Genomic DNA, 115,343 nt, shown 5'->3' on the forward strand with positions numbered 1-115,343 from the left:
CACTTCTTGCAAATCCTCCGCTCCTTCTCCTTGGCTTCCTTCTCCATGCGCTGGGCCACAACGTACGTGGAATACGACCTCTGATGAACAAGCACCGGGAGGTGCTGGTTCGTCATCTTCCGCTGGCACCGTCCCCCGAGTCTTGGTCGGAGCGCCAGACTCGCCACGTCGCTTCTCTCCGTCAGTCGAGTCACGCAATACGTGAAGCTGTAGGCACCGCGGTTCGGTCCCTGCCGGCAGGGAAGGCGCACGTTGGATCTGCCAGGTGCACGCGGGCGGACTGCGGTGTCATCGACTTGAGAGGCTTTGGCAATGTTCGGCGCTGCCCCAAGCGTCGATTCATAGACACGTAAGCAACGCTCTACCGTGAAACTCCCCCCACTTTTCGATAGCTGAAAACAATGAGGATTCTTTTACGTCTGAGCAACTGAAGGCGCCCCTGACTGCGCGAGCTATGGCGTCACTCGACGCCTTGGAACCACATTTGCGATGCAGGATTGTGGCGAGAGCCGAGAGAAGGTCATGGCCCGAGCAATAACGCTCTATTTCTGACATGGCGACCCTCTCTTGCCGATAAAGGCGCACAACCTCTTCTTTGCATTCTAATTCTTTTCCGGATCTCCGCAAAGAAACATCGAGTAGCCGGTCAAAATCGATACCAGTTCCGCTGTCGTTGAGGGCGACGGAGATTGGAAAATCACGCAGATTTAGCTGAAGTCGATGCTTCTCTGACGTGAACCTCAGGGCGCCTACTGGAAAGGCTATATGAGTTACTAGTTCATGCAGAGTCGAATGTGGGCAGTTAGCGATATGAGATCTAAGCTGCGATCTATTTGCGAAGCTACCTGCCACCCTGAGAACGTTCTGCTCCTGGAAGAAGACGGTGGCGTCAATGTCGTAGTAATCCGTGTAGAAAACGCCCTCCTCTTCGTCCTTTGGATACAGCAGATCGACCCAATCGAGATCGATTACCGCGGCGAGCCGATTGAATCCCTCTTCACGTGCCATGCGAATGGCGCCGAGAACTACCGTTTTCCCGCCGCCCGGCAGAGTGTCGCATAGCGTCATGTCGATATGCGGATCAATCACGCTGCAGTCCGTGTCGCCCTCTACCAGCAAATACAGCAGATCGTTGGTATCTGCGAGCATCATGACGTGCGACAAGACGTCGTCGGCCGTTAAAAGATCAAGCATTTTTGCCCCCCCCAGTCAGGATTTTCAGTTATCGACCCCGAGCGACACGGCGCGATTTCGCCACTTGTGGATAACTTGCGGCGAGTGGGTTGCAACAATAAATCTCAGTGAGGCCGTGTTTGCAATGTTTGCGATGTCATTGAGGAATTCTTGTTGCCAAGCGACATGGAGTGAAATCTCGGGCTCATCAATTAGTACCAGGCTATTCTCCGCGACGTTGAACAAAAGATCGTAGGCTAGCACGAGCTCGTGCTGCTCCCCCGAGGAAAGGCTTTCGGCTGGGATCTCTTGTCCCAAATCCGTGACGAAGCTGAAGCCGCCTCTGTTCAAGCGAAGTTGTTTGAATTGGAAGCGCGAATTGACGATATCTCGAAAAAGCTGTACGCGCCTAAGCAGATCTTCGAATGTAGCAAGTTTTCTTTCGGAGTCATCTAGGTAAGTCCACAAGACAAGTCGCTGGGATGAGTCCAACTTCTTGTCTGGTAGCGGAAGATCCGACGAACCCTGGAGGAGTGAAACTTCCGCAAGCCGATCCCTGAGTTCACTCTGCTCGTTGTAGCGAGCTCGAATAGCTTCTTCAGTGGCAGCGGCAGGTGGGTAGCCCGCGGAAAGGAGGCGTCGAGGGAACGTCCTGTCAAGCTCTTGGGAGGTTCGAGAGTTCTGGGCGAGGGCCTCGTGCATTCTGCGCGAAAAGTCCTCAGAGAATTCACGAACTGTAATTCGATCTGTGGGTTCGCCACGCGACTGATCCCGGGATGGATTTACGCGGGTGAGAAGCCGCTGCGTCTCAATCAGATGAACGTCTGCGCTCTGTAGAAATTCTCTGATTTTTTCAGGCACCTGTGGGAACGGGGCCAACTCGGAGGGAATCAGGTATGCATATTTCTCAATCACCTCAGCCCGATTCAAATTTTGCCCTGTTTCAGGATCAAGCCACTTGCCGCCACCCCTATAGTGGGCGGGTGTATACCTATCAATGAGACGCATCCATCGACTCATGGGAACGTCTCGTAGATCGTTTTGATCTTTAGTGTTAACCCAATCGATACTGTCGCCACCGGTTTCTTCGAACAGTAAGCGAAGTGTGTAGTCGTACTCGCTTTGCTCTTCATTTGCCGGGGCTGCGAGATTTTCGACAGTGAGGCGCGTTCCGCCGTCAAAGGTGAAGAGTACTTGATTGAAAGGAGTGCGTGAAACTCGCCCAAGCTTGAGCTGGAAAGTGTTACTGATTAGTTCTAGAAACCTAGTCTTCCCGATGCCATTCGGGCCATAAATGATTACGAACTCTTGTTCTGGGGGGAACTTGATGGTGTGATTGAACCGCCCAAGAAGTCCTTGGACTGAGACCTCGATCAACTTTGGCGCAGTGGGCACTGGTCCCCCTCGATGGGCGTATGAGATCCAAAATATTGTCGCCAGGAAGGCTGTGCGTGTCTACCTACTCGCGAAGTGCCGCTTGTGCGCGCGGGAACCAGAACCGTCCGTGATCGATCCGCTGAAGCGGTTTCGCTACGAGGTCGGCGGAGCGGGTTTGGCCGGTGGCCTGCCCGGTCTGGGGTCGGGCATGATCAGGGGGCCGTACGCTGGTTGGCAACTCGGGCAGGCTTTGGGCCTGACCGCAATGTGCACGAGTGGCCCCCTGGTCTTGCTCGACGCGGGACCCGGACCGGGGAGGTGACTAAAGCCGTGGAGCCGACCGCCCCAGCCACGACGTACGTCTTCTCTGGCATCAGGCGGCTGACTGCTGTGCGCGGCACGGGCGCTGGCCGGGCTGGAGCGGGGCGGAGACAGGAGCGCAGGCCCGGCCGGGGGCCGGGCCGCGCGCGGTGAGCGGAGCGAGCCGCCTTGAAGACGTAGAGAAAGTTGTTACTCGGCCTTCGTGTTGAGGTCGGTGTGGGTGAGGAGTTCGGCGCAGGGTGGTAGGGCGCTGGTGGTCCGGTGGGCGAGGGTGAGGAAGGTGACCGGGCGGGCTGTCCAGGTGATCCGCGTGGCGCCTTGGGTGATGGTGAGGGTGTGGGGCTCGCCGAAGTTGAGGTCACGTTGGGCGTCGGTGTGTTCGGCTTCGAGCCAGTGCCATGCCTCGGTACGCGCACTGCTGTGGAGGGCCAGCGCGATGGCTCGCAAGGCCACGCGGATCCAGCGGGTGGCCTGACCGGGTGTCGTGGCGTCGAAGGTGGCCACGGTGCGGGGTTCGCCGCTTGCCGGATCACGGGTAAGACATTCGCACCAGATGCCGGGGGTCGTGAGCGCTCCGGGGCGGGTCATCGGGTGGCCTCCGCGTAGAGGACGTAGCGGGCTTCGTCGTCGTAGGCAGTGAGGGTGTACGGGTGCCCGTGTACGAGGAGGTGGAGGGCGTGTTCGTGTTCGGCTTCGTCGGTGAGCCAGTGACGTAAGGGCTGTGCGTACGGGGGGTCGAGTTGGGTTGCGATGTGGTGGGTTCGGGTGCGGAGCCATCGCAGGGCCAGGCGGGGGTTTCGGGTGAGGTCTGCGGCCAGTAGAAATCGGCGTTGCCCGGTGTGCGCGGTGGCGTGGCAGTGGATGGGGCAGGTCAGCATGAGCGGGCCAGGGCATGGGGTCGGTGGGCTGCCTCGGTGGGCAGGTGAGCGGTGACGGTGTGGCCCTGGGGTGTGGGCGTCACGGTGAGCTGCGCTGCGAGGGTGGCGACGATGCTGAGGCCGCGGCCGTGGATGGAATGGTCGTCGGCCTGGTGGATACGTGGGCTGGTGTTGCTCCTCCCCGTGTCGGTGACGGCGATCGTGACGCCCTCGGTGGCGACCGTGATCGTGATGCGCAAGGTCCGGCTGGTGGTGTGGGTGATGGCGTTGGCGCCCAGCTCGGTGACGATGAGGGCGGCGTCGTCGGCGCAGGGGGTGTCGTGGAGGAGGTCACGGGTCCAGCGGCGGGCGCGGCTGACCTCTTCGGGGAGTCCTGGCAGGAGGAGTTCCCAGACGCGGCATGTGCTCGTATACTCGTGCATACAAGTTCTCCTGTGCTGGTGGCCGCTGTGGACCGTGGGTGTGTGCTAGACGAGTTTGACCCCGTCGTGAGCGCGGATGGCGGGCGGCGACGTGGCGTCCAGTGCGTCAAGGACGCGGATCGCGTACGCCTCGTCGGCCAGCTCGGAGACCTCTTCGCGCGTGGCCCAGCGCAGGGCCTTGGTCTCGTCGCCGGTGGTGGGCTGACCGTCGATGGCCTCGCAACGGAAGACCAGGGAGACGATCAGGCCCTTCATGTTCTTGTAGACGCCGGTCAGGGCCGCCGGAGTGGCGATCTTGATGCCGGTCTCTTCGAGGACCTCGCGCTGGAGGGCGTCGGGTAGGGTTTCGCCGGCCTCGACGACGCCGCCGGGCGGTTCCCAGTGGCCGTTGTCGCGTCGCTTGATGAGCAGGGCGCGACCGTGGTCGTCCACGATCACCCCGGCGACGCTCACGGAGTGGGGGCGCTCGGCAGTGCTCACGTTCGGCGGCTCTCGTTCCGTCGGCTGGCTAGGCTCTCTCACCGTAGCAACAGCACTCAGCCTCTCGTCTAGATATCCAAAGGAGTACACATGGCCGCTCTTCCTTCCGGCCTGCTCGGCTCGCTGGACCCGACCAGTGATCGCGCCGTGTTCCGACAGATCGCTGATCAACTGCGGGAGGCCATCGACAGGGGCCGCTTCGCGGAAGGGGCCAAGCTGCCCTCGGAAGCCGAGCTCGTGGACCACTTCGGGGTATCCCGGATGACCGTCCGCAACGCGCTGTCGATGCTCCAGAGCGAGGGGCTGGTCTCCTCGGAGCACGGCAAGGGTGTCTTCGTCCGACCGCGTCCGCCGGTCCGTCGGCTGGCCTCCGACCGGTTCGCCCGGCGGCATCGGGAACAGGGCAAGTCGGCTTTCACCGTGGAGGCCGAAGCGGCGGGGAGCCGGCCCGAGGTGGACAACCTGGAGGTCAAGGAGGAACGGCCGTCGGCTGACGTCTCCGCCCGGCTTGGTGCGCCCCGGCGGGTGCTCACCCGGCGTCGGCGGTACCTGCTCGACGGGCGGCCCGTGGAGTTCGCCACGTCGTACCTGCCGCTGGACCTGGCCCGCGATACGCCGATCGCCCAGCCGAACCCCGGCCCCGGCGGCATCTATGCCCGGCTGGAGGAGCTGGGGCACAAGCTCGACCGCTTCGAGGAGGAGATCCGCGCCCGGATGCCCTCCCCACAGGAGATCAAGACGCTGCGTCTGGCCGCCGGTGTGCCGGTCATCCACCTCGTGCGGACGGCCTACGACACCAAGGGGCGAGCCGTGGAGGTGTGCGACACGGTGATGGCCGCAGACGCCTACGTCCTGTCCTACCAACTGCCTGCCACGTAGGGAGCGGGTGTCGCTAGGGAGTTGACGATGCCTCGGGAGGTTCGCCGCCGCCGAACTCGTACACACCGAGAGGCATACTCGTATAGACGAGTGGGCAAGCCTTGTGCCACAGTGGTTCGCGTTCCCGGCTGAACCTCTCGGCCTGGCGCATCTTGTCTAGACGACTAGGCGTTAATGGCTGAGGCTGACACGAAGGAGACACATCCCGTGCGTTCCATCCGAGTTGAGACCTCCACCGCGACGATCCTTCTGACCGAAGCTCCCCAGCCGAAGGTGCGGGACCGCCAGACGGGAGAGATCGCGAAGGACGCCGTGAGCGGTGAGGCGCTGATGAAGGTCGGCGTGGTCTACATCGACGAAGGGGAGTCCTCGCTCATCCATGTCACCGTTCCCGAGAGCGGTGTCGTGGAGGGGCTGGTCCTCGGCTCGCCGGTCGCGCTGCCTGGCCTGGTCGCCCGGCCGTGGGAGTCGGTGTTCAACGGCCAGCAGCGGCACGGCATCGCCTACCGGGCCGCCGCCGTCACCGCTGGCGCCGTCCCCGCTGCGGCCGGTGCGGGGGTCTGAGGTGTCCGAGCTGCTGCACCTCCTGGAGCTGGGTGGCCCCCTCGTCGCGCTCGGCGGCGGGGCCGCCTGGGCCCGAGTCCGTCACCCGGCTCTCTACTGGAACACCGTCGGCCTGCCGCTGTCGGTCGGGCGGCTGCTGGCCTCGTACGGGTCGGTGATGGAGTCCTGTGGGCTGACGGTGGCCCCGACCCGGCTGCGGGCTCTCGCCGTGCACGCCACGACTCGGCGTGAGGTGCGGCCGGTTCCGCCTCGGCGGGGCCTCATGCGGCCGACGTCCACCGGGCTGCGGCTCCGGCTGCGGCTGGCACCGGGACAGGAGCCCGCCGACTTCGCCGCCTCGGCCGAACGGCTGCGTCACGCCTGGGGCGTACACGCCGTCCACGTGACGCCGGTCAAGCCGGGTGTGGTGGAACTGCGGCTCGTCGGCTTCGACGTCCTCACCCGGGTGCGGATGCCGAAGTCGGCACCGGCCGAGCTGCTGAAGGTGCCGGTCGCACTGCGGGAAGATGCCACGCCGTTCGTTCGCGACTACCTGACCGTGCCGCATCAGCTCACCCTCGGGGCGACGCTGTCGGGTAAGTCCATGTACCTGCGGAACCTGGTGGCCGGGCTCGCCCGTCAGCCGGTCGCCCTCGCTGGGATCGACTGCAAGCGCGGGGTGGAGCTGGCGCCGTTCTCAGCACGTCTGTCCGCCCTGGCCACCGAGCCGGATGAAGCCGCTGACCTGCTGTCGGCCCTCGTCAATGAGATGGAAGACCGCTACGACGTGGTCAAGGCACGGCAGGGCATCGCGCCCGACACCCCGGACGAAGAGATCACTTCCGACGTCTGGGGCCTACCCGAAGCCGACCGTCCGGTGCCCGTCGTGCTGTTCATCGACGAGGTGGCCGAACTGTTCCTCACCGCGACGAAGAAGGACGAGGAACGCCGGGACGCGATGGTCACCCAGCTCATCCGCCTTGCCCAGCTCGGCCGCGCGGCGGGCATCCACCTGGAAGTCTGCGGCCAGCGGTTCGGCGCCGAGCTGGGCAAGGGCGCGACCATGCTCCGGGCCCAGCTCACCGGCCGCGTCTGCCACCGCGTCAACGACGAAGCCTCCGCCAAGATGGCCCTCGGCGATATCGCCCCCGACGCCGTCGGCGCGGCCTGCGCCATCGCCCCGGAAAGGCCCGGCCTCGCCGTGGCCGGTGACACCTCCGGCGGCTGGTCCCGCATCCGCACCCCGTACCTCTCCCTGGGTGACGCCGCCGCCGTCTGCCAGGAGACCGCCGAACTGGTCCCCGACGTCCCGGCCCTCGCTCCGTACCGGCCCGCTACCGCTGTGCCCGGCTGTGGCCCGCCCATGCCGCTGACCAAGCCCCGGCCCGTCACCGGCTGATCTCCCGTTCCGCCCCGGCCGGCGCGGCCTCCTCGCACCACGTCCCTACCCCGCCATGCCCGAAACCGAAAGGAGGTCCCGCGATGCGCCGCTCGCTGGCCCGGCTCGACGCCGTACTGATCCAAGCGGTGATCGCCGGTGCCCTGTCCTTCGCCCACCTCCACGACCTGGCCGAAGCCGCCGGACAGCACGGCTGGATGGCCTGGGCCTACCCCGTCTCCGTCGACCTGCTCCTGGTCGCCGCCTGGCGACGCCTGCGAACCCGATGGAGGTCTACGCCGAGGCGAGCGAGGAGGAGGTGCGCGACGCGATCGGCAAGCTGTCGACCGCTATGGGCGGCAGCGGCTGACGCGGTTGCTGTACTTTCCTGCTTGCAGGCACGAAAAAGCCCCCTCTGGGGTGATCCCGAGGGGGCTTTGACCTGCTGCGCGCTCGGCAGGATTCGAACCTGCAACCTTCTGATCCGTAGTCAGATGCTCTATCCGTTAAGCTACGAGCGCTTGTCCGGTCCCGGTGGTTTCGTCCGGGGCGGCGTTGCGGGAACAACATTACATGACCTGCGGCCACGGGCGAAATCCATTGGTCGCACCCGGCCTGACCTGCGGAAACGTCGGAGGAACGCGAAAGCCCCCGCCGGGTGGCGAGGGCCTTGGTGATCGTGAACGATCGAGCGGAGGCTCCGGGATTTGAACCCGGGATGGGGGGTAACCCCAAACCGCATTAGCAGTGCGGCGCCATAGACCAGACTAGGCGAAGCCTCCTCACACCCCGCGGCGAAGCGGTGTGTGCGCAGAGATGATGGCACAGCCGGTGGGGCCGCTGCCAATCGTCGCCCAGAGTACCCGGCGGGCGGGGCGGCGGGCAAAGCCCTTGCGGCGCGGCGAGTGCGCCGCGGGGCGGGACCGCGGTAGTCCCTTCGGGTTGTCCGCGGCCGGGTTGCGCGACTCCGGGCGGGGTGGAGCGTTAGGGGTGTGGGGTCGACCGGACCCCTCGCGTTAGGGAGCGTTCCATGTTGCGTCGTACCGCCACCACCGTGGGTCTCACCGCCGCGCTCGTCGCCCTGGGCGGGCCCGCACTGGCCTGCCCGCCGCCGGCGAAGGCGGACCGGCTCGTGATCACGTACCAGGAGGGGGGGATGTCGGCCGCCGAGCGGTTTGTGCTGGAGTGCCACCCGGTCGGCGGCGACCACCCGCAGGCCCGGGAGGCGTGCGCCGCGGTGGAGCGGGCCACGCAGGGCCGGGCGCCGAGCGTGTGGGAGCCGGTGGACGAGAACCAGATGTGCACCCAGATCTACGGCGGTCCGCAGACGGCGCGGATCACCGGCGAGTGGGGCGGGCGCGAGGTGGACGCCCGGTTCAGCCGCGAGAACGGGTGCGAGATCCACCGGTGGGACCGGCTGACGCCGGCGCTGCCCGCGGTGGCCTGACGCGCACGGGCGCGGACGCCGGGGCCCGGGTGCGGATGTCGGGACGCCGGGCGCGGACGCCGGGGCCTGACCCTGGGCACGGACGCCCGGCCCTGCCCCCCGGCGCGGGCACACGGTGCTCGGCTCCGTCCGCTCGGCAGCCGGGCTCCTGGGCCGTGCGCGGGCGCTCGGGTCGTACGGGGTCGGTCGGGTCGGCGCCGTGCTTCGCGCCTGCACGCGCTGCGCGGGCGTACGGGCCTGACCGCGTGCTCGGATGCCCGGGCCCCGGCCCGGTGCGGGCGCGGGTGCGGGGGGGGGCCGCGCCGGGCACGGCAAGGCCGGTGTGCGTGCCGTGCCCTCCGGGCCCGGCACGGAGCGCGGGGCGCGGTGGTTTGGGGCGGCCTGGGCGGGCTGCGGTGGCTTCACGCAGGCTGTCCCGAAGACGCCGCGGCGGAATCCGCAGCCGCCACGTCCGCTCCCGCGCGCGCTGCGCGTCCCCGTAGACTCCCTGTGGTGACACGCCCGGTAACACGACCAGCCGACCCGGGCCCCCACGTGCTCAGCAGGGAGGAAAGCCGACGTGAGCAGCAGGCCGTCCCGAGGCGCTGCTCGCCTCGCCGCCATACTCGACGCACTGCCGGACGCGCTGCTGCTCGTCAACGCCAACGGCACCGTCGTGAACGCCAACAGCATCGCCCTGGAGGTCTTCGAGACCCCGGGTACCGCGCTCGTCGGGCGCGGGCTGCTCGACCTGCTGCCCGCGTTCGACTCCAAGCGCATCCCCGGGTCGATGCGCCGGCCCGACGAACAGGTGGAGGGGCGGCAGCCGCCCACGCGCATGATCGCGCGCCGTACCGACGGCGGTGAGTTCCCCGTCGAGGTGACGAGCGCGAACCTGGCGGACGGGCGGACGCCGTACGAGTCGTCGTTCGAGGCGGCCTACGCCGACCACGGCAACGCCTACACCGGCGACGAGCTGCTGATGCTCGTCGTGCGCGACCTGACCGGCACGCTGGACACCGAGGCGGAGCTGGCGCGCCAGCAGCGGCAGACGGAGATGATCCTGCGCGCGGCGGCCGAGGGCGTCATCGGGACGGACACCGAGGGCCGGGTCGTGCTGGTCAACCCGGCGGCGGCGACGCTGCTGGGCTACCGCGCGAGCGATCTGGGCGGGCAGGCGCTGCACCCGCTGGTGCACCACTCGCGCGCGGACGGCTCGCCGCTGCCGTACGAGGAGACGCCGCTGGCCGACACGCTGCGTTCCGGGCGCAAGCACCGGGTGCGCAGCCAGGTGCTGTGGGCCAAGGACGGGCGCGCGGTGCCGGTGGACATCACGACCGCTCCGGTGCGCGACGGCGACCAGCTCGTCGGCGCCGTCCTCACCTTCACCGACCGGCGTCCGCTGGACTCGCTTCAGGCCCGGCACGACCAGTTGCTGGCCGTCTGCACCGACGCCCTGCGCGGTCCGCTGGACGAGCTGCGCCGCGAGCTGGGCGGGCTGGCCGCCGATCCGGCGGGGCAGCTCTGGCCGGAGGCGAACCAGGTCCTGCACTACCTGTCGGCCGGGTACACCCGGATGACGACGCTCATGGACAACGTTCTGGGCTACCAGCGGCTGGAGACGGGCCGCGACAAGCTGGAGCCGCGCCAGGTGGCTCTGGACGCGGTGGTCTCGGCCGGCGTCGAGGGGGCGATCGAGCTGATCGGGCCGGGCCGGGCCCAGTTCGCCGTGCACGCGCCGCCGGTGCACGCGGTGGTGGACCCGGGCCGCCTGTCGCTGGCGCTCGCGCACCTGATCGCGGACGTCGCCGGGGTGGACGCCACCGGCAACGCCGTCGCGCCGGGCGGGTCCGGGGACTCCACGATCGTCGTCGCGGCGGCCAAGCGCGGCGGGGACGAGCCGGTCGCCCGCATCGAGGTGCGCGGTCCGCACGCGGGCGGCGACCCGGTGCACGAGCCGATCGTGCGCGGCATCGTGCGGCTGCACGGCGGCGTGCTCCAGACGCACGAGGTGCCCGGCGCGGCGGCCGGCAGCGCGTTCGTGCTGGAGGTGCCGCTGGGCGACGTCGACGAGAGCCTGGTGCCGAAGCCCGCGCCCCGAGCGAAGCCCGACGCGTCCGGGGAGCAGCCGCCCGCCGCGGACGCCGGGGAGGCGCCGGAGGCCGGGGCCGGGCACGCGCGGCCTGACCTCGTCCCGGCGACGCCCACCGGACGGCGCGCCCGCCGCCCGCTGCAACCGCCCGTGCGCGAGCGTGCCGAGGGCGACGCCGGCACCGGGGGCGACGCCGAGGCCGCGCCACCGGGCGCCTCGGCCGCGGGGCTGATCCCCGAGCAGGTCGCCCCCGGCACGGGTCGGCGCGGACGCCGGGCGAAACCCGCGCCGGAGCCGAGCGGCACGCCGGACGCCCCGCCGCGGCGCACCCCGTTCGCGCTGCCGCCCGCCGAGGCCGACCGGAGCCCCGCGCCGCAGACCCCCGCGGAGCCCCACCCCGGCTACCCCGCGCCCGGCGCGCAGCCGCCGCCGGTGGACCGGCCCACCGGGCGACGCCGCAAGCCCTCACCCCCGGACGGCGCGGCCCCGCAGGCCCCGCGACCCGGCGCCCCGGCGCCCGCGCCCGCCCCCGCGCCGGAACCGCCGGGCGGGCAGCACCCCGGTCGGCGGGGGCCGGGTGGGCAGGCACCGGTGCCGGAGCCGCACGCTCCGGAGCCGCCGCGGGCGCCGACCCCGGGCGCCCCGCCGCCCGGGGCTCCGGAGCCGCCGGAGCCGGGGCCGTCCCAGCACGCCCCGTCGGCACCGCAGGCCCCCGGCCAGCATGCCCCCGCGCCGCAGGTCCCCGGCCGGCAGCTCCCCGCGCCGCGGCCGGGCGCGCGGCCCGAGCCCGGGCAGCCGCGGCCGGACTCGGCCGCGGAGGAACCGGGTGCGCCGCGGGAGCCCGGGGGGAGCGCGGTCGCGCACAGCCCGATCCTGGGCGGTCCGGCGCCGCGCCCACCCGTCCAGCCGACGCCGCCGTCGCTGCCCCGGCCCGGGGCCGAGCCGTCCGCCGAGGGCTCCCACGGGCACGGCATCAGCGTGCGCACGCTCGGGCAGGGCGTGCCGTACGCCCGCCCGGGCGGCGAACCGCCCGCGTCCGCGCCCGGCGACCCGGGCACGCCCCCCGAGGGCACGCCGCGCCCCGGCACCCCGGCCGGAGGCACCCCGCACCCCGGCGCCCCCGCTGGAGGCACCCCGGCCGCCGGAACGCCGGCCACGCCGCCCGGAGGGACGGGGCGGCGCCGCAAGCTCGGCACGCCGCCCGCGGAGGGCGAGCGGCCCGCCACGCCGCCGCGCGCCGCCGCGCCCGAGCGGCAGTCCGCCGAGCCGCTCGTCGGGCCCCAGCCGCCGCACGGGGGCCGTCAGTTCGCCATCGGGGCGCCGAAGGCCGGTGCGGACGAGGGGCCGGAGCCGCTGGACGGCCCGAACGGCGCGGTGGAGGTGCACGACCGGCACGCCGACGCGCCGCCGCGCCCGATCGACGTGGACGACGAGTTGCCGCCCGAGCCCCTGGACAACCCGCGCCGCCTGCTGGTGTGGCCGGAACCGGACGTCTCGACGCAGCAGGCGCTCACCGAGCGCGGGTACCGGCCGGTGCTCGTGCACTCGCGCGAGGAGGTCGACGCGCAGATGGCGGCCTACCCGGCCGCGCTGTTCGTCGACCCGCTGACCGGACCGATCACCCGCACGGCGCTCCAGTCGCTGCGCCAGGCGGCCGTGGCCGCCGAGGTGCCGGTGCTGGTCACGGCCGGGCTCGGGCAGGCGAGCCGGGAGGCCGCCTACGGCGCCGATCCGGCCGTGCTGCTCAAGGCGCTCGCTCCGCGCGACAGCGAGCAGCACCCGCCGCGCGTCCTGCTGGTGGAGGAGCACGCGGTGATCGCGGAGGCGTTCACCGCGTCGCTGGAGCGGCGCGGCATGCAGGTCTTCCACGCGCCGACGGACAGCGAGGCCGCCACGCTCGCGTCCCAGGTCCGGCCGAACCTGGTGGTCATGGACCTGCGGCAGATCCGCCGCCGCCGCGCGGGGGTCATCGACTGGCTGCGGGTCAACGGCCTGCTGAACCGGACGCCGTTCGTCGTCTACACCTCGGCGGCGATGGACGCGGCCGAGCAGGCGCTCCTGACCTCCGGCGAGACGGTGCTGTTCCTGGCCGAACGCTCCACGAGCGCCGAGGTGCAGCAGCGGATCGTCGACCTGCTGTCGAAGATCGGCGCGGCCTGACCGACGCGGGCCGAGCCCACGCGCGCCGGGGCCCACGCGCGCCGAGCCGACGCGCGCCGGGGCCCATCGGTGCGGGTGGGCGCCGCGCCGCCCCGGCCCGCCCGGGGACCGCAGGCCGCGGGGCGGGCCGGGGCCGCCGGAGGCTGCGGTCGGCCGGAGACGCGGCCCGAGGCGGCCGTCGTCGCAGGGCCGCCCGGGCCGAGGCCGCCGGGCGGCCCACGCGGGCGCGCCGGGGCCGGGGCGGGGCGGGGCGGGGCGGGGCGGGGCGGGCTACAGGACGGTGATGTCCAGTTCGCCGTCCGCGTGCCGCTTGCGCAGGACCTTCTTGTCGAACTTGCCGACCGAGGTCTTCGGCACCTCCTGGATGACCGTCCACCGCTCGGGCACCTGCCACCCCGCGACGTGGTCGCCGAGGAAGGCGCGCAGGCCGGCGAAGTCCGCCGTCGCGCCGTCGCGCAGGACGACGGTGGCCAGCGGACGCTCGCCCCACCTGTCGTCGGGCACGGCGACGACGCACGCCTCGACGACGTCGGGGTGGGCCATGAGGTGGCCCTCCAGCTCCACCGAGGAGATCCACTCGCCGCCGGACTTGATGACGTCCTTGGCCCGGTCGGTGAGCGTCAGGTATCCGTCGGGGGAGATGGTGCCGACGTCGCCGGTGCGCAGCCAGCCGTCGGGGCTGAACTTGTCCTCGGGGCGCAGCGGCTCCGCGGCGCCCGCGCCGCCGTAGTAGGCGCCGGCGATCCACGGCCCGCGCACCTCCAGTTCGCCCGCGCTCTGGCCGTCCCACGGGGCGAACGTGCCGTCGGGCGCGGCGAGCCGGGCCTCGACGGACGCGGGCAGGCGCCCCTGGGTGAGCCGGTACGCCCAGGTCTCGTCCTCCTCCCGTCCGGCGGGCGGGATCGCGACCGTGCCCAGGGGCGAGGTCTCCGTCATGCCCCAGGCGTGGACGAGCGTCACGCCGTGCCGCTCCTCGAAGGCGCGCATCAGGCTCGGCGGGCACGCGGAGCCGCCGATCACGCAGCGGCGCATCGAGGAGATGTCGCGCGGCGTCGTCTCCAGTTCCGCGAGGAGGCCCTGCCAGATCGTCGGCACCGCGCCGCCGACCGTCGGGCGGACCCGCTCGATCATCTCGGCGATCGGCCCCGGCTGGAGGAAGCGGTCCGTCATGAGCATCGACGCGCCCGCCATGAAGGCGGCGTGCGGCAGACCCCAGGCGAGTACGTGGAACATGGGCACCACCGGCATCACCGTGTCCGCGCCGCTCAGGGCGAACGCCTCCGCGCTGTTGGCCTGCATCGCGTGCAGGTAGACCGAGCGGTGGCTGAACAGCACGCCCTTGGGGTCGCCGGTCGTCCCGGAGGTGTAGCACAGGGCCGCCGCCTGGCGCTCGTCCACCTCCGGCCAGTCGTAGGTGGTCGGACGGCCGCCGATGAGCTCCTCGTAGTCGTGTACCCGGACCCCGGCCTGTTCGGCGGCCTCCACGAGCGGCGCCCGGTCGCCGGCACCGGCGACGACGACGTGCTCGACCGTCTTCAGGTGCGGGAGCAGCGGGGCGAGCAGGGGCACGAGCGTGCCGTTGACGATGATCACTCGGTTGGCGGCGTGGTTGACGATCCAGGCGAGCTGCGCCGGGGGCAGCCGCAGGTTCAGCGTGTGCAGCACCGCGCCCATGGACGGGATCGCGAGGTACGCCTCCACGTGGACGTCGTTGTTCCACGCCAGCGTCCCCACCCGTTCGTCGCCGGTGACGCCGAGTTCGTCCCGCAGGCCGTGCGCGAGCTGGGCCGACCGCGCCCCGATCTCCGCGAAGCTGCGCCGCTGCGGCTCCGGCTCCCCCGTCCAGGTGACGACCTGCGCGGTGGCGTGCACGGTGGAGCCGTGGGTGAGGATGCGGCTGATGTTCAGCGGCACGTCCTGCATCGTGCTCAGCACGGGGCCTCCCGGGTGAGATGGCGGGGCGGGTTTCCCGCGATTCTCACGGCGTACCACGCGGTATGTCACTAGGCGGGAGCTGTGTCGTTGACTTTTCGTCTCACACGGACGAGGCCCGGCCCCGCCCACCGGACCGAACGCCGACATCCGGAGGGCCGACACCGCGCGCACGGACGCGGACGCCCCGGGCGCGCGGGCCGTCCGGACAGCCCGGAGCGCGCGCGTACGGGCGGCCGGAGCGCGAGCCCGCGCGCGGGGGGAGCAGGTGCGCGGGCGGCCCGGGCCCGCGGGGGCGCAGGCGGTCGACGCACACCGGGCACGCACGGCCGGGCACGCACGGCCGGGCACGCACGGCCGGGCGCGCGTCGGCCCGGACGCCCGAGGGGCGGTGAGCACGGGCGCTCGAAGAACACGGGGAAGCAGGCGGCCGAGGCGCGCAGGTACGCAGGGTGCCGGGCGTGCCGCGGCCGAGGCGCGCGGGGCGGTGGACGACCGCAGCGCACCCGACCGCCGTCCCGGCGACCGGGGCGGCACGTCGACCACCTCGCCCGGCCCCAGCCGGTGCCCGACCACCCCGACCGGCCTCGCCCGACGACAGCCGACGCGCCGCCCCCGGTCCGCGGGTGCCCCGCCCCGGCCGACGTCAGGCGGCGTCGGCGTCAGGCGGCGTCGGCGTCAGGCGGTGTCGGCGTCAGGCGGTGTCGGCGTCGGGCGGTGTCGGCGTCAGGCGGCGTCGCGGGTGTCGCTCGCCAGTTCCGGGTCCTCGCGGAGCTTGGCCAGGGCCCGGGAGACGGCGCTCTTCACCGTGCCGATCGACACCCCCATCACCGCGGCCGTCTGCGCCTCGCTCAGATCCTCGTAGTACCGCAGCACCACCATCGCCCGTTGCCGCGGCGGCAGCTTCCGCACCGCCCGCCACATGGCGTCGCGCACCGCCTGCTGCTCGGCCGGGTCCGGGCCCGGGAGCGGCTCCGGCTCGGGCAGCTCCTCGCAGGCGTACTCGTCCACCCGCCGCTTGCGCCACTGCGAGGTGCGCGTGTTGACCAGGGCGCGGCGGACGTAGCCGTCCAGCGCGCGGTGGTCCTCGATGCGGTCCCAGGCCTGGTACGTCTTGGTCAGCGCGGTCTGCAGCAGGTCCTCGGCGTCGCACGGGTTGGCCGTGAGCGAGCGCGCCGTGCGCAGCAGCACGGGGCCGCGCTGCCGCACGTAGGAGGTGAACGACGGCGGCGTCCCCGGGGCGGCCGTGGCGCGGCGCTGCTTGGGGACGAGGGGCGTGACGGTGGCGACGGGGACGGCGGGGCCGCGGTCGGAAGTCCCAGGCGTGGTCATGGCTCCACGCTAGAAGCGCCCGGAGCCCACTCGTATCGCCCGCAAGTGCACAACCCCCTCCCCCGGAAGTCGTAGGACGCCCCCGGCCCGCACCTCCCAGGGGTGGAGGGGAGCCGCCGACGCCTCAGGGCCGCCCCTGAGGCCGTCCCGGACCGAGGCGCGAGCGGGGCCGTGCGGCCGCACCGAGTGCGGCCGCACGGCCCGAACCTCGCGACTCCTCGACGCCGCCCTTCCCCAAGGTGGCGCCCGGTGGCTCAGCCGTTCAGATCGTAGAAGTTGATGTTGACGGTGTCCTGGTCGATCGCCGTGGGGGCCGACCCGTTGACGCTCGCGCTGTTGGTCTGACTCGTGGCACCCCACCCGGTAGCGGCCTGCTGGTTGGTCGTCGAGGTGCCCAGGTTGTCCCCCAGCACACCGCTTCCGACGCTGCTGGCGACGCCCGCGTTGGCACCGAGGTCGGCGAAGGCCCCGTTGTCAGCCTGCGCCACACCACCGAGCGCGGTCACCGCGAGCGGCAGGGCGGCGACGGCAGCGACGAGACGGGCGGTACGGACACGTGCCATGTGATTCCTCCAGAAACGGAACTCGTGTTTCCGCGCCGAGCAGTTGGCCGGCCTCCAGCGCGGTGCGACGTCGCCCACCGAAACTGCCCGACAGGCCACCCACGAACCACCCGACCCCCCTGTTTCCCCCGCAAGAATGACGACATACAGATAAACCCCCCATGCCGCCGTGCGCCGTGCACCCGGTCGCACGGCGCCCCCCTGCGCCGCCGCCGCACCGGTTGGCCGGAAGGGTGGGTTTCTCGTCGTTGCGGCCCCCAGGCCCCCGCCGAAGAATCGAATCGCCCGCCTCCCACCGCGCCCACGAGGGCGGCGCGGGAGCCCGCGAGTCACGCGAGAAGCAGTCGGGAGCGGCCGGCACCGGCCGGGAAGCCGAACAGCGGCACGAGGAGAGCTGAGTGAAACGCAGAGACGTCATCCGCACTTCCGCGGGCATCGGCATCACCGGCGCTGCCTTGGGCGGCCTCGGCACGGCCTCCGCCACCGCCCGCGAGCAGCCCCCGAACGCGCCCCGGGGGCCCCTGCGCGTCCACGTCGTCCTGTTCGACGGCGCGGAGGAGCTGGACTTCGCCGCGCCCTACGACGTCCTCTCCGCCGCCGGGTTCTTCACCGACCGCGCGGTGGACGTCCGCTACGTCGGAGTGACCGGCCCCGGAATGGTCGAGGCCGCCTACGGCACCCGGATCCGGGTGCCGCACGGCTGGGCGCCGCACCGCGCGGACGTGCTCCTCGTCCCCGGCGGCGGCTACACCCGGCGGGACGGCCCCGGGGTGTGGGCCGAGATCGAGCGCGGCACGCTCCCACGCGCCCTCGCGGCGGCGGCCCGCCCCGGCCTCACCCTGGCCTCCGTCTGCACCGGCGCGATCCTGCTCTCCGCCGCCGGACTGACGCGGGGACGCCCCTGCACCACGCACCACAAGGCGCGTCCGTACCTGGAGGAGCAGGGCGGCGTGCTGAAGAACGCCCGCGTCGTCGACGACGGCGACCTGGTCACCGCCGGCGGCGTCACCTCCGGCCTGGACCTCGCCCTGTGGCTGGCCCGCCGCGAACTCGGCCCCGACGCGGCCCTCGGCCTTGAGGCGATGCTCGAGTACGAGGTCCGCGGCACGGTGTGGACGCCCCCACACCGTGCCGACCACAGCTGACCGTCCCCCCACGCCCCCACGCCGATGGTCCGCGCGACTTCGCCGCACGCGGCCGAGTGACCCCACGGGCCGCCCGCGTGGGGGGACGCGGGGCCCCGGAAGACCCGAGTCACACGCCCACCCCGGGTGGGGCGCCCTCAGCCCGCTCCAGCGCCCCGCCCGCCAGACCGCGCCCGCAGCGGAGAAGCTACGACGAGGAACCTATGGCGAGGTCCGTGCGGGCCCTCTGGTGCAGGCCGTTCAGCGCGTCGACGACCCCGGGGCCCAGCTCCGTGCGATGGGCGGCGGGCACGTCGGCTGGGTCCCGCGCACACCTCAGCAGAGCCCAGAGCCGCTCGTTGACCGTCGCCGCCGTCTGCACCGCCGCCTCGTCCGCCAGCAGGACGAGGTTTTCGAACAGCACGGAGCGCCGGGACTCCGCCGCCTCCATCTCCGTCAGCGCCCCGGTCGGGTCTTCTCCCCGGTCCCGGGCATCGAGCGCCTGCCGGGCAGCCCGGGCCGCCTCCTTGACGGAGGTGACGTACTCCACGTACGTGTCGAGTTTGCGCTCGTCCCACCGGGTGGCCAACGCCTGCCGGAAGCGGGCTCGTTCGACCAGGGTGGTCGCGGCGAAGGAGGTGACCGCGCCCAACAGAACCCCGACCAGGGTGATGATCTGACTCGCCATGCTGCTCACGTTAGCGACACCCCCGCGTCCCCTGGTGCGGAGTGCTGAGAAGGGTGAGCGGACGCGGAGAAGGGTGAGCGGAGCCCGCGACCACAGCCCAGCGACCAGCGGCCGCCGAGCGCCGACCGCGGACGGCGTACCGCTCAAGACCAGGAGCCGCCGGACGGCAGACCCCGGTGGAAGAACGCCATCGGCTGCCCGGGGCCGTTGAGTCGTCGACGATCCGCGAGTCGAAGCCGAGGCTGCGGTGGAAGGCGAGCAAGCCGGTGTTCGGGGCCTCTGAGGCATCTCGCGGACGGTCCGGAGGAACGGCGCGACGGTGAGCGAGGGGACGGTGGGCGGTCGGAGCTCGCGGCGCGGAAAGGACGTGCAGCACCAGCCCGACGAGTGGACCACGTCGTCGCGCGCCCGCAGCGGGAAGCCCTGGAAGCCACCTCTCGGGACGGACACCGGAGGGGGCGCTCCTCCGATGAGGGGCACCCCTCCGGGACCGCTGGCTCTACGAGTTGGGCGGAGGCGGTGGGATTTGAACCCACGGTGACATCGCTGCCACGACGGTTTTCAAGACCGGTCCCTTCGGCCGCTCGGGCACGCCTCCCTGCGCGGCACCGGGTGCTGCGCAGGGACAGCGTAACGGGTGGCGTCAGTCGTCGCCCACGCGCTGGTCGAGGGTGAGTTGCGTCTGCCGGGACTGGCCGTCGCGCTCGTAGGTGAGGGTGACGCGGTCGCCCGGGGCGTGGGTCCAGATCTCGCTGATCAGGGTGGGGCCGCTGTCGATGACGGTGCCGTCGAACTTGGTGATGACGTCGCCCGGGCGCAGGCCCGCATCGTCGGCCGGGCCGCCCGGGGTGATGGCCTCGCTGCCTCCGGCGCCCCCGTCGGCGATGACGGCCCCGTCGGTGCCCTGGCTCATCTCGACGGTGGCCCCGATGATCGGGTACACCGGCTCGCCCGTCTCGATCAGGGTCTTGGCCACGCGTTCGGCCTGGTCGACGGGAATGGCGAAGCCGAGGCCGACGCTGCCCGCCTGCTCCATCGGGCCGCTACCGGGCGACTGGATGGCGGAGTTGACGCCGATGACCTCGCCGTCGGCGTTGAGCAGCGGCCCGCCGGAGTTGCCCGGGTTGATGGAGGCGTCCGTCTGGAGGGCGCTCATGTAGGACGCCGCGGAGCCCTGGGCGTCGCTGGAGGCGACGGGGCGGTTGAGCGCGCTGACGATGCCCGTGGTGACGGTGCCGGAGAGGCCGAAGGGGGCGCCGATGGCGATGGTGGAGTCGCCGACGGCCACCTCGTCGGAGTCGCCGAGCGGGAGCGGGGTGAGGTCGGCGCCCTCGGGGTCGGTGAGCTTGATGACGGCGACGTCGTAGCCCTCGGCGCGGCCGACCACCTCGGCGTCGTACTGCTTGCCGTCGGAGAACACCGTGGTGATCTCGGCGCCGCGGGCCGCGCTGGCGACGACGTGGTTGTTGGTGAGGATGTGGCCCTGCTTGTCGAAGACGAACCCGGTGCCGGTGCCGCCGCCGGGGCCGGTGCCGCTGCCGCCGTTGACCTCGATCGTGACGACGCTGGGCAGCGCGTCGGCGGCGATGCCGGCGACGGAGTCGGGGGCGCGCTGCACGGTCTGCTCGCCGGAGGTGCCGCCGTGGACCGTCTCGGAGGCCGCGGAGTCTGACCGCTCGGCGGCGAAGAAGCCCACGCCGCCGCCGACGCCGCCCGCGAGGAGGGCTCCCGCCGCCAGCGCGGCGATGAGCCCGCCGCGGCGCTTCTTCGGAGCGGGCGGGGGCGGCGGGGCGCCCCAGGGCTGCGCCGGGCCGCCGCCGGGGGCCTGGCCGCCGTAGCCACCGGCGCCGTAGCCCCCCGTGCCGTGGCCGCCGGTCTCGTGGGCGCCCGTGCCGTAGCCGCCACCGCCCTGGCCGCCGGCCGGGCCGCCGGGGCCGCCGACGCCGTAGTCGGCGCCGTGGCCGGGGCCGTCCGGGTCGTGGGCGGGGTGGGCGGGAGCGGCGGTGGGGTGCGGGGGCGGCTGCCGGGGCGTGGGGGGTGGTTCGGCGGGCGGGGGGCCGGCCGGGTGGGCGGTGGGGGCCGGGGCGGCCGGGGGCGGCGGGGCCGTCGCGTGGTCGCCCGGGGCGCGCTCAGACGTGCCGGGCGACGCCACCGGGGGCACGCGGTCGCCGGGCGCCGTCGGGTCGGCGTCGCGGCGCTCCTCAGGCGACCGGTCGACGCCCTCGTGCTCGGTGCTCACAGCAGTCTCCTCAGGGATGCAGAGTCGTCACGCGGTGCAGGGGGGAGGAGGGGAGGGGCGGTTCGCCCTTCCTCCCGTGTGCCATCAGCTTGTCCCATGGAACGTCAGGGCGGCGTAAGCCATGCGGCTGCCCTCCCCCGTCGCCCTTACACCCGGCACATACGCCCCGGTTGCCGGGGCCGTCGCGACGAGCGGGTGTGACGCGGGACGCGGCGCGCGTCCGCCGCCCGTGCCGTCGCGCGGCGGCGCCGCTCACCCGGCGTGCACCGGCGCACGCGCCGCGTACCGATGTGGCGACCGTGCGTCAACAGGGGCGGGTGGGGCGGTTTCCAGCCTGGGTGTGAAGGGCATCCATCACGTGCGTGGGGCAGAGGAGGTTCCGGGGGTGGCGTTGGTGGTGGCACAGGAAGTGCCGACTTCTTCGACGATGGCCGTCCCCCATGGGCCCATCGGTGTCGGCCTGGCACGGCGGCGGATGCGCGGCGAGCTGCGCGCGTCCGGGGCGCCGGACGCGGTGGTCGACGACGCCGTCCTCATCCTCTCCGAACTGCTGTCGAACGCCTACCGCCACGCGCGTCCGCTGCCGCCGGACGACTCCGTCCGGGCGGGCTGGCACCGGGGCGCCGACGGCGAGGTCACCATCGCGGTGACGGACGGCGGCGGGCCCACCCGGCCCCTGCCGTCGACGCCTTCGGTGACGGCGCGTGGCGGCCGCGGCCTGTCCATCATCACCTCGCTCGCCGCCGCCTGGGGCGTGCGCGAGGACGTCGACGAGGACGCCGTCACGGTGTGGGCGGTACTCGTCGCCGAGGGAGGCGGCGAGGTCGGCGGGCGGGCGGGGGGCGTCGGCCCCCGGTCCGCCGAGGAGCGCTACCGGGTCGGCGGGCTGGAGGAGTTGGAGGGCCTGGGCAGCCTGGGCGGGTTCGGCGTCTGAGGCCGTGCCCGTGTGCACGCCGCGCGCGCTGTGCCCCGGTCGGCGACCCTGGCGGACGCGGCCGGGCGCTCGTGCACCCCGCGCGCGCTGTGCGCTCCGCGCGCCCCTGTGCGCCCAGCACCCCGCGCCCCGCACGTCCGGCACCCCGCCTCCCGCCTCCCGCGGACGGACGCCGGGGCGAGGTGCGGGGGAGCGGCGCGGGCGGCGTGCGGTCAGCGGGTGGGGCCGCCGGTGGCCTAAGCTCGCGCGCGGTGGCGCGTACGGCGTCCCGCGCTCGCGCGCTGCCGCGTGTCGGGGGGTGAGACGCACGGCGGGCCGCCGGCCCAGCAGTCGTCCGCACTCGGCGGCCCCGCGCGGGGTGCCGGGTCGTCCTCACGGAGATCCATCCATGGCCAAGAAGCGTCGCCCCCAGCCCCAGGCCGCGAAGCCGCAGCGTGTCGACGGAGAGGTTCCGGTCGTCGGCGCCCGCGAACCCTGCCCGTGCGGCTCGGGCCGACGCTACAAGGCGTGCCACGGGCGGGCGGCCGCGCAGGCGGCGGCCGAACTGGTGCGGCGGCCGTTCGAGGGCCTGCCCGGCGAGTGCGACTGGGTGGCCCTGCGCGAACTGGTGCCGGCCGCCACCGCGCCGCTGGCGCTCCGGGAGGGCCTCCCCGCGGACGTGCCCTCGGTCACCCTGGCCACGGTGCTGCCGATGGCCTGGCCCGCGCTGCGGCGCGACGACGGCTCGGTGATGATCGGGCTGCAGAACGACACCGCCTCCGGCGACCTCAGCCGCGACCTGGCCGACGTGCTGCGCCGCGCGCTGACCGCCGAGCTCGGGCAGCCGGTGGGCGCCGGGCGGGCGGAGACCGAAGGACCGCGCCTCCAGGACGTGCTGGACCTCGCCGCGCCGTTCGTGCCGGAGGTGCACGAGGGGTTCGAGTTCTGGCTGTCGGACGCCGAGAACGCCACCGGTGAGGTAGCCGCCTCCCTGGAGCGGGCGAACGCCGCCGCGCTGCCGACGAGTCGGCTGACCGGGGTGGAGGCGGCGTACTGGTGCCGCACGCCGGAGAAGAACCACCTGCGCTGGGTCATGCCGCACGCGGAGGAGCGGCTGATGAACGCGCTCGCCCGCCTGCACGCCGCCGGGGCCTCCGGGCTCGGCGAGGGCACGCGGCTGGTGGGCTCCTTCCGGGCGCACGGCCTGATGGTGCCGGTGTGGGACCTGCCGAGCGCGATGGGCGCCGAGGACTGCGAGAAGCCCGCCGCGGCCTTCGCCGAGCGGCTGGGCGAGGCGTTGGCCGACGAGGCGCCGCTGACCGCCGACGAGCGCCGGGCGCGCAGCGGGCTGACCAACCGCCAGATCACGCTGAGCTGACGCCGCGGATGCCGGCCGCCCGCCGACCGGCGGGGCACGCGCCGTCCGGTCGGCCTCCGGCGCCCGGCCGGGCACGACCCGCTGGCGCGGCCCCTCGGCGGCCGGTGGGCCTGGCGCCGTCGGGCACCGACCGGTCGGCGGGAAGCCGCCGGACACCGAGCCGCGCCGGGGGCGGGCGGGCCCGCCCTCACGCGCGCCCGGACGCCGCCCCGGCCGACGGCACGGGAGCGCCCACCGGGCCGCCGCCGCGCCCCGGGCGGCGGCGACTCGCCGGGTTCCGCACCGGCCCCCGAGCGCACGGGGCGGGGCCCGGGGCGTCCGGGGCCGGAGTCGCCCCGGCGGCTGCCGACGGTGCCGCGGCGGCGGGGTCCGGCCACCGGTTCTCCGCCCCACGCCGCCGACCGTGGTCGTCGGCGACCGTCCGACCACGGTGCTCGCCGCCCGGACGCCGGCCGCCCCGACGCCACCCTCACCGCGCGCCGTGCCACGGCCGTCCGCGCCCGGGGCCGGCGGCCCGCGGCACAGCCGCGCCCGTGCGGCGCCGGGAGTTAATGCGCGCCCCGGGGGAGCGGAATGGCGGGAAACTGAGTTACGTGGGGTAATGCGTGTTGGGCGGAGAGCTAATTGAATGCTCAAGAAGTAGTGACGCTCGTCACAACTCCCCGTTTGAGCAGGGGAATCGGTACATCGAACGGCGCAACGGGATGTGCGGACGGCGTTTTTCTTGTTACCTTTTCCGTGAGCCCGGTCGCTGGTGCATCCCCCGTCGCCAGCGACCGGGCTTTTCTATGCCCCGAATCGCCCCGGCCGCCCGCCTCAGTGCGCCAGGCGGTTCCCGGTGTCGGGCGCCGCGCTGCCGGCGTCGATGAGGGCGTCCAGGAGTTCCGCCGCGGACGGCAGGTACGGTTCCGGGCCCCGCGGAGCGCGAATCCAGCACACCGGGCCGGCCGGGGTCTGGGTGGGCGGCAGCGGGACGTAGCCGCCCTGGCCGTGGAAGCGCAGCGAGGTCGGCACGTAGTCGCGGGCGTGCAGCAGCTCGCCGAGTTCGGCCAGGTCGTAGGGGCGCACGAGCAGGATGGCCCGGGTGGGCGTGGTGAGGACGGGACCGGTGCGCAGGCCGCGCTCGTCGAGGTCGGCCAGGGCCAGGGTGGCGGCCGGTGCGGGAAGGCTGAGCGCGCACGGCGCCCGGCCCCCGGTGGCCAGGATCACGGAGGCGCCGGGCCGCTGCGTCCACCACCAGCGCACCATGCGCGCGTCGGTGGTGGCGGCGAGCAGGTCAGGGTCGAGCGGGTGGGCGCCGGGCACCGGGCAGTCCGGGAGCGGGCAGGCGCAGGTGGCGTCCGCGCGGGGGTCCGCGCGGCGGGCGCGACCCGGGGCGCGGCGGCGCCCGGCGCGCCGGGGTTCCCGTAGCTCGGCGCCCGGCACCACGGGCCACTGCCACGCGGTGGCGCAGGTCAGGGCGGCACTGCGCCGCGCCCATCGGGTCACGCTTCGCCTTCCGAGGATCTCGCGCATGAGCGCTCGTTCCTTTCCGTTACGTCCGTAAACACCGACAGCTCGGCGGCCTGGGGTGGCGCACCGCACGGTGCTCGTACTGCGCGGGTACTGGTCGTCGTGCTGCCGGTACTGCTCGTACTGCCTGTGCGGAGCGGCGCGTTCGTGCCGTAAGCCGAGCGTGGAACGTGGCGGGGGGTGGCGCGGCCAGGGGCGCTCGTGGTCTCTGTCGTACTACGTACTGCTGCGTACTTCCACGTACCGCCGCGTACTCGTGTGCACCGGGGCGCGTACTCGTCCGTACCGGGAACGGTCCGTGCCGGCTGTGCCTGCTCGACGTGCCTGTGCGTGCTGCCTGCTAGCGCGTACCCGGGCCTTGAGCATCTCACCCTCGGGGGCGGCCCCGCGTGTCGCGAACCACCGGACGTCCGAGGGGCGAGCCTCACCGAGTACGACGCGCGACCCCGCCAGCGGGTTCCGGCCCGAACGCGCGGTGTGCGAGCCCCAGCATCCCACGTGCGAGGGCGTGCCGCGTGTCCTCCGCTGACACCCGCCATCCGACCGTGATCACGCGTGCCCAGGGTGCTTTTCGCGCCATTTCACGGAGTGGGGCACGCGGCGCCTCAGGGCCGAGGGTGCCGTGGACACCAGCACTCCCGAGCAGGGCAGTGCTGGACACGTGGTCGTCACGCCGTGTAGATCTGGACACATCTGAGCAGAGCAGCACGACATGGGGGTATGCGATGCGTTTGCGGGAGATCACCCCTGGCGGGAGCTGCTCGTCATGAGCGCACACCAACAGTCGAAAGTGGCCGGAATCAATCCGCCCTCCACCTCGCCCGAGGACACTGGCCCGCCCGCGGGCGCGACGCGGTCGATGCTGGGGCGTCCGGCCGAAGGGCGGGTACGCTCCGGCCTGACGGCCACCGGGCGGGTGATGCACCGGGCGCTGCCCGGCGCGCCGGAGTCCTGCCCTCGTCCCGTCGCGCAACCCGCCGCCGTGCGGGACCGCCTCGCGGGGTGGATCTCCGACCTCACCACGCTGCACCACCTCACCGAGCGGCTCGCCCGCACCGACACGCTCGACGCCGCCCTGCGCGAGACCCTGCGCGGTGGCGCCGCCCTCGTCGGCGCCCGGCGCGGCGTCCTCGCGCTGGACCCGGCGGACGGGCTCGGTCCGCGCCGCACCGTGGGCCTCGGCCTGGGCCACGCCGACCTGGGCCAGATCGAGACGGTTCCCGCGGCGGCGAACTTCGGCCCCCTGCTCGACGGCCGCCCCGCATCGGCGGGCGGCCGGGGCCCCTCCCCCGCGGGCGCCGCCTCCGCCGCGGGCGCCGCCTCCGCCGCGAGCGCCACCCCCGGCGCGGGCGGCGCGGGCGGGGGCGCGCCGGGCGGGTGGGCGCCGGGCGCGGCGGAGGTCGCGCACCCGGACATCGCCCGTGAGGAGGGGCTGGACCCCCGGCACCGCGAGGTGGCCGCCCGGCTCGGGTACGCCGCCAGCTACGCCGTCCCCCTGGCCACCGCACCGCGCCCCGAGGCGGGCGGCGCGCGCACGCCCCGGCTCGGGGCGGCGGTGTGGCTGTACGACGAGCCCACCGCACCGTCGGAGCGGCAGCGGCACCTGCTCGGCCTGTACCTCGGCTGCGCCACCGAGCACGTCGCCCGCCGCCTGGAGCTCAGCCGCGCCCGCACCGCTCTCGACGCCGTGCGCGAGGAGCTCCTGCCCAGTCGGCTGCCGCGCGTGCCCGGCGTGCGGATCGCCGTGCGGCACCGCACCGGCCCGCGCGGCGGTGGCGACTGGTACGACGTGCTGCCGCTGCCCGAGGGCGCGCTCGGTCTCTCCGTGGGCGGCGTCAGCGGCACGGGGCCGGGGGTGCCCGCCGCCGCCGGGCGGCTGCGCGCGGCGCTGCGGGCCTACGCCGTCATGGAGGGCGAGGACCCGGTCGCCGTCCTGTCCGACCTGGAACTCCTGCTGCGGCTGACGGAGCCGGCGCGGCCGGCCACCGCGCTGTTCGGCTACGCGGAACCCGCCGTGCGGCGCGTCACCGTCGCCGGGGCCGGGCACTGCCCGCCGCTGATCGTGGGGCCGTCCCGCTGCGAGTTCGCCGAGACGACGCTCTCCGCGCCCCTCACCATGCTCGCCTGCTGGGAGGCGCCCAGTCTGGAGCTGGACCTCGCGCCTGGTGAAACGCTCCTGCTGTACAGCGACGGGCTCGTGCAGCGCACCGGCGAGCCCACGGACCGGGCCTTCGCCCGGCTGCACGCCGCCGCGCTCGCCGCCGCGCCGTCGGTGCGCGACGACCCCGAGGCGCTGGCCGACCACGTCCTGCACACCGTGCTCCCCGACGGGCTGGCGGACGCGGACAGCGAGGAGGACGTCGTGCTCCTGGCCGTCCGCTTCTGAGCAGGCGAGCCGTCCGCTGCCGAAGCGGGAAGCGCCGCCCCGGCCCCGCCCCGGCCCGCCCCCGCCCGCTCCGCGCGCCGTCCGGGCGCCGGGCCCGGCGCCCGCGTCACGGCGCACGCCCTGGGGTCACCCCTCGCGCGGACATACGATGGGCACTGGCCCCCCGTGACGTACGCAAGGAGGCAGCGACGTGGCCGAGCAGCAGTCGCCGGAGACCCCGGAAGACGAGCAGCCCATCAAGCAGCGGAAGAACGGTCTGTACCCAGGCGTGTCCGACGAGCTGGCCGAGAACATGAAGGGCGGTTGGGCCGACACCGAGCGGCGCGACCTGGAGCCGATCGCCCAGGCCGGGCACACCGCGCGGCGGCGCGCGGCGCTCTCGGAGCGCTTCCCCGGCGAGCGCCTGGTCATTCCCGCGGGCAACCTCAAAACGCGCTCGAACGACACCGAGTACAGCTTCCGCGCGTCCGTGGAGTACGCCTACCTCACGGGCAACCAGACCGAGGACGGCGTCCTGGTCATGGAGCCGCGCGCCGGCGGCCACGACGCGACGCTGTACCTGCTGCCGCGCTCGGACCGGGAGAACGGCGAGTTCTGGCTCGACGGCCAGGGCGAGCTGTGGGTCGGCCGCCGCAACAGCCTCACCGAAGGCGAGCAGCTCTACGGCCTGCCCTGCGCCGACGTGCGCACGGTCACCGACACGCTCGCGGAGGCCACCGGACCGGTGCGCGTCGTGCGCGGTTACGACGCCCGCGTGGAGGCCGCGCTCGCCGACAAGGTGACCGCCGAGCGGGACGAGGAACTGCGCGTCTACCTGTCCGAGAGCCGGCTGGTCAAGGACGAGTTCGAGATCGGCGAACTGCAGAAGGCGGTGGACTCCACCGTCCGCGGCTTCGAGGACGTCGTCCGCGTGCTGGACAAGGCGGAGGCCACCTCGGAGCGGTACATCGAGGGGACGTTCTTCCTGCGCGCACGGGTGGAGGGCAACGACATCGGGTACGGCTCGATCTGCGCCGCGGGCCCGCACGCCACCACCCTGCACTGGGTGCGCAACGACGGCCCGGTGCGCTCGGGCGAGCTGCTGCTCCTGGACGCGGGGGTGGAGACGCACACGCTCTACACCGCCGACGTCACGCGCACCATGCCGGTCAACGGCACCTTCAGCGAGCTCCAGCGCAAGATCTACGACGCGGTGTACGACGCCCAGGAGGCGGGTATCGCCGCCGTCAGGCCGGGCGCGAAGTACCTGGACTTCCACCACGCCGCCCAGCGCGTGCTCGCCGAGCGCCTCGTGGAGTGGGGCCTGCTGGACGGGCCGGTGGAGAAGGTGCTCGAACTGGGCCTCCAGCGGCGCTGGACCCTGCACGGCACCGGCCACATGCTCGGCCTGGACGTGCACGACTGCGCCTCCGCCCGCCGCGAGGCGTACGCGGAAGGCACCCTGGAGCCCGGCATGTGCCTGACCGTCGAGCCGGGCCTGTACTTCCAGTCCGACGACCTCACGGTGCCGGAGGAGTACCGGGGCATCGGCGTGCGCATCGAGGACGACATCCTCGTCACCGAGGACGGCAACCGGAACCTGTCGGACGCGCTGCCGCGCACCTCGGCGGACGTCGAGGCGTGGATGGCCTCGCTCCGGGGCTGAGGCCGGGCGCGTCGGCGCCGGCGGGCCCGCCGGCCGGACGGGCCCGCCGTCCGGGTGGCCCCCGGCCGCCGCACGGCCGTCCACCGCACGGCGGCTGCCCGCCACCGCGGTCTGACGCACCACGACGGCGGCCCGGACCGGTCCACCCGGTCCGGGCCGCCGTCGTGGGCCGTCGTGGTACCGGGCGCCCCTGCGTCACCCCGCCGCTCGCCCGGCGCCCCGCCGCCCGGCGGCGTCAGACCCTGCGCCAGCGGGCCAGGGCGAGCGAGAAGGCGCCGAACAGGGCCAGGCCGACGGCTATCGCGGCCAGCAGCCAGGGCCCGGCGGGGGTGTCCGCGAAGCCGCGCAGGGTCTGGTCGATGCCCTTGGCCTCGTCCGGGTCGGCGGTCCAGGCGGCCTGGAGGACGAAGACCCCGGCGGCGGCGAAGACCACGCCGCGGCAGACGCCGCCGACCACGCCGAGGACGTCCACCACCTTGCGCTGCCGCCGCGACATGGCGGACAGCTTCAGCTCCTCCCGGAACTTCCTGCGCAGCCCCTTGACGGCGATGTACAGCCCGGCGGCCAGGACGGCGAGGCCGGCGGCGCCCACCAGCCAGCGCCCGGCGGGCAGCTCCAGCGCGCGGGCGGTGAAGTCCTGCGAGCGGGCGTCGCTGGAGCCGCTGCCGCCGCCGGTGGCGAAGCGCAGCACCGAGTAGGCCAGGAAGGCGTAGACGACGAACCGGGCACCGGAGACGGCGCGGTGCGAGGCGCGGTGCCCGTCCGGCCCCGACGCCCCGAACAGCGCCTCGGACAGCCGCCACAGGGCCAGGCCGGCCAGGCCGATCCCGACCGCCCAGACCACCGCCGCGCCGAACGGCTCCTGCGACACCTCCTGGATCGCGCCCGCCTGGTCCGCCTGCGCGGCGCCGTCGCCGAAGGCGATCTGGAGCGCCAGCAGCCCGATGAGCACGTAGAGCACGCCGCGGGCGGCCAGCCCCCAGCGCGCCGCGGCGTCCATGGCGGAGCTGTGTGCCGCCTGCCGGGCGACGCGGCGTCCCTTGCCCACTGACAAGCCCGCACTCATGTCACTGGCCTCCCCGAGCTGTTGACGTGCTCCTGCCTTGCGCTCCCGCCTGCCCCGGCGACGCACCCGGAAACGGGGGCGCGGGCGGGCGGCTCGCCCGTTCGGCGCACGCCGGGTGGTCGGCGGGCGCGCGCCGGGGTGCGATGGGCGGGCGGCGCGCGCCCGGCGCTCGCCGCGTCGAGGAGACCGACGGAGATCCGAGGAGCCCCAGGAGTGCAGCATGCCCGGACCGAGGCCCCCGGCGCCCCTCGCCGCCGCCTGCGCGGTGGCCGTCGTCGCCGTCGCGGGACCGTCGGCCGGTGCCGCCGCGGCGGCCGAGGCCGACCCGGGGCGCGGGGTGATCGTCCAGCCCACGCGCGTCGCGCCGGGGCAGGAGTTCTCCGTCCTGGACGGCGGCGCCTGCGCGGCGGCCACCGGCACCGCGAGCTTCGTGCCGCCGCCGGACGGTGAGCGCTTCCCCGACCTGCGCCTGGGCCCGCTGCGCGACATGGTCGGCGGCACCGGGGTCGTCCCCGAGGACGCGGCGCCCGGCTACTACCGGGTGAACGTGGTGTGCGGGGGCGAGGGCCCGTTCAGCGCCAGCTTCACCGTCGCGGGCGGCCCCGGGAGCGCGGGGAGCACCGGGCACGCCGGCGGGGGCGACGGGGTGCGTGACGCGGGTGGTGACGCCCACCGGGCCCCGCCCGGCGCGCCGCCCCGGAAGGTCGCGGAGACCGACGCCGGGGGCGGCGCCACCGTGACCGCCGGATGGGCGCTCGGCGGTGCGGGCGTGCTGGCGCTGCTCGGCGGCGCCCTGTGGCTCGGGCGGCGGGGCGGGACGTAGCGCCGACGCGGCCGGAGTACTCCGGTCGGCCGGATCGCGGGGCGACGGACGGAGGTGGGCGGTGCTGGACGCGCTGGTCGCGGGTGGCTGGGGGCTGCTGGCCGGGGCCGCGCTGGTCCTGGGCGCGCTGCTCGGCTACGCGCTGCGGGTGCCGCCGCGGTGGGTGGCGCTGGTCATGGCGTTCGGCAGCGGCGTACTGCTGTCCGCGGTGTCGTTCGAGCTGATCGACGACGCGCACGAGCGCGGTGGGCTGGCGCCGACCGCGCTGGGCGCGGCGCTCGGCGCGGCCCTCTACACCGGGGCCGACGCCGTGCTCGCGCGACGGGGTGCGCGGCACCGCAAGCGGTCCGGCGGGCAGCAGCCCTCGGAGGGCGAGCGGCCGGGGTCGGGCAGCGCGATCGCGCTCGGCGCGCTGCTGGACGGGGTGCCGGAGTCGGTGGTCATCGGTGCCAGCCTGATCGGTGGCGGCGCGGTGAGCGCGGCGACGGTGGGCGCGGTGTTCGTCAGCAACGTGCCGGAGGGGCTCTCCAGCGCGTCGGGCATGCGGCGGGCGGGGCGGAGCCCGCGCTACGTGTTCGGCCTGTGGTCCGGCATCGCGCTGGTCAGCGGCGTCTCGGCGCTGCTGGGGCGCACGGTGCTGGCCGGGATGCCGGACGCGGCGCTGGCCGGGGTCACGGCGCTGGCGGCGGGGGCGATCCTGGCGATGATCGCCGACACCATGATCCCGGAGGCGTTCGCGCAGGCGCACCTGCTGACGGGCCTGGTCACGGTCGCCGGCTTCCTCGCCGCCTTCGCGCTGTCCCAGGCGTGAGCGCCCCGCTCCCGCGCGACCCCGTCCGGCCGGCGCGGGCGGGCCGGGGCCGCGCGACGCCCGCGCGGGGCGCCGCGCGGGGCGGTGTCACACGTCGAACTCGTGCGGGGGCAGGTCGAGGGCGTAGCACGCCTCGCGGACCATGGCGCGCTCGTCGGAGTCGAAGTGCCCGTCCGCACCGCCGATCACGATGCCGATCTGGATCACGGCGCGGGCCTCCACCGGCTTCTTCTTCGCCTTGGCGACCTCCTGGAGCACGTTCACCTTGCCGAAGGCGAAGTCGCGGGTGAGCTGGTCGACGTAGCCGTTGAAGCGCTGCTCCAGGTCCTGCGGCGGGAAGTTCTGCAGGGTGGTGTTGGAGGTGATGAGCTGGCTGACGCGCTGCCGCTCGGCCGGGTCGACGGAGCCGTCGGCCGCCGCGACGAGGGCGCACATCGCCATGCTCGCGTCGCGGAAGCCCGCCCCCTTGAGCTCGCCCTTGCGCTGCTCGAGCTGGCCCTGCATCTGCTGAGCGGCTTCCTTGAGGCGGTCCCAGAGTGCCATGCGTGTTCTCCTCGTGGTGCGGGTTTCCGGTGGTCGTTCCGTCGGGGCCCTGCCCGCGGACGTCGCCCCGCCGCGCCGTCCTCCCGGAATGGCGTGACGGAGCAGGGCGGGCGCGTGCGTCCGTGCGCTCCGGCCCCCGTACGCCCGTACCTGCCCAACTTCGGGCCCGGTAAAGAAGTTCCCCCGTCGCGCGGAGCGGCGAGGGGGCGCGCGGGGGTGACGCGGAAACGGCGCGGGGAGGGCCCGGGACGGCGCGCGGGCACGGCGCGGGGGCACGGCGCGCGGGCACGGCGCGGGTGCACGGCGCGGCCGGGCCGGGCGGCCACGGGAGCCGCCCGGCCCGGCCGGGTTCCGCCGCCCGGTGTCAGCCGACCCCGGGGGTGGAGCCGACGAGCTCCTCCAGGACGTCGCCCATCGTGACGAAGCCGAGCACCACGCCCTTGTCTCCGGTGACGGCGGCGAGGTGCGTGCCGCCCGCGCGCATGGCGGTGAGCGCGTCGTCCAGCGGGGTGTCGATGCGCACCCGGATCACCTTGTGCAGCGTGGCGCGCGGGAACGGCCTGTCCCGGGCGACGCCGAGCGCGTCCTTGATGTGCAGGTAGCCCAGCACCGTGCCGCCGGGCCCGGTGACCGGGAAGCGGGAGTACCCGGAGGCGGTGGCGGCCCGCTCCAGTTGCGCCGGGGTGACGCCCTGGCCGACGGTGACCATGCGGCCGAGCGGCACGACCACGGTGCCGACCGGGCGGCGACCCAGTTCCAGCGCGTCCCGCAGGCGCTCGCTGTCGCCCTCTTCCAGCAGGCCCGCCGCGCGGGAGTCCTCCACCAGCCGGGCGAGCTCGTCGTCGGTGAAGACGGAGGCGACCTCGTCCTTGGGCTCGACCTTCAGCAGCCGCAGCAGCACGTTGGCCAGCTTGTTGATGCCGAACACCACCGGACGCACCACCCGGGTGACGCCGACCAGCGCCGGGCCGAGGACGAGCGCGGTGCGCTCGGGCGCCGCCAGGGCGATGTTCTTGGGCACCATCTCGCCGATCAGCATGTGCAGGTACGTCGCCAGCGTCAGCGCGATGGCGAACGCGATCGGGTGCACCAGCGCGTGCGGGACGTGGAGGGCCTCGAACGGCGGCTCCAGCAGGTGCGCCATGGCCGGCTCGGCCACCATGCCGAGGACCAGCGAGGAGACGGTGATGCCGAGCTGGGCGGTGGCCATCAGCACCGAGACGTGCTCCAGGCCCCACAGCACCGTGCGGGCGCGCTTGTCGCCCTCCTTGGCCAGCGGTTCGATCTGGCTGCGGCGCACCGAGATCAGGGCGAACTCGGCGCCCACGAAGAACGCGTTCGTGAACAGGGTGAGGGCGCCGATGGTGAGTTGCAGCGCGGTCATCGCACGTCCTCCATCGCGCGGCGGGCGTCGTCGGCCGGGCCGTCTGGGCCGCCGCGCGCGTCGTCGAGCGGGCCGCCGCGCGCGTCGTCGGCCGCGCGGCCGCGGGCGGCGCGGGGCACGGTGCGCTCCCGCCCGCCGTCCGCCGTGCGCTCCGCGGTGCCGCGCGGGGCGGCGCTGTCCGTGGCGCCGACCGGGCCGGTGATGCGGACGCGGTCGGCGCGGTGGTGGTCGGTCTCCAGCACCGCGAGCTCCCAGCCGTCCAGCGCCACCCGGTCGCCCTTGGCGGGGATGCGCTCCAGGCGGGCGGCGATGAGCCCGGCCAGCGTCTCGTAGGGGCCCTCGGGGGCGAGCAGGCCGATCGCGGCCAGCTCGTCCATGCGGACGCTGCCCTCGGCGTCCCAGACGGGCGCGCCCGAGCCGGTGCCCTCGGTGGGCAGCAGGCCGGGGTGCTCCTCCGGGTCGTGCTCGTCGCGGACCTCGCCCACGACCTCCTCCACGATGTCCTCCAGCGTCGCGACGCCGGCCGTGCCGCCGTACTCGTCGACGACGACGGCCATGGTGCGGTGGCCGCGCAGCCGGTCCAGCAGCCGGTCCACCGGCAGGGTGTCGGGGACGAACAGCGGCTCGGCGGCCAGCTCCCCGACGGGGGTGAACCCGCGCCGCGCTTCCTCCAGGGCGAGCACGTCGCGGACGTGGACGATGCCGATGACCTCGTCCAGCGTCCCCCGGTACACGGGGAAGCGGGAGAGGCCGGTGGCGAGCGTCAGGTTGGCCGCGTCGGCGGCGGTGGCGTGCACCTCCAGCGCCTTGACGTCCACCCGCGGGGTCATGACGTTCTCGGCCGTCAGCTCGCCCAGGTGCAGCGTGCGCACGAACAGCTCCGCGGAGTCGGCCTCGATAGCGCCCTCGGCGGCGGAGTGCTGGGCGAGCGCGATCAGCTCGCCGGGGGTGCGCGCGGAGGCGAGTTCCTCGGCGGGCTCCAGGCCCATGCGCCGCACCAGCCGGTTGGCCGTCTCGTTCAGGTGGTGGATGAGGGGCGAGAAGACGGCGGTGAAGCCCCGTTGCGGCCCGGCGACCACCTTGGCGACGGCCAGGGGGCGGGAGATCGCCCAGTTCTTGGGCACGAGCTCGCCCACGACCATGAGGACGACGGTCGAGACGACCACGCCCAAGGCGAGCGCCACCGTCGAGGCGACCGTCTGCGACATGCCGAGCGCGCCCAGCGGACCGCGCAGCAGCACGGCGAGCGAGGGCTCGGCGAGCATGCCGATGACCAGGGAGGTCACGGTGATGCCGAGCTGGGCGCCGGAGAGCTGGAAGGTCAGCCGCCGCACGGCGCGCAGGGCGCCCTCGGCGCCGCGTTCACCGGACTCGGCGGCGCGCTCCAGCGCGCTGCGTTCCACGGTGGTCAGCGAGAACTCGGCCGCGACGAAGACCGCGCACGCCAGGCAGAGCAGCAGGGCGAGCAGTAGAAGCAGCACTTCGGTCACCGTGCCACCCCCACTTCCGGCTGCTTCGGTCGGAAGGGCAGGGCACGGCTGGTACTGGGAGGTTCGCCCATGACGGGACTAGGGCTCCTTTCGGTTCGGGCGCGGACGACCCGACGTACGGGACGACAGGAAGACTGATATGCCCGCTGCCGTCGAGTTCTCTAATAGGGCATAGTAAAGGAAACGCAAATATTCACACGTGGCGGAAACCACAACCCTTCGCGGCCACTTCGGGGCACCGCCCTCCCTGGTCCTCCCGGTCGGTCCTTCCGTCGGTCATTTCCCGGGGTCCCCCGGCGGTCGGCTCACCGTCCGCGCCGGGCCGTGCTCCGACCGTCACGGCACCGGCCGTCCCGGGCGGCGGTGCCGCAAGATCACGGCCCTGCCCGCGACGGCCGCCTGTTGGTACTGTCGGCAGCCGCGCGCCGTCCCGCAACCGCGGCGGCGCCCTGTCCGGCGGCCGGTGCCCGGCCCCGCCGGGCCCCACACCACCGGAGCGGAGGCGCCCGGCCCGGAACCCGGGGCGGCGTCGTCCCGTCTCTCCGCGCGACGGCCCGGCCCGCCCGCTCCGGCCGCGGGGCGGCGGTACGACGGCCGGGCACGGCGAGCGAGGCACGGCAAGCGGCACAGCAGACGCGGGCACGAACCCGTCCGGAACCCGGGCGGCTCCACCCGCGCCACGGGAAAGGCGTCAGCGTGGGCGGTATACACAGCGCTTCCCGGGCCGCCGGGGATTCCCCGGCCCCGGGCGACGGGGCCCGCACGGGCGGCGGACGGCGCCGCGCCGGCGGCTCGCGCGGCCGCAGGGCCCCGCGTTCGACGCGCCGCAGGGTGCTGCTGTGGAGCACGGCGGTGCTCTCCGGCCTGGTGCTCGCCGCCGCCGGCACGGGCGCCTGGCTGTACCAGAGCCTCGACGGCAACATCACCGGGGCCGACATCGACACGGGCCTGGGCGACAACCGGCCGGCCAACCTGAGCCCGGGCGCCAAGAACATCCTCGTCGTCGGCTCCGACAGCCGCGAGGGCACGGACGGCGAGTACGGCTCGGGCTACGAGACGATGCAGTCCGACACGATCATGATCGTGCACATCGCCGCGAGCCGGGAGTGGGCCACGGTCGTCTCGCTGCCGCGCGACTCGTGGGTGCAGATCCCCTCCTGCGACCAGGGCGACGGCACGCAGTCCAAGCCGCACCACTTCAAGCTGAACTCCTCGTTCGCCATCGGCGGGCTGAACGGCGACGTCTCCAGCGCGGCGACCTGCGCCGTCAAGACCGTCGAGCAGAACACCGGGCTGCGCCTGGACCACTTCATGTCGATCGACTTCAACGGCTTCAAGGGCATGGTCGACGCGGTCGACGGCGTCGAGGTGTGCCCCGAGGAGCCGATCCGCGACCGGAAGGCCAACCTGGACCTGGCCGCGGGCTGCCAGACGCTCGGGGGCGAGGACGCCCTCGGCTACGTGCGCACGCGCTACGCCGTGGGCAACGGCAGCGACCTCGGGCGCATCGAGCGGCAGCAGGAGTTCCTGGAGACGCTGGCCGTCAAGGCGCAGTCGAAGCTCGCCGACCCGCAGGCCATGTACGGCTTCCTGGACTCCTTCACCTCCTCGCTCACCACGGACGCGGACCTGGCCGGGATCAAGCCCCTGTACGACCTCGCGCGCAGCGTGCAGGGCATCCCCACCGACCGGCTGACGTTCCTCACCGTGCCCAACTACCCGCGCGAGCTGGACGTCCCCAGCGACACCGCGAACGTGGTGTGGCAGTACCCGCAGGCGGAGACGCTGTTCACCCGGTTGGCCGAGGACCAGGAGGTGGACAAGGCGGAGCTGGAGGCCAGCGCGGAGGAGAGCGCGGGCGTGACGCCGTCCCAGGTACGCGTCCAGGTGCTCAACGGCACCGGGGAGCCGGGGCGCGCCGGCGAGGTGGCCCAGGAGCTGCGCAGCGCGGGGTTCCAGGTCGTCGGCACGGGCAACGCGCCCGGGGGCGCGCCGCGGACCACGATCACCTACCCCGCCGAGCACCGGGTGCACGCCAGCGTGCTGTCCGGACGGGTGCCGGACGCGGAGGTCGAGGCGGCGGACGCGGGCGGCGGCGCGACGGCCCCCACGGGCGTGCTGACCCTGGTCATCGGCGACGACTTCCGCGACCTGCGCGGCTGACCCGCCCGCGCCGCACCCCCGCGGGCCGCGGTGCGGCGCGCACCCCGAGGGCGGCGCGTGCCGCCAGGCGGCCCGTGCCCCCGAGGCGGCGCGGTGTCACGCCTCGCGGACGAGCGGGGTGGGGACCGCGCCCGGGACCGGGGCGGCCTTGAGCGCCCGCGAGTACTCCGCCGCCTGCGGTTCCGCGAGGTAGGGGGACAGGCGCAGCAGCACGCGACCGGCGAGGTAGCCGCGTTCGGCGCGCGAGGGTACCCCCAGCGCGTCGCGCTGGAGCTGGTGCGCGCGCCGGCGGGCGGAGGCGGCGTCGGCGAACACCTCGATGACACCGCCGAGCGCGACGGACCCGGGGTCGTTGCCGAGCACCAGGCCGCCGTTGACCCGGCGGTCCTCGAAGGAGAGCTTGCTGCGGTAGCCGTCGGCGTGGCCGAGCAGCCGGTCGGGGTCGCTGCGCGGCGTCACCGTCCGGACGTGCTCGACCGGCAGCCCGGCACGCTCCAACCGGTGCAGCGCCTCCTCGGCCTCCGCCGTCACCGGCAGGGCCTGGCGCATGCGCGGCTCCCCGGCGTCGCCGCCGAACCCTCCGTGCGGGCCGAGCAGGTGCGCGCCCAGCGCCACGACGGCGACCGCGGCCACCAGGGCCGTCGCCACCGCCACGGCCCGCTCGGCCCGGCGGGCCGCCCCGGTGGACGGGCCCGTTCGCACTGCCTTTCTGGTCCGGCGCAGCACGCTCGCTCACCGCCCTCCGCCCTCGCGTCCCGCTCCGGTCAACTTTCGCAGAGTAGTGCGCGTCGCCGCCGCGCCACCGCCGCGCCGGGGTGACGCGCGGCCCCGGGCGGCGGATGATCGCCGTATGAGCGACTCACCGCGGACGGCGGCGTTGCGGCTCGGCGAGCGCCGGGGGCGGTGGGTGCTGTTCACCACCGTGCTGGGCTCGGGCATGGCGCTGCTGGACAGCACCGTCGTCAACGTCGCGCTGCCGCACATCGGGACCGACCTCGACGCCGACCTCGGCGCGCTCCAGTGGACCGTCAACGCCTACATGCTGACCCTGGCCGGGCTGATCCTGCTCGGCGGCACGCTCGGCGACCGGTACGGGCGGCGGCGGGTGTTCCTCGTGGGCATCGTGTGGTTCGCGCTGGCCTCGCTGCTGTGCGGGCTGGCGTGGAACGCCGGGGTGCTGGTCGCGGCGCGGGCGCTGCAGGGGGTGGGCGGCGCGCTGCTCACCCCCGGCTCGCTGGCGCTGATCCAGGCCACCTTCCACCCCGACGACCGGGCCCGCGCGGTGGGCGCCTGGTCGGGCCTGGGCGGAGTGGCCGCGGCCGTCGGCCCGTTCCTGGGCGGCTGGCTGGTGGACGGGCCCGGCTGGCGGTGGGTGTTCTGGCTGAACGTGCCGCTGGCGCTGGTGTGCGTGCCGGTGGCGCTGCGGCACGTCCCCGAGACGCGTGACCCGGACGCCTCCGGCCGGTTCGACGTGTCCGGCGCCGTGCTGGCCGCGCTCGCGCTGGGCGGCGTCACCTACGCGCTGATCGCCGCTCCCGAGCAGGGCGCGTCGCCCGTCGTGCTGGGCACGGCGGTGGGCGGGGCGGTGTGCGGGGCCGCGTTCGTGGCGCTGGAGCGGCGGCTGCGGCACCCGATGGTGCCGCCGTCGGTGTTCGCCTCGCGCCAGTTCACCGCCGTCAACGCGGTGACGCTCGGGGTGTACGCGGCGTTCGGCGGGTTCTTCTTCCTGTCCGTGGTGCAGTTGCAGGTGGTGCTGGGCTGGTCGGCGCTGGCGGCGGGCACCGCGCTCCTGCCGACGACGGTGCTGATGCTGCTGCTGTCCGCGCGCTCCGGTGCGCTCGGTCAGCGCATCGGGCCCCGGCTGCCGCTCACCGTGGGACCGCTGCTGTGCGCGGGCGGGATGCTGCTGATGACGCGGGTCGGCCCCGACGCCTCCTACGGGGTCGACGTGCTGCCCGCGCTGCTGGTGCTCGGGGCGGGCATGGTGCTGCTGGTGGCACCGCTGACGGCCACGGTGCTGGCGTCGGTGGACGTCGCGCGGGCCGGGCTGGCGAGCGGGGTGAACAACGCCGTGGCCCGGGCGGCGGGCCTGCTGGCGGTGGCCGCGCTGCCGCTGCTGGCCGGGATGGGCCCGGAGGCGTACCGCGAGCCCGCCGCGTTCGACGCCGCGTTCCGCACGGCGATGGTGTGGTGCGCGGGGCTACTGGTGGCGGCGGCCGCGGTGGCGTGGCTGACGGTGCGCCGCGACGTGCTGGCGGAGCCGGAAGCGGAACGCCCGACTCCGCCTGCGGACCGCGCGCGCCCGGAGCACGGCCGGCCGCGGGGCGCGGAGGGCGGTCGGGCGCCGGAGCCCCACTGCACCACCGAGTGCCACCTGCACTGCGGCGTCGCCTCCCCGCCGCTGGACCCGGGGCGGCCGCCGGGGGACGGCGGGCGGTGAGGCGGCCGGCTCAGGAGACCTTGAGCAGCGCGTCCGACCGCCACTTGAGCGTCTTGTCGAAGGTGACGACCGCGCCGTCGGTGACGCCGTTGTGGACCCGGACGTGGTCGGTGAGCGCGCTGATGAGGTAGAGGCCGCGGCCGTTCTCGGTTTCGGTGGGACCGGCACCGGCACCGGCACCGGCGGCCTGGGCGGGCGGCGTGAAGCCGGGGCCGTGGTCGGTGACCTCGATGCGGCACACGTCGCCGACCAGGTACGCCGTGACGCGGTAGCCCCCGGTGTGCTCCGGGCCACCGCCGTGCTCGACGGCGTTGGCGCACGCCTCGGAGAGCGCGACGGAGAGCTCGTAGGCGACGTCCGGCTCCACCCCGGCCGTCTCCATCGCACCGAGCAGCAGACGCCGGGCGAGCGGAACGCTCGCCGCCTCACGCCGCAAGTGCAGAGACCACCAGATGCTCATGCTCCAGCCTCCTGGCTGCGGCTCGACGAACCGGGGCCTGACATACCGATACGTATTGCCCCGGTAAGCGGACAGTAAGCACGTGGTTCCCGGCACACCGCTCATTCGGCCGATCTTGCGCCGGAGTGGTTCTTTCGGACCCTGCCGGGGTAGCCGCGCGGGTCCCGGTGAGATGATGTGGCCGCTATGGACGTGCCCGTCGTGCGCGCGAGCGCCGATCTGCGACTGCTGCGGGCCGCGGTCTTCACCGCGGCCTGCGTCGCGCTGTCCGCCGCGGGGCACGTCTTCGCGGCCGGGGCGGGCGTCCCCCTCTGGGCCTTCGGCGCGGCCGCCGCCCTGGTCTTCGTGCTCGTCCTGCCGCTGGCCGGGCGGGAGCGCTCACCACTGGGCATCGTCGCCGCGCTGGCCGTCGGCCAGGCGGGCCTGCACGTGCTGTTCGCCTCGGCGCAGAGCCGCGCGGCGGCCGCGCCCGCGCGCTCCGGCGCGCCGGCGGAGGACGGCGGCGCGGTGCTGGCGCTCGCGCGCGGGCTGCTGTGCGCCGGCGGCTCCGCGGAGCACATCTCCCCGGCCCGGGCGCGCCGCGTGGTGGCCGACGCCGGGCTCGGCGGCTCCGCGACCGCGGTCGATCCCGGCGCCGGCCCCGGCGCCGCGGGCCACGCCGCGCACGCCGCGCCGGACGGCCTGGGCGCGGTGCTGGAACTGGCGTCCCCCGCCATGCTGCTGGGCCACCTGCTGGCCGCCGTCCTCGCCGGCTGGCTGCTGCGCTGCGGGGACGCCGCGCTGTGGCGCCTGGTACGCCCGGCCGTGACGGCCGTGGACGGGCTGCTGCGGGCCCTGCGGTCGGCCCTGGCCTGCCTGGGCCCGCTGGCCGGTGGGCGCGCCGCGTGCGGACCCCGCGCCACCGTGCGCCCGGTCGACGAGGACGGGCCGCCCGAGCCGCGGTCCCTGCGGCACAGCGTCGTCCGACGCGGCCCGCCCGCGTCGGCCTGCGCGCTCGCGGCCTGACGCCCCCGCCCGCCCCCACGGTCCCGCCCGGCCCCCGACGGCCGCGCGGCGCTCCGTCCGGAGTCCGGGACCGGGGTGACGGAGACCGCCGCGCGCCCCTCCGTCCCGACCCCGTGTTCCCTCTCCGACGTTCGAGGAGTGCCTCGTCCCATGATGTCTGCCTCGCGGCGGTTCGCCGCTGCCGCCTGCCTGGGTGCCGCCGCCGTCTTCACCGCGGCGGCCCCCGCCCTCGCCCACGTGACCGTCGACCCCGCCACCGTGCCGGGCGGCGGCTACGCGACGGTCAACTTCAAGGTCCCCAACGAGCGGGACACCGCCGCCACCGTGAAGCTGGAGGTCACCCTCCCCACCGACCACCCGCTGGCCTCGGCGCAGCCCGAGCCCGTCCCCGGCTGGGACGTGGCCGTGGAGCGGGGCACGCTGGAGGAGCCCGTCGAGCTGCACGGCGAGCAGATCGACGAGGTCCCGAGCAAGATCACCTGGACGGCGCAGGACGCCGGGATCGAGCCGGGCACGTTCCAGCGCTTCCCGGTCTCGGTGGGCCGGCTCCCCGAGGACGCCGACCGGCTGGTCTTCAAGGCCGTACAGACCTACGACAACGACGAGGTCGTGCGCTGGATCGAGGTGCCGGAGGAGGGCGGTGAGGAGCCGCAGCACCCGGCGCCGGTGCTGGACCTGGGCGCGGCCGGGGACGGCGGCCACGGCTCCCACGGGGGCGACGGCGCCGACGCGTCGGGCGGCGACCAGGACGCCGGCGGGGACGCCGACCCGGCCGCCGACACCGCGGCCGACGCCGACGGGGACGCCACGGACACCACGGCACGTGTGCTCGCCGTGGTCGGCATCGCCGTCGGCCTCGGCGGCATCGGCTACGGCGTGCTCGCCGGACGCCGCCGCTCCGCCTGACCGGGCGGCGGCGCCGTGGGCCCGGTGACCCACCGGGCCCACGGCCCCGGCCGGCGCGCCCGCGTCCGCGCCACGTCCGCCCGCCGCCCCGCGCCTGCCGCCGCGCGCCGTCCCCGGCGCCGCGCCCCGCTCCCCTACCGTCCCCGTCACCGCCTTCGACGACCCGAGGAAGCCCCATGCACCCCGTCCCGAAGCTTCGGCGCGCCCGCCGCGCCGGGGCCGCCCTGACCCTGACCGCCGCGCTCGCCGCCGGCGTCGCCGCCTGCGGCGGCCCGGCCGACCCGGCCGCCGAGGGCGAGCGGCCCGCCGCCGAGGTCTCCGGCGGCAGCGAGCCCGCCCGCGCCACCGTCCTGGACACCCCCTTCCCCAAGCCCGACCTCGTGCTCACCGACACCACCGGGGAGACGTACGAGTTCGTCGAGGAGACCCGGGGCAAGCCGACGCTCATCTACTTCGGCTACACCAACTGCCCGGACGTCTGCCCGACGACGGTGAGCAACATCGCCTACGCCGAGTCCACGCTGAGCGAGGCGGAGCAGGAGGAGCTCCAGGTCGTCTTCGTCACCACCGACCCCGAGCGCGACACCCCCGAGTCGCTGGGCGAGTGGCTGCGCGGCGCGGCCCCCGGCGCGACGGGTCTGACCGGCGACTTCGCCACCATCCAGGCCGGTGCCCGCACCCTGGGCATCAGCATCGAGCCGTCGGTGAAGAAGGAGAACGGCGAGATCGAGTCCATGCACGGCTCGCAGGTGCTCTACTTCTCGCCCGAGGACGACAAGGCGCACGTGCTCTACACCGAGGACACCAACGCCGACACCTACGCGGAGGACCTGCCGAAGCTGGTGAAGGGGGAGCTGCCGTGACCCCCCGCCGCCTCGCCGCGGCCGCCGCGCTCGCCCTCGCCGGGGCGTTCGCGCTGAGCGCGTGCGGCGACCAGGGCCCGCGCCCCGCCGCCGTCGAGGGCAGCGCCTACATGCCCGAGCCGGTGACCGAGAAGGTGGCCGCCGGGTACTTCACCCTCACCAACGAGGGCGACGAGGCGGACGCGCTCACCTCCGTGACCAGCGAGCTGTCCGACGACGTCCAGCTCCACCGCACCGTCGACAACACGATGAAGCGGGTGGAGTCCTTCGAGGTACCGGCGGGCGGCGAGCTGACGCTGCGCAGCGGCGGCAACCACCTGATGCTCCTGGACCTGGCCCGCAAGCCGAGCGAGGGCGACACCGTGACGCTGCGGCTGCACTTCGAGAAGTCCGACCCGCTCACCCTCCAGGTGCCGGTGCGGGCGAAGACCTACCGGCCGGGCGAGGACGGCTCCGCCGACGGAGCCGCGCACACGCGCGAGGAGCACGGTGCGCACGGGGACCACGGGTGACCCCCGCCGGACGGGCCCGCAGGTGAGCGCCGCCGCGGTGCCGCCCGCCCCGGCGCGGCCGGCCGCCGGAGGCGCCGGGCGGGCGGCGGCGCGCACGCTGCTGGCGCTCCTGCTCGCCGTCGCCGCGCTGGGCGCCGGGCTCGCCGCCGCCCCGCCCGCGGCCGCACACGCCACGCTGACGAGCACGGCCCCGGCCGAGGGCGCCGTCGTCGACCGGGCGCCCGAGGAGGTGACCCTCACCTTCTCCGAGGAGGTCGGCCTCTCCGGCGCCGACGCCGTGCGCGTGCTGGACCCGAACGGCGACCGGGTGGACGACGGCGGGCCCACCGAGTCCGCGCCGCGCACCTTCTCGGTGCGGCTGACCCCCGGCATCCCGGACGGCACCTACACCGTGGCGTGGCAGGCCGTCTCGGCGGACAGCCACCCCATCGCCGGCGCCTTCACCTTCTCCGTCGGCGCCCCCTCGCGAACGAGCGTGGACCTGGCCGCGGAGGCCCCGGCGGTCGGGGGCGGCCCGGTCGGGTTCGCCTACGACGCGGCCCGCTACGCCGGGTACGCCGGGTTCCTGCTCCTGGTGGGCGGCGCGGCGTTCGTGCTGGCCTGCTGGCGGGAGGGCGCCGGCGTGCGGGTGGTGCGCCGGGTGGTGGTCGTCGGCTGGGTGACGGTGACCGCCGCCACGCTGGCGCTGCTGGCGCTGCGCCACCCCTACGTCGTCGGCGGCTCCTTCGCCGACGCGCTCGACCTCGCCGGGCTGAGCGCCGTGCTCGCCTCGAAGACCGGCACCGCGCTCGTCTCCCGGCTGTTGCTCCTCGCCACCGCCGCGCTGTTCGTCACCGTGCTCTTCGGCACGTTCACCCGGCCGCGCCCCGAGCCCGACCGGCGGGACCTGCTGGCGGGGCTGGCTCTGGGCGGCGGGGTGGTCGCGGCCGGCCTCGCGGCGACCTGGGCGCTGTCCGAGCACGCCTCGACCGGCCTCCAGACGGGCGTGGCCGTCCCGGTGGACGTGGTGCACCTGCTCGCCATGGCCGCGTGGCTCGGCGGGCTCGCGGCCCTGGCCGCCGTGCTGCGCTGGGGCCCACCGGTGCCCCGCCCGGCGCTGGCCCGCTTCTCACGGCTGGCCCTCGTCAGCGTGCTGGTGCTGGTGGTGACCGGGCTGTACCAGTCGTGGCGCCAGGTCGGCTCCCTCGCGGCGCTGACGTCCACGGGGTACGGGCGGCTGCTGATCGCCAAGGTGCTGCTCGTCGCGGCGCTCGTCGGGGTCGCGGCGCTGTCGCGGCGCTGGGTGGCCCGGGTGGCCGACGCCGGGGCCGACGCCGGGGCCGAGCCGGTCGGTGCGGTCGCCGGTGGGGGCGCCGCCGGTGGGGGCGTTGCCGGTGCCGAGCCGGAGCCGGGGCCCGCGCCCGCCGAGCCGGAGCCAGCCGGTGCCGTCGGCGGCGGCGTCGGCCCGGAGCGGGCGGCGCAGCTCGCGCGGCAGCGGGCCGCCGTGGCCACCGCGCGGCGACGGCGCGCGCGGGAGGCGGACGTGCCCCGGTCGGCGCTGCGCCGGTCGGTGCTGGCCGAGGCGGGCGTCGCCGTGGTCCTGCTCGCCGTCACCACGGCGCTGACCGGCACCGAGCCCGCCCGCACCCAGGCGGCCGAGACCTCGGAGCGGGCACCGGCCGGACCCGTCGCGCTCAGCGTGCCGTTCGACACCGGCGGGCCGGACGGCCGGGGCACGGCCGACGTCGAGCTGGCGCCGGGCCGCCCGGGCGAGAACGAGGTGCACGTCTACACCGACGTGGCCGCCGAGGAGGTCCGCGTCGCGCTGACGCTGCCCGCCCGGGACCTCGGGCCGATCTCCGTCACACCGGCACCGGCCGACGCCACCGGCCGCCACTGGTCCGCCTCCGGGGTGAACCTGCCGCTGCCGGGCGAGTGGGAGCTCGCGCTCACCGTCCGCACCTCGGACGTCGACCAGGTGACCGAGACCCGCCCCGTCACGCTGGAGTGACCCCCGCCGCCCCCACCCGCACCGACCCCGCCACGACCCAACGCCGACCAGCACGGGACACACGATGAACGACCACCCCACCCCGCCCCCCGTCTCCCGTCGCCGCCTGCTGGGCACCGCCGGGGCGGCGGGCGCGGCCTCCCTCGCCGTGGGCGGCGCGGGCGGCGCGCTCGGGTACGCCGCCACGCGCCCGGAGCCGCCGACGCCGCTGCACAGCGTCGGGGAGAGCGCGTACGCCTTCCACGGGGACCGGCAGCCCGGCATCGTCCAGCCCGTCCAGGCCCACGGCCACCTGCTCGCCTTCGATCTGGCCCCCGGTGCCGGGCGCAAGGAGGCCGCGGGGCTCCTGCGCCGCTGGTCCCGCGCGGCCGCGGCGCTCATGGCGGGCCGGGCCCCGGACGGGGGCGGCACCGGCAGCGCGCTGGACGCCGGGCCCGCCGCGCTGACCGTCACCTTCGGCTTCGGCGCCGCCTTCTTCGACCGCACCGGGCTCACCGGGCAGCGCCCCGCCGCGCTGGCCCCGCTGCCGGACTTCTCCGCGGACGCGCTGGACCGGCGCCGCTCGGACGGCGACCTGTGGGTCCAGGTCGGCGCCGACGACGCCCTCGTCGCGTTCGACGCCGTGCGCGTCCTGACCCGCCAGGCCGCCGACGCGGCGCGGGTGCGCTGGCGGATGAGCGGGTTCAACCGCACCCCGGGGGCGACCGCGCGCCCCCGTTCGCAGCGCAACCTCATGGGCCAGGTGGACGGCACGAACAACCCCAGGCCCACGGACGGCGACTTCGAGCGGCACGTCTTCGTCCCCGCCTCCGGCGCGGACGGCGCGCACCCGGCGTGGATGGCGGGCGGCTCCTACGCCGTCGTGCGCCGCATCCGCATGCTGCTGGCGGACTGGGACGGCCTCTCGCTCGCGGAGCAGGAGCGGGTCATGGGGCGCCGCAAGTCCGACGGGGCGCCGCTGTCCGGCGGCACGGAGACGACGCCGGTCGACCTCGCGGCGCGCACGGCCGACGGCGAACCGGCCGTCGCCGCCGACGCCCACGTCCGCGTGTCGGCGCCGGAGACCAACGGCGGCGCCACCATGCTCCGCCGCTCGTACTCCTACGACGACGGTCTCCTCGACGACGGCGCCCCGGACGCCGGGCTGCTGTTCGTCGCCTGGCAGGCCGACCCGCGGCGCGCCTTCGTCCCCGTGCAGCGCAAGCTGGACCGCGGTGACGCGCTGTCCGGCTTCGTGCGGCACGAGGCGAGCGCGCTCTTCGCCGTCCCGGCGGGGGCGCGCGAGGGCGAGTACGTCGGCCAGCGCCTCCTGGAGTCCTGAGCCACGGGACGGGCACGGGGCGGGCCGAAGCGGGACGGAGCCGGGGGCGGTCAGGCCCGCGCCGCCGGGGCGGGCCGTGCCGGGGCGTCCGCGCCTGGCAGGCGAGGGCCGGCGTCGCGGGCGGGACGTGCACCGCGGCGCGGCAGCCGGCAGGGCGTGCCGGCCACGGCGGACAGGTACCGGCCGGGCCCGCCGGAGCGCCCGCCCGGCCAGCCACCGGGGACGCTAGGGCGCACGGCCGCACGGCGGGAGGGTCGAGATGGGGGCCGCGAACGCAGCGGTGACGGCACAACACCCGGGCGGGGGCCGGGTGGGACCGGCGGCCGTGCCGTGTTCGCCCAGCGGGACGGCGGGGTGGCGCGGGCCCCGCACGGATTAGGGTGAGTCGCATGTCACCTGCCAGCCGATACACCTTCCTCGGGCCCGAGGGCACCTTCACCGAGGCCGCGCTGCGGACGCTGCCGGAGGCCGCCACCCGCGAGCTGGTCCCGATGGTCTCCGTGGCGGCCGCGCTGGACGCCGTGCGGGCGGGAGAGGCGGCGGGGGCCCTCGTGCCGATCGAGAACTCCGTGGAGGGCGGCGTCACCGCGACGCTCGACGAGCTGGCGGCCGGCGAACCGCTGATGATCTACCGCGAGGTGCTGCTGCCCATCGCGTTCGCGCTGCTGGTGCGCCCGGGGACGCGGCTGGACGAGGTGAAGACGGTGACCGGACACCCCGTCGCGCAGCCGCAGGTGCGCAAGTGGCTGGCGCGGGAACTGCCGAACGCGCAGTGGGAGTCGGCCGCCTCCAACGCGGACGGCGCCCGCCTGGTGCGCGAGGGCCGCTACGACGCCGCGTTCGCCGGGGAGTTCGCGGCGTCGACGTACGGGCTCGACGTGCTGGTCGGTGACATCCACGACGCCGAGAACGCGATGACCCGCTTCGTCCTGGCCGGTCGTCCGGCGCGGCCGCCGGCACCGACCGGCGCGGACAAGACCTCCGTCGTGATGTGGCTGCGCGAGGACCACCCGGGCGCGCTGCTGGAGCTGCTCCAGGAGTACGCCTCGCGCGGGGTGAGCATGATGCGCATCGAGTCGCGCCCGACGGGCGAGGGCATCGGCCGGTACTGCTTCTCGGTGGACTGCGAGGGGCACATCCAGGACCGGCGCATCGCGGACGTGCTGACGGGGCTGAAGCGGGCGTGCCGGACGGTGCGGTTCCTCGGCTCCTACCCGCGGGCGGACGAGGTCCGTCCGACGCTGCGGCCGGGCACCGCCGACGAGGACTTCACGGCGGCGACGGACTGGGTGCTGCGCTGCATGGACGGCCGGGGCTGAACGAGCCGGGCTCGCGGGCCGGGGCCGGGGCCGAAAGGCCCCGGAGGCGTGTCCGGGAGGGGGTGTGCGGCGTTGTCCACGGAAGGGCCCGAAGTTATCCACAGGCCGGAGACTTCACCTGTGCACAAGTCGACATGGGCGGCGTCGGCGCGCGATGCCGGGGTACGGGCGTCTTACGAGACCGTCAACAGCAGGCGCCGTTGATCCACTCGGACGTGGGGAGCGTCACAAACAATCCGCTCTTTCGAGGAAGCCTCCCGGGTTTGCGTGACGAAATGCCCGTATTGCCCCCGCCGCGTCACCCGACCCTCCGCTGACCAGGCATTTTCCACAGCCCTGTCCAGCACCCTGTGGATATTTCCGAGGACCCGCCGTGAGTTGTGGATAAACCACTGCTCCGCCTTCACGCATTACCCACCGCCCATGCGCCGCAAAACCACCAAAAACAACAAAGGTCTCTAAAAGGTGCAAAGGAGATGCAAGGGCGAAATCAGCGGGAGGCCGGGTCCGTGGCACCGGTAGCCTGGGGGGGTGATTGACCTTCGTCTGCTTCGTGAGGACCCCGACCGTGTGCGCGCCTCCCAGCGCGCCCGAGGAGAGGACGTCGACGTCGTCGACGCCCTCCTGGCCGCCGACGAGCGGCGCAGGTCGTCCGGCGTCCGCTTCGACGAGCTGCGCTCCGAGCAGAAGCAGCTCGGCAAGCTCATCCCCCGGGCCGAGGGCGAGGAGAAGGCCGAACTGCTGCGGAAGGCCGGAGAGCTGTCGGCCGCCGTCAAGGCCGCCAACGCCGAGCAGGACGAGGCCGCCGCCGAGGCGCAGCGCCTGCTCCTACGGCTCGGCAACCTGGTGCACCCGGACGTCCCCGTGGGCGGCGAGGACGACTTCGCCGTCCGCGAGACGCTCGGCACCGTGCGGGACTTCGCCGCCGAGGGCTTCGAGCCGAAGGACCACCTGCGGCTCGGGCAGGCGCTGGGCGCGATCGACGTCGAGCGGGGCGCGAAGGTCTCCGGCTCGCGCTTCTACTACCTCACCGGCAACGGCGCCCTGCTGGAGCTGGCCCTGGTCAACGCCGCCATCGCGCAGGCCACCGCGGCCGGTTTCACCCCCATGCTGACCCCGGCCCTGGTCAAGCCGCGCGCGATGGAGGGCACCGGCTTTCTGGGCCAGGCCGCCGAGGACGTCTACCACTTGGAGAAGGACGACTACTACCTCGTCGGCACCTCCGAGGTCCCGCTCGCCGCCTACCACATGGACGAGATCGTGGAGGCCGACCGGCTGCCGCTGCGCTACGCCGGCTTCTCGCCCTGCTTCCGCCGCGAGGCCGGGTCCTACGGCAAGGACACCCGCGGCATCTTCCGCGTCCACCAGTTCGACAAGGTGGAGATGTTCTGCTTCGTCGCGCCCGAGGAGTCCGAGGCGGAGCACGCCCGGCTGCTGGAGTGGGAGAAGCAGTGGCTCACCTCGCTGGAGCTGCCGTTCCGCGTCATCGACGTGGCCAGCGGTGACCTGGGCATGTCCGCCTCGCGCAAGTTCGACTGCGAGGCATGGATCCCCACCCAGGGCAGGTACCGCGAGCTGACGTCCGCGTCCAACTGCGACGAGTTCCAGGCCCGCCGCCTGTCCGTCCGCGCCCGGGACGGCAAGCGCGTGCGCCCGCTGGCCACGCTGAACGGCACCCTGTGCGCCGTGCCGCGCACCATCGTCGCGCTGCTGGAGAACCACCAGCAGGCCGACGGCTCGGTGCGCGTGCCACCGGTGCTGCGGCCCTACCTCGGGGGCCGCGAGGTGCTCGAGCCGGTCGCCCCGTGAGCGCGCCCCGCTTCCCCTACGGCCTGGTCGCGACGGACCTGGACGGCACGCTGCTGCGCACCGACGACTCGGTATCCCCGCGCACCCGCGACGCGCTCACCGCGACCACCGAGGCGGGCGCCGCCCACCTCGTCGTCACCGGCCGCCCCGTCTCCCGCACCCGGCACGTGCTGGACGCCCTGGAGTACCGCGGGCTCGCCGTGTGCGGCCAGGGCGGGCAGGTCTACCACGCGGGCGAGCACCGGCTGCTGACCTCGGTCACGCTGGACCGGCGGGTGGCCGAGCTGGCGGTCGGCCACATCGAGCGGGAGGCCGGCCCGCTGGCGCTGGCCGCCGCCCGGGACGGGCTGGAGGGCGACGTCCTGGTCGGCCCCGGCTACCGGATGCGCGGCGTCCTGCCCTTCCGGGAGTTCACCGACCGGTCGGAGATCTGGGCCGAGCCGCTGAGCAAGGTGTTCGTCCAGCATCCGGTGCTCTCCGACGACGCGCTGGCCAAGGCGGCGCGCGCGGCGGCCGGCGGCCTGGTGGACGTGGTGGTGGCCGGACACGGGATCGTGGAGCTGCTGCCGCCCGGGCTGACGAAGGCCACCGGGCTCTCCCTGGCCGCCCGCCGCCTGGGCGTCAAGGCCGCCGAGACGCTCGCCTTCGGTGACATGCCCAACGACGCCCCGATGTTCGCCTGGGCCGGGCGCGGCGTGGCGATGGCCAACGCGCACCCGGAGCTGCTGACCGTGGCCGACGAGGTGACGGCGTCCAACGACGAGGACGGCATCGCGGTCGTCCTCGAACGCCTGCTCGGCTGACCGGGAGGCGAGGCGGACAGGCCGCCGTGCGCACGGCGGCTCACGCACGGCGGCTCCGCGCGGCGGGACGGCGCGCGGTGGTACCGAACCCGGTGCGCCGCGCGCGGTGCGCCGCGCACGACGGCTCGCGCGGCCTCGGGCCGCGCGGGACGGGAGCGCGGGGCAGCACACCGAGCCGGCGCCCCGCGACAGGGCCGCGCAGCAGTGCCGCGATGCGGCGTCGCTCGGCCGTCCGTCGGGGCGTACGCTGCCGTCCATGACGCGCACAGTGGTCATCAGCGGTGGCGGCAGCGGGATCGGCCGGGCGACGGCGCGCTGCTTCGCCGCCGACGGCGCCCGGGTCGTCCTGGTCGGCCGCCGCCCGGACGCTCTCGCCCGGGCGGCCGCCGAGCTGCCCGACGCGGTGACGGTCCCCGCCGACCTGGCCACGGCCGCCGGAGCCCGGCAGGTCGCCCGCACCGTGGCGGAGGAGTGCGGCGCGGTGGACGTCCTGGTGCACGGCGCGGGCGGCAACGGCGGCCTGGAGCCGGAACCGGCGGACGTGGACCGCGAGGACCCGCTGGCCGTCGCGGAGCACGACTGGGCGCTGAACTTCCGCCTCAACACCCTGACGGCCGTGCTGCTCACCGAGGCCCTGCGCCCGCGGCTCGCCTCCCCGGGCGGCCGCGTGCTCTTCCTCAGCTCCCTCGCGGCCCTGCGCGGCTCCGGGTCGGCGGCGTACGCGGCGAGCAAGGCGGCGCTGCACCCGTACGCGTTCGACCTGGCCCGGGAGCTGGGGCCGCGCGGCGTCACCGTGAACGTGGTGGCGCCGGGGTACGTGGAGGCGACGGAGTTCTTCGGCTCCGGACTGCCCGCCGAGCGACGCGAGCGGCTGGTCGGAGAGACGTTCACCGGACGCGCGGGCGCCCCGGGCGACGTCGCCGAGACGCTGCGCTGGCTCGCCTCGCACGCGGCGGGCCACATCACCGGCCAGGTGATCCAGGTGAACGGCGGGGCGCACCTCGGCCGGTGACACGGCGCCGGCTCAGCCCCGGTACTCCTCCAGCAGCCGCAGCCAGATCTCGCTCATCGTCGGGAACGCGGGGACGGCGTGCCAGAGCCGTTCGATCGGCACCTCAGCGGCCACCGCGATCGTCGCCGCGTGCAGCAGCTCGCTGACGCCGGGCCCGACGAACGCCGCGCCGACGACGGTCTGCCGCTCCTCGTCCACCACCAGGCGCGCACGGCCCCGGTAGTCGTCGGCGTGGAGCGCGGCGCCGGCGACCGCGCCGAGGTCGTGGTCGACCGCCCGCACCCGCAGGCCGCGCTCCCGCGCCTGCGCGTGGGTCAGACCGACGGCGGCGGCCTCGGGGTGGGAGAAGACGACCTGCGGGACGGCGGCGGAGTCGGCGGTCGCGGCGTGCGCGCCCCAGCGGTCGGTCTCCAGCAAGGGGACCCCGGCCGCGCGGGCGGCGATCGCGGCTCCGGCGACGCGGGCCTGGTACTTGCCCTGGTGCGTCAGCAGCGCGCGGTGGTTGACGTCCCCCACGGCGTAGAGCCAGCCGCCCTTGACCCCGCGCACCCGGCAGGAGTCGTCCACCTCCAGCCAGTCCCCGGGGGCGAGGCCGACGGTGTCCAGGCCGATGTCCTCGGTGCGCGGCGCGCGTCCGGTGGCGAACAGCACCTCGTCGGCCGTCACCTCCCCGCCGTCCTGCAGCGGCAGGGTCAGCGGCTCCCCGGGGCGCGGGCGGCGCACCTCCCGGGCCTCGGTGTTCGTCCGCACGTCCACGCCGGCGCGGCGCAGCCCGTCCAGGACGTACTCCCCGACGAAGGGCTCCATGCGGTCGAGCACCGACTCACCGCGGACGAGCAGGGTGACGGCGGAGCCGAGCGCCTGCCAGGCGGTGGCCAGCTCGACGGCGACCGGGCCGCCGCCCACCACGGCCAGTCGCCCCGGCACCTCCCGCGCGGCGGTGCCCTGCCGACTGGTCCACGGCTCGACGCCGTCCGGTCCGCCCAACCCCGGCAGTGGCGGCACCGTGGCCCGGGTACCGGTGCAGACGGCGACGGCGTGCGTGGCGGTGAGGGTGCGGCGCTCCCCGCCGGGGGTCTCCACGATCACACGCCGGGGGCCGTCGATCCGGCCGTGGCCCCGGATGAACTCCGCACCCGTGGAGTCGATCCAGCGCACCTGCCCGGCGTCGTCCCAGTGCGCGGCGAAGGTGTCGCGCCGCTCCAGCACGGCGCGCGCGTCCAACCGGCCGTCGGCGGCTTCCCGGGCGCCGGCCACCGCCCGGGCGTCGGCGAGCGCGGCGGGCGGCCGCAGCAGCGCCTTGCTGGGGATGCAGGCCCAGTACGAGCACTCGCCCCCGGCGAGCTCGCCCTCGACGACGGCCGCCGACAGCCCGGCGGCGCGGGCCCGGTCGGCGACGTTCTCGCCGACCGGGCCCGCGCCGAGCACGATCACATCAAAGAGGTCCATCCCGCCATGATGCGCGGCACGGGGCCGCAGCGCCCGTTACTCCGCCCCGCACGTCCCGCCCCGTCGCGCCCCGTCGCGCCCGATCGCGCCTCGGCGGCGCCGCGACCCGGCACCGGCGCGCTGCCCGGCTCGCGACGGCGCCCACGCCACCGTGGCACGCGTTCCCGGACCGCCGCGCGTCCGGGCGCCGCCGCGCGTCCGCCGCACGGTACCGGTGCGCGTCGCCCGCCGCACGGCACCGGCGGGCGTCACCGTTGTGCGGCGAGCGGTACCCGGGCCGGGCGGGTGGGCACCGGCGCCGTCAGCTCCCGCGCCCCCGCCGGGACGGGCACCGCGGCGAAGATCCGGCCCTGCTGCTCGGCCAGTTCCGCCTTGCGCTCGGGCGAGGTGCTCGGCAACCGCTGCTCCTCGTAGAGCGGGTGGGTGGCCAGCGCCGCCTCCCGGCTGGCCGGGGTGTGGAACTGGATCTCGTAGGCGTGGGCGTACATCGGGTCGCGCCACGCCGTGTTGATCGCCTTGTAACCGGTGTGGTTCTTCCAGGTGTTGGCCCAGCGGACGTTCTCGTGGTCCCAGGCGGCGAGCATGGATGCGGCCGCCTCGACGCCCTCGGTGTACTCGGCGTCGTCCCACTGGAGGGTGTAGCGCACGGAGTCGTTGAGGTCGGCCAGCGCCTCGTGGACGGTCTGGTCCGGGTCCTCGGTGAGCCAGGTGGCGATCTTGCGCTTCAGCGAGTCCTCGGACTTCATCCGCTGGTCGAAGCCGACGACCTCCGCCCCCGTCCAGGACGCGACGGTGCGGATCTGGGGACTGATGGTCCGTTCGGCCTTGCGCGCCTGGTCCATGAAAGCGTTGACGGCGGCGTTGTCGGAGGCGTCCAGCCGCAGGTCGCCGTGGGCCCAGCCGGCGTCCTCGGCGGGCAGGGGCTGGGCCCGCCCGGGGTCCGCCGCGGCCTCCCGCTCCGCCTGGACGCTGATGTGACCCGTCGGCGGCCCGACGGGCAGCGGCTTGGTGATGCCCTTGCCGAGCACCGCACCGGCGGCGAGGGGGGCGCGGTCCGGGGCGGCGGCGGTGGCGGACGGAGCCGCGGTCAGGCCGAGAGCGGCGGCCAGCGCCACTCCCGTGACGGTCCGACCGGCCCGACCGGCGACCCAGCGGTGCGGGCGGGGCGGGGTGGACGTGGGCAGAGGAGTCATCGGCGTACTTCCCAACGCTGGACGAGCACGTGCGCCGCGTATAACGGCGCACGTGCTCGACGCGTCACGGACGGTAGGCCGGACGGAGCTGGCGGCGGGTCACGTTTCACGTGAAACGACGTTTCACGTGAAACGGTGGCGACCCGGTGATGCGGTCACTCCTCGCCGGTCAGCGCCAGCCTCTTCAGCCGCTGGCCGGCGTACCAGGTGCCGGCCACGGTCACCACCGCGAGCAGGATGGCCGCGGTGGTCAGTCCGACCGCCGAGGTGACGTCCACGCCGTCACCGACGACGCGTTCGGCCACCGCGAGGCCCCACTGCTGCACGCTGAGCGTGCGGGCGCCGTCGACGAAGGAGCCGAACAGCGCCTCCCACAGCAGCGCGTAGACCAGGCCGAACACCACCGCGTGCCGGGTGACCGTGCCCAGGAGCAGGAACAGCGCACTGTAGGCGATCGAGGCGACGATGGCCGCGATGGCGAAGGCCGCCGCGATCTGCTGACTGCCGCCGACCAGGATGAACCCCGCCACCAGGATCGGCAGTCCGGAGAAGGCCATGGTGACGGCGACGGCCACGAACAGCTTCGTCACGATGATGGTGGGCCGCTTCAGCGGCTTGGACAGCAGGTAGACGATCGAGCCGTCATCGATCTCGGGGCCGATCGCCCCCGTCCCGGCGATGACGCCGATGATCGGCACCATGGTGGCCAGCGCGAAGCTGCTCAGCAGTTGCACGGCCACCGCGTCGTCGGCGGCGTCCAGCAGGCGCACGGCGATCGCGATGACCAGCAGCAGCGCGGGCAGCGCCGACAGGATCAGGGCCCTGCGGCGGCCCAGGAGCGCCCGGTAAGTGAGCCGGGCGACGGTGGGGTCGTACATATCGCGGGCTCCTTGGCTTAGGCCGAGACGAGGTAGGAGAAGACGGACTCCAGGGACTCGTCCGAGGGGGAGACGGTCAGGAGCCGGATGTGGTGCTCACGGGCGACGCGCGGCAGTTCGCGGGTGAAGCGCTCGAAGTCGATCGCCTGGATGCGCAGGGCGCGCTCGTTCCAGTCCAGCTCGATGCCCGCGGTGGAGGGGTCGGCGATGAGCGCCGCGGCCAGCGCACGGTCGTTGCTGGAGCGCACCAGGTAGCGGTGCGGCCGGTCGGTCATCAGCCGGCGGATGCGGCGGAAGTCGCCGCTGGCGGCGTGCCGCCCGGCGACGATGACCTCGATGTGCGCGGCGAGTTGCTCGACTTCTTCCAGAATGTGCGAGGAGAACAGCACGGTGCGGCCCTCGGCGCCCATGCGGCGCAGCAGCTCCATGAGGTGCATGCGCTGACGCGGGTCCATACCGTTGAACGGCTCGTCCAGCAGAAGCACGGACGGCTCGTGCACCAGGGCGGAGGCCATCTTCACGCGCTGCCGCATGCCCTTGCTGTAGGTGTCGATGCGCCGGTCCTGGGCGTGCTCCATCTCCACGGTGGCCAGGGCGCGTGCCGCGGCGGCACCGGGGTCGGGCAGTCCGTGCAGCTCGGCGTTGGCGACGACGAACTCGCGGCCGGTGAGGAAGTCGTACATCGCCTCGCGCTCGGGCACGATGCCGATCTCCCGGTAGGCCTGCTCGTTGCGCCACACCTGCGCCCCGTCGAGGGTGACGGTGCCCACCGAGGGGGCGAGGAAGCCGCCCATCATGGCGATGAGGGTCGACTTGCCCGCACCGTTCGGCCCGAGCAGGCCGGTGACGCCGGGCCCGACGTCCATCGTCACGTCGTTGACGGCGACGACGTTGCCGTACCAGCGTGAGACGTGGGAGATGCTGATCGTGCTCACAGTCCGGCCTTCCGGTAGCGGGCCATCAGGACGGCGTAGGAGCCGGCCACGAGGGCGAGGACGACGACGAGGTAGACGAAGCCGACACCGGTGCTCGGCTCGATCCCGTCCACGAAGCTGGAGGGCCCGTCGAGGAACGCGCTGGTGAAGCCGGCGACCAGGCTCGTCGGCGAGGCCAGGCCCAGCCAGCCGACGGCCTCGGTCGCGCCCTGGTCCCAGGCAATGACCTGCACCGTGTTGACGGCGAAGTAGGGGATGGTCAGCACGGCGATGATCGCGGCGACGCCGAAGCCGCGGCGCGGCGTGAGCGCGGCGACGACGAGTCCGACGCCGGCGTAGACCAGGGACAGCACGGCGACGGAGACCAGGCCGAGGGCGAAGGCGGCCGTCTGCTCGGCGAAGTCCAGCTCGGCCAGGAGCGCACCGGCGTAGAGCACGAGCAGCGGCACGGCGGTGAAGACGAACAGGGCCGAGGCCATGCCCGCGTACTTGGCGAGCACGTAGTCCACGCGTTCGATGGGCCGGGAGAAGTAGAGCGGCACGGTGTGGAAACGCAGGTCGCGGGAGACGGACTGCGGGGCCATGGCCGCCAGGTACAGGCCGATGACCGGGGCCAGGAACGTCGCGTACTCGCGGTAGTCCATCGACAGTTCGCGGACGATGTCGGAGGTGGCGATGGCCACGGCGACGACGATCAGCGCGGGCACGCACATCACGGCCGCGAGGATCATCGGCATGACCTTGGACTTGGCGGAGCGGCCGAGGCCGTAACCGCCGCGCAGGGACTGGGCGAACAGCGATCGCCGGGCGTAGCCGCGGCCGAGACGGGTGCCCTCGTAGCTGCGGTAGCCGATGTTGTGGATGCTGGCGCCGCCCCCCTGCGCGCCGCCCTCGGTGGGGGCGGAGACGGGGGCCTGCCGGTACTGCTGGTCCCGCTGGCCCCGCGAGTCGGGCCCGTCTTGCGGGTCCCGGCCTTGCGGGCCCGGCTGGTTCGGCGGCGGGGTCGGCTCGGTGGTCGGCGGGGGCGTGGGCCCGTCCGGACGCTGGTGCTCAGGCTGCATGGCCGCTGCCTCCCTTCTGCGGCTGCGCGGCGGGAACGGGGGCGGGTGCGGACGGCTGCTGGAAGACCTCGGCGATGCGGTGGCGGCGCTGCTCCATGCGGACCAGGCCCAGGCCGAGTTCGGCGATGGCGTCGCGGACCGCGTCGTGGGTGGCCTCGTCGGCGACGTCCACCAGCAGCAGGTGTCCCGCGCCCGGCAGGCCGCCCTCGGCGCCCGCGAACTCGGCGGTCAGCCCGTCCGCCACCAGCCGGTCGCGCAGCACGGCGGTGCCGTGCGGGTGCTCGTCGGTGTCGGTGACCTCCACGGCGAGGGCCGCGGTGGCCTGGGTGAAGTCCGCCGTGCTGGAGGCCCGCAGCAGGTTGCCGCCGTCGATGACGACGACGTGGTCGCAGGTGCGCTCCAGCTCGCCCAGCAGGTGGGAGGTGACCAGGACCGAGATGCCGAAGTCGGTGTGGACCCGGCGGATCAGGCCCAGCATCTCGTCGCGGCCCGCCGGGTCCAGCCCGTTGGTGGGCTCGTCGAGGAAGACGAGCTGCGGGTCGTGCACCAGCGCCTGCGCCAGCTTGACGCGCTGCTTCATGCCCGTCGAGTAGCCGCCCATCGGACGGTACCGCTCTTCGTAGAGGCCGACGTGGCGCAGCGTGTCCGCCGTGCGCTCCCGGGCCGCGGTGGGCGGCAGTCCCGACATGCGGGCCAGGTGGACGACGAACTCCGTCGCCGAGACGTCGGGCGGCAGGCAGTCGTGCTCGGGCATGTAGCCGACGCGTTCCCTGATGGCGGGGCCCTCGGTGCGCACGTCGAGCCCCAGCACCCGGGCCCGGCCCTCGGTGGCGGGGGCGAGGCCGAGCAGGATCTTGATCAGGGTGGATTTCCCGGCGCCGTTGGCGCCCACCAGGCCGGTGACGCCCGGTGTGATGTCGACGGTCAGCCGGTCGAGCGCGGTCACCCGGGGATACCGCTTGGTGAGTCCTTCGGTCGCGATCACAGTCACACCGCAGACGGTACTGGGGCCCCCGGGCCGTCGGCGTCCTTCCGAGCGGCTGTATCGCGGTCACCCTCAGGTCGTACGAACCCGTAGGGGCCCTCCCCCGGAGGGCGTCCGCACCCTGTGTTACCTCGGGTATCCACAGGCTGGTCCCGCGTCTTGACGCCGCCACGGACCGTTGTCACATTGATCGGTGTCATGGTGCGGGTGGGAGTGCGGACGTGCGAGGAGAGCCATGGGAAGCGGGACGGGAAGCGCGGCGAGCAGCGGACCGGGGAGCGAACGGCCCGCGGAGCGGGACGGGCGGGGGCGCGAGCGGTGGGTGAACACCGCCGAGGGGGTGCGCCTGTGCGTCGTGGAGTACGGGGACCGGCAGCGGCCCACGGTGGTGCTGCTCCACGGCTACCCGGACTCCAAGGAGGTGTGGTCCCGGGTCGCCGAGCGCCTGCGTGAGCGCTTCCACGTGGTGCTGTACGACGTGCGCGGGTGCGGCCGGTCCACCGCACCGAAGCCGCTGCGCGGCGGCTTCACGCTGGAGAAGCTGACGGATGACTTCCTGGCCGTGGCCGACGCGGTGAGCCCCCGGCGCCCGGTGCACCTCGTCGGGCACGACTGGGGCTCGGTGCAGGGCTGGGAGTTCGCCACCGCGCGCCGCACCGAGGGCCGCGTGGCCACCTTCACCTCGATCTCGGGCCCCTCGCTCGACCACTTCGGGCACTGGATCAAGCAGCGCGTCTCCCGCCCCACTCCGCGCCGGGCGACGCAGTTGCTGGGCCAGGGCGCCAAGTCCTGGTACGTGTACGCGCTCCACACGCCGGCGGTGCCCGAGCTGCTGTGGAAGGGCCCGCTGGGGAAGCGGTGGCCGGGGATGCTGCGCCGCCTGGAGCGCGTGCCGGACGACGGCTACCCCACCGCGTCCCTGCCCACCGACGCCGCACACGGCGCCTGGCTCTACCGGGACAACGTGCGCCCCCGGCTCCGCCGTCCCCGCACCGACGCCTACGCGCACGCGCCCGTGCAGCTCGTGGTGCCCACCGGGGACGCCTTCCTCTCCCCGCACCTGTACGACGAACTACCGCTGTGGGTCCCGGAGCTGACACGCCGCACCCTGCCGGCGAAGCACTGGGTACCGCGCACCCGGCCCGACCAGTTGTCCGAGTGGATCGGCTCGTTCGTCACCGCGCACGAGGGCGGGGGCGCCGCGTCAGGGGCCGCGCGTCCGGCGGCCGTCCCGCAGAGTGCGCACGCGGACCGCTTCGCGGGACGGCTGGTGCTGGTGACGGGCGCGGCGAGCGGCATCGGCCGCGCGGTCACGCTGAGGTTCGCCGAGGCCGGCGCCCGGGTCGTCGCGGTGGACCGGGACGGCGAGGGCGCCGCGGCCACCGCCCGCACGGCACGCCTGATGGGCGCCGGGCAGGCCTGGTCGGAGACGGTGGACGTGGCGGACGAGGAGGCGATGGAGAAGCTCGGCGCCAAGGTCCTCGACGAGTACGGGGTCGTGGACGTGCTGGTGAACAACGCGGGCGTCGGTCTGGCCGGGTCCTTCCTGGACACCACCGCGGACGACTGGCGCCGCGTGCTCGACGTCAACCTGTGGGGCGTCGTCCACGGCTGCCGGATCTTCGGGCGCCACATGGCCGAGCGCGGGCAGGGCGGCCACATCGTCAACACGGCGTCGGCCGCCGCGTTCCTGCCCTCCACCACGCTGCCCGCCTACAGCACGTCGAAGGCGGCCGTGCTGATGCTGAGCGAGTCCCTGCGCGGCGAGCTGGCCGGGCGCGGCATCGGCGTCACCGCCGTCTGCCCCGGCATCGTCGACACCAACATCACCGCCACCGCCCGCTTCGCCGGGGTCGACGCGGCGGAGGAGAAGCGCCGCCGACGCAGCGCCGCACGCTGGTACCGGCGGCGCAACTACCCGCCGGAGAAGGTGGCCGACGCGGTGCTGGAGGCCGTCGTTCGCAACCGCGCCGTCGTCCCCGTGACGCCGGAGGCCCACCTCGTCCGCGCCCTGTCCCGGCTCGCGCCCGGCCTGCTGCGGGCCGCTGCCCGCGTCACCCCCCGCCTGTGACCGTGTCCCGCTCCCCCGAGTACCGCATCGAGGACCTGGCGCATCACAGCGGCGCCAGCGTCCGCACCGTCCGCGCGTACCAGGACCGCGGTCTGCTCCCGCGCCCCCGGCGGCGCGGGCGGGCCAACGTGTACGACGACGGGCACCTGGCCAGGCTGCGCCAGATCGCGGCCCTGCTGGAGCGGGGCTACACCCTGGCCAGCATCAAGGAGCTGCTGGAGGCGTGGGACTCGGGACGCGGCCTCGCCGGGGTGCTGGGCCTCGTCGCGGAGGTGGAGGGCCCGTGGACGGACGAGTCCCCGGAGCACGTCACCCGCGCGGAGCTCTCCCGCCGCTTCGGCCGGCCGCAGCCCCCGAACGCCACCCCGCGCGCTCCGGCCCCGGGGGGCGCCGGCACCGGACGCCACCCCGGGGCCGAGGCCGAGGACGGCGCCGGAGCCGGAGCCGATGCCGGTAGCGCCACGAACGCCGGGGCCGGGGTCCCCTCCCGGCGCGGCGGGGAGCCAGGGGGCCAGCCCGGACAGGGTGTGCCGCCCGGGCACCCCGGCGCCGAGGACGGCACGGCACGCGGACGCCACCCCGGGGCCGGGCGGAGCGCCGAGCCGTCGAGTTGCGCGGAGGCCGGGGCCGCCGGCGGAGCCGGAGGCGGCAGCGGTTCGGTGGGCGGGGCCGCCGGCGGAGCCGAAGGCGGCAGCGGTTCGGTGGGCGGCGCGGAGGCCGGGAACAGCGCCGGGGACGCGGCGGACCAGGGTGTCGAGGAGGCCATCGCGGAGGCGGTCGCCCTCGGCGTGCTCGTCCCCGTCGCCGGTGACGCGGACACCTACCTCGTACCCAGCCCGCAGGAGCTGGCCGTGGCCGCCGAGCTGCACGCGGCGGGCGTACCGCTCCCAGCCATCACCGGCCACCTGCGGGAGCTGCGGGGCCGCGTCGAGCAGATAGCCACCCGCTTTCTGGACTTCACCACCGAACACGTCTTCGCCCGCTACCTCGGGCACCCGCCGACGGAGGCGGAGGCGAGCGAGGCGGCGGAGTTGGTGCGCCGCCTGCGCCCGCTGGCCCAGCAGTCCGTGGACGCGGAACTCGCCCGGGCCATGCGGACGCTGGCCGCCCGCCACCTGCGCCACCACCTGAGCGCCACGACCCCGGCCGCCCCCACTGGGGCTCCGGTGGCCCCCGCGGCCTCCGCGCGCACCGGGCCCGGACCCCGGGTGGGCCCGGACGAGCGCGGACCGGTGCCGGTGCCGCTCCCGTCCGACACCGTCCGCGCCGTCACCGCGCTGGTGGGCGCGGACGCGGTGGCCGCGTTCATCACCGCCGCCACGAACCGGGAGGTCGCCGCCCGAAGCATGGACCGCCTGGCGGCCCACTGCCCCGACGGCCCGGACGCCTCCCGCCCACGCTTCTGAACACCACCCGCCCCAGAGCCGCAGCCGTAGCGAGGGGCCGAGCCGGACCCCGAGCCGAGGTCCGTACCCGAGCGGGAGTGGGCGCCGCCTTCGGCACCGAAGCCGTAGCCCAGATCCGAGGCAGGGCCGGTATGTCGACGCCCGGCACGCCACCCCCGTCCCCCAAGCGCTCCCCCACCCTGAAGCCGGGGCCGGGGCCGGGGCCGAGGCCGAGGCCAGGACCGGGGCGGAACAGGGGCTGCCCCCGGCGGCCGGGAGCGCACCTGGCCATCCGACGGAGCGCGCACCCGGCGCCGGGCCGCGACCGTCCCGCCAGGCGCTCATCCGGCCTCGGGACCGGAGCCGGGGCCGGGGGCGGGAGCCGATCTGGCGGGCGGGTGTGTGTGGGGGGTGGGCGGCATGAGGGGCGGGGGCGCGCTCAGGTCACGCCACTCGTGCCGCATGGCCGCGGGGACCGTCGCCGCCCAGTACACCGTCCCGCCGCCCGGGCCCGCGCACCGGCCGAGCCCCGTCCGCCGTCACTTGGCCCCCGACACACCCGACGAGCCCGACGCCCCCGGCGCGTCCGGCTCCTCCGCGGCGGGGCCGTCGCCGGGGGGAGGCACGTCGAGTTCGGGGAGGATCTGGGTGATGACGCTGACGCGTGCGGCGCCCTGCGGAACGTCGGAGCGCTCCTCGGCCCGGTCCCAGCGGTAGCGGGGGAGGACGGCCCACAGTTCCTCGCGCAGCCGCCGGGCCTCCTCAGGGGTGAGGCGCAGCGCCCAGTCGCTCATGTCGGCGGACTCGCGCCACCGCATCGGCAGCGTCTCGAACTCCGCCACGGCCCGTTGCACGCGTTGCGCGTAGCTCGCGGCGACCGAGTGGAGGTAGGTGAGCGTCGCCTCGGGTTCCTGGGCGAGCGACTCGTCGCTGCGCACCCTCGTCGTCTCGTGGACCGCTCGCCACCAGCGTTCACGGGCATTGCCCCGGTCGACGTCCTCGGTGACGAAGCCGGCGGCAGCCAGTTGCCGCAGGTGGTAGCTGGTGGAGCCGGAGGTCAGCCCCATGCGTTCGGCGAGCCGGGTCGCGGTGAGCGGCCCGTAGCTGCGCAGCAGGCCGACGAGCCGGACGCGCACGGGGTGGGCCATGGCGCGCAGGCCCTTGGCGTCGAGCGCGGCGTCCCGGGCCGGGCCGGGCTCCCTCGTGCGCCCCCGGTCGCGGTCTCGTGCGCCGGGGTTCTGCCGGGTGGGTTCCTCCTCCGTCATGGCGCTCACCGTAAACCGCCCATGGTCCTTTGCGAACACTCTTTGCAAAGGACCATGGGCGATTATTCGGCCGCACGACGGGAAGACGTGCGTCACTCAGCGTGCGGCGACGCGGGCCCCCAGCCGTCTCCGTCCCGCCGGACCCGCGGCCGCCCACGACGCACCTCCTCCATCCCGTCATCCCGTCCCTCCCCCACCGCCTTCGACCAGGAAGGACGCCATGCAGGGCTTCCTCTCGCTCCCCGGCTCCGACCCAGACGGCACCGGGGACGCACCCGCCCCGACCCTGGAGCCCGTCGCCGCCGAGGTGGCGCTCGCGCACGCGCGCGAACTGCCGGAGGGCGCCCTCGCCTGGGTCCACCTGGACGAGCCGTCCCCCGAGGACCTGCTGCCGGTGGCCGAGGCGCTGGGCCTGCCGCCGCTGGCCGTGGAGGACGCCCTGCACGCCCACCAGCGGGCGAAGCGCGAGCGCTACGGGGACCTGGTGTTCTTCGTACTGCGCACGCTGCGCTACACCGAGGAGACCAGTGCCATCGACACCGGTGAGCTGATGGTGTTCGGCCACCGGCAGTGGCTGGTCACCGTGCAGCACGGCCCGAGCGACGCGCCGCAGACCGCGTGCGAGCACGTGGCCGACAACCCGGAGCTGCTCCGGCACGGCGCGTACGGCCTGCTGTACGCGCTGGCGGACGCGGTGGTCGACACCTACGGGACGGTCGTGCGCCAGGTGGCGGAGGACATCCAGGAGCTGGAGCTGACGGTCTTCACCCCGGAGCGGGTGGACCTCACCCGGCAGATCTACTCGCTCAAGCGCGAGGTGCTGGAGTTCCGGGGCGCGGTCCACCCGCTCGTGCCGGTGGCGCAGGAACTCGTCTCGCCCGTACAGCACCGCTATCCCGAGGCGCTGGCGCCGTACTTCCGCGACGTGGCCGACCACGTGCTGCGGGTCGCGGGCGAGGTGTCCTCCTGCGACGAGCTGACGGACTCGATGCTCAACGCGCACAGCACGCAGGCCGGCATCTGGCAGAACGAGGACATGCGCAAGATCTCGTCCTGGGCGGCGATCATCGCCGCGCCGACGATGATCGCCGGGATCTACGGCATGAACTTCACCCACATGCCGGAGCTGGACACGGTGTGGGGCTACCCCGCCGTGCTCACGCTGATGGGGCTGACCAGCTTCCTGCTGTACCGCGCGTTCCGCCGCAACGGCTGGCTGTGACGGCCCCGCCCGCAACCCACCCCGCCCGCCCCGCCGCCCGGCACACACGCCGTTCCGCCCGGCGCCGCGCCCCGGCCTACGGCTCCCAGCGCCTGCGCCGCCGCCCGCGTCGACAGGGCACCGCTGCCCGCCGCCTCGACGCACCCACCGCCCCGTGCCGCAGCGGAAAAGGCGTCCCCTGGGACGGGCGCCGGGGAGGGGACGGCGCGTCACGTCGCCGGGGTCGGTCGATTTCCGGGGTCCGCCACCGTGTCCTCCGCCCGCTGCGGCTCCACCGCTCCCCCGGCGCCAGGACGGCGAGGGTGCGGCGCGCTCCGCGCCGCAGCGTGCGGCGCCGGGCGAAGGCCGCGGTGAGAGCGGGGATCGACACCGTGCCGCCGTGGAACACGGCGGCACTCGCGGAGGGGAGCCCGATCACCGTCGGGCACGCGCCTTTCCTCCCCGTTCGGTGCGCCCGGCGCACGGCCGGGGCGGGCGCGGATGCGTTTCCCTTCCACGCCACGCGCCGTCAACACCGTCAACACCGTCAACGCCCGCACCGCCGCCTGCGCGGCCTGGGCGGCGCGGTGCGCCGTCGCCGTCACGGCTTCGCGCCGAGGCCGACGGCCCCGGTGGCGGTGGGCGCGTGGCGCGGAGCACCGGCGAGAGGGCGCGGCACGCGGGCGTCCCCGTGGCTCCGCGCGCCTCCCGTGCTTCTTGACCTGGCGGGCGTCCCGGCGCCAAGCTGCCAAGTCCTCGTTCCTTCGACGCCGTTCGACCGACCGGAACCCCACGATCCGGTCCGCCCGCCCACCTGGCCGGGGCGGGCGGGCCACCCCGTCGCCCACCCCTGTGCCGTCCCGGTGCGCAGCCCCCGGGCAAGACCGTGCGCGGCCGTACGGGCCACCGCACGGACGCCGCGGGCCTCAGGTCCGGGCGTGAGCCGTCTCCGGGCGTACGCCGGTCGGCTCCGTGGCGCGTGAAGCGGGACGGAGCGCGGTGCGGCTCTGCCCCAACGGATCGCGCGGGGTCGGCGAAAGGAAAGGAGCGGTGCGACGGCCGCCCGGTCGCCCACTCACCGGCGAGCGGCGGGGGCCCGGAGCCGACCCCGGCCACGACGGAACGACCCTGGGACGGGTGGCCTCCCGCTGCTCGGTGGGGCCGGACCAGCCGAGGCCCTGCTGACGCCCGGCGCGCGGGGCCGGTTCCGTGCGGCCGTCGGCGCCGACGATGCCACGTGGGCGCGCGGGCGCGGGCGGGCCGTCGGTTGGGGGCTGACGACGGACCGCTGCTACCGCGTGCTCCACTCGGTGAACCCGGCGCTCGCGGCCGTCGCCCGCCGCCCGGCCGCCGAGGCGCTCGCGGAGCCCGCCTGACAGCCGGGACGCCTGACAGCCGGGACGCCGGTGGCGCCGGGGGCGCCGCGTGCCGGGTCCGTGCGAGCGGGCCTCCCGGGAGGGCCGGTCAGCGGCTGAGGTGGCGGGAGATGCGGGAGAGCTGGTCCAGCCGCTGGTCGAGGGTCGGGTGGGAGGAGAAGAGCTGGGAGAGCGCGGTGCCGGAGACGGCGGGGGCGAAGAAGAAGGCGTTGAAGGGCTCGGCGCCGCGCAGGTCGCGGGTGGGGATCTTCGCCATCTGCCCGGTGATCTTCGTCAGCGCGGAGGCGAGCGCGGAGGGCTTGCCGGTGAGCAGCGCGGCACCCCGGTCGGCGGACAGCTCGCGGTAGCGGGAGAGCAGCCGGGTCAGCAGGAAGCTGATGACGTACACGACGACGCTGACCAGCGGGATGAGCAGCGCGATCAGCGCGGTGTTCTGGTTGCGGCCGCCGCCGCGCATCAGCCCGCTCCACAGGGCCATCCGGGTGAGCGCGCCGGCGAGCACGCCGAGGAAGGAGGCGAATGTCATGACCGCGACGTCGCGGTGGGCGACGTGGGACAGCTCGTGGGCCAGGACGCCTTCCAGCTCCTCGGGGGTGAGGCGGCGCAGCAGACCCGTGGTGGCGCACACGAGCGCCTTGTCCTGGCTGCGGCCGGTGGCGAAGGCGTTGGGCACGTCGGTGTCGGCGATGGCCACGCGCGGCTTGGGCAGGTCGGCCAGCGCGCACAGCCGGTCCACGGTGCCGTGCAGCTCGGGGGCCTGCTGGGGGGTGACCTCGCGGGCGCCCATGCTGTACGCGGCGATGCGGTCGCTGAACCAGAACTGCGCGACGAACAGCCCGCCGGCGAAGAGGACCACCAGCGGCCAGGCGTCCCCCAGCAGGGCGATGAGCGACCCCATGAGGACGACGTACAGCAGACCGATGAGGAACATGGTGGTGACCATGCGGCGGGTCAGGCCGCTGTCGGGGGCGTAGCGCGTGCTCCGGGCCATGGTGACCTCCCGTCTGTCCCTCTTGCTGGCGACTGTACGCCTTGTGCCGTTCGTCCGCCGTTAGCATGATCGGGTGATGGGACGGACAGGGCCGAGCACGGAAGCCGTGGTGGTCGCGGTGCGCGAGGTGGCGCGCGCGTACGGCCGCGCGGAGGACCTGCGCGTCACCCACGACATCGGAGCCGACCAGGTCTCGCGCCGCACCCAGGCGCCGTTCGGCACGGCCACCGACCCGGACGGCTCGCTGCCGCACGAGGCGTTCGTGGAAATCCCGGGGCGGCCCGAGGTCGAGCTGACCGTCTACCCCGACGGCGACGCCGTGTTCGTCGTCGACGGCGTCGAGTTCCGCGACGTGCCCAGCGCACAGGCCCCGGCCTTCCTGCGCGCCCTGTACGACGGCTCGGCCCGGGTGCACGGCACGCGGTTCCCGCCCGGCGAGTGGCTGGTGGTGCCGCTGCCCGACGGCACCCGCTACCGGGAGCTGGTGCCGCTGCTGGCGCTGACGCCCTGGCTCAGAGGCCGGGCGCGCCCCAGACGGGGAACCAGCGGCTGAGGTCGGACTCCACGGGCAGCTCCCGCTCCAGCAGGCCGCGCACCTGGAGCTCCAGCGCGTTGTCCCGCCGCTCGTCGGCGTCGGGCAGCGGGGCGAAGGGGTAGAACGTGCCGCGCTTGTAGAGGTACACCAGCGCCAGCGGGCGGCGCCCGTCGGCGTCCCGGAAGCCGACCAGCGAGCACAGGAGCTGCGGCCCGAACCCGCCGCCTTCCAGCGCGCTGTTCACCGCGTGCAGATCGTTGACGAGCGCGGGCAGCTCGTCCGCCCCGTGCCGCGAGCGGACCCAGGTGTACCCGTACCCGTCCTCGCTGAACTCGGCGGAGGAGAGGATGCCGCGCACGTCGGCCTCGACGCGGTCGAACGCCCCGCCCTCGACGGCGGCGAAGCACACCGAGCCGGTGCCGGTGGCCCGGAACCCCGCACCGGCCTGCAGCGCGACCGCCGCCGAGGGCAGCGCGAACAGCCGGTCCAGGTCGGGCCGGATCGGCTCCCGGCGGCCGAAGAGCGCGTCGAGGAAACCCACGCTGTCGACTGTAGGCACACTCCGGACCGACCGCGCGCCCCGACACCGCCCGCCGGGTGGCCGCACGCCGGGCGCCGGGCCCGTGCGGCGGGGGCCGGGCCCGTGCGGCGGGGGCCGGTGTCAGGCGCCGGTCTCGGCGTCCGGGCGCAGGTCGCGCACGCGGTGCAGCTCGTCCTCGACGTTGCCCGTGCGGGCCTCCGTGCGGTGGCCGCGCGCCACGTAGTCGCGGACGATCAGCTCCAGCGCGTCCTGCGGGCTGCGCGTGCCGGACAGCACCATCGCCTCGACCGCGAGTTCCGCGTCGAGGCTGACACTCACCTTGGTCATGTTGCCATCCTGGCCGAGCGCGCACCGGCCGGGAAGCCCCCGGACGGCACGCGTGCCCGGGCGCGGCCCCCGCGGCGTCAATCCGCGACGAGGGCCTGCGGGGCTGCCGACTTCACGCGGGTCTCGATCCACCGCACCTGGGACAGCGTCTGCGCGTGCAGCTTCGAGACGTCGGCGAGCAGCTCCTCGTCCCGGGCGGCCTGCGCGACCTGGCCCAGCAGGACCCAGTCCAGGTGCACCCCCTGCGCGGCCAGGAACAGCTCGCGCAGGTCGCGCAGGAGCAGCAGGCCCGCGTCCGGACGGGTGCCCGCCCGCTCCGACGCCTTCTGCCGCACCGCGCCCACGGCCGCGTCCAGCCGCTCCGAGCGGCGCGGCGGCGCCAGGTGCTCGCCGTACCGCGGGGCCAGCTCGCGCACCCGCGCGGCGTGCTCGTCGCACTGCTGGGCCAGGCTGCGGCACGGGTAGTGCGTACCGTGGTCGGCCGCCTGCCGCTCGGCCACCCGGCGGTAGTGCTGCGCCAGGTCCACCTCGCCCTCGTGGAGCTCGGCGAACAGCCGCGCCGTCTTGTTCCCGGCCGTCTCCGCCATCAGTACCTTCCCGGGGCGACGTCGCGCGCGTCGGCCACCTTCTCGATCCGGACCGCCGTCTGCTTGAAGAGGGGCTGTTTGGAGACCGGGTCCCACTCGGTGCGCGTCAGCTCGTTCGCGGCGCGGATGTGGCGTCCGGGCTCGGCCTCGTCCCAGTAGCCGTAGTGGAACGGGGCGAAGACGACCCCGGGCCGGTTGCCGCGCAGCACCGCGGGCGCCGACAGCTCGCCGCGCCGCGAGTACACGCGCACCAGGTCGCCGTCGGCGATGCCGTGCGGCTCGGCGTCCTGCGGCGTGAGCTCGATCCACATCTCGGGGGCCGCCTCCTGGAGCTCGGGGCTGCGGGCGGTCTTGGTGCGGGTGTGGAAGTGGTGCACGGTGCGCCCGGTGGTGAGCTGGAGCGGGTAGTCGTCGTCCACCGGCTCGTGCGGCGGCTGGTAGGGCGCGGCCTTGAGGAAGGCGCGACCCGCCGCGTCGTGGGCCCGGTAGGTGTCGGCGTCGTACTGCGCGCCGCCCACGATGTCGTGCCCGTAGTCCTCGACGTGCTCGGGGTGGGTGGGGAAGTGGTGGTCGGTGTAGAGCCGCGCCGTGCCCTCCGGGGCCTCCTCGGTGACCGGCCACTGGACGCCGCCGCTGCCGCGCAGGGTGTCGTAGGTGAGCGCGCTCTGGTCGCAGGGGCGGCCGCGCGTCATCTCCGTGAAGTCCCGCCAGGCGTCCTCCGGGCGCTCCCAGGTGATCAGCGGGCCGCCGTCCCGGTCGCGCAGGTCCATGCGGCGGGCGTAGTCCAGCAGCACGTCGAAGTCGGAGCGGGCCTCGCCGGGCGGCTCGACGGCCTTCTCCGACAGGTGCACCGTGCGGTCGGCGTTGGTGAAGCAGCCCGTCTTCTCCGCCCACAGCGCCGCCGGGAGGACCACGTCGGCGAGCTGCGCCGTCTCGGTGAGGAAGGCGTCGGAGACGACCAGGAACAGGCCCGCCTCCCGCACGATGCGGCGGATGCGGCGCAGCTCCGGCAGCGAGACGGCCGGGTTGGTGGCCGTGACCCACAGGAAGCGGATCGAACCCGTCTCGATGTAGCGGAACATCTCCATCACGTGCGTGGGCGGCGCCCAGTGCGGGATGCGGGACGGCTCCACGTTCCACAGCCGCGCCAGCTCCGCCATGTGGGTGTCGTTCTGCCAGTTGCGGAAGCCCGGCATGGTGCCGTTGGCCCCCGCCTCCCGGGTGTTCTGCGCCGTGGGCTGACCGTTCATCTGGAACACGGTGCAGCCCGGACGGCCGATCATCCCGCGCACCAGGTTGACGTTGTTCACCTGCACGGCCGCCGCCGTCGCCTGGTGCGACTGGTACACCCCCTGGAGCACCGTCGACACCAGCCGCTCCGCGTCCCCCAGGATGCGGGCGGCCTCGCGCACCTGCTCCGCCGGCACCCCGCAGATCTCCTCCGCCTTCTCCGGCGTGTACGGAGCGACCGTCTCGCGCAGCTCCTCGAAGCCGACCGTGTGGTCCCGCACGAAGGCGTGGTCGATCCGGTCGGCGCGGATCAGCTCGTGCAGCAGCGCGTTCAGCAGCGCCACGTTCGTCCCCGGCTTCAGCCGCAGGTGGACGTCGGCCTGGCGCGCGGTGGCCGTCACGCGCGGGTCGACGACGATCAGGCGCGGCCGGGCCACGCCGTGCAGCCGGTCCAGCATGCGCGCCCACTGCACCGTCTGCGTCTCGGCGGGGTTGTGGCCGACGACGAACAGGGTGTCGCACAGGTCGACGTCCTCGTAGGAACCCGGGCCGCCGTCGCTGCCGAAGCTCTCGACCAGCGCCCACTCCGAGGTGGCCGTGCACAGCCGCGTGTTGCCGTCCAGGTGCGGCGTGCCGATGCCGCCGCGCGCGATCAGCGCCTGCGCGTAGTACTCCTCGGCGAAGAGCTGCCCGGAGGTGTAGAACGCCATGGACAGCGGCCCGTGCTCGTCCAGCACCGCCCGGGACCGCTCGACGACGACGGCCATCGCCGCGTCCCAGTCGGCGGGCCGCAGCTCCCCGTCCACCCGCACCAGCGGCCGCGTCAGGCGGTCGGCGGAGTGGTTGGCCTGCCACCCGTACAGCCCCTTCGGCCCCAGGCGGCCCCGGTTGACGCGGTCCTCCGCACGCCCCCGGACGCCCACCACGCGGCCGTCCGCGACCGCCACGTCCATGCCGCAGCCGTTCGAGCACAGCACGCAGGCCGACGGCACCCACCGCTCCACGCGGGCGGCGTCCACCGTCAGGTGCTGGTCGACACGCTCCGGCCACGGATCGCCCGGCCCGTACGGCGTGCGCTCCCCCCACACGTCCGTGACCCTGCTCGTCATGCGCTCACCCCTCGTCCGGCGTCCTGTCCGGTGTCGTGTCCGGCTGCGTGCCCGGCGTCCCGCTCCGGCGTCCGCGGCCCGGCTCCGTCCGCCGCGGGCCGGGCTCCGTCCGGCTGTCGGCGTCCGCGGGCCGGGCTCCGTCCGACGCCTCCAGCGGACGGGCCGCGCCGCCGGGTACCCCGTCGCAGGGCACCGGCAAACGTCGACGGGGGCGCGGCGGGCGCATGCGGTGCCGGACGGGCGGCGCCGGGGCGGGGCACGCGGCGGGCGGACGCGCCGGGGTGGGGGCGCGCCGGGTGGGGCGGCGTCAGGCGGAGCGGCGTCAGGCGGGGCGGCGTCAGGCGGGCAGGGCGGCGGGGGCTTCCGTGGCGATGCGCTCGAAGACCTTCTCGTCGGCGGCGAACCGGGTGTCCGGCACCGGCCAGTGCAGCACGAGCTCGGTGACGCCCAGCTCGGCGTGGCGGCCGGCGAAGTCGACGAAGGCGTCGAAGGAGTCCAGCGGGCGGTCTGGAGTGAAGGACGTCAGCAGCACCTTGTCCAGCTCCGCGACGTCCCGGCCGGCCTCGGCGCAGGCCGCGCCCAGCCGGTCGAGCTGCCCCCGGATCGCCTCCCGCGACTGCTCCGGCGTACCGCTCTCGCCCACCTTGGGGTCCCCGGTGGTGACCCACGCCTGGCCGTACCGCGCCGCCAGCCGCATCCCGCGCGGCCCGGTGGCGGCGATCGCGAACGGCAGCCGTGGCCGCTGCACGCACCCAGGCAGGTTGCGCGCCTCGTGCGCGGCGTAGAACACGCCGGAGTGACTGGTCTCGTCCCGCGTCAGCAGCCGGTCCAGCAGCGGCACGAACTCCGCGAACCGGTCCGCCCGTTCACGCGGCGACCACGGTTCCCGCCCCAGCGCCGAGGCGTCGAACCCGGTGCCGCCCGCGCCGATGCCCAGCGTCACCCGGCCCCCGCTGACGTCGTCCAGCGTGACCAGCTCCTTGGCGAGCGTCACGGGATGACGGAAGTTCGGCGACGTCACCAGCGTGCCCAGGCGCATCCGGGTGGTGGCGGTGGCGGCGGCCGTCAGCGTCGGCACCGCACCGAACCACGGACCGTCCCGGAACGGCACCCGCCAGGAGAGGTGGTCGTAGGTGTACGCCGCGTGGAACCCCAGCTCCTCCGCCCGCCGCCACAACCGCTGCCCTTCGCTCCACCGGTGGATGGGGAGGATCACCGTACTCACACGCATGCCGCCGACGATACGCCCGTCCGGCGCCCCCGAGACCGCCGGAACCGCTCCGCGACCGGCCACGCGCCGCCCGCGAGCCCGCACGGGCGGCCTCGGGGACGCGGGGGCGCGCGGGCGCGGCCTACGCGGGGCGCGCGGGCGCGAGCCTGGGGTGCGGGGGCGTCCTTCGGCGGCCCGGTCCCGTGACGGGCCTCGTCGCCGAGCCGGGGTGGCACGTCCCGGCCGCGCGGCGGTCGCGTCCGGCTCATCGGCCGCTGGCGGACGGTCCGCCAGTCAACCGCGGCAGGTCAAGGAGTGTTGACTGGCGTCACCCGTGCGTGCCCAGTCGCTCGTGTGGTCGGGGCGTCGGTCCCTCGCCCCCTCCCGCAGTCCGCGCCCGTGCCGGACCGGCGGGAACGCGGTGTTCAGCCGCGTCCGGCTGGCCCGCAGCACTCCTGCGCCCGTCCCGCCGCCCACCGGGCCGCAGCCCGGGCGGGCGCCGTGCCGGGGCGCGTCCGGGGGCGCGGCGGTTCCGGGCGGGGCGCCGGGTGGGGCAGGCTGGCCCCAGGCATCGGCACAGGAGGGCGCATGGTGGGAGAGCGGTTCGCGGAACTGCACCGGCAAGAGGGCGTGTTCGTCATGGCGAACGCCTGGGACGCGGGCACGGCACGGCTGCTGACGGAGGCCGGGTTCCCCGCGCTGGGCACGACGAGCGCGGGGCTCGCCCACGCGCTGGGCCGCCCGGACGGCGCGAACGCCGTGAGTCGGGAGGAGACGCTGGCGAACGCGGCCGCGATCGCCGCCGCGACGCACCTGCCGGTGTCGGCGGATCTGGAGAGCGGCTTCGGCGCCACCCCGGAGGAGGTCGCGCGGACGATCCGCCTGGCCGCGTCGGCCGGGCTCGCGGGCGGGTCCGTGGAGGACTCCACGGGCCGGGCGGAAGACCCGGTCCGGCCGCTGGCGGAGGCGGTGGAGCGGGTGGCCGCCGCGGCCGAGGCGGCCCGGTCGCTGGAGACGCCGTTCGTGCTGACGGCCCGGGCGGAGAACTTCCTGCACGGCCGCCCGGACCTGGCGGACACCGTGCGGCGGCTGCGGGCCTACGCCGAGGCGGGCGCCGACGTGCTCTTCGCGCCCGGCCTGCCGGACGCCGACGCCGTCCGGACGGTCGTCACGGCGGTGGACCGCCCGGTCAACGTGCTCGTGGGAGGTGCCGGGCCCCGGCTGACGGTGGCGGAGCTGGGCGCGCTGGGTGTGCGGCGGATCAGCGTGGGCTCCGCGCTGTCGCGCACCGCGCTGGCCGCCGCGCACGCCGCGGCCCGGCGCATCCTCACCGACGGCACCTTCGACTTCGGTGACGTGCCCTCCGTCCGGGAGGTGAACGCCGCCCTGGTCGGCCAGGTCACCGCGGGCTGACCGAATGAGCGGGCTCGGGCCCGTATGTGCGCTCCGGTGGGGGAGGATGTGACCGTGACTGATACCGCCGAAACGTTCCGTCGCGTCCCGCTGCCCGCCCGTCCGCCCCGGCTGATCGCCACGGACCTCGACGGGACGCTGCTGCACGACGACAAGTCGGTGTCCGAGCGGACCGTCGCGGCGCTGGCGGCGGCCGAGGAGGCGGGCGTGGAGGTGTTCTTCGTCACCGGGCGGCCCGCACGCTGGATGGACGTGGTCAGCGACCACGTGCACGGGCACGGGCTCGCCATCTGCGCCAACGGGGCCGCCGTGGTGGACCTGCACCGGGGCGGCCATCTCGTGGAGGTCCGCGAGCTGACGCGCGAGGCCGCCGTCGCGGTGGTGACGGCGCTGCGCGAGGTCGCCCCCGGGGTGACGTTCGCGGTCGAGCGCACCAGCGGCATCACCTACGAGCCCGCCTACCCGCCGTTCTCCGACGACCCGGGCGTGGCCGTCGCACCGGTGGGCAAGCTGCTCGGCGCGGACGCCGCCCACGCCGGGCAGCCCGTGCTCAAGCTGCTCGCCCACCACGCCGACCTGGACCCGGACGCCTTCCTCCAGCTCGCCCACCGCGCCGCCGGGGACTTCGGCCAGTTCACCCGGTCCAGCCCGAGCGCACTGCTGGAGGTCAGCGGGCGCGGCGTGAGCAAGGCCAGCACGCTCGCCCGGTGCTGCGCCGAGCGCGGCATCGCGCCGCAGGAGGTCGTCGCCTTCGGGGACATGCCCAACGACCTGGAGATGCTGACGTGGGCCGGCACGTCCTACGCCATGGCCAACGCCCACCCGGCGGTGACGGCGGCCACGACGTACGCCACGCTGTCCAACCAGGCCGACGGCGTCGCCACGGTCATCGAGGGCCTCCTCACCCTCTCCTGACCCCTCCCGCGCCCCCGCCGTGCCCGGCGCCGACCGCTGCGGGACGGGGCCCGGCCCGCACCAACCGGAGCGCGGGAGGCGCGCGGTACAGGCGGGGCGCGGCAGGCACGGGCGACCCGGCGGGATGGGCACGGCCGGGGGCAGCCCAGTACGGCGTCCGAGGCACGCACAGCCGCTGGGCGCGGCAGCCGGCCCAGGGCCGAACGCGGCAGGCACGGCGCGACCGGAGCGGCTGGCACGGAGGCCCGGCGGAGTGGCCGCCACGGCGACCACGGGACGGCGGCCGGCCAGGCCGAGCACGAGCGGCAACGGCTCCGCGCAGTGGGCACCGCCGACCACTGGGGCACGGCCGGACTCGGTGAACGCGGCCAGGTGCAGTGGGCGCGGCCAAGCAGGGAGCGCGCCACACACGGCGAGCCCCACCGCGCGCAGTCGGCGGCCCCGGGCACGGTGGGCGGCGCCGGGGCGGGCGGAGTGCCATCACCGGCCGCGCCGCTGGCTGGGGTGTCACGGGAGGGGGACCTGCCAGCGGACGGTCGTGCCGCGGTGGTGCAGGCCGGGGCCGGTGTCGCTCGTGCCGCCCAGCTCCTCGGCCCGGCGCCGCAGGTTCCGCAGGCCGCTGCGCCGCCCCCGCTCCGGCAGCCCGACTCCGTCGTCGGCCACGGTGAGCCGCACCGCCGGCCGGCCGTCGGGGAGCGTGCCGGTGACGTCGACGGTCAGCTCGATCCGGGACGCGCCCGCGTGCCGCACCGCGTTGGACAGCGCCTCGCGCGCGGCGGCCACCAGGTCGCTCCCGGTGCGCTCGCCGACCAGGGAGTCCACGGGACCGGTGAAGGTCGCGCTGGGCTGGAAACCCAGGGAGAGCGCCGCCGTGCCGACCTCGCGCAGCAGCCGGGTGCGCAGCGACGCGGCCTGCTCGGCCGGGTCCTGCTGGAGCGCGTAGATGGCGCCGCGGATCTCCCGGATGGTGTGGTCCAGCTCGTCCATGGCCTGGTCGATGCGCCGCTCCCGCTCAGGCGGCGGTACGCCCACCGGCACACGCCCGGCGTGCGGCTCCGGTCCGCCGGACTCCCGTCCGGCGCCCGGCGCCCGTCCGGCGTCCGTGTCCCGTCCCGCGGCGTCCGGTGCGGGGGCGGCAGGCGCGGCGGAGGCAGGCGCGGCGGAGGCGGCCGGTGCGGCAGACGGGGTCGGTCCGGCGGACGCGGCAGACGGGGCGCGGCGCCGCACGCTCTCCAGCAGCATGCCGGTGGCGAAGAGCCGCTGGATGACCAGGTCGTGCAGGTCGCGGGCGATGCGGTCGCGGTCCTCGTAGACGGCGAGGCGCTCCCGGTCGCGCTGGGCGTCGATGAGCAGCAGGGCGAGCGCGGCCTGCGAGGCGTAGCGGCGCGCGAGGGTGCGCTCGGTGGCGGTGAACGACGGCGCGCCGGGCGCCCGGGGCACGGCCAGCGTGCCCAGGATGCGGCCCTCGTTGCCCAGCGGCAGCATCATGCTCGGCCCGAAGCGGGCCGCCAGGTGCGTCGTCATGCGCGGGTCGGTGGCCGAGTCCTCCACGTGGACGGACTCACCCGCCAGCAGGGCGGCCACCAGCGGGCTGTGCGGAGGGACGCGGACGCCCAGCAGCGCGTCCGGGTCCTCGGCGGCGGCGGCCACGATCTCCAGCCCGCCGTCCGGGTCCGGCACCAGCACCAGCCCGGCCGCGGCCTCCGCGAGCCTGCGGGCCTGTTCGGCGACGACGGACAGGGCGTCCTCGGTGCCCCGGAGCAGGGCGGTGGTGAGCGCCGCGCTGCCGTCGATCCACCGCGCCCGCTGCCGGGCGGACTCCAGCAGCCGGGCGTGCCCGACGGAGATCCCCGCCTCGGTGGCGACCACCCGCACCAGGTGCACGTCGGCCCCCGTGAACGGCTCCCCCTCGGCCTTGTCGCACAGGTACAGATGGCCGAAGGGCTCGTTCTGGACCCGGATGGGGACGCTGAGGAAGTGGGCGGCCGGGCCACCGCCGATGCGGCTCCTGATGGTCGCGGCCTCCCCGTAGGTGACGAAGCGGGGCAGGCGGCCGGTCTCCGCGCCGAGCACGCCGATCGCCGCGTGCCGGGCCCCGGTGAGCGCGGCGGCCGTCTGCACGCTGCGGTCGAGCACGCTGCGCACGTCGATGTCCTCGCCGATGGCGACCATGGCCTCCAGCACCTGCGGCAGCCTGCGCACCAGCTCCGGGGTCAGGCTCTGCAGCGATTCGGCGGCCTGCCGCGCGGCACGCGTCACCGCCCGTCGCTCGTCCTCCGGCGGCGGGCCGGGGCTGTCGGTGGCCATGCGCGGCGCCCTCCGGTCACGCGGTCACGTCTGGGGCAGCAGCGCGCCCCTCCCTCCAGTGGAGCGGAGAGTCTCCGCTTCCGCCTCCCGGGAGAGCAGCTCGCGCAACGGCCCGTCGACGCGGGCGAGCGTCGCGTACGGGCCACGCTGCACACACCGGCCCGCGTCCAGCACGAGCACCTCGTCGACGGCCGCGAGCCCCGCGAGCCGGTGGGTGATCAGGACGGTGGTGCGGCCCTCGGTGGCGGCGAGCAGGTCCGCGGTGAGGGCGTCGGCGGTGGCCAGGTCCAGGTGCTCGGCGGGCTCGTCCAGCACGAGCACGGGGAAGTCCGCCAGCAGCGCCCGGGCCAGCGCGAGCCGCTGCCGCTGGCCACCGGAGAGCCGGGCGCCGTGCTCGCCGACCGGGGTGTCCAGGCCCTCGGGCAGCCCGTCCACCCAGTCCAGCAGGCGCGCCCTCGCCAGCGCCCGGCGCAGCGCGGCGTCGTCCGCGCCGGGCCGGGCCAGCCGCAGGTTCTCCCGCAGCGTCGAATCGAACAGGTGCGCGTCCTGGGCGCACAGGCCGACGCTGCGCCGCACGGTGTCGGAGGCGTACGCGGCCGCGTCGGCGCCTCCGAGGACGTACGTGCCACTGCGCGGCTCCAGGAACCGCAGCAGGGTGTGCGCCAGCGTCGTCTTGCCGGAACCGGAGGCGCCGACGACCGCGATCCGCCGCCCCGGTGCCAGTTCCAGGTCGAGACCGTCCAGGGCCGGACGGACCTGCCCGGGGTGGTGGACCGTCACCCCCCGCAACCGCAGCGGGAACGGTGAGGCGGGGGCCGGGAGCGGCCGGGACGGCTCGCGCACGGGTTCGGGTGCGTCGAGCACCTCGTAGACCCGCTCGGCGCTGCGGCGCACCCGCTGCCGGTGCTGCACGGCGAGCGGCAGGGCGAGCACCGCCTCGAAGGCGGCCAGCGGCGTGAGCACGACCACGGCCAGCCACACGCCCGCCAACCGCCCCTCGTGCACCGCCTGCGCGCCGAAGGCGGCGGCCACGGTGACGGTCAGCCCGGTGGCCAGCGCGGTGAGCGCCCCCGCCAGCGCCGTGGCCCCGGCCGAGCGGGCGGCGATCCCGGTGAGCTCCGCGTCGGCGCTACGGACCGCGGCCAGGCGGCGGGGCAGGGCACCGGCCACGGTCAGCTCCCCGGTACCGCTCAGCAGGTCCACGGTGCGCGTACTCAGCAGGCCGCGCGCGGGGGCCAGGGCGCCGGCGGTGCGGCGGGTCACCACCGAGGTCAGCCACGGCACTCCCACCCCGGCGACCACCAGGCCGACGGCCAGCGCGGCCCCCGCCTCGGGAAGCAGCCAGGCCGTGAAGCCGACGGCCGCCGCGCCCACCGTGGCCGCGGAGCAGGCGGGCAGCCACCAGCGCAGGAAGTAGTCCTGGAGCGTCTCCACGTCACCGACCAGCCGAGCCAGCACGTCACCCCTGCGGCTGCGGTGCAGCGCGGCCGGGGCGAGGCGCTCCAGCCGCCGGTAGACGCTCACCCGCAGGTCGGCCAGCACGCGCAGCACCGCGTCGTGGGACACGAGCCGCTCGACGTAGCGGAAGACGGCGCGCCCGATACCGAACGCCCGCGTCGCGGTGACGGCCACCAGCAAGTACAGCACCGGCGGTTGTTCGGAGGCCCGGGAGATGAGCCAGCCGGAGACGGCCATCAGTCCCACGGCGCTGGCGAGCGCCAGCGCGCCGAGCGCGGTGGCGAGCGCGAACCGCCCACGCAGTGCCCGACCGGCGGAACGGACCCGGGCGAGCACGCGCGATCCACCGCCGACGTCCGGGCCCGCGGGGGTGGCCGGGCGGTCCGGCGGGGCGGGTTTCACGTGAAACACGGACGGTTTCACGTGAAACACGAGGTCCGGGCTGCCCACGGCGGAGACCGTGAGCCGCCGCTCCGCGTCGGCGCCGGGCGGGCGGGCCGGCCAACGGGGCGGTGCCGCCTCCTCCGGTGCGTCGTCACCGGGGCCCGTGGGCGCGGCCTGGCCCATCCGGACCACGCGGTCGGCGACGGCCAGCAACGCGGGCCGGTGCACGACGAGCAGCACCGTGCGCCCACGGGCGAGCCGCCGGATCGCCTCGGTCACCGCGCCCTCGGTCACCCCGTCCAGCGCGGCCGTCGGCTCGTCCAGGAGGAGTACCGGCCGGTCGGCCAGGAAGGCGCGGGCCAGTGCCACCCGCTGCCGCTGGCCCGCCGACAGCCCGGCCCCGCCCTCGCCCAGCTCTGCTGCCGGGTCCAGCTCCGCCGCACCGGCGTCGCTCAGGGCGGCCCGGACGGCGGCGTCATCGGCGTCCGGGCGAGCCAGCCGCACGTTCTCCGCGAGCGTCCCCGCGAAGAGGTACGGATGCTGCGGGACCCAGGCGACGTGGGCGTGCCAGTCCCCGCGGTCCAGCTCGACCAGATCCACGCCGTTGATCAGGACGCGTCCGGTGGTCGGCCGCACGAAGCCCAGTACCGCGTCCAGGAGCGTGGACTTGCCCGCACCGGACGGCCCCACCAGGGCCACCGTCTCCCCCGCCCGCACCGCGAGGTCCGTGGTCGGCAGTGACGCCGTGCTCCGGCCCGCGTGCCAGACGCTCACCCCCTCCAGCGCCACGCCGATGCCGGGGGCACCGCGCTTCCGCACCGGACGACCGCCGCCGGGTGCGGGCAGCGGTGTCTCCAGCACCTCGAACACCTCCTCGGCGGCAGCCAGTCCCTCGGCGGCGGCGTGGTACTGCGCCCCCACCTGACGGAGCGGCAGGTACGCCTCCGGCGCGAGGATCAGCACGACGAGCCCGGTGTAGAGGTCCAGCTCACCGTGGACCAGCCGCATGCCGATGCCCACGGCCACCAGCGCCACCGAGAGCGTCGCCAGCAGCTCCAGGGCGAAGGAGGAGAGGAAGGCGATCCGCAGCGTGCGCAGCGTCGCCCGCCGGTAGTCCCCGGTGATGGCCTGGATGTTCTCCGCCTGGGCCTTCGCCCGCCCGAAGACCTTCAGCGTCGGCAATCCGCCCACCAGGTCGAGGAAGTGGTGGGAGAGCCGGGCGAGCAACCGCCACTGCCGGTCCATGTGGGCCTGCGTGGCCCAGCCGATGAGCACCATGAACACCGGGATGAGCGGCAACGTGACGGCGATGGTGGCCGCCGCGATCCAGTCCATGCCGACGATCCGGGCGAGCACCGCCACCGGCACCACCGCCGCCAACCCGAGCTGGGGCAGGTAGCGGGCGAAGTAGTCGTCCAGCGCGTCCACGCCCCGGGTGGCCAGGGTCGTCAGCTCACCGGTGCGTCGGCCGCCGAGCCAGCCGGGCCCCAGCGCCCCCGCGTGCGTCAGCACCCGCAGCCGCAGCTCCGACTTGACCGCCGCGCTGGAGCGGTGCGCGGCCAGCTCCGTCAGCCACGCCACCAGCGCACGGCCGACGGAGACGAGCGCGAGCAGGAGCAGCGGACGCGCGAGGTCACCGGCCGCCGCGCCCTGCTGGAAGGCGCGGACGACGAGCTCGGCGACGAGCATCGCCTGCGCGATCACGAGACCGGCCCCCGCCAGCCCCAGCACCACCGAGGCCAGCAGGAAGACGCGGGTGGCCCTGGCGTACCGGAGCAGGCGCGGGTCTACGGGACGCACGCCCGCTCACCCGCTCCCCGACCCGGCACCGGCGGCCGGTTCGGGCCGCGTCCCGTGCGCGTCCGGTCCGGGGCACCCCACGCCCCCGGCGTCGGCGCCCGGGACCGCGCCGGCGCCCGAGGCCGCACCGGCGTCCGCCACCGCGTGCGCAGTCGCGGCCGGGCCCACGCCGGCGCCCGCCGACAGGACCGGGGCAGGGGCCGTCGGCGGAGCCGGCGGCGCGAGCCCGTGCGGAGCCGCGTGCCCCGGGGCCGCGTGCGGGTCCGGGGCGATGTGCTGGGTGCCGATCCGCTTGCGGAACACCCAGTACGTCCACCCCTGGTAGAGCAGGACCAGGGGCGTGGCGATGACCGCGCACCAGGTCATGATGGTGAGCGTGTACGGGCTCGACGCGGCCCCCGCCACGGTCAGGCTCCACTCCGGGCGCAGCGAGGACGGCATGACGTCGGGGAAGAGGCTGAGGAAGAGCTGGGCGACGACGGCCACGATCGCGATACCGGAGAACGCGAAGGCCCACCCCTCCCGGCCGCGTCCGTTGGCCACCAGCGACGCCGACAGCCCGGCCACGGCGACTCCGAGGGCGACCAGCGACGCCGGGCCGCCGCCGTCCGCCTGCGTCCAGCCGAGGAAGCCGGTGGCCAGCACCACCACGAGCACACCGAGTCCGGTGGCCAGGCGCCGGGCACGGGCCCGGATCGGGCCGACCGTCTTCAGCGCGGTGAACACCGTGCCGTGCAGGGTGAACAGCGTCAGCGTCACCACGCCGCCGAGCAGCGCGTAGGGGCTGAGGAGGTCCGGCAGGCCGCCCGCGTACTCCTTGTCCGGGCCGATCGGCACGCCGCGCACCAGGTTGGCGAACGCCACGCCCCACAGGAAGGCGGGCAGCGCCGAGCACCAGAAGATGGCGTGCTCCCAGTTGCGCTGCCAGCGTTCCTCCGGCCGCTTGGCGCGGTACTCGAAGGCCACGCCGCGCACGATGAGGCTGAGCAGGATCACCAGCAGCGGCAGGTAGAAGCCGGAGAAGAGGGTGGCGTACCAGTCGGGGAAGGCGGCGAAGGTGCCGCCCGCGGCGGCCAGCAGCCACACCTCGTTGCCGTCCCAGACCGGGCCGATCGTGTTGACGAGCACGCGGCGCTCCGCGCGGTCGCGGGCGAGCAGCTTGGTGAGGACGCCGACGCCGAAGTCGAACCCCTCCAGGAAGAAGTAGCCGGTCCACAGCACGGCGATGACGACGAACCACAGGGTGGGCAGGTCCACGGGTGCGCTCCTTTCGGTGGCCGGGCCGTCAGTAGGAGAAGGCCATGGGACGGTCGGTGTCCTCGGCACCGGCGCCCGGCCCCTTGGGGCCGAAGCCGCCGATGCGGGTGGGCGGGTTGCGGTCGGCGTCCGTCAGCTCGGGCGGGCCGGCCTTGGCGTACTTGGCCAGGAGGCGGAACTCCACGACCGCGAGGGCGGCGTACAGCAGCGTGTAGACGCTCATCGAGGCGATGACCTCTCCCTGCGAGACGCTGGGGGAGACCGACGACGCCGTGGGCAGCACGCCGTAGACGGCCCAGGGCTGGCGGCCCATCTCGGTGAAGATCCAGCCCCAGCAGTTGGCGATCAGCGGGAACGCCATGGTGAGGAAGGCGGCCCGCCAGTACCAGCGGCTCGGCGTCGGGCCCAGCTCCCGGGTCCGGGTGAGCGCCAGCCTGGGCACCTCGTCGCCGCCGGTGCGCAGGTCGGGCGCCAGCCAGCGCCTGCGGCGGGTGAGCCACAGGCCCACGGCGCCGAGCGCGAAGGACGACATGCCGAACCCGATCATCCAGCGGAACCCCCAGTAGGCGACCGGGATGTTGGGCCGGTAGTCGCCCAGCCCGAGTTCCTCGTCGAACTGCTCCCGGAGCGCCTCGTTGGTGTCGTTGATGCCGGGCACCGGGGAGCTGAGGTCGTCGTGGGCGAGGAAGGAGAGGAGCCCGGGGACCTCGACGGCCACCTCGTTGTGGCCCTCATCGACGTCGCCGATCGCGAAGAGCGAGAACGGCGCGGGCCCCTCGGTCTCCCACAGCGCCTCGGCGGCGGCCATCTTCATCGGCTGCTGCTCGTACATGATCTTCGCCAGCCGGTCTCCGCTGACGGCGACGAGCAGGCCGGAGACGACCATCGTCACCAGTCCGAGCCGCAGGGAGGTGCGCATCACGGCGACGTGCCGGCGCCGGACCAGGTGGTAGGCGGCGATGCCGACCATGAAGGCGGCGCCGGTGAGGAACGCGGCGGTGATGGTGTGGGCGAACTGCGCGACCGCGGTGTTCTGGGTCAGCACGTGCCAGAAGTCGGTCAGCTCCGCGCGCCCGCTCTCCTCGTCGATGCGATAGCCGACGGGGTGCTGCATCCAGGAGTTGGCCGCCAGGATGAAGTAGGCGGACAGGACGGTGCCGACCGCCACCATCCAGATGCAGGCGAGGTGGACGCGCTGCGGCAGCCGGTCCCAGCCGAAGATCCACAGTCCGATGAAGGTGGACTCGAAGAAGAAGGCGATCAGCGCCTCGAAGGCCAGCGGCGCGCCGAAGACGTCTCCGACGAAGCGCGAGTAGTCGGACCAGTTCATGCCGAACTGGAACTCCTGGAGGATGCCGGTGACGACGCCCATCGCGATATTGATCAGAAAAAGCTTCCCCCAGAACTTGGTGGCTCTGAGGTACTTCTCCTTGCCGGTGCGCACCCACGCCGTCTGCAGGCCCGCGACGAGCGAAGCGAGCGAGATCGTCAGGGGGACGAAGAGGAAGTGGTAGACGGTCGTGATGCCGAACTGCCAGCGCGCCAGCGTCTCCGGCGCCAGAGCGAGGTCCAGGTGCACGTCGCTGTCTCCTTCGGCTCGCCGCGGGCCGGTGCGCCCGCGGCCGCTGCCCGTTCGCGTCCGCCGCTCCCGTTCCGGTGTTTCTCGGGCATGGCGGATGTTTCTTCGCTTGGTGCTCACGAGCGCATGAAGGCACCCGATCCGGACGCACTCGTGAATGCGTTCACAATCACAAGCATTATGTCCTACCGGGAAGGGCCGACATCAGGGGGGTACCTCTTCCCAGGATTCTCAACAAAATGTTGAATCTGGGTCATGGCAGAGACACCACGGACACCACGGCAACCGCACGCACCACAGGCCACCACACCGCAGGCACCGTCGACCCCGGGAGGCCCTCAGCACACCATCCACATCACCTGGCCCACGGGGCGGGTGACCGCGACGCTCGACGACACCCCCACCAGCCGGGCCCTGCTGGCCGCCCTCCCCCTGGAGTCCCGCGCCGCCACGTGGGGCGAGGAGGTCTACTTCGACACCCGGCTCAGCCCGGACCTGGAGCGCGACGCCCGGCAGGTCGTCGAGCCGGGCACCGTGGCCTTCTGGACGGAGGGCGACGCGCTCGCCCTGCCCTACGGCCCCACGCCGATCTCGCGCGGCGACGAGTGCCGCCTGGCCGCACCCTGCAACGTGCTGGGGCGGATCGACGGCGACCCGCGCGCGCTGGCCACCGTCCGCGACGGCGACCCCGTCCGCGTCACCCCCGCTCCCCGCTGAACCGGCACCCGGCAGCCCACCGCCGAGCGTCGCGCCCCCTCTCCCGCCGCCCGGCGCCGGGCGGCCGGCCCCGACGGACCCGGTCGCCGGGAGAGGGGGCGGAGGCGGCGGGCGCCGGCCACCCGGAGCCGGTACGGCGTCGGCGCGGGGCGGCGCGGGCCGCACGGCACGACCCGGGCAGCGCGGCACGGCGCGTGGCCGCATGGCCGACCGCTGCGACCCGGGCCGCGCGACGCCGGCAGCGCGGAAGCGAACGACGCGCAGCACGGGCAGCGCGGGCAGCACGCGCAGCGCGGGCAGCGCGGGCAGCACGGGCGGCACGGGCAGCGCGGACGCGAGGGCCGCAGCACGGGCAGCCACAGCGGCCCCGGGCAACCCGGCACGACCCCGGCGGCATCGCCGGCCGACGCAGCGCGGCCAGCCGACACGGCCCGGACGCACCGCACGGGCGACGCACGCACGCACCGCACGGGCACCGCACGCGGCGCGCACCGCACCGCGCGGAGTCAGCCGGCGCGGAACTCCGCGGCGGCCTGCAGGAACAGGTCGTTCGCCTCCGGTTCGCCGATCGTGACGCGGGCCCCCTCGCCCGGGAACGGCCGCACCACGACCCCGGCCCGCTCCGCGGCGGCCGCGAAGTCGGCGGTGCGCTCACCGAGCCGGAGCCAGACGAAGTTGGCCTGGGTCTCCGGCACCGTCCACCCCTGGGCGACCAGTTCGCGGCTGACCCGGGCGCGTTCGGCGACCAGCGTCTCCACCCGCTCCAGCAGCGCGGCCTCGTTGCCCAGCGAGGCCACCGCCGCGTCCTGGGCGGCCTGGCTCACCCCGAACGGCACCGCCGTCTTGCGCAGCGCCGCGGCCACCGGCTCGTGCGCCACCGCGAACCCCACGCGCAGCCCGGCCAGTCCGTACGCCTTGGAGAAGGTGCGCAGGACGCACACGTTCGGGCGGTCACGGTACAGCTCGATGCCGTCGGGGATCTGCTCGTCGCGCACGAACTCGCGGTACGCCTCGTCCAGCACGACGACGACGTCCCCGGGCACGCGGTCCAGGAAGCGCTCCAGTTCGGCGCGGCGGATGCCGACCCCGGTGGGGTTGTTGGGGTTGCAGACGAAGATGAGCCGGGTCCGCTCCGTGACGGCGTCGGCCATCGCGTCCAGGTCGTGCGCCTCGCCCTCGGTCAGCGGCACCTGCACCGGGGTGGCGCCGGAGATCCGGGAGATGATCGGGTACGCCTCGAAGGAGCGCCAGGCGTACATGATCTCGTCACCCGGCCCGGACGTGGCCTGTACGAGCTGCTGGGCGACGCCGACGGAGCCGGTGCCGGTCGCCACGTGGGAGGCCGGGACGTCGAAGCGCTCGGCGAGCGCGGCCGTCAGGCCCACGCAGGCCATGTCGGGGTAGCGGTTGAACTCGCCGGCCGCCGCGACCGCGGACTCCAGCACCCCGGGGAGCGGCGGGTAGGGGTTCTCGTTCGAGGACAGCTTGTAGGTCACCGTTCCGGCAGCGGCCCCGGCGTCCCGTTTGCCGGGCTTGTACGTGGGAATGCCGTCCAGCACCGCACGCAGCTTCGGGGTCTTGTCGGTCATCGCAGCCTCCTCGTTCGCCATTACTCCACACCCTAAGAGGAATGGCGGCCGCGCACAGGAGGCCGGTGCCGGTGACCTCCGCCTCCCGCGCCCCACGACGGTGGGGGCGCGCGAGAGGGAACGTGCGCCCCTGGCAGGCGCCCTGGCGCGCTTCACTCGTACAGGTGAGTTGAGACCTGTTCGCAACCTGGAGGCAAGGAGGGGGCCAACACCGCCCCTCGCCACCACACCGTGTGCCGACCCCCTCAACTACCGCTTATTCCAAGGCGTTTCAGCATTTTCGATCTTGCAGAATCGTCCCTGCCGAGACCCCCTCGCACGCCCCCCTGGGGTACCTGACTCGGCCCTACTATCGGCTCGCCATGACAGCAGCAGGGAAGCATCAGGTGAGCCATCCCACGTCACGTCGGCGGCTGGGGCGAGCCGGCATCCGCGACGTCGCGGCGGCCGCGGGCGTCTCGATCACCACGGTCTCCGACGCGCTCAACGGCAAGGGCCGCCTCCCCGACGCGACCCGGCGCCACGTCCGCGAGGTCGCCGACCGGCTCGGCTACCGCCCCTCGGCCGCCGCCCGCACCCTGCGCACCGGCAAGTCCGGGCTCATCGGGCTGACCGTCACCACCTACGGCGAAGAACCGTTCACCTTCACCGAGTTCGCCTACTTCGCGGACATGGTCCGCGCGGCCACCTCCGCCGCACTGGCCCGCGGCTACGCCCTGGTCATCCTGCCCGCCCCCGCCCGACGCAGCACCTTCGACGTGTGGTCCAACGTCGCGCTCGACGGCACCGTCGTCATCGACCCGGCCGACCACGATCCCGTGGTCGCCGAACTCGTCCAGCAGGGCATCCCCGTCGTCTCCGACGGGCGCCCCGCCGCCAGCCTGCCCGTCGCCGCCTGGGTCGACAACGACCACGAGGCCGCCGTCACCGGCCTGCTCGACCATCTCGCGGAGGCCGGTGCCCGCCGCATCGGCCTGCTCACCGGCACCAGCACCGACACCTACACCCGGCTGTCCACCCGCGCCTACCTCCAGTGGTGCGACGCGCGCGGCCAGGACCCGGTGTACGAGACCTACCCCGCCCACGACCCCTGCGCCGGCGCCGTGGCGGCCGACCGGCTGCTGGCCCGGCCCGACCGCCCCGACGCCGTCTACGGCCTCTTCGACCCCAACGGCACCGACCTGCTGGCCGCCGCCCGCCGCTACGGGCTGCGCGTCCCGGAGGACCTGCTGCTGGTGTGCTGCAGCGAGTCCTCCGTCTACGCCAGCACCGAGCCCTCGATCACCACGCTCTCGCTCAAGCCGGGCCGCATCGGCACCGCCGTCATCCAGCTCCTCATCGACGCCATCGAGGGCGTCAACGACCCGGCGCGCCCCGTCCAGCAGGTGATGCCCACCGAGTTGATCGTGCGCGCGTCCTCCCAGCGCCGCCCACCGCGCACCACCGTCAGCCCGCCGCGCCGCGGTCCGGGCACGTCGGAGTGACGGCGGGTCAGCGAGCGCCCGACACGTTCAGGTGGTTGCGCCGCACCACGGCCGTACCGGACAAGTCCGCCAAAACGGCCGTGCGACCGGGCACCGGGGGAACCTGCCACCCCCAGGTGCGTCACAAGGCGCAACCCACGTTCCTATGATGGGGCGCACGGCACCGGCCCGGCCTCCGACCAGGAACGCCCGCGAGCGCACGGTCCGGCAGGTGCAGAGCTGCGCGCGAATTGGTGGAGGGGTCGATGACTCAGGGGGCCGGTCACGGATCGGGGATGTGGCAGCACACGGTCACGGGCGGTGCGCCCGGCATGGCCCCGGCCCCCGCAGCGGTACCCGCCGAGGCCGTGGCGCCCGCCCGGGCGGCGGCCCCCCAGGGCGCCGCACCGCCCGCCGAGGACGACGGCTACACCCCCACCCAGCGCGACCTGCCCGTGCTGGGCCCCGACGCCGCCCAGCCGACCCCCACCCTGGTCGACGTCCCGTCCCCCGCGGCGCCGGACGGGGAGCCGCGCGGCCCGCTGTACGTCGTCGGCGACGTGCACGGCTACCTCGACGAGCTGCGCGCCGCGCTGCTGGCGGCCGGGCTCGTCGACGCCGAGGGGCACTGGGCGGCCGGCACTGCCCGGCTGTGGTTCCTCGGCGACTTCACCGACCGCGGGCCGGACGGCGTCGGCGTCATCGACCTCGTCATGCAGCTCTCCGCCGAGGCCGCCGCCGCCGGCGGCTACTGCAAGGCCCTGCTCGGCAACCACGAGCTGCTGATCATCGGCGCCAGGCGGTTCGGTGACACGCCCGTGGACTCCGGCGCCGGCACGGCGTCCTTCCAGGCCGCCTGGCTCCTCAACGGCGGCCAGCACGGCGACATGGAGCGCCTCCAGGACCACCACCTCCAGTGGATGACGCGGCTCGACGCGATGACGCTGGAGGACGAGCACCTGCTGCTGCACTCCGACACCACCGCCTACCTGGACTACGGCGACACCATCGGCGCCGTCAACGACGCCATCACCGAGGCACTCGAACGGCGCGACCCGGACGAGACGTGGGAGCTGTTCCGCAAGTTCACCAAGCGCTTCGCGTTCCGCGACGACGACGGGCCCCAGGTCGCCGGGCAGATGCTCGCGACCTACGGCGGCCGGCAGGTCGTGCACGGCCACAGCCCCATCCCCTACCTGACGGGCGAGGCCCACACCTCGGACGACGCCGCCGCGGAGGGTGAGGGGCTCAAGATCACCGGCCCGCACGTCTACGCCGACCGGCTCGCGATCGCCATGGACGGCGGCGTCACCATGGCCGGAAAGCTCCTGGTGAGCCGCCTCCCGCTGGAGGACTGACCGCACCCCTCGCCCCGGCCCCGCGTGACCCGCCCCCTCAGTGGGCAGGGGTAGGGCAACGGGCCGGTGGGCAATTCTCCCCACACCCTGTCACCGCGCGGCGGAACCGCTCTACCATCAAGGCCCTTCCATCCGCACTTCCACCTGCCCGGAAGCCGCCGGCACCGACGGCCCTACGGAGCATCGGGGGATGCACATGAACAGCGCGCCGCACCTGCGAGCCGAGGACCGCCCGGAGTTCGAGCGAGTCGTCGACGAGGCCCTGCGCACCGCACACACCCGCCCCGGCCTCGACGCCATCGGCCGGCGGCTCGGTCCGGAGCAGCTCCGGGCGATGGCGCTGGGCGCCGCCGCGGCCATCGCCGCCTGCGCCGCCGCGGAGTACCAGCACTTCACGGCCGTGCGCGAGGAGTCACGCCACCCCGGTGGGTCGGCCGCCGGCCCCTCCGGCGGCCCCGGCGCGGGTACGGGACTGGCCGCAGGTGTCGCCGAGACCGGCGGGGCCGGGCTCTTCGCGGTGCTCTCCGTCCTCGCGCCCGTCCTGGCCGGTGCCGCCGCCGTGATCTTCCTGGCCGTCGGCTACACCCTCACCACGTTCTCCCCCGACCTCGCGCTGGGCGCCCCCATGCGCAACGTGGGCTGGGTGTTCGCCGGGCTGACCGCCGTCGGACTGCTGGCGGCGAGCGTCAGCCTCGTCCTCACCGCGTCCCGCAACGCGTCGAGCGCGACACGCCCGGGGGCGGTTTCCGGACAGGAGCCCCTGGCCGAAGAGCTCGCCCGGGCGCGGGCCGTCTGGCGCGCGGCGCTGCTCGACCGCGGCGTGCTGCCCTTCTTCCGCGAGGCCCTGGCCAACGCGGAGGACGCACGCGAGCCGACCCCGCCGCGCACCCCCCGCCTGGGCTACTCCCACCCCGGCTTCACCAGCCCCGCGGCCACCGAGGACACCCGCGCCCCCCGCTACTCCAGTCCGGACTTCACGAGCCCCGACTTCACCGGCCCCGACGAGACGGCGGGCTGAGCCCCGTCCCGCGGGCCGGTTCCTCTTCCGCCGCGGGCCGCCCCTCTTCCCCCGCGGGCCGGTTCCTCTTCCGCCGCGGGCCGCCCCTCCTCCCCGCGGGTTGGACCTTCTCCCCGCCGGGCTGACCCCCGTGCCCCGGACTGATCCGCCGCCGCACGGGTAGACACAAGACCCGGGGCCACACGCGGTGGGTGTGGCCCCGGGCCCAGGTGTTCAGCCGCCGACCGTCACTCCGCCATCGGCAGGTACACGCGGTTCCCCGCGGCGGCGAACTCGGCCGACTTCTCGGCCATCCCCGCGTCGATCTCCGCCGCCGACAGGTCCCCGCCGTGCTCGCGCCGGATGTCCTGCGAGATCTTCATCGAGCAGAACTTCGGTCCGCACATCGAGCAGAAGTGGGCGGTTTTCGCCGGTTCGGCCGGCAGGGTCTCGTCGTGGAACTCCCGCGCGGTGTCCGGGTCGAGGGCCAGGTTGAACTGGTCCTCCCAGCGGAACTCGAACCGGGCGTCGGACAGCGCGTCGTCCCACTCCTGAGCCCCGGGGTGACCCTTGGCCAGATCCGCGGCGTGCGCGGCGATCTTGTAGGTGATGACGCCGGTCTTGACGTCGTCCCGGTTCGGCAGGCCCAGGTGCTCCTTCGGCGTGACGTAGCACAGCATCGCCGTGCCCCACCAGCCGATCATCGCGGCACCGATGCCCGAGGTGATGTGGTCGTAGCCGGGTGCCACGTCCGTCGTCAGCGGGCCGAGCGTGTAGAACGGCGCCTCCTCGCAGATCTCCTGCTGGAGATCGATGTTCTCCTTGATCTTGTGCATCGGGACGTGGCCCGGACCCTCGATCATCGTCTGCACGCCGTGCGACTTGGCGACGCGGTTCAGCTCGCCCAGCGTCCTCAACTCGGCGTACTGGGCCTCGTCGTTGGCGTCGGCGATGGAGCCGGGGCGCAGACCGTCACCCAGCGAGAAGGTGATGTCGTAGGCCCGCAGGATGTCGCACAGCTCCTCGAAGTGGGTGTAGAGGAAGCTCTCCTTGTGGTGGGCCAGGCACCAGGCGGCCATGATGGAGCCGCCGCGCGAGACGATGCCGGTCTTGCGGCGCGCGGTCATCGGCACGTAGCGCAGCAGCACGCCGGCGTGGACGGTCATGTAGTCCACGCCCTGCTCGGCCTGCTCGATGATGGTGTCCTTGTAGACCTCCCAGCTCAGCTCCTCGGCCTGGCCGTCGACCTTCTCCAGCGCCTGGTAGAGCGGCACCGTGCCGATCGGCACGGGGGAGTTGCGCAGCACCCACTCGCGGGTGGTGTGGATGTTGCGGCCGGTGGAGAGGTCCATGACGGTGTCGGCGCCCCACCGGGTCGCCCACGTCATCTTCTCCACCTCCTCCTCGATCGAGGAGGTGACGGCCGAGTTGCCGATGTTGGCGTTGATCTTCACCAGGAAGTTCTTGCCGATGATCATCGGCTCGATCTCCGGGTGGTTGACGTTGGCCGGGAGCACCGCGCGCCCGGCGGCGATCTCCTCCCGGACGAACTCCGGCGAGCAGTTCTCCCGGACGGCGACGTACTCCATCTCCGGAGTGACCTCACCGCGCCGCGCGTAGGCGAGCTGGGTGACGGCCGCCCCCTCGCGGCCCCGGCGCGGCTGGCGGGGCCGCCCGGGGAAGACGGCGTCGAGGTTGCGCAGCCCGCCGCGCGGCGCCGTGTGCTTGACGCCGTCGTCCTCCGGACGCAGCTCGCGGCCGGCGTACTCCTCGGTGTCGCCGCGGGCGATGATCCAGTTCTCCCGCAGCGGCGCGAGGCCGCGGCGGACGTCGGTGTCGATGTGGGGGTCGGTGTACGGCCCGGACGTGTCGTAGAGCGTCACGTCCCGGCCGTTGGTGAGGTGCACCCGCCGCACGGGCACCCGGATGTCCGGGCGCGAACCGCTCACGTAGCCCTTGTGCCAGCCGATTCGCCCGTGGTCCGCGGTGTCGGCGGCGCCCTTGTCGGCGCCCGCGGCGGCCGCGTCGTCGTTCTGAGCACGCGTGCGTGCATCCTGCGTGGTCATGAGACCCACTCCCTACGCCGGCATTACCCGGTAACAGGTTCGGCGGTCGACGCAGCGTCTGCCGTATCGGATACGGCCGTCAGCGCCCTCTCAGCCCCGTGCTCGGAGCTCCCGCGATGTGCAAAACGTCCATCACGCTAGTGGTTCGCCGCCCCCTCACGCCAGGGGGTCTTGCGATGATCGGTCCGTGACCGCATCGCACAGCGGCCCCCAGGGCCACCACCACGGGCATTCGCACAGCCACCACCACGGGCCGGCCGCGCCCGTCTCCCGCCATCTGCGGAAGGTGATCGCCGCGGTGCTGATCCCGTTCGCCACCGCGGTGCTGGCCGGGCTGGTGCTGCTGTGGCCGGGCGGCGCGCCGGAAGGCGAGAACGGCGAGCGCACCGGCGTCGGCTTCGACCGCCAGACGGAGTCCGCCCGCGTCACCCAGTCCGAGGTGGTCTCCTGCGAGGCCGTCAACGCCCAGCAGCAGGACGGCGATCCGGCCGACTCCGGCGCGTGCCGCCTGCTGACCGTGGAGGTCACCAGCGGTCCGCACGTGGGGCGGCAGTTCACCGAGGTGCTGACGCCGGACGCCACCCGGCGGCCCGACACCGGGCAGGACGTGGTCGTCGCCTACGCGCCGCAGGCCCCCGAGGAGCTCCAGTACAGCATCGTGGACATCGAACGCGGCGTGCCGATGGTGCTGCTGGCCGCCTTCTTCGCGCTCGTCGTGGTCGCCGTGGGCCGGTTGCGGGGCCTGCTGGCCCTCGTCGGGCTGGCGGTGACGTTCGGGGTGCTGACGCTGTTCATCCTCCCCGCGATACTGCAGGGCTCCAACCCGCTCCTGGTGGCGGTGGTGGGCGGCAGCGCGATCATGCTGGTGACGCTGTACCTGTGCCACGGGCTCACCGCGCGCACGTCGGTCGCGGTCGTGGGCACGCTGCTCTCGCTCACCCTCATCGGACTGCTGGGCTCGGTGTTCATCGACTGGGCCGACCTGTCGGGCAACACCGACGACCAGACCTCCCTCGTCCACAGCCTCTACCCCGGCATCGAGGTACGCGGGCTGCTGCTCGCCGGGGTGCTGATCGGCTCCCTCGGCGTGCTGGACGACGTCACGGTGACGCAGACGTCCGCGGTGTGGGAGCTGAAGCAGGCCGACCCGACGGCGAGTTGGCGGCGCGTCTACGGGGCGGCGATGCGCATCGGCCGCGACCACATCGCCTCGGTCGTCAACACCCTGGTGCTCGCCTACGCGGGCGCCGCGCTGCCGCTGCTGCTGCTGTTCTCGGTCGCCGAGGCGGGGGTCGGCCGGGTGGCCACGAGCGAGCTGGTCGCCGAGGAGATCGTGCGCACGCTGGTGGGCTCCATCGGCCTGGTCGCCTCGGTGCCGTTGACCACGGGGCTGGCCGCGCTGGTCGTCTCGGCGGGGCTGGGCCAGGAGGCGAGCGCCGGCACCGGCCGCGGCCGCCGCCGCAAGCGGTGACGCCGCGGGAGGCCGCCGGAGCGCCGGGGGCCCACGGGAACCAGCCGGAGGCGGGGCGCCGCTGGGCCGCCGGGGCGCTGCCGAGAGTCGACCGGCCGGCGGCGGGGACCGCCGGGACGCGCGGCGCTGCGGGAGGCGATGGCGCTGCGGGCTGTCGCCGTCGGGGACGCCGCCGGTGTTCTACGGGCGGCCCGCGAGGATGCGGTCGAGCTCCGCGTCGAGGTCCGCGCACTGCGGCTCGTGACCGAGCGGCACGACGCGGTCGGTCCGGTCCAGGAAGGCCACCAGCGGCGGCGCGCTCACGCGCAGCAGCGCCGACTCCGCTCCGACCTGGAGCCGGATATGCAGATCCGCCAGGCACTCCGGGGAGACGGGCGCGATGTGCACGTCTCCCTCACCGGCCGGGCGGCTGACGCCGTCCACCAGCAGCTCACGGCCGAAGACCCAGGTGACCGGCTCGTCCCCCGGCAGGCCGAAGGTGAAGCTGACGGCGTACGGATCGGCGGCCTCGTACACGAGGTCCACCGGAATCCGGAAGGACAGCTCGTCCGAGGCGAGGAAGCTCATCATGACCTGCGCCTGAACCGTGCCGTTCATCCGCGCCCCCGGCGTCTCGTGCCCGGGCCCCGTGCGGCCGGGCTGCTGTGGATTTCGACGGGCCACAGGCCCTGGGGGCATCGTTCACCAAGATCGAGAAGTTACACAACGCAGCGGGTTCAAAGTCACCCGATTGACAACGGAGTTACCGCTGCCGCCGCCTTCCGCCCCGCACCGACGGCGCAGGTCACGGCACGCGTGGGCGCGATCACCAACGGTCACCCGAGGAGCCTGACGACGAGGACAGGAACTTCCGTGCGAGGAAGACGACGACGGCCAGCACGGCGACGAACAGGAGCACGTTGAACACCAGGCTGAGCACCGCCGTCAGCACCCAAGCCACCACCCTGAACAGCACCAGTGCCACGACGATGATGCCGACCCACTTCACCCACGTCGGCAGACCCGCCAACGTTCCCTTCGCGCTCATGCCGTCTCCTGATCTTCGTAGCCAATGCTTGCGACTCCCTCGATGCTAGGCACCCAATCCGCCTCATGGGACCGTCGCGGCCCCCGCTCTCCCCTGACCGGGCCCCTAGGGGCTCGAAGCGGCGAAGCGGCACTCAGGGACGACGCCGGAGCGGGGCGGTGCTCCGTGGTTCGCCCTGTTTCACGTGAAACCAGCCGTTTCACGTGAAACAGCAGCCTGCGGTCGGGGCGCTCCGACGCCACGGGGGAGTGCCGTCCCGGCCCGAAGAGCCGGGTCTCGCGGCCCGTACCCGGCCGAGCGGCGAACCTCCCCGACCGCAGGGCTCCCCGGCCGCAGGACTGACCGCTCCCGCCGCGGAGCTGGCCGCCGCGGCTCGGCGGCGGCCGCCCCGTTCCGCCGCCCGAGCGGACTACCGCTCGGGCGGGGAGAAGACCACCATGACGCGCAGGTCTTCGCTGATGTGGTGGAAGCGGTGCGGGACGCCCGCGGGGACGTACACGACGCTGCCGCGCCCCACCTGCGTCGTCTCGTCCCCCACGGTGAGCGCGCCGCGGCCGCTGACGACGAGGTAGACCTCGTCCTGGGCGTGGGGCTTCTGGGGGTCCGGCTCACCCGCCGCGAGGGCGTAGAGACCGACCGACATGTTCCGCTCGCGCAGGAACTGCAGGTACGCCCCGTTGTGGGCCGCCCGCTCGGCCTCCAGCTCATCCAACCGGAACGCCTTCATCTCAGGTTGACCCCTCGCTGTTTCACCGGCCGGTTCCGGGAGACCATCCCCAGCATGTACCTACTCATCAAGACCCTCGTCAACGCGGTCGCCCTGGCGGTCGCCGTGTGGCTGCTGGGCGACATCACGCTGACGGGCGACAGCACCGGCAGCAAGACGCTCACGCTGATCCTGGTCGCCTTGATCTTCGGCATCGTCAACGCGGTGGTCAAGCCCATCGTGAAGTTGCTGTCCCTGCCCGCGCTGCTGCTCACGCTCGGGCTGTTCATGCTGGTGATCAACGCGCTGATGCTGCTGCTCACCTCGTGGCTGGCCAACCTGGTGGACCTGCCGTTCCATGTCGAGGGCTTCGGCACCGCCCTGCTGGGCGGCCTGATCATCGCCGTCGTCTCCTGGGCGATGGAGCTGGTCCTCCCCGACGGCCGCTGACCGGGCCGCCCGCGCCCCCGGTCCGCACGACGTGCCCCCATCCGGCCATGATGGGGGCATGTCCGCGCCCCAGCCCCCGCAGCACTCCTCCCGCCCGTCCTCCTCCCAGGCGCCCCGGACCTCCCGGGCCTCCCGGCCCGCCGCGTCGTCGCCCGACCGGGCCCCGTACCGCGTGTGCTTCGTCTGCACGGGCAACATCTGCCGCTCCCCGATCGCCGAGTCCGTCTTCCGCGAACGGGTGGCCGAGGCCGGGCTCGCGGACCGCGTCACCGTGGACAGCGCGGGCACCGGCGGCTGGCACGAGGGCGACGGCGCCGACCCGCGCACCGTCGCGGTGCTCGCCGCGGCCGGGTACGGCACCGAGCACACCGCCCGGCGGTTCCGGGCCGCCGACTTCGCCGAACGCGACCTGGTCGTCGCCCTCGACCGGGGCCACCTGCGCGAGCTGCGCCGCCTGGCCCCCACGCCCGCCGACGCCGGGAAGGTGCGCCTGCTGCGCTCCTTCGCCGCCGGCGGCACCGGCGCGGCCGACGGTCCGGAGGCGGACGTGCCCGACCCGTACTACGGCGGCCGGGAGGGCTTCGACCACGTGCTGGAGCTCATCGAGGACGCCATGGCAGGGCTGCTGGACGCCGTCACGAAGGAGTGGGAACGCCGATGACCGAAGAACACCTGGGTGACGGCAGCCGCGCCGTCCGTGCCGGACTGCCGCCCACGGAGCCCTACGCCCCCGCGCTGCCCGGCCCGGTCTTCGCCGCGCACTACCACCTGCCCGGCGACCCCGCGCAGGCCCCGTACACCTACGGCCGCGACGGCAACCCCACCTGGACGGCGCTGGAGGACGCCCTCGCCGCGCTGGAGCACCCCGGCGGGCCCGCGCACCCGGTGGCCTTCGCCTCCGGTATGGCGGCGATCTCGGCCGTGCTGCTGTCCCAGGTGCGCGCGGGTGACGTCGTCGTGCTGCCCTCCGACGGCTACAACCTGCTGGCCGCGGTGCGCGAGCACCTTCAGGAGCACGGCGCCGAGGTCCGCGCCGTGCCGACCGGGGGGCGCGAGCAGTACGACGCGCTGGAGGGCGCCTCACTGCTGTGGCTGGAAACGCCCGCCAACCCCGGGCTCGACGTGTGCGACGTCCGCGAGCTCGCCGAGGCCGCCCACCGGCACGGGGCCCTCGTCGCCGTCGACAACACCCTCGCCACACCGCTCGGGCAGCGGCCGCTGGAGCTGGGCGCCGACGTCTCGGTGGCCAGCGGCACCAAGGCGCTGTCCGGCCACGGCGACGTGCTGCTCGGCTACGCCGTGTGCCGGGACGCCGCCGTCGCGGACACCGTGCGGCGCTGGCGCAAGATCGTCGGTGCCATTCCCGGCCCCATGGAGGCCTGGCTGGCCCATCGCAGCCTGGCCACGCTGCACCTGCGCGTCGACCGGCAGGCGGAGAACGCGCTCGCCGTCGCCCGCGCGCTGCGCGAGCGGCCCGAGGTGAGCGGCCTGCGCCACCCGGGGCTGCCGGAGGACCCGGCCCACGCGACGGCGTCCCGCCAGATGCGCCGCTTCGGCTGCGTGGTCTCCTTCACCCTGCCCGACCGGGCGCACGCCGAGCGGTTCCTCGCCGCACTGCGCCTGGTGGACGACGCCACGAGCTTCGGCGGCGTCCGCAGCACCGCCGAGCGCCGGGGGCGCTGGGGCGGCGACGCGGTCCCCGAGGGCTTCGTGCGGCTCTCGGTCGGCGTGGAGGACACCGAGGACCTGGTGGCCGATCTGCTCGGCGCCCTGGACGCGGCGGCCCGGCCGGACGCCTGAGGTCGGGCGGGCGGCCGGAACGGCAGGTTTCGGCCGCGACCCGGTGCGGCAGACCACTGGCATGGCTCCGGACCGTCCCGCCGCCCGTCCCGTCGTCAAGCGCACCGCGCGCGCCATCCTGCTCGACGGCGACGCGCTGATCGTCATCAAGCGCACCAAGCCCGGCGAGGAGCCCTACTGGATCACCCCGGGCGGCGGCGTGGAACCCGTGGACGAGTCCGTGACGGCCGCGCTGCACCGCGAGGTGGACGAGGAGCTGGGCGCGAAGGTGGTCGACGTAGTGCCCGCCTTCGTCGACACCGTGCCGGAGGGCACCGGCGGCGGGGTGAAGGTGCAGCACTTCTTCGCGTGCCGCCTCGCCTCGATGGACCTCGGCCGACGGCACGGCCCCGAGGTGGAGGAGCCGTGCGGGCGGTACGAGGTGGTGCGCCTGCCGTTCACCCGCGAGGGCGTGACCTCCGTGAACCTCGTCCCGCCCACGCTGCGCGCGTACCTGGAGCGCAACGTCGAGGGGCTCAGGGCCCTGCTGCTCCCGGACCTGGGGTGAGCGGAGCGGCGCGCCGGGGACTCAGCCCCGTCGGCCGCTGAACCACTCCTCGTACGGCACCGCGCCACCCGGCGGCCTGCGGGCCTCGACCTCGGCGAGCAACCGCTTCGCCCGCTCCCGCCACGCCTGCGCGGACAGGGGCGCCTCCCCGGACGCGGTACCGGAGACGGCGTCCGGCGCGGGCCCCGGCGCGGTGGCGTCGAGTGCGACGTCCGGTGCGGTGGTGTCCGGTGCGTCCCCCGAGCCCGTCGTCGGCGCGCTCGGCGCCACCGGCTCGGCCGGTGCGGCAGGTGCGCGCGTCGGCTGCGGTGGGACGGCGCCCGCGAGCGGCGCCGCCACGGGCGGGTGTGCGGGCGGGGGCGGGACGGCCGCCCCGGTCGGCGGCGGCCCGGGCCTGCGAGCCCCGCCACTCGCCTCCGGGACCGGGGACACGGCCGAGGCAGGGGCGGACGGCGCCTGCCCGGCCGCGTCGGCCCGCGTCGGCTCCCCCTCCCCGGCAGCCCGCTCCCGCGCGGTGGCCTCCCGGGCGGCGCGGTCCCGGGCCGCGCCGAAGTAGTCGCCGCCCTTGCGCCGTGAGTCGTCCGAGCCCCAGGCCCGCCCCTCCCTGGCCGCCCCCTTCGGCGCGTGCTGGAGGTGCGGGATGTGCTTGGCGCAGTGGATGTACGCCTCCTCGACGCTCACCCGCACCCACAGCTCCGCGCGCCGGCCCGGCACCGGGTCGTGGGGCAGGTGCGGGTACTCGGCGCGCAGTTCGGCGTCGCGCAGGATCTCGGCGGTGCCGTTGACGTGCAGACCGATCCGGGCCTGGAGGAAATCGACGAGCAGGATGCCGAGCTGGGGATTCTCGCGGATATTGCCGAGGCTGGCGTGTACGCCGTTGCCCCGGTACTCCGGAAAGGCGAGGGTGCGCTCGTCCAGCACCTGGACGAACCCGGGCGGGCCGGCGCGGAAGGTGCTGTCGCAGGAGCCGTTCCGGTCCGACGTCGCGAGGAAGAACATTTCCTGACGCCGGGTGAACTCACGCATGCGTTCGTTCAGGTGGTCCAGCATCTGGTCGCCGTAGAAGCGGTCCGCCCGTTCCGTGGAGCCGAGCTCCGCCTGTATCTCGTGCTCCCCCGCGCTGCCCGGTCGGCTCCCGCTGTCGTGCACTGCCACGTCTCCCGCTTCCACTCGCTCACTCTTCCGCGGCCGCCACGAGTTCCTCCAGAGAATCGTGCCGTATGCGGTTGACGGGTATCCCAGCTCCCACCAGCGCGTCAATCCCGCTGCGGACCATTCCGGGCGGCCCCGAGACGTATCCGTCGTACGCGCCCCACCGTCCCGCCCCGCGGACGGCGTCGGGCAGCTCGCCCGCCAGCCCGGCGGCGCGCACCGGGCAGCCGTCGGCCACCACCGGGCGCACCGAGAGCCAGGGGTGCTGGGTCTCCAGTGTGAGCATGGTCTCCAGGTCGTAGAGGTCGTGCTCGCGGCGGGCGCCGTAGAACACCTCAACCGGGCGCGGTCGGCCGTGCTCCGCGACGTCCTCCACGAGCGCCTTGATCGGCGCGATACCGGTTCCGCCGCCCAGGCACAGCAGGCCGCTGTCGGTGCGGTGGTCGACCGTCATGTTCCCGGTGGGCGGGCCGAGCCGCAGCACGTCGCCGGGGCGCGCGCGGCGCACCAGCGCGCCGGAGACCCATCCGGCCGGCACCGCCTTCACGTGGAAGCTGAGCAGGCCGTCGGGGCGCGGCGCCGCGGCGAACGAGTAGTTGCGCCACACGCGGGGCCACCACGGCGTCTCCAGCGCCGTGTACTGCCCGGCGAGGAACGGGTACGGCTGGTCCGGCCGGACGGTGATGACCGCGATGTCGTCCGTGCGCTGCTCGTGCCCGACGATCTCGGCGTTCCACGAGGCCGGCGCGTGCAGCTCGTCCTCGGCGGCGGCGTCGATCATGATCTGCGAGATGGTCGTGTACGCCCGCACCCAGGCGGCCTCCGTCTGCGGCGACCAGCTCTGGTGCGCGTAGCGGGAGAGCGCGGCCAGCAGGCACTCGCCGACGGCCGGGTAGTGCTCGGGCCTGGTGCCGTACTTGCGGTGACCGCGCCCGAGCCCGGTGAGGTACTCGGTGAGCACGGCGGCGTTGTCGGCGTGCTGGGCGGCGGTGAGCAGGGCCTTGAACAGACGGTCGCGCTGGGCGTCCATCGCGGCGGGGAAGAGGTCGCGGAGCTGCGGGTGGCGGACGAACAGCAGCGCGTAGAAGTAGGCGGTCACGGCGTCCGACGTGGGTTCGATCTCCTCGAGGGTGCGCCGGATCAGGGTGGTGTCGGCGGTGGGGGGCGCGCTCTCGCGGGCCGCTCCCGGGGGCGTCGGCGCGGTCGCGCGGTCGCGCTCGGGTGCGGACGGCGCCGGCGCCGCGTCCGGCCGGCCCGGGAGGCCGCCGGGCCCCGGCCGCGCCGGCTCGGGCCCCGCTCCCGGCCCGGCCCCCGCCCCCTGCTCGGCGCCTGCCCCGGGCTCGGCCTCTGGCCTGTGCTTGGGCGGGGAGAACCAGCCCCAGTCACCATCGCTGCCGGAGCCGGAGCCGGGTATACCGTTGTCAGCCGACATGGTGGTCATGGCGTGCCTCGTCCTCTACGTCTTCTGGCCGTTGCCGCACTTCCCAGCGGGAAGTGCCACGTCTCTTTCCCCTGTCTGACGCGGTGATGTCACCGCGGATTCCGGGTGGGGACGACGTCCGACCGAGCATTGCGGCGTGATGCGGCCTCGACCATACCGTTACCTCATCCATGCACAAGTGCCGTGCGGGAGTGAGCAATTCCGCGATTCCGCCCAGATTTCACCCACCCTGGACGGAAACCACCGTCCGTAGCGCGCGCCTCACCGGAGCACATTTCGCACGGTACGCCCGCAGCCGGTGGGCCCGGCCACGGAAGACCGCAATAGGCTGCGCGCATGAGCGCTCTCGTGATACGCCGTGCCGCGGAGGACGACCTCGCGGCCATCGTCGCGATGCTGGCCGACGACCCGCTGGGCGCCACCCGCGAGACGCCCGACGACCTCGGCCCCTACCGCACCGCCTACGCCGCCCTCGCCGCCGACCCGCGGCAACACCTCGTCGTGGCCGAGCGCGCCGGACGCGCCGTGGGCACGCTGCAGCTCACTGTCGTTCCCGGGCTGTCCCGGCGCGGCGCCGAGCGGGCGCTCGTCGAGGCCGTGCGCGTGCACGCCGACGAGCGCGGCAGCGGCCTGGGCAGCGAGCTGGTCCGGTGGGCGGTGGACGAGGCGCGGCGGCTGGGGTGCGCGCTGGTGCAGCTCACCTCGGACGCCTCCCGCACCGACGCCCACCGCTTCTACGAGCGCCTCGGGTTCACGGCCTCCCACGTGGGGTTCAAGCAGACCCTCTGAGCGCGGCCACCGCCTCGCGCCCGGCCTCCGGGACCGTCGGCGTCCACGGGTCCGGGCGCGGAGCCCGGACGCGGCCTCGCGCGCCCGGCCGCCGACCGCCGCCGTGGTGGCGCCGGACGGCCGGCGGCCGGGCGCGCCGGTTCAGGGCCGTCGCGCTACTCGCCGCGCCGACCGGCGAGCCAGCCGCCCTGGCTGTCGCCGGGCTCGCCCGTCGTGCCGCCGTCCGGCTGGCCGCCACCCGGGCCGCCGCTGCTCCGGCCCTCGTCCGTGCCACCGTCCTGACCGCCGTCCTGACCGCCGTCCTGACCGCCGTCCTGGCCGCCGTCCTGGCCCGTGCTGGTACCGGCGTCCTGGCCGCCCCCGTCGTCGCAGTCGAAGTCCCACACCTCGCAGGTCTCGGTCTCGGTGGGCTCCGGGGAGGGCGGCGGCTCGGGCTCCTCGGACTGCGACTCCTCGGGCTCGGGCTCGGGCTCCTCGGACTCCTCCTCCTCGGTGGGCTCCGGGTCCGGCTCGGGCTTCGGCTGCGGCACGCCGGGGCCGTCGGCGACCTCGGTGATCGGCGAGGGCTCGGGGAAGTCCTCCGGGGGCAGGCCCTCCAGCGCCGCCTTCATGTACGTCGTCCACACGGCGGTCGGGATGTCGCCACCGTGGATCGAGTCCTTGCCGCCGGTGCCGTTCATCGAGAGCAGGCCGGGGTTGGTGGCGTCCTCGCGGAACATCGTCACGGCCGTGGAGAGCTGCGGGGTGTACCCGACCCACCAGGCCGACTTGTTCTGGTCGGTCGTTCCGGTCTTGCCCGCCGCCGGGCGGCCCAGCTCCAGCGCGTTGGCCCCGGTGCCGTCCGGAGCGATGACGCCCTGGAGCACGTCGGTGACCATGTCGGCCACGTTCCGGTCGATGGCCTGTTCCTTCTTCGGCTTCTCGAACCCGTCCTCGGGCTCGCCGTTGAGCTTCACCTCGGTCACCGAGTACGGCTCGGTCTGCGTGCCGGAGGCGGCGAACGTGGCGTACGCGTCCGCCATGCGGATGGCCGACGGCGTGGACGTGCCGAGCGCGAAGGAGGGTTCGACGGTGGCGAAGCTGTGCTCGCTGATGCCGGCCGCGGCCGCCACGTCGCGCACCTTGTCCATGCCGACGTCCATGCCGAGCTGGACGAAGGGCGAGTTCGCCGAGACCCTCATGGCGTCGCGCAGGGTGATGTAGTCGTAGTCCCGGTTGCCGTCGTTGACCTGGCGGAAGGGCTCGTTCTTGTCCGTGAGGTAGTCCGAGCCGTCCTGGTTCTTGATGACGATCTCGTTGTCGCCGTTGTACTTGCTCTCCGGTGAGATGCCCACGCGGTCACTGCGGTAGGTGCCGTGCTCCATGGCGGCGGCCAGCACGAACGGCTTCCACGTCGAGCCGACCGGCACGCCGGAGGTGTCCGCGTTGTTCGCGTAGTGGCCGTTCTCCGCGCCGGCGCCGCCGTAGAGGGCGATGATGGCGCCGTCGTTCGGCTTCACCGAGGCCGCGCCGAACTGGACGAACTCGTCCATCTCGCGCTCCTCCGGCTTCAGGTGCTCGTCCCGGGCCGCCTCGACGGCCTGCTCCAGCGCCTGCACCTTGTCCTTCTCGAAGGTGGTCTGGATCTCGTAGCCGCCGAGCTCGAAGTCCTTGACCGTCACGTCCGTCTTGGCCAGCACGTACCGCTTCGCCGTCTCGACCAGGTAGCTCGTCTGGGCGGTGTCGCCGCTGCCCGCCGGGGCGCGCTCCTTGATCTCGGGGAACTGCGCGAGTTCGTCCCGCTCCTGCTTGCTGATGATCTTGAGGTCGACCTGGCGCTGCAGGATCCACGCGTAGCGCTTCTTGGCGCGGTCGGTGTTCGCCTCGGCCGTGGCCCCTTCGGTCACGCCGCCCGCGGGGTCGTAGAGGTCGGGGCCCTTGAGGACGGTGGCGAGGAAGGTGCTCTGGCTCCGGTCGAGGTCGACGGCGTCCTTGCCGAAGTAGGCCTGCGCCGCGGCCTGGAGACCGTAGGCGTTGCGCCCGTAGTACGCGGTGTTCAGGTACCCCCGCATGATGGATTCCTTGTCCTCTTCGGCCCCCACCTTGATGGAGATGAAGAGTTCCTTGAACTTGCGGGAGAGCGTCTGATCCTGGGTCAAGAAGTTGTTCTTGACGTACTGCTGCGTGATCGTCGAGCCGCCCTGGGTGTCCCCACCGGTGGCCATGTTGAGCAGCGCGCGGCCGATGCCCCTCGGGTCGACGCCCGAGTCCTCCCAGAACGTCGCGTTCTCGGCGGCGACCACCGCCTCCTGCATCTCGCTCGGGATGTCCTCGTACTTGAGGTTCTGCCGGTTCTTGGAGCCCTCCTGGGCCAGCACCGTGCCGTCGGCCCAGTAGTAGATGTTGCTCTGCTGGGTGGCGGCGGCGTTCGCCTCGGTGGGGACCTCCACCCAGGCGTAGCCGATCGCGAAGAGACCGATCAGCGCGAGCAGCCCGGAGAACGTCAGGCCGGTGACCTGCTTGAACGACGGCGTCCAGCGGCGGAAGCCCGACTTGCCCGAGCGCGGGTAGTCGATGAAGCGCTTCTTGGCGGCCGGCTCCGGGCGGCGACCGCGGCCGATGACGGTGGTGCCGCCCGCGGCGGCGCCGCCCGCCTGCGGACGGCGGCGGCCGCCCTTGCCGCGCTGGGCCGCCCGCCGGGCCTCGGCCCGGCCTCCGTACGGCCGCTCGTCAGGCGGACCGTAGGAGCTGGTGGTGGGCCCGCTGGGCGGCATGGCCGCGCGGCGGCCGGGTGCCGGCGACGCGGCGCGGCGGCCGCGCTGCGGCGGCGGCTTGCGGCGGTGCTCGCTCATGGGAACAGCTACTCCTCGGTCAGGCACTCACGCCTGAAGGCGGCAGTGTACTTCCGGTCCCCCGACGTGCGGCCCGGCCGGAGGACAGGGGCGCACTTCACCCGGGACGAGGACGCAGGCTCGCGGCACACGGTTCCCGGTGGTCTCTGCACAGCGACAGGGTACGCAGCACCAAAACCTGCTTTACCGGACATTCACCCGAAAGGCGACCAGTCCGGGGGCCCGAGCGCGAATGTGACCCCGGACACCCACCCCGCGCTTGCCGCACCACGCGGCGGGTTCTATCGTCTGGATGTATCGAGTCGATACATCGGCGCGGTACATCGCAGCGGTACGTCGCAGCGGTACACCTCCACGGCGTCCCGCCCGGGACGGCCCGGCACGCCCCACGGCGGTGCGCGGGGCGTGCGGGGGCGGTGCGCCACGGCGGTGTGCGGACGCGGCGCACGGCGTGCGCATCGGCTCGCGGCGACCGGCGGACACCACGAGGAGAGGAGTGGAGCGTTCATGAGCAGACGGTCCGGCATCCTCGAGTTCGCCGTCCTCGGCCTGCTGCGCGAGGCCCCCATGCACGGTTACGAGCTGCGTAAGCGGCTCAACACGTCGCTCGGGGTGTTCCGCGCGTTCAGCTACGGCTCGCTCTACCCCTGCCTCAAGGCGCTGGTCCAACAGGGCTGGATCGTCGAAGAGGAGGGCGGCCCACCGGAGGACCCGCGTGCCGCTCCCCTCGGGGGCCGGCGGGCCAAGATCGTCTACCGGCTCACCGCGGAGGGGAAGGAGCACTTCGAGGAGCTTCTCGCCCAGACCGGGCCCGACGCCTGGGAGGACGAGCACTTCGGCGTGCGCTTCGCCTTCTTCGGCCAGACCTCGCGGGACGTGCGCATGCGCGTCCTGGAGGGGCGGCGCAGCCGCCTGGAGGAGCGCCTCGACAAGATGCGCGCCTCCCTGGCCCGCACCCGCGAACGGCTGGACGACTACACGCTGGAGCTCCAGCGCCACGGCATGGAGTCCGTGGAGCGGGAAGTCCGCTGGCTCAACGAACTGATCGAGAGCGAGCGGGCCGGGCGCGGTCGGCGTGAGCCGGACCGCCAGACACGAGAGACGGGCGATCAGCCCCGGCCCCGGGGCGTTGCCCGGCCGGATTCGTCCGAAGACACCACCTGAGTTCCGCACCGTGCGGGCCTCATCGAGTACACAGGGAGCAACCGGAATGGGTTCGGTTCGCGTAGCCATCGTCGGTGTGGGCAACTGCGCCGCCTCGCTGGTGCAGGGCGTCGAGTACTACAAGGATGCCGACCCGGACAGCCGCGTCCCGGGTCTGATGCACGTCCAGTTCGGCGACTACCACATCAGCGACATCGAGTTCGTCGCCGCCTTCGACGTGGACACCAAGAAGGTGGGCCTGGACCTGGCCGACGCCATCGGCGCCAGCGAGAACAACACCATCAAGATCTGCGATGTGCCCACCAGCGGTGTGACGGTGCAGCGCGGCCACACCTACGACGGTCTGGGCCGGTACTACCGGGAGACCATCGAGGAGTCGGCCGAGGAGCCGGTCGACATGGTGCGGGCGCTCAAGGACGCCCAGGCCGACGTTCTGGTCTGCTACCTGCCCGTCGGTTCCCAGACGGCCGTCGAGTTCTACGCCCAGGCCGCGATCGACGCCGGGGTGGCGTTCGTCAACGCGCTGCCGGTGTTCATCGCCGGTACCAAGGAGTGGGCGGACAAGTTCACCGAGGCCGGCGTCCCGATCGTCGGTGACGACATCAAGTCGCAGGTCGGCGCGACCATCACCCACCGGGTCATGGCAAAGCTGTTCGAGGACCGGGGCGTCATCCTGGACCGCACGATGCAGCTCAACGTCGGCGGCAACATGGACTTCAAGAACATGCTGGAGCGCGACCGGCTGGAGTCCAAGAAGATCTCCAAGACCCAGGCCGTCACCTCCCAGATCCCCGACCGGGACCTGGGCGAGCACAACGTGCACATCGGCCCCTCCGACTACGTCGCCTGGTTGGACGACCGCAAGTGGGCGTACGTGCGCCTGGAGGGCCGTGCCTTCGGCGACGTTCCGCTGAACCTGGAGTACAAGCTGGAGGTCTGGGACTCCCCGAACTCGGCCGGTGTCATCATCGACGCGCTGCGCGCCGCGAAGATCGCCAAGGACCGGGGCATCGGCGGCCCGATCCTGTCGGCCTCCTCCTACTTCATGAAGTCCCCGCCCGTGCAGTACTTCGACGACGCGGCGCGGGAGAACGTCGAGAAGTTCATCAAGGGCGAGGTCGAGCGCTGACGCAGCGCCGGTCGTTTCCCGCCCCCGGCGCCGAGCGACGGCGCCGAGAGGTCAGCGGGCGGGGCGGCGCTCCGGACTGAGCGCGCGCCACCGAGCCGGGTCCGCACCACCCGGCACATGCGGACGGGGTCGTGTTTCACGTGAAACACGACCCCGTCCGCATGTGCGGCCCCCGGCGCGGGCCGCGGACTCAGCCCTCCACGAGCCGGTCGTAGTGCGTGGTGGTGTGCCGCAGGTGCGCCACCATCTCGTCGCCGACGTGCGGCTCGGGTGCGTCGGCCGGCACGGACAGGATCGACACCTGCATGTGCGGCGGCTCCGCGAACCACCGCTGCTTACCGCCCCAGACGAAGGGGGAGAGGTTGCGGTTCACGGTGGCCAGGCCCGCCCGTGCGACGCCCTTGGCCCGCGAGGTCATGCCGTGCAGCGCCTTCGGCGCCTCCAGGCCGACGCCGTGGGAGGTGCCGCCCGCGACCACCACGAGCCACCCGTCGTGCTGCGCCTTCTGCTGCCGGTAGCCGAACCGGTCGCCCCGGGCCACCCGCGTGACGTCCAGCACGGAACCCCGGTACTCGGTCGCCGTGTGGTCCCCCAGCCACAGCCGCGTCCCGATGCGAGCACGGAACCGGGTCTGCGGAAACTGCTGCTGGAGGCGGGCGAACTCGTCGGCACTGAGGTGGCTGACGAACATCGTCTCCAGCGGGAGCCGGGCGGCGCGCAGCCGGTCCATCCAGCCGATGACCTCCTCGACGGCGTCCGAGCCGTCCGTGCGGTCCAGCGGGAGGTGGATGGCGAAGCCTTCCAGCCGCACGTTCTCGATCGCGGCGTGCAGCTTGCCGAGGTCCTGCTCCGCGACGCCGTGCCGCTTCATCGAGCTCATCACCTCGACGACGACCCGGGCGCCGACGAGCGAACCCACGCCGTCCACCGAGGAGACCGTGCGGATCGCCCGGTCCGGCAGCGGCACCGGCTCCTCACCGCGCCGGAACGGCGTCAGGACGAGCAGGTCACCGCTGAACCAGTCCTTCATCCGGGCGGCCTCGTACGTGGTGCCGACCGCCAGGATGTCGGAGCCGAAGCCGGTGACCTCCTCCGCCAGCCGCTGGTGACCGAACCCGTAGCCGTTGCCCTTGCAGACCGGCACGATGCCCGGGAACTGCTGGAGCACCGACTGCTGGTGCGCTCGCCAGCGAGGGGTGTCGACGTAGAGGGAGAGCGCCATGCCGGTGGGTGACCTTTCTCGTGTACGGGGCGTGGTGCGGATCAGGCGTCAGCGTCGCGACATGTAGATGTCGAGCGCCTTGTGCAGCAGCTTGTTGAGCGGGAAGTCCCACTCACCGAGGTACTCCGCCGCCTCCCCACCGGTGCCGACCTTGAACTGGATCAGGCCGAAGAGGTGGTCGCTGTCGTCCAGCGAGTCGGAGATGCCGCGCAGGTCGTAGACGCCGGCCCCCAGGGCGTAGGCGTCCTGCAGCATCCGCCACTGCATGGCGTTGGACGGCCGCACCTCGCGCTTGTGGTTCGCGGAGGCGCCGTAGGAGTACCAGACGTGGCCACCGACGACGAGCATCGTGGCCGCCGCCACGTTCTCACCCTCGTGCCGGGCGAAGTACAGCCGCATCCGGTTCGGGTCCTCGTTGTTGAGCGCCTTCCACATCTGCTGGAAGTAGCCCACCGGGCGCGGGCGGAAGCGGTCGCGCTCGGCCGTCACTTCGTACAGGCGCTGCCATTCCGCCAGGTCCTCGTAGCCACCCTGCACCACCTCGACGCCGGCCTTCTCGGCCTTCTTGATGTTGCGCCGCCAGAGCTGGTTGAAGCCCTTGTGCACCTCGTCCAGACTGCGGTTCTCCAGCGGCACCTGGAAGACGTAGCGCGGCTGGACGTCACCGAAGCCGGCGCCGCCGTCCTCGCCCTGCTGCCAGCCCATGCGGCGCAGCTTGTCCGCCACCTCGAAGGCGCGGGGCTCGATGAACGTGGGCTCCACGTCCCGCAGGCGCTTGACCTCGGGGTCCTGGATGCCCTTCTTGATGGCCGCGGCGTTCCAGCGCCGGATGACCACCGGCGGGCCCATCTTCACCGAGAACGCGCCCTTGCCCTTGAGGTGGGCGAGCATCGGTTTGAGCCACTCCTCCAGGTTCGGCGAGTGCCAGTTGATCACCGGACCCTCGGGGAGGTAGGCCAGGTACCGCTTGACCTTGGGAAGCTGTCGGTAGAGGACGAGGCCCGCGCCCACCAGTTCGCCGGTGCGGTCGTCGAACCAGCCCAGGTTCTCCGCGCGCCACTCGGTCTTCACGTCCGCCCACGCGGGCACCTGGCAGTGGCTCGCCGAGGGCAGGGACCGGATGTACGCCAGGTGTTCCTCGCGGCTGATGGTCCTCAGGGTCAGGCTCATACGGGGGCGCTCCTCCGGCGTACTTCGCAGGGTCTGGCGCGAAGCCTACTCGTCGGGGCGCGCGCCCCACGTGGTGTCGAGGGCGGCGCCGCACCGCCGACCGCGCGGGGCGGCGGTGCGGCAACCGGAACCGAGGCACGCCGGGACGGAGCACGCCGGACGCGGAGCCGACGTCCGGCGACCGCGCGCCGACGTGCGCGACCGCCGAGCTGGCGTCGCCCCGGGCGCGGGGACGTGTCCGCCGCCGGCCGAGCCGCCGCCCCGTCACTCCCGGCGCCCGCCTCCGTCGTCCCGGGAGGCCGCTCCCCGCGCCGGAGAGCCGGGGCCCGTCAGCCGAGGAGGCCGCCGAAGAGGCCGCCGTGGGACATGCCGAGGTAGAAACCGAAGGCCGAGGCACCCAGGCCGATGACCAACAGGAACCGCTCCGCGGTCGTCGCGGAGATCATCTGGCCCCACAGCCCGACCCCGATGCCGATCAGCCCCGCCCACGAGGCCAGCAGATGGAGGCCGGGGAAGAGGGACGTGACGGCCGCGACCGCGCCCAGCACGATCACCGCCACGGCGAAGGCGTTCTCCCGGGGGTGCGCCTGGCCGTCGGTGTCGAGGAAGGAGAGGGGGCCGTGGTGTTGCCTTGCTGCCTGCGCCATGAGGCACCTCCTACCGGTCGGCGGTGTGCTGTGGCACCGCTCACACCCGATGTGTCCAGGTTGCGGGGTGCTCGGCCCGGATTTCAACCGGGAGGGCCGTGGCGGGTAGGCTGTGGCGTCTGCACCGGTGTCTGCCGTGCCCGCCTCCGCTCCCCAGGCCGAACGCCCGGGTTGTCAGTGGCGGGGGGTACAACGGCAGGGACCGTGGCGTCACGCATACGACCCTCCTGCCACGGAACGACCGTGGCCGCCGAGTCCAGAGGAGGTGGGTTACACATGCGTCACTACGAGGTGATGGTGATCCTCGACCCCGATCTCGACGAGCGCTCCGTCTCGCCGCTGATCGAGAGTTTCCTGGCCGTTGTCCGCGAGGGCAAGGGCAAGGTCGAGAAGGTCGACACCTGGGGGCGTCGTCGTCTCTCCTACGAGATCAACAAGAAGCCCGAGGGGATCTACTCGGTCATCGACCTGCAGGCCGAGCCCGCGGTCGTCAAGGAGCTCGACCGTCAGATGAACCTGAACGAGTCGGTTCTCAGGACCAAGGTCCTCCGTCCCTCCGTCCGCTGAGTCACCCGACACCAGCGCACGAAGGTCCCGAGTAGCAGCGCTACGCAGCCCAAAGCAGCCAGCAGCACGCCGAGAGGTACCCCATGGCAGGCGAGACCGTCATCACGGTCGTCGGCAATCTCGTCGACGACCCCGAGCTGCGCTTCACCCCTTCCGGTGCGGCGGTCGCGAAGTTCCGCGTCGCGTCCACCCCCCGGACCTTCGACCGGCAGACCAACGAGTGGCGGGACGGCGACAGCCTGTTCCTCACCTGCTCGGTCTGGCGGCAGGCGGCGGAGAACGTCGCCGAGTCCCTCACCCGGGGCACCCGGGTCATCGTGCAGGGCCGCCTCAAGCAGCGGTCGTACGAGGACCGTGAGGGGATCAAGCGCACGGTCTACGAGCTGGACGTCGACGAGGTCGGCGCCAGCCTGCGCAACGCGACCGCGAAGGTCACCAAGACCACCGGGCGCGGCGGCCAGCAGGGCGGCGGCTGGGGCGGCGGTTCCGGCGGCCAGCAGGGCGGGGGCAACGCCCCCGCCGGCGACCCGTGGGCGACCGGCGCTCCGGCGGGCGGCGGCCAGCAGGGCGGCGGTGGCGGCGGCGGCTGGGGCGGCGGCTCCAGCGGCGGCGGCTACTCGGACGAGCCCCCGTTCTGACGGCCCGCACAGGCCCGACGGCGGCGGGTTCACCCGCACACTTCTTGAACTCACTGGAGAGAGACCATGGCGAAGCCGCCTGCTCGCAAGCCGAAGAAGAAGGTTTGCGTGTTCTGCAAGGAGAAGATCTCCTACGTCGACTACAAGGACACGAACCTGCTGCGGAAGTTCATTTCCGACCGCGGCAAGATCCGTGCCCGCCGGGTCACCGGCAACTGCACCCAGCACCAGCGCGACGTCGCGACGGCCGTGAAGAACAGCCGTGAGATGGCGCTGCTCCCCTACACGTCCACCGCGCGATAAGGAAAGGGTGACCGACATGAAGATCATCCTGACCAACGAGGTCTCCGGCCTCGGCATCGCCGGCGACGTGGTCGAGGTGCGCGACGGGTACGCCCGCAACTACCTGCTCCCCCGGGGTTTCGCGATCCGCTGGACCCGTGGCGGCGAGAAGGACGTCGAGCAGATCCGCCGCGCCCGCAAGATCCGCGAGATCACCACGATCGAGCAGGCGAACGATGTCAAGGCGCAGCTTGAGGGCACCAACGTGCGCCTGAAGGTCCGCGCCGGCGACGGCGGCCGCCTCTTCGGCTCCGTCACCCCCGCCGACATCGCCACCGCGGTGAAGTCGGCCGGCGGTCCCGACGTGGACAAGCGCCGCATCGAGCTGGGCTCGCCGATCAAGACCCTGGGCGCGCACCAGGTCTCGGTCCGGCTGCACACCGATGTCGTCGCCAAGGTCGGCGTCGAGGTCCAGGCCGCGTGAGGTCGACGCACGCCTGACCGGCTACGCAGCGGGCCGCACCCTGCCGGGTGCGGCCCGCTCGCGCGTCCGGGCCCGCTCGCAGGCGCCCTCCGCAACGCCCGCAACGCCCGGGGCGCCCGGGGCGCCCCGCGCGCCCCCGCCGCGCCGCGGTCGCTCCGCCCAGCGCCCCTACCGTCCACGCGCGTCCGCCCCGGTCGTGCGTCCGGGCCGCGGCCGCGCGGTCGCACCGTTCAACCCGTGCGCGTGCCCGTCCGGCCCGTGCGCGGCCGTCGCCCTCACACGCGGACGGAGCCCGTCACGACCCACCGGCCAGAGCGCGCCCGCCACCAGAGGGTGACCATTCGCGTCGCCATCATCACCCCGGCCACCGTCCACCACAGCGCCGTCAGCCCACCGCCGAGTGTGGGCACCAGCAGGGCCACGGGGGCGAACACCGCGAGCACCGCGAGCATGGCCCAGGCCAGGTACGGCCCGTCCCCGGCGCCCATGAGCACGCCGTCGAGCACGAAGACGACGCCCGCGATCGGCTGGGTGACGGCGACGACCAGGAGCACGGGCAGCAGCGCGGCGTGCACCGCCGGGTCGCTGGTGAACAGCGGCAGGATCAGCGGCCGGGCCAGGGCGACCAGCACCCCGAGCACGACGCCGGACGCGATGCCCCACTGCACCATGCGCCGGCACGCCGCCCGCGCCCCGACCGCGTCTCCGGCGCCGAGGTAGCGGCCGATGATGGCCTGCCCGGCGATGGCGATGGCGTCCAGCGCGAAGGCCAGCAGCGACCACAGCGTGAGGGTGATCTGGTGCGCGGCCACCGGAACGTCGCCCAGCCGGGCGGCGACGGCGGTGGCGATGAGCAGCACGGCGCGCAGGGACAGCGTGCGGACGAGCAGCGGCGCCCCCGCCTGGGCGCAGGCGCGGATGCCCGCGGCGTCCGGGCGCAGGGACGCGCCGTGGCGGCGGGCGCCGCGGACGACGACTCCGAGGTAGACGGCGGCCATGGCGCACTGGGCGATCACCGTGCCCCACGCGGAGCCCGCGACGCCCCACCCGGCCCCGTAGACGAGCGCGAAGTTCAGCAGGCCGTTGGCGGTGAAGCCGCCGATGGCCACGTACAGCGGCGTGCGGGTGTCCTGGAGGCCGCGCAGGACCCCGGTGGCGGCGAGCACGATGAGCATCGCGGGGATGCCGAGGAGGCTGACGCGCAGGTAGGTGACCGCGTGGGGCGCGGCCGTGGCCGAGGTGCCGAAGGCGTCGACCAGGGCGGGTGCGACGGGGTAGCCGACGGCCAGGACGCACAAGCCCAGCAGGAGGGCGAGCCAGATGCCGTCCATACCCTGGCGGATGGCGGCGGGCAGCTCGTCGGCCCCGACCCGGCGGGCGACGGCCGCGGTCGTGGCGTAGGCGAGGAAGACGAAGACGTTGACGCCCGTGGTGAGGAGGGCGGCGGCGACGCCCAGGCCGGCGAGCTGGGGCGTGCCGAGGTGGCCGACGATCGCGCTGTCGGCCATGAGGAAGAGCGGCTCGGCCACCAGGGCGCCGAAGGCGGGGAGCGCCAGGGCGAGGATCTCCCGGTCGTGGCGGCGCGCGCCGCGCCCGCGGGACGGCGCGGCGGCGGCGCCGTCGTCGGCGGGACGGGGCGAGCGGTCGCGGGAGCTGGAGGGGGAAGCGGGCATGTCGGTGATACAAACATCCACAGGTAATGATCGCAAGCCCATTCTACCCATTACTGTCACCGTGGGCCAGCCGGGTGCCACCCCCGGAGTCCGAGGAACTTCCGCCGTGTGGCGAAGTTTTTTTCCTGCACAGCCCGTGGACGGCAAAGGCGCAGGTGAAACGCCGTTGGGCGGACTCGGCTCGGGCTTCTCCACAGTGCTGTCCCCCGCGCCGTACACAGGTTGGCCGGGGTTCTCCACAGGATGTGCGGCGTCACCCACAGAGGCCTGTGGATAACCAGATTGGCCCAGCTCGGTGGGGGCCGTAGCGTTGTCCGGCGCCCGCCTCTCGTTCCCCTCTGCTTCGCCGCGAGCCTGTCGCGCCGTAACCGGAGTCGGGTGGCTCTGTTGTCAGAGCCGTGCCGTAGGAAGAGGTGCACTGCGGCGCGGCACGGGAGGAGGCGGCGGGATGGCTCGGCCCGAGCACCTGCAGGACCCGTGGGCGACGGCGGCCCCCGCGACGCGCGCGGGCGACCGGCTGCCGGTGTCCCGCCCGCGGCGCGGCGCCGAACCGGACGGCGAGCAGCACGAACGCGGGCACGACGGGTTCCCCGCGGCCGACGGCTTCCCCGCCGACGGCTTCCCCGCCGACGGCGGCACCGGCGCGGGATCGGGCTCCGGCTCCGGCGGCTTCGACCCGGGCAGTCCCTTCGAGCGCGTCCCGCCCCAGGACCTGGGCGCCGAGCAGTCCGTCCTCGGCGGCATGCTGCTGTCCAAGGAGGCCATCGCCGACGTCGTGGAAGTCCTCAAGGGACCGGACTTCTACCGTCCCGCGCACGAGACGATCTACCAGGCGATCCTGGACCTCTACGCCAAAGGGGAGCCGGCCGACCCCATCACGGTCGCCGCCGAGCTGACGCGGCGCGGCGAACTGACCAAGGTGGGCGGCAACGGCTACCTGCACTCCCTGGTGCAGACGGTGCCCACGGCGGCGAACGCCGAGTACTACGCGGAGATCGTCCACGAGCGCGCGGTCCTGCGCCGCCTGGTGGAAGCGGGCACGCGCATCACCCAGATGGGGTACGCGGCCGACGGTGACGTGGACGAGATCGTCAACTCGGCGCAGGCGGAGATCTACGCCGTCACCGAGCAGCGCACGTCCGAGGACTACCTGCCGCTCACCGACATCATGGAGGGCGCGCTCGACGAGATCGAGGCCATCGGCTCGCGCAGCGGCCAGATGACCGGCGTCCCCACCGGCTTCACCGACCTGGACTCGCTGACGAACGGCCTGCACCCCGGCCAGATGATCGTCATCGCCGCCCGCCCCGCGATGGGCAAGTCCACGCTCGCGCTGGACTTCGCCCGCGCCTGCTCGATCCGGCACAACCTGCCCAGCGTCATCTTCTCGCTGGAGATGGGCCGCAACGAGATCGCCATGCGCCTGCTGTCCGCCGAGGCCCGCGTGGCCCTGCACCACATGCGCTCCGGCAGCATGACGGACGACGACTGGAACAAGATCGCCCGCCAGATGCCGCAGGTGACCGACGCGCCGCTCTACATCGACGACTCCCCGAACCTGACGATGATGGAGATCCGCGCCAAGTGCCGGCGCCTCAAGCAGCGCAACGACCTCCAGCTCATCGTCATCGACTACCTGCAACTGATGCAGTCCGGCGCCTCACGCCGGCCCGAGTCCCGCCAGCAGGAGGTCTCGGAGATGTCGCGTAACCTCAAGCTGCTCGCCAAGGAGCTGGAGGTCCCCGTCATCGCCCTCTCCCAGCTCAACCGCGGCCCGGAACAGCGCACGGACAAGAAGCCGATGGTCTCCGACCTGCGTGAGTCCGGCTCGATCGAGCAGGACGCGGACATGGTGATCCTGCTGCACCGCGAGGACGCCTACGAGAAGGAGTCCCCGCGCGCAGGCGAGGCCGACCTCATCGTCGCCAAGCACCGCAACGGCCCCACCGCCACCATCACCGTCGCCTTCCAGGGCCACTACTCCCGCTTCGTCGACATGGCCCAGACCTGAACCGTGCACGTTGTAGGTTCCCTGTTTCCGTGTCATTTTCTCCGCCGTCGTGTCATGCCGATGGCACTCCTGACACCCGCTGGAGAACCACAGTTCAAAGGCATCACCCGATCATGTGGTGCCCCTGAACTTTGCCTCCTGCGGTACGTGCGCGATGCGACTCTCCTCATGTCGGGCTGAGTGGCCGACAGGGGGTGGATCGTGGATGTCGGACCGGCTGACGACGTTATGGTGAGCCGCCGTCGTGTCGATGGGAGTGTTGAGCAGGACCGCCCCTGGGAGGCTGCGGAGATCTCCCGGCTGCCGCAGGCGTCGCCGTGGCGTACGTTCCGCTGGTACAGCGGGCAACGGCACAACTCGGGTACGTACTGGTCGGCGACGGTACGCGACCACGTGATCTAGGAGTCGAGGCTGGAGCTTGCGCGGCTGCTGCTCGCTGACTCAGATCCGTCGGTACGGCACATCGCGGCCCAGCCGTTCCTGCTGAAGGCGCGGGTGCAGGGCAAAGTCCGCAAGCACAACCCGACTACCCGCTGCTGGCCCGGGAGGGGCCGCTGGTCGTCGGTGTGAAGCGAGTCGCCTGCTGGAGACGCCGGAGGTGGCCTTCACCTTTGCCTGGACACGCCAGGTCGTTCAGGGTCGCGGGTGGGGTATCAGGTGCTGAGCGAATCGGAGCTGGCGTTGTTGGAAGCAGTCGATGGGGCCGTCGTGGACGGGATGCCCATCGAAAAGGCCCTCGGCGCGGTGGACGGGTCTGCCCCGGAGCTTGTTCGGTGCGGGGTCTTGCGCTTGCTGTGGTCGGGTCGGTTCACGACGACCACTCCCACGGCCTTCGGGCGTCAAGTCATCCGGGCCATCCGTGACCTGCAAGGCGCCACCGCGGCCAGTGAGGAAACCACGCGTCAGGTGGCTGTCGACTCTTGACCCAACCGGTGTCTGCGAGATCTGA

At 74.2% G+C, this 115,343-nt stretch carries 92 protein-coding genes, 3 tRNA genes and 4 pseudogenes; 49 read left to right on the forward strand and 50 right to left on the reverse strand.

Annotated elements, in window-relative coordinates; translation table 11 throughout:
• Positions 1–339: 339 nt before the first annotated feature.
• The 6 genes from OSB71_RS03005 to OSB71_RS03030 form a co-directional block, all read right to left on the reverse strand.
• Positions 340–1,194 carry a DUF4435 domain-containing protein gene (locus tag OSB71_RS03005; protein WP_265943860.1) on the reverse strand — a complete coding sequence of 285 codons (855 nt, stop codon included), beginning with the start codon at positions 1,192–1,194 and terminating at the stop codon, positions 340–342.
• Between the two features lie 24 nt (positions 1,195–1,218).
• On the reverse strand, positions 1,219–2,550 hold the full coding sequence (locus OSB71_RS03010) for an AAA family ATPase (RefSeq protein ID WP_265943862.1): 1,332 nt from the start codon (positions 2,548–2,550) through the stop codon (positions 1,219–1,221).
• A 510-nt stretch (positions 2,551–3,060) separates the two neighbouring features.
• Positions 3,061–3,324, reverse strand: coding sequence for a hypothetical protein (locus OSB71_RS03015; protein ID WP_265943864.1), 264 nt, complete (start codon positions 3,322–3,324; stop codon positions 3,061–3,063).
• A gap of 131 nt (positions 3,325–3,455) precedes the next feature.
• The gene (locus OSB71_RS03020) at positions 3,456–3,749 is read right to left on the reverse strand and encodes a hypothetical protein (RefSeq protein WP_265943866.1); all 294 of its coding nucleotides are present in this window, start codon (positions 3,747–3,749) and stop codon (positions 3,456–3,458) included.
• The gene (locus tag OSB71_RS03025) at positions 3,743–4,171 is read right to left on the reverse strand and encodes an ATP-binding protein (protein WP_265943868.1); all 429 of its coding nucleotides are present in this window, start codon (positions 4,169–4,171) and stop codon (positions 3,743–3,745) included. Before OSB71_RS03025 ends, OSB71_RS03020 begins: the two co-directional genes overlap by 7 nt.
• A 45-nt stretch (positions 4,172–4,216) precedes the next feature.
• On the reverse strand, positions 4,217–4,624 hold the full coding sequence (locus OSB71_RS03030) for an NUDIX hydrolase (RefSeq protein WP_265944298.1): 408 nt from the start codon (positions 4,622–4,624) through the stop codon (positions 4,217–4,219).
• Positions 4,625–4,741: 117 nt separating this feature from the next.
• Here OSB71_RS03030 and OSB71_RS03035 point away from each other — a divergent pair, with 117 nt between their 5' ends.
• The 4 genes and pseudogenes from OSB71_RS03035 to OSB71_RS24565 form a co-directional block, all read left to right on the forward strand.
• Entirely contained in the window at positions 4,742–5,530 is a 789-nt protein-coding gene (locus tag OSB71_RS03035) for a GntR family transcriptional regulator (RefSeq protein ID WP_265943870.1), read from the forward strand.
• Positions 5,531–5,737: 207 nt separating this feature from the next.
• Complete coding sequence (locus OSB71_RS03040; RefSeq protein WP_265943872.1) at positions 5,738–6,094, forward strand: SCO3933 family regulatory protein; 357 nt, start codon at positions 5,738–5,740, stop codon at positions 6,092–6,094.
• 1 nt (position 6,095) lies between these two features.
• Positions 6,096–7,472, forward strand: coding sequence for an FtsK/SpoIIIE domain-containing protein (locus OSB71_RS03045; protein WP_265943874.1), 1,377 nt, complete (start codon positions 6,096–6,098; stop codon positions 7,470–7,472).
• Between the two features lie 83 nt (positions 7,473–7,555).
• Positions 7,556–7,720 (forward strand): annotated as a pseudogene (locus OSB71_RS24565) (DUF2637 domain-containing protein); the annotation flags it as partial.
• A gap of 179 nt (positions 7,721–7,899) precedes the next feature.
• On the opposite strand, the gene OSB71_RS03050 reads toward OSB71_RS24565, so the two are convergent.
• Both OSB71_RS03050 and OSB71_RS03055 read right to left on the reverse strand, forming a co-directional pair.
• A tRNA-Arg gene (locus OSB71_RS03050) sits at positions 7,900–7,972 on the reverse strand.
• 171 nt (positions 7,973–8,143) lie between these two features.
• Positions 8,144–8,233: transfer RNA gene (locus OSB71_RS03055), tRNA-Ser, on the reverse strand.
• Between the two features lie 248 nt (positions 8,234–8,481).
• Between OSB71_RS03055 and OSB71_RS03060 the strand changes: the two genes are divergently transcribed.
• Positions 8,482–8,898 carry an SSI family serine proteinase inhibitor gene (locus tag OSB71_RS03060; protein WP_265943876.1) on the forward strand — a complete coding sequence of 139 codons (417 nt, stop codon included), beginning with the start codon at positions 8,482–8,484 and terminating at the stop codon, positions 8,896–8,898.
• Positions 8,899–9,457: 559 nt separating this feature from the next.
• Entirely contained in the window at positions 9,458–13,129 is a 3,672-nt protein-coding gene (locus OSB71_RS03065; RefSeq protein ID WP_265943878.1) for a PAS domain-containing protein, read from the forward strand.
• A 270-nt stretch (positions 13,130–13,399) separates the two neighbouring features.
• Here the strand turns inward: OSB71_RS03065 and OSB71_RS03070 are convergent, their stop codons facing one another.
• From OSB71_RS03070 to OSB71_RS03080, 3 genes are all read right to left on the reverse strand, one after another.
• The gene (locus OSB71_RS03070; protein ID WP_265943880.1) at positions 13,400–15,064 is read right to left on the reverse strand and encodes a long-chain fatty acid--CoA ligase; all 1,665 of its coding nucleotides are present in this window, start codon (positions 15,062–15,064) and stop codon (positions 13,400–13,402) included.
• 723 nt (positions 15,065–15,787) lie between these two features.
• Complete coding sequence (locus OSB71_RS03075; protein WP_265943881.1) at positions 15,788–16,393, reverse strand: SigE family RNA polymerase sigma factor; 606 nt, start codon at positions 16,391–16,393, stop codon at positions 15,788–15,790.
• A 254-nt stretch (positions 16,394–16,647) separates the two neighbouring features.
• Positions 16,648–16,956, reverse strand: coding sequence for a hypothetical protein (locus OSB71_RS03080; protein WP_265943883.1), 309 nt, complete (start codon positions 16,954–16,956; stop codon positions 16,648–16,650).
• A 398-nt stretch (positions 16,957–17,354) separates the two neighbouring features.
• On the opposite strand from OSB71_RS03080, the gene OSB71_RS03085 reads away from it, so the two are divergent.
• Positions 17,355–18,101: a DJ-1/PfpI family protein gene (locus OSB71_RS03085; protein ID WP_265943885.1), complete on the forward strand. Its 747-nt coding sequence runs from the start codon at positions 17,355–17,357 to the stop codon at positions 18,099–18,101.
• A 187-nt stretch (positions 18,102–18,288) separates the two neighbouring features.
• Here OSB71_RS03085 and OSB71_RS03090 read toward each other — a convergent pair whose 3' ends face one another.
• The 3 genes from OSB71_RS03090 to OSB71_RS03100 form a co-directional block, all read right to left on the reverse strand.
• Complete coding sequence (locus tag OSB71_RS03090; RefSeq protein WP_265943887.1) at positions 18,289–18,768, reverse strand: hypothetical protein; 480 nt, start codon at positions 18,766–18,768, stop codon at positions 18,289–18,291.
• A gap of 511 nt (positions 18,769–19,279) precedes the next feature.
• Positions 19,280–19,366 (reverse strand) — tRNA-Ser (locus tag OSB71_RS03095).
• A gap of 45 nt (positions 19,367–19,411) precedes the next feature.
• Positions 19,412–21,007 (reverse strand): S1C family serine protease, encoded by a 1,596-nt coding sequence (locus OSB71_RS03100; protein WP_265943888.1) that lies wholly within the window; start codon positions 21,005–21,007, stop codon positions 19,412–19,414.
• 385 nt (positions 21,008–21,392) lie between these two features.
• On the opposite strand from OSB71_RS03100, the gene OSB71_RS03105 reads away from it, so the two are divergent.
• Together OSB71_RS03105 and OSB71_RS03110 are read left to right on the forward strand one after the other, a co-directional pair.
• Entirely contained in the window at positions 21,393–21,941 is a 549-nt protein-coding gene (locus tag OSB71_RS03105) for an ATP-binding protein (protein ID WP_265943890.1), read from the forward strand.
• A gap of 388 nt (positions 21,942–22,329) precedes the next feature.
• Complete coding sequence (locus OSB71_RS03110) at positions 22,330–23,298, forward strand: DUF5926 family protein (RefSeq protein ID WP_265943892.1); 969 nt, start codon at positions 22,330–22,332, stop codon at positions 23,296–23,298.
• A gap of 816 nt (positions 23,299–24,114) precedes the next feature.
• Here OSB71_RS03110 and OSB71_RS03115 read toward each other — a convergent pair.
• On the reverse strand, positions 24,115–24,813 hold the full coding sequence (locus OSB71_RS03115; RefSeq protein WP_265943894.1) for a bifunctional DNA primase/polymerase: 699 nt from the start codon (positions 24,811–24,813) through the stop codon (positions 24,115–24,117).
• 763 nt (positions 24,814–25,576) lie between these two features.
• Between OSB71_RS03115 and OSB71_RS03120 the strand changes: the two genes are divergently transcribed.
• Both OSB71_RS03120 and OSB71_RS03125 read left to right on the forward strand, forming a co-directional pair.
• Positions 25,577–27,196 carry a PP2C family protein-serine/threonine phosphatase gene (locus tag OSB71_RS03120; RefSeq protein ID WP_265943895.1) on the forward strand — a complete coding sequence of 540 codons (1,620 nt, stop codon included), beginning with the start codon at positions 25,577–25,579 and terminating at the stop codon, positions 27,194–27,196.
• 190 nt (positions 27,197–27,386) lie between these two features.
• The gene (locus OSB71_RS03125) at positions 27,387–28,841 is read left to right on the forward strand and encodes an aminopeptidase P family protein (RefSeq protein ID WP_265943897.1); all 1,455 of its coding nucleotides are present in this window, start codon (positions 27,387–27,389) and stop codon (positions 28,839–28,841) included.
• Between the two features lie 235 nt (positions 28,842–29,076).
• Here the strand turns inward: OSB71_RS03125 and OSB71_RS03130 are convergent, their stop codons facing one another.
• On the reverse strand, positions 29,077–29,907 hold the full coding sequence (locus tag OSB71_RS03130) for a DUF1206 domain-containing protein (RefSeq protein ID WP_265943899.1): 831 nt from the start codon (positions 29,905–29,907) through the stop codon (positions 29,077–29,079).
• A 220-nt stretch (positions 29,908–30,127) separates the two neighbouring features.
• Here OSB71_RS03130 and OSB71_RS03135 point away from each other — a divergent pair, with 220 nt between their 5' ends.
• The gene (locus tag OSB71_RS03135; protein ID WP_265943900.1) at positions 30,128–30,730 is read left to right on the forward strand and encodes a hypothetical protein; all 603 of its coding nucleotides are present in this window, start codon (positions 30,128–30,130) and stop codon (positions 30,728–30,730) included.
• A 61-nt stretch (positions 30,731–30,791) separates the two neighbouring features.
• Positions 30,792–31,541: a ZIP family metal transporter gene (locus OSB71_RS03140; protein WP_265943902.1), complete on the forward strand. Its 750-nt coding sequence runs from the start codon at positions 30,792–30,794 to the stop codon at positions 31,539–31,541.
• 87 nt (positions 31,542–31,628) lie between these two features.
• Here the strand turns inward: OSB71_RS03140 and OSB71_RS03145 are convergent, their stop codons facing one another.
• The 3 genes from OSB71_RS03145 to OSB71_RS03155 all read right to left on the reverse strand — a co-directional run bounded on the left by OSB71_RS03145 (position 31,629) and on the right by OSB71_RS03155 (position 34,958).
• Positions 31,629–32,084 (reverse strand): tellurite resistance TerB family protein, encoded by a 456-nt coding sequence (locus OSB71_RS03145; protein WP_265943904.1) that lies wholly within the window; start codon positions 32,082–32,084, stop codon positions 31,629–31,631.
• A 364-nt stretch (positions 32,085–32,448) separates the two neighbouring features.
• Positions 32,449–33,468, reverse strand: coding sequence for a hemolysin family protein (locus OSB71_RS03150; RefSeq protein WP_265943906.1), 1,020 nt, complete (start codon positions 33,466–33,468; stop codon positions 32,449–32,451).
• Positions 33,465–34,958 carry a hemolysin family protein gene (locus tag OSB71_RS03155; RefSeq protein ID WP_265943907.1) on the reverse strand — a complete coding sequence of 498 codons (1,494 nt, stop codon included), beginning with the start codon at positions 34,956–34,958 and terminating at the stop codon, positions 33,465–33,467. Before OSB71_RS03155 ends, OSB71_RS03150 begins: the two co-directional genes overlap by 4 nt.
• A gap of 831 nt (positions 34,959–35,789) precedes the next feature.
• Between OSB71_RS03155 and OSB71_RS03160 the strand changes: the two genes are divergently transcribed.
• The gene (locus tag OSB71_RS03160) at positions 35,790–37,121 is read left to right on the forward strand and encodes an LCP family protein (RefSeq protein WP_265943909.1); all 1,332 of its coding nucleotides are present in this window, start codon (positions 35,790–35,792) and stop codon (positions 37,119–37,121) included.
• 96 nt (positions 37,122–37,217) lie between these two features.
• Here OSB71_RS03160 and OSB71_RS03165 read toward each other — a convergent pair whose 3' ends face one another.
• Complete coding sequence (locus OSB71_RS03165; RefSeq protein WP_265943911.1) at positions 37,218–37,823, reverse strand: hypothetical protein; 606 nt, start codon at positions 37,821–37,823, stop codon at positions 37,218–37,220.
• Between the two features lie 148 nt (positions 37,824–37,971).
• On the opposite strand from OSB71_RS03165, the gene OSB71_RS03170 reads away from it, so the two are divergent.
• Positions 37,972–39,561 (forward strand): MFS transporter, encoded by a 1,590-nt coding sequence (locus OSB71_RS03170; protein WP_265943913.1) that lies wholly within the window; start codon positions 37,972–37,974, stop codon positions 39,559–39,561.
• A 10-nt stretch (positions 39,562–39,571) separates the two neighbouring features.
• On the opposite strand, the gene OSB71_RS03175 is transcribed toward OSB71_RS03170, so the two are convergent.
• Entirely contained in the window at positions 39,572–40,021 is a 450-nt protein-coding gene (locus OSB71_RS03175; protein WP_265943914.1) for an ATP-binding protein, read from the reverse strand.
• 186 nt (positions 40,022–40,207) lie between these two features.
• On the opposite strand from OSB71_RS03175, the gene OSB71_RS03180 reads away from it, so the two are divergent.
• From OSB71_RS03180 to OSB71_RS03225, 10 genes are all read left to right on the forward strand, one after another.
• Positions 40,208–41,026 carry a hypothetical protein gene (locus tag OSB71_RS03180; protein ID WP_265943916.1) on the forward strand — a complete coding sequence of 273 codons (819 nt, stop codon included), beginning with the start codon at positions 40,208–40,210 and terminating at the stop codon, positions 41,024–41,026.
• A gap of 153 nt (positions 41,027–41,179) precedes the next feature.
• The gene (locus tag OSB71_RS03185) at positions 41,180–41,932 is read left to right on the forward strand and encodes a YcnI family protein (protein ID WP_265944300.1); all 753 of its coding nucleotides are present in this window, start codon (positions 41,180–41,182) and stop codon (positions 41,930–41,932) included.
• Between the two features lie 176 nt (positions 41,933–42,108).
• Complete coding sequence (locus OSB71_RS03190) at positions 42,109–42,795, forward strand: SCO family protein (protein ID WP_265943918.1); 687 nt, start codon at positions 42,109–42,111, stop codon at positions 42,793–42,795.
• Positions 42,792–43,307: a copper chaperone PCu(A)C gene (locus OSB71_RS03195; RefSeq protein ID WP_265943919.1), complete on the forward strand. Its 516-nt coding sequence runs from the start codon at positions 42,792–42,794 to the stop codon at positions 43,305–43,307. The genes OSB71_RS03190 and OSB71_RS03195 overlap by 4 nt, the downstream gene beginning before the upstream one ends.
• A 22-nt stretch (positions 43,308–43,329) precedes the next feature.
• The gene (locus OSB71_RS03200; protein WP_416237187.1) at positions 43,330–45,297 is read left to right on the forward strand and encodes a copper resistance CopC/CopD family protein; all 1,968 of its coding nucleotides are present in this window, start codon (positions 43,330–43,332) and stop codon (positions 45,295–45,297) included.
• 64 nt (positions 45,298–45,361) lie between these two features.
• The gene (gene efeB / locus OSB71_RS03205; RefSeq protein WP_265943921.1) at positions 45,362–46,618 is read left to right on the forward strand and encodes an iron uptake transporter deferrochelatase/peroxidase subunit; all 1,257 of its coding nucleotides are present in this window, start codon (positions 45,362–45,364) and stop codon (positions 46,616–46,618) included.
• A gap of 389 nt (positions 46,619–47,007) precedes the next feature.
• Positions 47,008–47,937 (forward strand): prephenate dehydratase, encoded by a 930-nt coding sequence (gene pheA, locus OSB71_RS03210; protein ID WP_265943923.1) that lies wholly within the window; start codon positions 47,008–47,010, stop codon positions 47,935–47,937.
• 531 nt (positions 47,938–48,468) lie between these two features.
• Positions 48,469–49,746 carry a serine--tRNA ligase gene (gene serS / locus OSB71_RS03215; protein WP_265943925.1) on the forward strand — a complete coding sequence of 426 codons (1,278 nt, stop codon included), beginning with the start codon at positions 48,469–48,471 and terminating at the stop codon, positions 49,744–49,746.
• Positions 49,743–50,549 (forward strand): HAD family hydrolase, encoded by an 807-nt coding sequence (locus tag OSB71_RS03220; RefSeq protein WP_265943926.1) that lies wholly within the window; start codon positions 49,743–49,745, stop codon positions 50,547–50,549. The genes serS and OSB71_RS03220 overlap by 4 nt, the downstream gene beginning before the upstream one ends.
• 256 nt (positions 50,550–50,805) lie before the next feature.
• Positions 50,806–51,561, forward strand: coding sequence for an SDR family NAD(P)-dependent oxidoreductase (locus tag OSB71_RS03225; protein ID WP_265943928.1), 756 nt, complete (start codon positions 50,806–50,808; stop codon positions 51,559–51,561).
• Between the two features lie 12 nt (positions 51,562–51,573).
• Here OSB71_RS03225 and OSB71_RS03230 read toward each other — a convergent pair whose 3' ends face one another.
• The 6 genes from OSB71_RS03230 to OSB71_RS03255 all read right to left on the reverse strand — a co-directional run bounded on the left by OSB71_RS03230 (position 51,574) and on the right by OSB71_RS03255 (position 58,062).
• A complete protein-coding gene (locus OSB71_RS03230) occupies positions 51,574–53,010 on the reverse strand; it encodes a dihydrolipoyl dehydrogenase family protein (RefSeq protein WP_265943930.1) in 1,437 nt (478 codons plus the stop codon).
• Between the two features lie 248 nt (positions 53,011–53,258).
• On the reverse strand, positions 53,259–54,125 hold the full coding sequence (locus OSB71_RS03235; protein WP_265943931.1) for an ATP nucleotide 3'-pyrophosphokinase: 867 nt from the start codon (positions 54,123–54,125) through the stop codon (positions 53,259–53,261).
• A 233-nt stretch (positions 54,126–54,358) separates the two neighbouring features.
• Positions 54,359–55,081 (reverse strand): ABC transporter permease subunit, encoded by a 723-nt coding sequence (locus OSB71_RS03240; protein WP_265943933.1) that lies wholly within the window; start codon positions 55,079–55,081, stop codon positions 54,359–54,361.
• Between the two features lie 17 nt (positions 55,082–55,098).
• A complete protein-coding gene (locus OSB71_RS03245) occupies positions 55,099–56,016 on the reverse strand; it encodes an ABC transporter ATP-binding protein (RefSeq protein ID WP_265943935.1) in 918 nt (305 codons plus the stop codon).
• A complete protein-coding gene (locus tag OSB71_RS03250) occupies positions 56,013–57,077 on the reverse strand; it encodes an ABC transporter permease (protein ID WP_265943937.1) in 1,065 nt (354 codons plus the stop codon). The genes OSB71_RS03245 and OSB71_RS03250 overlap by 4 nt, the downstream gene beginning before the upstream one ends.
• Entirely contained in the window at positions 57,067–58,062 is a 996-nt protein-coding gene (locus OSB71_RS03255) for an ABC transporter ATP-binding protein (RefSeq protein WP_265944304.1), read from the reverse strand. Before OSB71_RS03255 ends, OSB71_RS03250 begins: the two co-directional genes overlap by 11 nt.
• Positions 58,063–58,297: 235 nt before the next feature.
• Between OSB71_RS03255 and OSB71_RS03260 the strand changes: the two genes are divergently transcribed.
• The 3 genes and pseudogenes from OSB71_RS03260 to OSB71_RS03270 all read left to right on the forward strand — a co-directional run.
• Positions 58,298–60,133 carry an SDR family oxidoreductase gene (locus OSB71_RS03260; protein ID WP_265943939.1) on the forward strand — a complete coding sequence of 612 codons (1,836 nt, stop codon included), beginning with the start codon at positions 58,298–58,300 and terminating at the stop codon, positions 60,131–60,133.
• A pseudogene (locus OSB71_RS03265) lies at positions 60,130–60,474 on the forward strand (MerR family transcriptional regulator); the annotation flags it as partial. The gene OSB71_RS03260 and the pseudogene OSB71_RS03265, both read left to right, overlap by 4 nt.
• Positions 60,475–60,888: 414 nt before the next feature.
• A pseudogene (locus OSB71_RS03270) lies at positions 60,889–61,539 on the forward strand (MerR family transcriptional regulator); the annotation flags it as partial.
• Between the two features lie 518 nt (positions 61,540–62,057).
• On the opposite strand, the gene OSB71_RS03275 reads toward OSB71_RS03270, so the two are convergent.
• Entirely contained in the window at positions 62,058–62,666 is a 609-nt protein-coding gene (locus tag OSB71_RS03275) for a winged helix-turn-helix domain-containing protein (protein ID WP_265944306.1), read from the reverse strand.
• 337 nt (positions 62,667–63,003) lie between these two features.
• Between OSB71_RS03275 and OSB71_RS03280 the strand changes: the two genes are divergently transcribed.
• Complete coding sequence (locus OSB71_RS03280) at positions 63,004–64,005, forward strand: magnesium and cobalt transport protein CorA (RefSeq protein WP_265943941.1); 1,002 nt, start codon at positions 63,004–63,006, stop codon at positions 64,003–64,005.
• Positions 64,006–65,448: 1,443 nt separating this feature from the next.
• Here OSB71_RS03280 and htpX read toward each other — a convergent pair.
• Positions 65,449–66,351: a zinc metalloprotease HtpX gene (htpX, locus tag OSB71_RS03290; RefSeq protein WP_265943943.1), complete on the reverse strand. Its 903-nt coding sequence runs from the start codon at positions 66,349–66,351 to the stop codon at positions 65,449–65,451.
• A gap of 76 nt (positions 66,352–66,427) precedes the next feature.
• Between htpX and OSB71_RS03295 the strand changes: the two genes are divergently transcribed.
• Entirely contained in the window at positions 66,428–66,904 is a 477-nt protein-coding gene (locus OSB71_RS03295) for a hypothetical protein (RefSeq protein WP_265943945.1), read from the forward strand.
• On the opposite strand, the gene pspAB is transcribed toward OSB71_RS03295, so the two are convergent.
• The 5 genes from pspAB to OSB71_RS03320 all read right to left on the reverse strand — a co-directional run bounded on the left by pspAB (position 66,864) and on the right by OSB71_RS03320 (position 71,911).
• On the reverse strand, positions 66,864–67,427 hold the full coding sequence (gene pspAB, locus OSB71_RS03300; protein ID WP_265943947.1) for a PspA-associated protein PspAB: 564 nt from the start codon (positions 67,425–67,427) through the stop codon (positions 66,864–66,866). The genes OSB71_RS03295 and pspAB overlap by 41 nt on opposite strands.
• 120 nt (positions 67,428–67,547) lie before the next feature.
• Entirely contained in the window at positions 67,548–67,754 is a 207-nt protein-coding gene (locus OSB71_RS03305; RefSeq protein WP_265943949.1) for a hypothetical protein, read from the reverse strand.
• A 77-nt stretch (positions 67,755–67,831) separates the two neighbouring features.
• A complete protein-coding gene (locus tag OSB71_RS03310; protein WP_265943951.1) occupies positions 67,832–68,341 on the reverse strand; it encodes a hypothetical protein in 510 nt (169 codons plus the stop codon).
• Positions 68,341–70,680, reverse strand: a complete 2,340-nt coding sequence (locus OSB71_RS03315; RefSeq protein WP_265943954.1) for a molybdopterin oxidoreductase family protein — start codon at positions 70,678–70,680, stop codon at positions 68,341–68,343. The genes OSB71_RS03310 and OSB71_RS03315 overlap by 1 nt, the downstream gene beginning before the upstream one ends.
• Positions 70,681–71,017: 337 nt before the next feature.
• Positions 71,018–71,911 carry an LLM class flavin-dependent oxidoreductase gene (locus tag OSB71_RS03320; RefSeq protein ID WP_265943956.1) on the reverse strand — a complete coding sequence of 298 codons (894 nt, stop codon included), beginning with the start codon at positions 71,909–71,911 and terminating at the stop codon, positions 71,018–71,020.
• 567 nt (positions 71,912–72,478) lie between these two features.
• Between OSB71_RS03320 and OSB71_RS03325 the strand changes: the two genes are divergently transcribed.
• Together OSB71_RS03325 and OSB71_RS03330 are read left to right on the forward strand one after the other, a co-directional pair.
• Positions 72,479–73,303 carry an isocitrate lyase/PEP mutase family protein gene (locus OSB71_RS03325; RefSeq protein WP_265943958.1) on the forward strand — a complete coding sequence of 275 codons (825 nt, stop codon included), beginning with the start codon at positions 72,479–72,481 and terminating at the stop codon, positions 73,301–73,303.
• A gap of 54 nt (positions 73,304–73,357) precedes the next feature.
• Positions 73,358–74,218 (forward strand): Cof-type HAD-IIB family hydrolase, encoded by an 861-nt coding sequence (locus OSB71_RS03330; protein ID WP_265943960.1) that lies wholly within the window; start codon positions 73,358–73,360, stop codon positions 74,216–74,218.
• Positions 74,219–74,725: 507 nt separating this feature from the next.
• Here OSB71_RS03330 and OSB71_RS03335 read toward each other — a convergent pair.
• The 4 genes and pseudogenes from OSB71_RS03335 to OSB71_RS03350 form a co-directional block, all read right to left on the reverse strand.
• Positions 74,726–76,525: a sensor histidine kinase gene (locus OSB71_RS03335; RefSeq protein WP_265943962.1), complete on the reverse strand. Its 1,800-nt coding sequence runs from the start codon at positions 76,523–76,525 to the stop codon at positions 74,726–74,728.
• 24 nt (positions 76,526–76,549) lie between these two features.
• A complete protein-coding gene (cydD, locus tag OSB71_RS03340; RefSeq protein ID WP_265943964.1) occupies positions 76,550–80,167 on the reverse strand; it encodes a thiol reductant ABC exporter subunit CydD in 3,618 nt (1,205 codons plus the stop codon).
• A 255-nt stretch (positions 80,168–80,422) separates the two neighbouring features.
• Positions 80,423–81,424: pseudogene (gene cydB, locus OSB71_RS03345) on the reverse strand (cytochrome d ubiquinol oxidase subunit II); the annotation flags it as partial.
• 28 nt (positions 81,425–81,452) lie between these two features.
• Positions 81,453–82,997: a cytochrome ubiquinol oxidase subunit I gene (locus OSB71_RS03350; RefSeq protein ID WP_265944308.1), complete on the reverse strand. Its 1,545-nt coding sequence runs from the start codon at positions 82,995–82,997 to the stop codon at positions 81,453–81,455.
• 261 nt (positions 82,998–83,258) lie between these two features.
• Here OSB71_RS03350 and OSB71_RS03355 point away from each other — a divergent pair, with 261 nt between their 5' ends.
• A complete protein-coding gene (locus tag OSB71_RS03355) occupies positions 83,259–83,720 on the forward strand; it encodes a cyclophilin-like fold protein (RefSeq protein WP_265943966.1) in 462 nt (153 codons plus the stop codon).
• 506 nt (positions 83,721–84,226) lie between these two features.
• Here OSB71_RS03355 and hisC read toward each other — a convergent pair.
• Positions 84,227–85,309 carry a histidinol-phosphate transaminase gene (gene hisC, locus OSB71_RS03360; RefSeq protein WP_265943968.1) on the reverse strand — a complete coding sequence of 361 codons (1,083 nt, stop codon included), beginning with the start codon at positions 85,307–85,309 and terminating at the stop codon, positions 84,227–84,229.
• A gap of 362 nt (positions 85,310–85,671) precedes the next feature.
• Here hisC and OSB71_RS03365 point away from each other — a divergent pair, with 362 nt between their 5' ends.
• The 3 genes from OSB71_RS03365 (at position 85,672) to OSB71_RS03375 (ending at position 89,148) form a co-directional block, all read left to right on the forward strand.
• Positions 85,672–86,793, forward strand: a complete 1,122-nt coding sequence (locus OSB71_RS03365; protein ID WP_265943970.1) for a LacI family DNA-binding transcriptional regulator — start codon at positions 85,672–85,674, stop codon at positions 86,791–86,793.
• Between the two features lie 275 nt (positions 86,794–87,068).
• Positions 87,069–88,130: a metallophosphoesterase gene (locus tag OSB71_RS03370; RefSeq protein ID WP_323055243.1), complete on the forward strand. Its 1,062-nt coding sequence runs from the start codon at positions 87,069–87,071 to the stop codon at positions 88,128–88,130.
• A gap of 190 nt (positions 88,131–88,320) precedes the next feature.
• Positions 88,321–89,148 (forward strand): hypothetical protein, encoded by an 828-nt coding sequence (locus tag OSB71_RS03375; protein ID WP_265943972.1) that lies wholly within the window; start codon positions 88,321–88,323, stop codon positions 89,146–89,148.
• Positions 89,149–89,375: 227 nt separating this feature from the next.
• On the opposite strand, the gene thiC is transcribed toward OSB71_RS03375, so the two are convergent.
• Positions 89,376–91,193: a phosphomethylpyrimidine synthase ThiC gene (gene thiC / locus OSB71_RS03380; RefSeq protein ID WP_265943974.1), complete on the reverse strand. Its 1,818-nt coding sequence runs from the start codon at positions 91,191–91,193 to the stop codon at positions 89,376–89,378.
• A gap of 187 nt (positions 91,194–91,380) precedes the next feature.
• Between thiC and OSB71_RS03385 the strand changes: the two genes are divergently transcribed.
• Positions 91,381–92,664: a YibE/F family protein gene (locus tag OSB71_RS03385; RefSeq protein ID WP_265943976.1), complete on the forward strand. Its 1,284-nt coding sequence runs from the start codon at positions 91,381–91,383 to the stop codon at positions 92,662–92,664.
• A gap of 180 nt (positions 92,665–92,844) precedes the next feature.
• On the opposite strand, the gene OSB71_RS03390 is transcribed toward OSB71_RS03385, so the two are convergent.
• The 3 genes from OSB71_RS03390 to OSB71_RS03400 form a co-directional block, all read right to left on the reverse strand.
• The gene (locus tag OSB71_RS03390; RefSeq protein WP_265943977.1) at positions 92,845–93,261 is read right to left on the reverse strand and encodes an SsgA family sporulation/cell division regulator; all 417 of its coding nucleotides are present in this window, start codon (positions 93,259–93,261) and stop codon (positions 92,845–92,847) included.
• Between the two features lie 208 nt (positions 93,262–93,469).
• On the reverse strand, positions 93,470–93,691 hold the full coding sequence (locus OSB71_RS03395) for a DUF5326 family protein (protein ID WP_265943979.1): 222 nt from the start codon (positions 93,689–93,691) through the stop codon (positions 93,470–93,472).
• 409 nt (positions 93,692–94,100) lie between these two features.
• Positions 94,101–94,418 (reverse strand): cupin domain-containing protein, encoded by a 318-nt coding sequence (locus tag OSB71_RS03400; RefSeq protein ID WP_265943981.1) that lies wholly within the window; start codon positions 94,416–94,418, stop codon positions 94,101–94,103.
• Between the two features lie 54 nt (positions 94,419–94,472).
• Here OSB71_RS03400 and OSB71_RS03405 point away from each other — a divergent pair, with 54 nt between their 5' ends.
• From OSB71_RS03405 to OSB71_RS03420, 4 genes are all read left to right on the forward strand, one after another.
• Positions 94,473–94,847 carry a phage holin family protein gene (locus tag OSB71_RS03405; RefSeq protein ID WP_265943983.1) on the forward strand — a complete coding sequence of 125 codons (375 nt, stop codon included), beginning with the start codon at positions 94,473–94,475 and terminating at the stop codon, positions 94,845–94,847.
• A gap of 58 nt (positions 94,848–94,905) precedes the next feature.
• Positions 94,906–95,508, forward strand: coding sequence for a low molecular weight protein-tyrosine-phosphatase (locus OSB71_RS03410; protein ID WP_265943985.1), 603 nt, complete (start codon positions 94,906–94,908; stop codon positions 95,506–95,508).
• Positions 95,505–96,647 (forward strand): cystathionine gamma-lyase, encoded by a 1,143-nt coding sequence (locus OSB71_RS03415; protein ID WP_265943987.1) that lies wholly within the window; start codon positions 95,505–95,507, stop codon positions 96,645–96,647. Before OSB71_RS03410 ends, OSB71_RS03415 begins: the two co-directional genes overlap by 4 nt.
• A 61-nt stretch (positions 96,648–96,708) precedes the next feature.
• Positions 96,709–97,194 (forward strand): NUDIX domain-containing protein, encoded by a 486-nt coding sequence (locus tag OSB71_RS03420; protein WP_265943989.1) that lies wholly within the window; start codon positions 96,709–96,711, stop codon positions 97,192–97,194.
• 21 nt (positions 97,195–97,215) lie between these two features.
• On the opposite strand, the gene OSB71_RS03425 is transcribed toward OSB71_RS03420, so the two are convergent.
• Entirely contained in the window at positions 97,216–98,349 is a 1,134-nt protein-coding gene (locus tag OSB71_RS03425; RefSeq protein WP_265943990.1) for a pyridoxamine 5'-phosphate oxidase family protein, read from the reverse strand.
• Positions 98,350–98,368: 19 nt separating this feature from the next.
• Complete coding sequence (locus OSB71_RS03430) at positions 98,369–99,787, reverse strand: globin domain-containing protein (RefSeq protein WP_265943992.1); 1,419 nt, start codon at positions 99,785–99,787, stop codon at positions 98,369–98,371.
• A 336-nt stretch (positions 99,788–100,123) separates the two neighbouring features.
• Between OSB71_RS03430 and OSB71_RS03435 the strand changes: the two genes are divergently transcribed.
• A complete protein-coding gene (locus tag OSB71_RS03435) occupies positions 100,124–100,576 on the forward strand; it encodes a GNAT family N-acetyltransferase (protein ID WP_265943994.1) in 453 nt (150 codons plus the stop codon).
• Positions 100,577–100,731: 155 nt separating this feature from the next.
• On the opposite strand, the gene OSB71_RS03440 is transcribed toward OSB71_RS03435, so the two are convergent.
• Positions 100,732–103,407: a transglycosylase domain-containing protein gene (locus OSB71_RS03440; protein WP_265943996.1), complete on the reverse strand. Its 2,676-nt coding sequence runs from the start codon at positions 103,405–103,407 to the stop codon at positions 100,732–100,734.
• A 507-nt stretch (positions 103,408–103,914) separates the two neighbouring features.
• Here OSB71_RS03440 and OSB71_RS03445 point away from each other — a divergent pair.
• Complete coding sequence (locus OSB71_RS03445; RefSeq protein WP_265943997.1) at positions 103,915–104,571, forward strand: PadR family transcriptional regulator; 657 nt, start codon at positions 103,915–103,917, stop codon at positions 104,569–104,571.
• 46 nt (positions 104,572–104,617) lie between these two features.
• Positions 104,618–105,700 (forward strand): inositol-3-phosphate synthase, encoded by a 1,083-nt coding sequence (locus OSB71_RS03450; protein ID WP_265943999.1) that lies wholly within the window; start codon positions 104,618–104,620, stop codon positions 105,698–105,700.
• Between the two features lie 190 nt (positions 105,701–105,890).
• Here OSB71_RS03450 and OSB71_RS03455 read toward each other — a convergent pair whose 3' ends face one another.
• The 3 genes from OSB71_RS03455 to OSB71_RS03465 form a co-directional block, all read right to left on the reverse strand.
• Entirely contained in the window at positions 105,891–106,922 is a 1,032-nt protein-coding gene (locus OSB71_RS03455; RefSeq protein ID WP_265944001.1) for an alanine racemase, read from the reverse strand.
• A gap of 48 nt (positions 106,923–106,970) precedes the next feature.
• Complete coding sequence (locus OSB71_RS03460) at positions 106,971–108,092, reverse strand: lipid II:glycine glycyltransferase FemX (protein WP_265944003.1); 1,122 nt, start codon at positions 108,090–108,092, stop codon at positions 106,971–106,973.
• A gap of 329 nt (positions 108,093–108,421) precedes the next feature.
• Positions 108,422–108,739, reverse strand: a complete 318-nt coding sequence (locus tag OSB71_RS03465) for a hypothetical protein (RefSeq protein WP_265944005.1) — start codon at positions 108,737–108,739, stop codon at positions 108,422–108,424.
• A gap of 276 nt (positions 108,740–109,015) precedes the next feature.
• On the opposite strand from OSB71_RS03465, the gene rpsF reads away from it, so the two are divergent.
• From rpsF to rplI, 4 genes are all read left to right on the forward strand, one after another.
• Complete coding sequence (rpsF, locus tag OSB71_RS03470; protein WP_219046747.1) at positions 109,016–109,306, forward strand: 30S ribosomal protein S6; 291 nt, start codon at positions 109,016–109,018, stop codon at positions 109,304–109,306.
• Between the two features lie 83 nt (positions 109,307–109,389).
• Positions 109,390–109,944, forward strand: coding sequence for a single-stranded DNA-binding protein (locus OSB71_RS03475; protein ID WP_265944008.1), 555 nt, complete (start codon positions 109,390–109,392; stop codon positions 109,942–109,944).
• A 66-nt stretch (positions 109,945–110,010) separates the two neighbouring features.
• On the forward strand, positions 110,011–110,247 hold the full coding sequence (gene rpsR, locus OSB71_RS03480) for a 30S ribosomal protein S18 (RefSeq protein WP_003978893.1): 237 nt from the start codon (positions 110,011–110,013) through the stop codon (positions 110,245–110,247).
• Between the two features lie 16 nt (positions 110,248–110,263).
• Positions 110,264–110,710, forward strand: coding sequence for a 50S ribosomal protein L9 (gene rplI, locus OSB71_RS03485; RefSeq protein WP_265944311.1), 447 nt, complete (start codon positions 110,264–110,266; stop codon positions 110,708–110,710).
• A 275-nt stretch (positions 110,711–110,985) separates the two neighbouring features.
• Here the strand turns inward: rplI and OSB71_RS03490 are convergent, their stop codons facing one another.
• Positions 110,986–112,383, reverse strand: a complete 1,398-nt coding sequence (locus tag OSB71_RS03490; RefSeq protein ID WP_265944023.1) for an MATE family efflux transporter — start codon at positions 112,381–112,383, stop codon at positions 110,986–110,988.
• A 448-nt stretch (positions 112,384–112,831) separates the two neighbouring features.
• Between OSB71_RS03490 and dnaB the strand changes: the two genes are divergently transcribed.
• Positions 112,832–114,394, forward strand: a complete 1,563-nt coding sequence (gene dnaB / locus OSB71_RS03495; RefSeq protein WP_265944024.1) for a replicative DNA helicase — start codon at positions 112,832–112,834, stop codon at positions 114,392–114,394.
• Positions 114,395–115,343 lie beyond the last annotated feature (949 nt).

Origin of the sequence: Streptomyces marinisediminis (genome assembly GCF_026262575.1) — a bacterium.
In the GTDB taxonomy this organism is placed as follows: domain Bacteria; phylum Actinomycetota; class Actinomycetes; order Streptomycetales; family Streptomycetaceae; genus Streptomyces; species Streptomyces marinisediminis.

Coding starts and splice junctions, on each gene's coding strand:
- OSB71_RS03005 (WP_265943860.1), bottom strand. CDS start 1,194: ATGCTTGATCTTTTAACGGCCGACGACGTCTTGTCGCACGTCATGATG.
- OSB71_RS03020 (WP_265943866.1), bottom strand. CDS start 3,749: ATGCTGACCTGCCCCATCCACTGCCACGCCACCGCGCACACCGGGCAA.
- OSB71_RS03025 (WP_265943868.1), bottom strand. CDS start 4,171: ATGCACGAGTATACGAGCACATGCCGCGTCTGGGAACTCCTCCTGCCA.
- OSB71_RS03035 (WP_265943870.1), top strand. CDS start 4,742: ATGGCCGCTCTTCCTTCCGGCCTGCTCGGCTCGCTGGACCCGACCAGT.
- OSB71_RS03060 (WP_265943876.1), top strand. CDS start 8,482: ATGTTGCGTCGTACCGCCACCACCGTGGGTCTCACCGCCGCGCTCGTC.
- OSB71_RS03075 (WP_265943881.1), bottom strand. CDS start 16,393: ATGACCACGCCTGGGACTTCCGACCGCGGCCCCGCCGTCCCCGTCGCC.
- OSB71_RS03080 (WP_265943883.1), bottom strand. CDS start 16,956: ATGGCACGTGTCCGTACCGCCCGTCTCGTCGCTGCCGTCGCCGCCCTG.
- OSB71_RS03090 (WP_265943887.1), bottom strand. CDS start 18,768: ATGGCGAGTCAGATCATCACCCTGGTCGGGGTTCTGTTGGGCGCGGTC.
- OSB71_RS03110 (WP_265943892.1), top strand. CDS start 22,330: ATGGCCAAGAAGCGTCGCCCCCAGCCCCAGGCCGCGAAGCCGCAGCGT.
- OSB71_RS03115 (WP_265943894.1), bottom strand. CDS start 24,813: ATGCGCGAGATCCTCGGAAGGCGAAGCGTGACCCGATGGGCGCGGCGC.
- OSB71_RS03120 (WP_265943895.1), top strand. CDS start 25,577: ATGAGCGCACACCAACAGTCGAAAGTGGCCGGAATCAATCCGCCCTCC.
- OSB71_RS03130 (WP_265943899.1), bottom strand. CDS start 29,907: ATGAGTGCGGGCTTGTCAGTGGGCAAGGGACGCCGCGTCGCCCGGCAG.
- OSB71_RS03135 (WP_265943900.1), top strand. CDS start 30,128: ATGCCCGGACCGAGGCCCCCGGCGCCCCTCGCCGCCGCCTGCGCGGTG.
- OSB71_RS03145 (WP_265943904.1), bottom strand. CDS start 32,084: ATGGCACTCTGGGACCGCCTCAAGGAAGCCGCTCAGCAGATGCAGGGC.
- OSB71_RS03150 (WP_265943906.1), bottom strand. CDS start 33,468: ATGACCGCGCTGCAACTCACCATCGGCGCCCTCACCCTGTTCACGAAC.
- OSB71_RS03170 (WP_265943913.1), top strand. CDS start 37,972: ATGAGCGACTCACCGCGGACGGCGGCGTTGCGGCTCGGCGAGCGCCGG.
- OSB71_RS03175 (WP_265943914.1), bottom strand. CDS start 40,021: ATGAGCATCTGGTGGTCTCTGCACTTGCGGCGTGAGGCGGCGAGCGTT.
- OSB71_RS03180 (WP_265943916.1), top strand. CDS start 40,208: ATGGACGTGCCCGTCGTGCGCGCGAGCGCCGATCTGCGACTGCTGCGG.
- OSB71_RS03185 (WP_265944300.1), top strand. CDS start 41,180: ATGTCTGCCTCGCGGCGGTTCGCCGCTGCCGCCTGCCTGGGTGCCGCC.
- OSB71_RS03190 (WP_265943918.1), top strand. CDS start 42,109: ATGCACCCCGTCCCGAAGCTTCGGCGCGCCCGCCGCGCCGGGGCCGCC.
- efeB (WP_265943921.1), top strand. CDS start 45,362: ATGAACGACCACCCCACCCCGCCCCCCGTCTCCCGTCGCCGCCTGCTG.
- pheA (WP_265943923.1), top strand. CDS start 47,008: ATGTCACCTGCCAGCCGATACACCTTCCTCGGGCCCGAGGGCACCTTC.
- OSB71_RS03225 (WP_265943928.1), top strand. CDS start 50,806: ATGACGCGCACAGTGGTCATCAGCGGTGGCGGCAGCGGGATCGGCCGG.
- OSB71_RS03230 (WP_265943930.1), bottom strand. CDS start 53,010: ATGGACCTCTTTGATGTGATCGTGCTCGGCGCGGGCCCGGTCGGCGAG.
- OSB71_RS03240 (WP_265943933.1), bottom strand. CDS start 55,081: ATGTACGACCCCACCGTCGCCCGGCTCACTTACCGGGCGCTCCTGGGC.
- OSB71_RS03250 (WP_265943937.1), bottom strand. CDS start 57,077: ATGCAGCCTGAGCACCAGCGTCCGGACGGGCCCACGCCCCCGCCGACC.
- OSB71_RS03260 (WP_265943939.1), top strand. CDS start 58,298: ATGGGAAGCGGGACGGGAAGCGCGGCGAGCAGCGGACCGGGGAGCGAA.
- OSB71_RS03275 (WP_265944306.1), bottom strand. CDS start 62,666: ATGGCCCACCCCGTGCGCGTCCGGCTCGTCGGCCTGCTGCGCAGCTAC.
- OSB71_RS03280 (WP_265943941.1), top strand. CDS start 63,004: ATGCAGGGCTTCCTCTCGCTCCCCGGCTCCGACCCAGACGGCACCGGG.
- htpX (WP_265943943.1), bottom strand. CDS start 66,351: ATGGCCCGGAGCACGCGCTACGCCCCCGACAGCGGCCTGACCCGCCGC.
- OSB71_RS03295 (WP_265943945.1), top strand. CDS start 66,428: ATGGGACGGACAGGGCCGAGCACGGAAGCCGTGGTGGTCGCGGTGCGC.
- OSB71_RS03305 (WP_265943949.1), bottom strand. CDS start 67,754: ATGACCAAGGTGAGTGTCAGCCTCGACGCGGAACTCGCGGTCGAGGCG.
- OSB71_RS03310 (WP_265943951.1), bottom strand. CDS start 68,341: ATGGCGGAGACGGCCGGGAACAAGACGGCGCGGCTGTTCGCCGAGCTC.
- OSB71_RS03315 (WP_265943954.1), bottom strand. CDS start 70,680: ATGACGAGCAGGGTCACGGACGTGTGGGGGGAGCGCACGCCGTACGGG.
- OSB71_RS03320 (WP_265943956.1), bottom strand. CDS start 71,911: ATGCGTGTGAGTACGGTGATCCTCCCCATCCACCGGTGGAGCGAAGGG.
- OSB71_RS03325 (WP_265943958.1), top strand. CDS start 72,479: ATGGTGGGAGAGCGGTTCGCGGAACTGCACCGGCAAGAGGGCGTGTTC.
- OSB71_RS03335 (WP_265943962.1), bottom strand. CDS start 76,525: ATGGCCACCGACAGCCCCGGCCCGCCGCCGGAGGACGAGCGACGGGCG.
- OSB71_RS03355 (WP_265943966.1), top strand. CDS start 83,259: ATGGCAGAGACACCACGGACACCACGGCAACCGCACGCACCACAGGCC.
- hisC (WP_265943968.1), bottom strand. CDS start 85,309: ATGACCGACAAGACCCCGAAGCTGCGTGCGGTGCTGGACGGCATTCCC.
- OSB71_RS03365 (WP_265943970.1), top strand. CDS start 85,672: ATGACAGCAGCAGGGAAGCATCAGGTGAGCCATCCCACGTCACGTCGG.
- OSB71_RS03370 (WP_323055243.1), top strand. CDS start 87,069: ATGTGGCAGCACACGGTCACGGGCGGTGCGCCCGGCATGGCCCCGGCC.
- OSB71_RS03375 (WP_265943972.1), top strand. CDS start 88,321: ATGCACATGAACAGCGCGCCGCACCTGCGAGCCGAGGACCGCCCGGAG.
- thiC (WP_265943974.1), bottom strand. CDS start 91,193: ATGACCACGCAGGATGCACGCACGCGTGCTCAGAACGACGACGCGGCC.
- OSB71_RS03390 (WP_265943977.1), bottom strand. CDS start 93,261: ATGAACGGCACGGTTCAGGCGCAGGTCATGATGAGCTTCCTCGCCTCG.
- OSB71_RS03395 (WP_265943979.1), bottom strand. CDS start 93,691: ATGAGCGCGAAGGGAACGTTGGCGGGTCTGCCGACGTGGGTGAAGTGG.
- OSB71_RS03400 (WP_265943981.1), bottom strand. CDS start 94,418: ATGAAGGCGTTCCGGTTGGATGAGCTGGAGGCCGAGCGGGCGGCCCAC.
- OSB71_RS03405 (WP_265943983.1), top strand. CDS start 94,473: ATGTACCTACTCATCAAGACCCTCGTCAACGCGGTCGCCCTGGCGGTC.
- OSB71_RS03410 (WP_265943985.1), top strand. CDS start 94,906: ATGTCCGCGCCCCAGCCCCCGCAGCACTCCTCCCGCCCGTCCTCCTCC.
- OSB71_RS03415 (WP_265943987.1), top strand. CDS start 95,505: ATGACCGAAGAACACCTGGGTGACGGCAGCCGCGCCGTCCGTGCCGGA.
- OSB71_RS03420 (WP_265943989.1), top strand. CDS start 96,709: ATGGCTCCGGACCGTCCCGCCGCCCGTCCCGTCGTCAAGCGCACCGCG.
- OSB71_RS03430 (WP_265943992.1), bottom strand. CDS start 99,787: ATGACCACCATGTCGGCTGACAACGGTATACCCGGCTCCGGCTCCGGC.
- OSB71_RS03435 (WP_265943994.1), top strand. CDS start 100,124: ATGAGCGCTCTCGTGATACGCCGTGCCGCGGAGGACGACCTCGCGGCC.
- OSB71_RS03440 (WP_265943996.1), bottom strand. CDS start 103,407: ATGAGCGAGCACCGCCGCAAGCCGCCGCCGCAGCGCGGCCGCCGCGCC.
- OSB71_RS03445 (WP_265943997.1), top strand. CDS start 103,915: ATGAGCAGACGGTCCGGCATCCTCGAGTTCGCCGTCCTCGGCCTGCTG.
- OSB71_RS03450 (WP_265943999.1), top strand. CDS start 104,618: ATGGGTTCGGTTCGCGTAGCCATCGTCGGTGTGGGCAACTGCGCCGCC.
- OSB71_RS03455 (WP_265944001.1), bottom strand. CDS start 106,922: ATGGCGCTCTCCCTCTACGTCGACACCCCTCGCTGGCGAGCGCACCAG.
- OSB71_RS03460 (WP_265944003.1), bottom strand. CDS start 108,092: ATGAGCCTGACCCTGAGGACCATCAGCCGCGAGGAACACCTGGCGTAC.
- OSB71_RS03465 (WP_265944005.1), bottom strand. CDS start 108,739: ATGGCGCAGGCAGCAAGGCAACACCACGGCCCCCTCTCCTTCCTCGAC.
- rpsF (WP_219046747.1), top strand. CDS start 109,016: ATGCGTCACTACGAGGTGATGGTGATCCTCGACCCCGATCTCGACGAG.
- OSB71_RS03475 (WP_265944008.1), top strand. CDS start 109,390: ATGGCAGGCGAGACCGTCATCACGGTCGTCGGCAATCTCGTCGACGAC.
- rpsR (WP_003978893.1), top strand. CDS start 110,011: ATGGCGAAGCCGCCTGCTCGCAAGCCGAAGAAGAAGGTTTGCGTGTTC.
- rplI (WP_265944311.1), top strand. CDS start 110,264: ATGAAGATCATCCTGACCAACGAGGTCTCCGGCCTCGGCATCGCCGGC.
- OSB71_RS03490 (WP_265944023.1), bottom strand. CDS start 112,383: ATGCCCGCTTCCCCCTCCAGCTCCCGCGACCGCTCGCCCCGTCCCGCC.
- dnaB (WP_265944024.1), top strand. CDS start 112,832: ATGGCTCGGCCCGAGCACCTGCAGGACCCGTGGGCGACGGCGGCCCCC.